This window comes from Chryseobacterium sp., from assembly GCF_029240215.1.
In the GTDB taxonomy this organism is placed as follows: Bacteria; Bacteroidota; Bacteroidia; order Flavobacteriales; family Weeksellaceae; genus Chryseobacterium.
On the sequence record NZ_JARBTK010000007.1, the window covers coordinates 115,343 to 230,685 of the forward strand.

The 115,343-nt window shown below is 36.1% G+C and carries 94 protein-coding genes and 4 tRNA genes (2 of these 98 running past the window's edge); 77 read left to right on the forward strand and 21 right to left on the reverse strand.

What is annotated here, in order from left to right; genetic code table 11:
* The 4 genes from K0R77_RS13995 to K0R77_RS14010 form a co-directional block, all read left to right on the forward strand.
* Positions 1 to 767, forward strand: partial view of a calcineurin-like phosphoesterase C-terminal domain-containing protein gene (locus tag K0R77_RS13995; protein WP_300353572.1) — the 3' end only. Its footprint begins 817 nt before the window's first position; only the last 767 of its 1,584 coding nucleotides appear in the window; its start codon lies beyond the left edge, outside the window; its stop codon occupies positions 765 to 767.
* A 162-nt stretch (positions 768 to 929) separates the two neighbouring features.
* Positions 930 to 1,643 (forward strand): 3-ketoacyl-ACP reductase, encoded by a 714-nt coding sequence (locus K0R77_RS14000; protein WP_300353575.1) that lies wholly within the window; start codon positions 930 to 932, stop codon positions 1,641 to 1,643.
* A gap of 412 nt (positions 1,644 to 2,055) precedes the next feature.
* Positions 2,056 to 2,883 (forward strand): 50S ribosomal protein L11 methyltransferase, encoded by an 828-nt coding sequence (gene prmA / locus K0R77_RS14005; protein WP_300353578.1) that lies wholly within the window; start codon positions 2,056 to 2,058, stop codon positions 2,881 to 2,883.
* A gap of 14 nt (positions 2,884 to 2,897) precedes the next feature.
* Positions 2,898 to 3,734, forward strand: coding sequence for an SH3 domain-containing protein (locus tag K0R77_RS14010; protein ID WP_300353581.1), 837 nt, complete (start codon positions 2,898 to 2,900; stop codon positions 3,732 to 3,734).
* 109 nt (positions 3,735 to 3,843) lie between these two features.
* Here K0R77_RS14010 and K0R77_RS14015 read toward each other — a convergent pair.
* Both K0R77_RS14015 and K0R77_RS14020 read right to left on the reverse strand, forming a co-directional pair.
* Positions 3,844 to 3,917: transfer RNA gene (locus tag K0R77_RS14015), tRNA-Arg, on the reverse strand.
* A 667-nt stretch (positions 3,918 to 4,584) separates the two neighbouring features.
* Positions 4,585 to 4,658: transfer RNA gene (locus K0R77_RS14020), tRNA-Arg, on the reverse strand.
* A gap of 250 nt (positions 4,659 to 4,908) precedes the next feature.
* On the opposite strand from K0R77_RS14020, the gene K0R77_RS14025 reads away from it, so the two are divergent.
* The 4 genes from K0R77_RS14025 (at position 4,909) to K0R77_RS14040 (ending at position 9,485) form a co-directional block, all read left to right on the forward strand.
* Positions 4,909 to 5,934, forward strand: a complete 1,026-nt coding sequence (locus tag K0R77_RS14025) for an N-acetylmuramoyl-L-alanine amidase (protein WP_300353584.1) — start codon at positions 4,909 to 4,911, stop codon at positions 5,932 to 5,934.
* 70 nt (positions 5,935 to 6,004) lie between these two features.
* The gene (gene aspA / locus K0R77_RS14030) at positions 6,005 to 7,405 is read left to right on the forward strand and encodes an aspartate ammonia-lyase (protein ID WP_300353587.1); all 1,401 of its coding nucleotides are present in this window, start codon (positions 6,005 to 6,007) and stop codon (positions 7,403 to 7,405) included.
* Positions 7,406 to 7,496: 91 nt separating this feature from the next.
* On the forward strand, positions 7,497 to 8,351 hold the full coding sequence (locus K0R77_RS14035) for a glycosyltransferase family 2 protein (RefSeq protein WP_300353590.1): 855 nt from the start codon (positions 7,497 to 7,499) through the stop codon (positions 8,349 to 8,351).
* Positions 8,352 to 8,438: 87 nt separating this feature from the next.
* Positions 8,439 to 9,485 (forward strand): hypothetical protein, encoded by a 1,047-nt coding sequence (locus tag K0R77_RS14040; RefSeq protein WP_300353593.1) that lies wholly within the window; start codon positions 8,439 to 8,441, stop codon positions 9,483 to 9,485.
* Here K0R77_RS14040 and K0R77_RS14045 read toward each other — a convergent pair.
* The 3 genes from K0R77_RS14045 to K0R77_RS14055 all read right to left on the reverse strand — a co-directional run bounded on the left by K0R77_RS14045 (position 9,478) and on the right by K0R77_RS14055 (position 12,549).
* A complete protein-coding gene (locus K0R77_RS14045; RefSeq protein ID WP_300353596.1) occupies positions 9,478 to 10,956 on the reverse strand; it encodes a lipopolysaccharide biosynthesis protein in 1,479 nt (492 codons plus the stop codon). The two genes, K0R77_RS14040 and K0R77_RS14045, sit on opposite strands and share 8 nt — an antisense overlap.
* Positions 10,957 to 10,962: 6 nt before the next feature.
* Positions 10,963 to 11,757 carry an FkbM family methyltransferase gene (locus K0R77_RS14050; protein WP_300353599.1) on the reverse strand — a complete coding sequence of 265 codons (795 nt, stop codon included), beginning with the start codon at positions 11,755 to 11,757 and terminating at the stop codon, positions 10,963 to 10,965.
* A gap of 114 nt (positions 11,758 to 11,871) precedes the next feature.
* The gene (locus K0R77_RS14055) at positions 11,872 to 12,549 is read right to left on the reverse strand and encodes a DUF2461 domain-containing protein (RefSeq protein ID WP_300353601.1); all 678 of its coding nucleotides are present in this window, start codon (positions 12,547 to 12,549) and stop codon (positions 11,872 to 11,874) included.
* Positions 12,550 to 12,825: 276 nt separating this feature from the next.
* On the opposite strand from K0R77_RS14055, the gene K0R77_RS14060 reads away from it, so the two are divergent.
* The 9 genes from K0R77_RS14060 (at position 12,826) to K0R77_RS14100 (ending at position 23,293) form a co-directional block, all read left to right on the forward strand.
* On the forward strand, positions 12,826 to 14,541 hold the full coding sequence (locus K0R77_RS14060) for a DEAD/DEAH box helicase (protein WP_300353603.1): 1,716 nt from the start codon (positions 12,826 to 12,828) through the stop codon (positions 14,539 to 14,541).
* Between the two features lie 257 nt (positions 14,542 to 14,798).
* A complete protein-coding gene (locus K0R77_RS14065) occupies positions 14,799 to 15,437 on the forward strand; it encodes a DUF47 domain-containing protein (RefSeq protein WP_129536417.1) in 639 nt (212 codons plus the stop codon).
* 19 nt (positions 15,438 to 15,456) lie between these two features.
* Positions 15,457 to 16,599, forward strand: coding sequence for an inorganic phosphate transporter (locus K0R77_RS14070; protein ID WP_300353608.1), 1,143 nt, complete (start codon positions 15,457 to 15,459; stop codon positions 16,597 to 16,599).
* A gap of 788 nt (positions 16,600 to 17,387) precedes the next feature.
* Positions 17,388 to 18,686: a T9SS type A sorting domain-containing protein gene (locus K0R77_RS14075; RefSeq protein WP_300353610.1), complete on the forward strand. Its 1,299-nt coding sequence runs from the start codon at positions 17,388 to 17,390 to the stop codon at positions 18,684 to 18,686.
* Positions 18,687 to 18,902: 216 nt separating this feature from the next.
* Complete coding sequence (locus tag K0R77_RS14080; RefSeq protein WP_300353613.1) at positions 18,903 to 19,874, forward strand: polyprenyl synthetase family protein; 972 nt, start codon at positions 18,903 to 18,905, stop codon at positions 19,872 to 19,874.
* Between the two features lie 73 nt (positions 19,875 to 19,947).
* On the forward strand, positions 19,948 to 20,898 hold the full coding sequence (locus K0R77_RS14085) for a GSCFA domain-containing protein (RefSeq protein ID WP_300353615.1): 951 nt from the start codon (positions 19,948 to 19,950) through the stop codon (positions 20,896 to 20,898).
* Between the two features lie 92 nt (positions 20,899 to 20,990).
* A complete protein-coding gene (locus K0R77_RS14090; RefSeq protein WP_300353908.1) occupies positions 20,991 to 21,374 on the forward strand; it encodes a DUF4269 domain-containing protein in 384 nt (127 codons plus the stop codon).
* Positions 21,374 to 22,138: a TatD family hydrolase gene (locus K0R77_RS14095; RefSeq protein ID WP_300353618.1), complete on the forward strand. Its 765-nt coding sequence runs from the start codon at positions 21,374 to 21,376 to the stop codon at positions 22,136 to 22,138. Before K0R77_RS14090 ends, K0R77_RS14095 begins: the two co-directional genes overlap by 1 nt.
* Positions 22,139 to 22,414: 276 nt before the next feature.
* On the forward strand, positions 22,415 to 23,293 hold the full coding sequence (locus tag K0R77_RS14100; RefSeq protein ID WP_300353621.1) for a hypothetical protein: 879 nt from the start codon (positions 22,415 to 22,417) through the stop codon (positions 23,291 to 23,293).
* A gap of 35 nt (positions 23,294 to 23,328) precedes the next feature.
* Here the strand turns inward: K0R77_RS14100 and K0R77_RS14105 are convergent, their stop codons facing one another.
* The 6 genes from K0R77_RS14105 to K0R77_RS14130 all read right to left on the reverse strand — a co-directional run bounded on the left by K0R77_RS14105 (position 23,329) and on the right by K0R77_RS14130 (position 29,016).
* A complete protein-coding gene (locus K0R77_RS14105; protein WP_300353624.1) occupies positions 23,329 to 24,588 on the reverse strand; it encodes a DEAD/DEAH box helicase in 1,260 nt (419 codons plus the stop codon).
* Positions 24,589 to 24,750: 162 nt separating this feature from the next.
* Entirely contained in the window at positions 24,751 to 25,239 is a 489-nt protein-coding gene (locus K0R77_RS14110) for a DUF6438 domain-containing protein (protein WP_300353626.1), read from the reverse strand.
* A gap of 112 nt (positions 25,240 to 25,351) precedes the next feature.
* Positions 25,352 to 26,335, reverse strand: coding sequence for a GTPase ObgE (obgE, locus tag K0R77_RS14115; protein WP_300353628.1), 984 nt, complete (start codon positions 26,333 to 26,335; stop codon positions 25,352 to 25,354).
* A gap of 80 nt (positions 26,336 to 26,415) precedes the next feature.
* Positions 26,416 to 26,994, reverse strand: coding sequence for an adenylate kinase (locus tag K0R77_RS14120; RefSeq protein ID WP_300353630.1), 579 nt, complete (start codon positions 26,992 to 26,994; stop codon positions 26,416 to 26,418).
* A 151-nt stretch (positions 26,995 to 27,145) separates the two neighbouring features.
* Complete coding sequence (hpt, locus tag K0R77_RS14125) at positions 27,146 to 27,700, reverse strand: hypoxanthine phosphoribosyltransferase (RefSeq protein ID WP_300353632.1); 555 nt, start codon at positions 27,698 to 27,700, stop codon at positions 27,146 to 27,148.
* Between the two features lie 431 nt (positions 27,701 to 28,131).
* Positions 28,132 to 29,016, reverse strand: a complete 885-nt coding sequence (locus K0R77_RS14130; RefSeq protein WP_300353634.1) for a DUF2971 domain-containing protein — start codon at positions 29,014 to 29,016, stop codon at positions 28,132 to 28,134.
* A 373-nt stretch (positions 29,017 to 29,389) separates the two neighbouring features.
* Here K0R77_RS14130 and K0R77_RS14135 point away from each other — a divergent pair, with 373 nt between their 5' ends.
* From K0R77_RS14135 to K0R77_RS14275, 29 genes are all read left to right on the forward strand, one after another.
* Positions 29,390 to 30,676 carry an adenylosuccinate synthase gene (locus K0R77_RS14135; protein WP_300353636.1) on the forward strand — a complete coding sequence of 429 codons (1,287 nt, stop codon included), beginning with the start codon at positions 29,390 to 29,392 and terminating at the stop codon, positions 30,674 to 30,676.
* 256 nt (positions 30,677 to 30,932) lie between these two features.
* Positions 30,933 to 31,778 (forward strand): energy transducer TonB, encoded by an 846-nt coding sequence (locus tag K0R77_RS14140; RefSeq protein WP_300353638.1) that lies wholly within the window; start codon positions 30,933 to 30,935, stop codon positions 31,776 to 31,778.
* 167 nt (positions 31,779 to 31,945) lie between these two features.
* Positions 31,946 to 32,719 (forward strand): ParA family protein, encoded by a 774-nt coding sequence (locus K0R77_RS14145; protein WP_300353640.1) that lies wholly within the window; start codon positions 31,946 to 31,948, stop codon positions 32,717 to 32,719.
* A gap of 61 nt (positions 32,720 to 32,780) precedes the next feature.
* Positions 32,781 to 33,671, forward strand: coding sequence for a ParB/RepB/Spo0J family partition protein (locus tag K0R77_RS14150; protein ID WP_300353642.1), 891 nt, complete (start codon positions 32,781 to 32,783; stop codon positions 33,669 to 33,671).
* A complete protein-coding gene (locus K0R77_RS14155) occupies positions 33,672 to 34,319 on the forward strand; it encodes a DUF5683 domain-containing protein (RefSeq protein ID WP_300353644.1) in 648 nt (215 codons plus the stop codon).
* 30 nt (positions 34,320 to 34,349) lie between these two features.
* Positions 34,350 to 35,051, forward strand: a complete 702-nt coding sequence (gene dapB / locus K0R77_RS14160; RefSeq protein ID WP_300353646.1) for a 4-hydroxy-tetrahydrodipicolinate reductase — start codon at positions 34,350 to 34,352, stop codon at positions 35,049 to 35,051.
* 110 nt (positions 35,052 to 35,161) lie between these two features.
* A complete protein-coding gene (gene lepB, locus K0R77_RS14165; RefSeq protein ID WP_300353648.1) occupies positions 35,162 to 36,844 on the forward strand; it encodes a signal peptidase I in 1,683 nt (560 codons plus the stop codon).
* Complete coding sequence (gene lepB / locus K0R77_RS14170) at positions 36,844 to 37,521, forward strand: signal peptidase I (RefSeq protein ID WP_300353650.1); 678 nt, start codon at positions 36,844 to 36,846, stop codon at positions 37,519 to 37,521. Before lepB (K0R77_RS14165) ends, lepB (K0R77_RS14170) begins: the two co-directional genes overlap by 1 nt.
* 6 nt (positions 37,522 to 37,527) lie before the next feature.
* On the forward strand, positions 37,528 to 38,136 hold the full coding sequence (locus K0R77_RS14175) for a WbqC family protein (RefSeq protein ID WP_300353652.1): 609 nt from the start codon (positions 37,528 to 37,530) through the stop codon (positions 38,134 to 38,136).
* A 10-nt stretch (positions 38,137 to 38,146) separates the two neighbouring features.
* Positions 38,147 to 39,826 (forward strand): S8 family serine peptidase, encoded by a 1,680-nt coding sequence (locus tag K0R77_RS14180; RefSeq protein ID WP_300353654.1) that lies wholly within the window; start codon positions 38,147 to 38,149, stop codon positions 39,824 to 39,826.
* A gap of 201 nt (positions 39,827 to 40,027) precedes the next feature.
* On the forward strand, positions 40,028 to 40,519 hold the full coding sequence (locus K0R77_RS14185) for a lipocalin family protein (RefSeq protein WP_300353656.1): 492 nt from the start codon (positions 40,028 to 40,030) through the stop codon (positions 40,517 to 40,519).
* Positions 40,520 to 40,542: 23 nt separating this feature from the next.
* Positions 40,543 to 41,232, forward strand: a complete 690-nt coding sequence (locus tag K0R77_RS14190) for an OmpA family protein (protein ID WP_300353658.1) — start codon at positions 40,543 to 40,545, stop codon at positions 41,230 to 41,232.
* Between the two features lie 113 nt (positions 41,233 to 41,345).
* The gene (locus tag K0R77_RS14195; protein ID WP_300353660.1) at positions 41,346 to 42,233 is read left to right on the forward strand and encodes a decaprenyl-phosphate phosphoribosyltransferase; all 888 of its coding nucleotides are present in this window, start codon (positions 41,346 to 41,348) and stop codon (positions 42,231 to 42,233) included.
* Between the two features lie 79 nt (positions 42,234 to 42,312).
* Entirely contained in the window at positions 42,313 to 43,629 is a 1,317-nt protein-coding gene (locus tag K0R77_RS14200; RefSeq protein ID WP_300353662.1) for an FAD-binding oxidoreductase, read from the forward strand.
* Position 43,630: 1 nt separating this feature from the next.
* Positions 43,631 to 44,356, forward strand: coding sequence for an SDR family NAD(P)-dependent oxidoreductase (locus K0R77_RS14205; protein ID WP_300353664.1), 726 nt, complete (start codon positions 43,631 to 43,633; stop codon positions 44,354 to 44,356).
* 99 nt (positions 44,357 to 44,455) lie between these two features.
* Positions 44,456 to 45,043, forward strand: a complete 588-nt coding sequence (locus K0R77_RS14210; RefSeq protein ID WP_300353666.1) for an HAD family hydrolase — start codon at positions 44,456 to 44,458, stop codon at positions 45,041 to 45,043.
* A gap of 21 nt (positions 45,044 to 45,064) precedes the next feature.
* Positions 45,065 to 45,523 carry a hypothetical protein gene (locus tag K0R77_RS14215; protein WP_300353668.1) on the forward strand — a complete coding sequence of 153 codons (459 nt, stop codon included), beginning with the start codon at positions 45,065 to 45,067 and terminating at the stop codon, positions 45,521 to 45,523.
* Positions 45,524 to 45,526: 3 nt separating this feature from the next.
* Positions 45,527 to 46,702 carry a cysteine desulfurase family protein gene (locus K0R77_RS14220; RefSeq protein ID WP_300353670.1) on the forward strand — a complete coding sequence of 392 codons (1,176 nt, stop codon included), beginning with the start codon at positions 45,527 to 45,529 and terminating at the stop codon, positions 46,700 to 46,702.
* 71 nt (positions 46,703 to 46,773) lie between these two features.
* Complete coding sequence (gene trxA / locus K0R77_RS14225; RefSeq protein ID WP_034730057.1) at positions 46,774 to 47,091, forward strand: thioredoxin; 318 nt, start codon at positions 46,774 to 46,776, stop codon at positions 47,089 to 47,091.
* 133 nt (positions 47,092 to 47,224) lie between these two features.
* Positions 47,225 to 47,298, forward strand: a tRNA-Asp gene (locus K0R77_RS14230).
* A 16-nt stretch (positions 47,299 to 47,314) separates the two neighbouring features.
* Positions 47,315 to 47,376 (forward strand) — tRNA-Asp (locus K0R77_RS14235).
* Positions 47,377 to 48,086: 710 nt separating this feature from the next.
* The gene (locus K0R77_RS14240) at positions 48,087 to 50,354 is read left to right on the forward strand and encodes a TonB-dependent receptor (protein ID WP_300353675.1); all 2,268 of its coding nucleotides are present in this window, start codon (positions 48,087 to 48,089) and stop codon (positions 50,352 to 50,354) included.
* 11 nt (positions 50,355 to 50,365) lie between these two features.
* Complete coding sequence (locus tag K0R77_RS14245; RefSeq protein ID WP_300353678.1) at positions 50,366 to 52,657, forward strand: glycoside hydrolase family 3 N-terminal domain-containing protein; 2,292 nt, start codon at positions 50,366 to 50,368, stop codon at positions 52,655 to 52,657.
* A gap of 364 nt (positions 52,658 to 53,021) precedes the next feature.
* The gene (locus tag K0R77_RS14250) at positions 53,022 to 53,900 is read left to right on the forward strand and encodes an alpha/beta hydrolase (protein ID WP_300353681.1); all 879 of its coding nucleotides are present in this window, start codon (positions 53,022 to 53,024) and stop codon (positions 53,898 to 53,900) included.
* A gap of 202 nt (positions 53,901 to 54,102) precedes the next feature.
* Positions 54,103 to 55,131, forward strand: a complete 1,029-nt coding sequence (locus K0R77_RS14255; protein ID WP_300353684.1) for a nucleoside hydrolase — start codon at positions 54,103 to 54,105, stop codon at positions 55,129 to 55,131.
* A 13-nt stretch (positions 55,132 to 55,144) separates the two neighbouring features.
* Positions 55,145 to 57,604, forward strand: coding sequence for a glycoside hydrolase family 3 N-terminal domain-containing protein (locus K0R77_RS14260; RefSeq protein WP_300353687.1), 2,460 nt, complete (start codon positions 55,145 to 55,147; stop codon positions 57,602 to 57,604).
* 1,139 nt (positions 57,605 to 58,743) lie between these two features.
* Positions 58,744 to 60,456, forward strand: a complete 1,713-nt coding sequence (locus tag K0R77_RS14265; protein ID WP_300353690.1) for an FAD-dependent oxidoreductase — start codon at positions 58,744 to 58,746, stop codon at positions 60,454 to 60,456.
* A gap of 235 nt (positions 60,457 to 60,691) precedes the next feature.
* A complete protein-coding gene (locus K0R77_RS14270) occupies positions 60,692 to 62,632 on the forward strand; it encodes a LodA/GoxA family CTQ-dependent oxidase (RefSeq protein WP_300353695.1) in 1,941 nt (646 codons plus the stop codon).
* The gene (locus K0R77_RS14275; RefSeq protein WP_300353698.1) at positions 62,629 to 63,750 is read left to right on the forward strand and encodes an NAD(P)/FAD-dependent oxidoreductase; all 1,122 of its coding nucleotides are present in this window, start codon (positions 62,629 to 62,631) and stop codon (positions 63,748 to 63,750) included. Before K0R77_RS14270 ends, K0R77_RS14275 begins: the two co-directional genes overlap by 4 nt.
* 375 nt (positions 63,751 to 64,125) lie before the next feature.
* Here K0R77_RS14275 and K0R77_RS14280 read toward each other — a convergent pair whose 3' ends face one another.
* The 3 genes from K0R77_RS14280 to K0R77_RS14290 form a co-directional block, all read right to left on the reverse strand.
* On the reverse strand, positions 64,126 to 66,207 hold the full coding sequence (locus tag K0R77_RS14280) for a M13 family metallopeptidase (protein ID WP_300353700.1): 2,082 nt from the start codon (positions 66,205 to 66,207) through the stop codon (positions 64,126 to 64,128).
* Between the two features lie 106 nt (positions 66,208 to 66,313).
* Positions 66,314 to 67,267, reverse strand: a complete 954-nt coding sequence (locus tag K0R77_RS14285; protein WP_300353702.1) for a helix-turn-helix transcriptional regulator — start codon at positions 67,265 to 67,267, stop codon at positions 66,314 to 66,316.
* A gap of 68 nt (positions 67,268 to 67,335) precedes the next feature.
* Positions 67,336 to 67,884, reverse strand: a complete 549-nt coding sequence (locus K0R77_RS14290) for a TetR/AcrR family transcriptional regulator (RefSeq protein ID WP_300353704.1) — start codon at positions 67,882 to 67,884, stop codon at positions 67,336 to 67,338.
* Between the two features lie 213 nt (positions 67,885 to 68,097).
* Here K0R77_RS14290 and K0R77_RS14295 point away from each other — a divergent pair, with 213 nt between their 5' ends.
* The 17 genes from K0R77_RS14295 (at position 68,098) to K0R77_RS14375 (ending at position 88,359) form a co-directional block, all read left to right on the forward strand.
* Positions 68,098 to 69,162, forward strand: coding sequence for an NAD(P)-dependent oxidoreductase (locus tag K0R77_RS14295; protein WP_300353707.1), 1,065 nt, complete (start codon positions 68,098 to 68,100; stop codon positions 69,160 to 69,162).
* Between the two features lie 18 nt (positions 69,163 to 69,180).
* A complete protein-coding gene (locus tag K0R77_RS14300) occupies positions 69,181 to 69,606 on the forward strand; it encodes a DUF2141 domain-containing protein (protein ID WP_300353710.1) in 426 nt (141 codons plus the stop codon).
* 513 nt (positions 69,607 to 70,119) lie between these two features.
* Complete coding sequence (locus K0R77_RS14305; RefSeq protein ID WP_300353713.1) at positions 70,120 to 70,275, forward strand: hypothetical protein; 156 nt, start codon at positions 70,120 to 70,122, stop codon at positions 70,273 to 70,275.
* A 2-nt stretch (positions 70,276 to 70,277) separates the two neighbouring features.
* Positions 70,278 to 70,448, forward strand: coding sequence for a hypothetical protein (locus tag K0R77_RS14310; RefSeq protein WP_300353716.1), 171 nt, complete (start codon positions 70,278 to 70,280; stop codon positions 70,446 to 70,448).
* Between the two features lie 11 nt (positions 70,449 to 70,459).
* Positions 70,460 to 70,618 carry an aldo/keto reductase gene (locus K0R77_RS14315; RefSeq protein ID WP_367182747.1) on the forward strand — a complete coding sequence of 53 codons (159 nt, stop codon included), beginning with the start codon at positions 70,460 to 70,462 and terminating at the stop codon, positions 70,616 to 70,618.
* A gap of 157 nt (positions 70,619 to 70,775) precedes the next feature.
* Positions 70,776 to 70,979 carry a hypothetical protein gene (locus tag K0R77_RS14320; protein WP_300353719.1) on the forward strand — a complete coding sequence of 68 codons (204 nt, stop codon included), beginning with the start codon at positions 70,776 to 70,778 and terminating at the stop codon, positions 70,977 to 70,979.
* Positions 70,980 to 71,050: 71 nt separating this feature from the next.
* Positions 71,051 to 73,819, forward strand: coding sequence for a substrate-binding domain-containing protein (locus K0R77_RS14325; protein ID WP_300353722.1), 2,769 nt, complete (start codon positions 71,051 to 71,053; stop codon positions 73,817 to 73,819).
* 512 nt (positions 73,820 to 74,331) lie between these two features.
* Positions 74,332 to 75,642, forward strand: coding sequence for a sugar porter family MFS transporter (locus K0R77_RS14330; RefSeq protein ID WP_300353725.1), 1,311 nt, complete (start codon positions 74,332 to 74,334; stop codon positions 75,640 to 75,642).
* 98 nt (positions 75,643 to 75,740) lie between these two features.
* The gene (locus K0R77_RS14335; protein ID WP_300353727.1) at positions 75,741 to 77,297 is read left to right on the forward strand and encodes a glycoside hydrolase family 32 protein; all 1,557 of its coding nucleotides are present in this window, start codon (positions 75,741 to 75,743) and stop codon (positions 77,295 to 77,297) included.
* A 12-nt stretch (positions 77,298 to 77,309) separates the two neighbouring features.
* Positions 77,310 to 80,411 (forward strand): TonB-dependent receptor, encoded by a 3,102-nt coding sequence (locus K0R77_RS14340; protein ID WP_300353729.1) that lies wholly within the window; start codon positions 77,310 to 77,312, stop codon positions 80,409 to 80,411.
* 18 nt (positions 80,412 to 80,429) lie between these two features.
* On the forward strand, positions 80,430 to 82,127 hold the full coding sequence (locus tag K0R77_RS14345) for a RagB/SusD family nutrient uptake outer membrane protein (protein ID WP_300353731.1): 1,698 nt from the start codon (positions 80,430 to 80,432) through the stop codon (positions 82,125 to 82,127).
* An 11-nt stretch (positions 82,128 to 82,138) separates the two neighbouring features.
* Positions 82,139 to 83,533, forward strand: coding sequence for a DUF4960 domain-containing protein (locus K0R77_RS14350; protein WP_300353733.1), 1,395 nt, complete (start codon positions 82,139 to 82,141; stop codon positions 83,531 to 83,533).
* Positions 83,534 to 83,544: 11 nt separating this feature from the next.
* Positions 83,545 to 85,086, forward strand: coding sequence for a glycoside hydrolase family 32 protein (locus K0R77_RS14355; protein ID WP_300353736.1), 1,542 nt, complete (start codon positions 83,545 to 83,547; stop codon positions 85,084 to 85,086).
* Positions 85,086 to 85,997 (forward strand): carbohydrate kinase, encoded by a 912-nt coding sequence (locus K0R77_RS14360; RefSeq protein ID WP_300353739.1) that lies wholly within the window; start codon positions 85,086 to 85,088, stop codon positions 85,995 to 85,997. The genes K0R77_RS14355 and K0R77_RS14360 overlap by 1 nt, the downstream gene beginning before the upstream one ends.
* Before the next feature lie 889 nt (positions 85,998 to 86,886).
* Positions 86,887 to 87,255, forward strand: a complete 369-nt coding sequence (locus tag K0R77_RS14365) for a hypothetical protein (RefSeq protein WP_300353742.1) — start codon at positions 86,887 to 86,889, stop codon at positions 87,253 to 87,255.
* 9 nt (positions 87,256 to 87,264) lie between these two features.
* A complete protein-coding gene (locus K0R77_RS14370) occupies positions 87,265 to 87,822 on the forward strand; it encodes a hypothetical protein (RefSeq protein ID WP_300353744.1) in 558 nt (185 codons plus the stop codon).
* Positions 87,823 to 87,831: 9 nt separating this feature from the next.
* Complete coding sequence (locus tag K0R77_RS14375; RefSeq protein WP_300353747.1) at positions 87,832 to 88,359, forward strand: hypothetical protein; 528 nt, start codon at positions 87,832 to 87,834, stop codon at positions 88,357 to 88,359.
* A gap of 234 nt (positions 88,360 to 88,593) precedes the next feature.
* On the opposite strand, the gene K0R77_RS14380 is transcribed toward K0R77_RS14375, so the two are convergent.
* Positions 88,594 to 89,214 (reverse strand): sigma-70 family RNA polymerase sigma factor, encoded by a 621-nt coding sequence (locus K0R77_RS14380; RefSeq protein WP_300353750.1) that lies wholly within the window; start codon positions 89,212 to 89,214, stop codon positions 88,594 to 88,596.
* Between the two features lie 259 nt (positions 89,215 to 89,473).
* On the opposite strand from K0R77_RS14380, the gene K0R77_RS14385 reads away from it, so the two are divergent.
* From K0R77_RS14385 to K0R77_RS14440, 12 genes are all read left to right on the forward strand, one after another.
* Complete coding sequence (locus K0R77_RS14385) at positions 89,474 to 90,418, forward strand: FecR family protein (RefSeq protein WP_300353752.1); 945 nt, start codon at positions 89,474 to 89,476, stop codon at positions 90,416 to 90,418.
* 47 nt (positions 90,419 to 90,465) lie between these two features.
* A complete protein-coding gene (locus K0R77_RS14390) occupies positions 90,466 to 93,765 on the forward strand; it encodes a TonB-dependent receptor (protein ID WP_300353755.1) in 3,300 nt (1,099 codons plus the stop codon).
* A gap of 392 nt (positions 93,766 to 94,157) precedes the next feature.
* A complete protein-coding gene (locus tag K0R77_RS14395) occupies positions 94,158 to 95,471 on the forward strand; it encodes a hypothetical protein (protein WP_300353758.1) in 1,314 nt (437 codons plus the stop codon).
* A 71-nt stretch (positions 95,472 to 95,542) separates the two neighbouring features.
* Positions 95,543 to 96,562 carry a T9SS type A sorting domain-containing protein gene (locus K0R77_RS14400; protein WP_300353760.1) on the forward strand — a complete coding sequence of 340 codons (1,020 nt, stop codon included), beginning with the start codon at positions 95,543 to 95,545 and terminating at the stop codon, positions 96,560 to 96,562.
* A 286-nt stretch (positions 96,563 to 96,848) separates the two neighbouring features.
* Positions 96,849 to 97,598 carry a hypothetical protein gene (locus tag K0R77_RS14405; RefSeq protein ID WP_300353763.1) on the forward strand — a complete coding sequence of 250 codons (750 nt, stop codon included), beginning with the start codon at positions 96,849 to 96,851 and terminating at the stop codon, positions 97,596 to 97,598.
* 78 nt (positions 97,599 to 97,676) lie between these two features.
* On the forward strand, positions 97,677 to 99,053 hold the full coding sequence (locus K0R77_RS14410; protein ID WP_300353766.1) for a S41 family peptidase: 1,377 nt from the start codon (positions 97,677 to 97,679) through the stop codon (positions 99,051 to 99,053).
* A gap of 23 nt (positions 99,054 to 99,076) precedes the next feature.
* Positions 99,077 to 99,358: a hypothetical protein gene (locus K0R77_RS14415; RefSeq protein WP_300353769.1), complete on the forward strand. Its 282-nt coding sequence runs from the start codon at positions 99,077 to 99,079 to the stop codon at positions 99,356 to 99,358.
* 283 nt (positions 99,359 to 99,641) lie between these two features.
* Positions 99,642 to 100,136, forward strand: a complete 495-nt coding sequence (locus K0R77_RS14420) for a sigma-70 family RNA polymerase sigma factor (RefSeq protein ID WP_300353772.1) — start codon at positions 99,642 to 99,644, stop codon at positions 100,134 to 100,136.
* Between the two features lie 331 nt (positions 100,137 to 100,467).
* A complete protein-coding gene (locus K0R77_RS14425) occupies positions 100,468 to 101,277 on the forward strand; it encodes a FecR family protein (protein ID WP_300353775.1) in 810 nt (269 codons plus the stop codon).
* 71 nt (positions 101,278 to 101,348) lie between these two features.
* Positions 101,349 to 104,573 (forward strand): SusC/RagA family TonB-linked outer membrane protein, encoded by a 3,225-nt coding sequence (locus K0R77_RS14430; protein ID WP_300353778.1) that lies wholly within the window; start codon positions 101,349 to 101,351, stop codon positions 104,571 to 104,573.
* A gap of 3 nt (positions 104,574 to 104,576) precedes the next feature.
* Complete coding sequence (locus tag K0R77_RS14435) at positions 104,577 to 105,980, forward strand: RagB/SusD family nutrient uptake outer membrane protein (protein WP_300353781.1); 1,404 nt, start codon at positions 104,577 to 104,579, stop codon at positions 105,978 to 105,980.
* 113 nt (positions 105,981 to 106,093) lie between these two features.
* On the forward strand, positions 106,094 to 106,966 hold the full coding sequence (locus K0R77_RS14440) for a glycerophosphodiester phosphodiesterase family protein (protein WP_300353784.1): 873 nt from the start codon (positions 106,094 to 106,096) through the stop codon (positions 106,964 to 106,966).
* A 183-nt stretch (positions 106,967 to 107,149) separates the two neighbouring features.
* Here the strand turns inward: K0R77_RS14440 and K0R77_RS14445 are convergent, their stop codons facing one another.
* The 5 genes from K0R77_RS14445 to K0R77_RS14465 form a co-directional block, all read right to left on the reverse strand.
* A complete protein-coding gene (locus K0R77_RS14445; protein ID WP_300353787.1) occupies positions 107,150 to 108,319 on the reverse strand; it encodes a DUF3570 domain-containing protein in 1,170 nt (389 codons plus the stop codon).
* Positions 108,320 to 108,349: 30 nt separating this feature from the next.
* A complete protein-coding gene (locus K0R77_RS14450) occupies positions 108,350 to 108,577 on the reverse strand; it encodes a DUF4266 domain-containing protein (RefSeq protein ID WP_300353789.1) in 228 nt (75 codons plus the stop codon).
* 43 nt (positions 108,578 to 108,620) lie between these two features.
* Complete coding sequence (locus K0R77_RS14455; RefSeq protein WP_300353914.1) at positions 108,621 to 109,547, reverse strand: FAD:protein FMN transferase; 927 nt, start codon at positions 109,545 to 109,547, stop codon at positions 108,621 to 108,623.
* A 10-nt stretch (positions 109,548 to 109,557) separates the two neighbouring features.
* On the reverse strand, positions 109,558 to 110,001 hold the full coding sequence (locus K0R77_RS14460) for a thioredoxin family protein (RefSeq protein ID WP_300353791.1): 444 nt from the start codon (positions 109,999 to 110,001) through the stop codon (positions 109,558 to 109,560).
* Between the two features lie 122 nt (positions 110,002 to 110,123).
* The gene (locus tag K0R77_RS14465) at positions 110,124 to 110,507 is read right to left on the reverse strand and encodes a hypothetical protein (protein WP_300353793.1); all 384 of its coding nucleotides are present in this window, start codon (positions 110,505 to 110,507) and stop codon (positions 110,124 to 110,126) included.
* 283 nt (positions 110,508 to 110,790) lie between these two features.
* Here K0R77_RS14465 and K0R77_RS14470 point away from each other — a divergent pair, with 283 nt between their 5' ends.
* Both K0R77_RS14470 and K0R77_RS14475 read left to right on the forward strand, forming a co-directional pair.
* A complete protein-coding gene (locus K0R77_RS14470; protein WP_300353796.1) occupies positions 110,791 to 113,292 on the forward strand; it encodes a cation-translocating P-type ATPase in 2,502 nt (833 codons plus the stop codon).
* Positions 113,293 to 113,391: 99 nt separating this feature from the next.
* Complete coding sequence (locus tag K0R77_RS14475; RefSeq protein WP_300353799.1) at positions 113,392 to 113,949, forward strand: inorganic diphosphatase; 558 nt, start codon at positions 113,392 to 113,394, stop codon at positions 113,947 to 113,949.
* Between the two features lie 20 nt (positions 113,950 to 113,969).
* Here the strand turns inward: K0R77_RS14475 and K0R77_RS14480 are convergent, their stop codons facing one another.
* A protein-coding gene (locus K0R77_RS14480) for a DASS family sodium-coupled anion symporter (RefSeq protein WP_300353803.1) crosses the window boundary here: on the reverse strand, positions 113,970 to 115,343 show its 3' portion. It continues 90 nt past the right edge of the window; 1,374 of the gene's 1,464 nt are visible here — the last part of the coding sequence; its start codon lies off the right edge, out of view; the stop codon is at positions 113,970 to 113,972.

Genomic DNA, 115,343 nt, shown 5'->3' on the forward strand with positions numbered 1-115,343 from the left:
TAAAATTAGTAGATAAAAATAAACTGATCGTAGTTTCTTTCCATATTCCTTTGGATCATAACAACGAAGACAACTTCAGAAATGCAGACCGTCAGAAATTGTTTGATGCACTTTCACCTTTCAAAAATGCTTTATTGCTATCTGCTCACACACACATTCAGCAACAGATTTTTTACGGAAAACCACAAGGCTGGAACGGTGCAAAAGATATTCATGAATATAACGTCGGAACCACTTGCGGTGACTGGTGGTCAGGAACTTCAGACGAAATAGGATTGCCGACTTCTACTATGAGAGACGGTACTGCAAAAGGATATTCTTTTATCAGTTTTGATGATAATCAATATAAAGTTAAATACAAAACTGCCGGAAAACCGGAAGATTATCAGATCAAATTGTATTTGCCTAAAGTAATTCCTTTCCCGTCTAAAACCTCAGCGAAAGTTTTGGCTAATTTCTTCATAGGAAGCAAAAAAGACAAAGTGGAATACAGAATAGACGGTGGAAAATGGGAGGAAATGGAATATAACGAAACCATCGATCCTAATTTTGCACAGTCAGTTTTCAAATGGGATACAACAAATGATCTTTTCCCGGGAAGAAGACCTTCAAACCCTGAATTTTCAAAACACATCTGGGTTGGAGGATTTGGAAATAAATTAACTCTCGGTAAACACAAAGTTGAGGTGAGAGCTTATGATATGTACGGAAATCAGTTCACTGCTTCAGAAAATTTTGAAGTGAAGGATCGTATCCTTATTCCTTAGTTTCAATTTTTTACTTTAATATATACTTTCAGAAACCGGCTTATTCGTAAGCTGGTTTTGTTTTAAATAGAATTTCCTAATGAAAGCATTAAGTTAAATCAAAATAATAAACGCTTGTTTAAAAAAATGGTTTCGTAAATTTGTGCCATCAAAATTAATTGAATGAACTTACAAGGAAAAAATGCCGTCATTACGGGTGGCGGAAGAGGTCTTGGAAAAGCAGTTGCTTTAATCCTTGCCAATGAAGGAGTCAACATTGGTATTACCGGAAGAAATGAGGAAAATCTTAAAATGACCGTTGATGAAATCAAAAAACTGGGTGTCAATTCATCATATGCAGTTTTCAGTATAGATAATGAAATTCACGTAAAAGCCGGAATAGAATCTTTGGCAGAACAGTTAGGAGGGATTGATATTTTAATTAATAATGCAGGAATCGGTGATTTCGGGTCAATCGAAGAAATGTCTTCCGAAGTTTGGGAACAGGTCATCAAAACCAATCTTTTCGGAGTTTATTACGCAGCAAAAGCTGTATATCCTTTTCTCAAAGAAAAAGGTGAAGGTGATATTATCAACGTTGCCTCAACTGCAGGTCTGAAAGGCGGTCCGAATATGTCGGCTTATGCGGCATCAAAAGCAGCTGTAGTTTCTTTATCTCAATCGATGATGGCGGAATGGAGAAAGCAAAACATTCGTGTTGTTACTTTAACACCAAGTACAATTGCTTCAGATATGTCGATTGAAGGAGGCTTGACAGACGGAAATCCGGATAAAGTTCTTCAGCCGGAAGACTTCGCAGAATGGGTAAGAGATATTTTGAAAATGAACAGACGCGCATTGATCGCAAACGGTTCTATTTTCTCAACAAATCCGTAGAATAGAAGTTAGAAACTAGATATTAGAAATTAGTTTTTATAAGGATAAATATGAGCGGACTTCTGTTCGCTTTTTTTATGCTTAAATCTTTCATTGTCAGTGAGAAGAGCAACGAAGTAATTTCAGATATTAAATAAATTAAATGCAAAATTTGTCATTTTGTAGGAACTTCGACACCGCTATTAACAGTTCCACTTAGATTCCTCGAAATGATAACTGATTGGAAGTTAATTAATTAAAACAAATTTTCTAAAATTAAAAGTACTGTTTGTCATTCCGCAGGAATCTCAACATGGCTATTGATAGTTCAGCTTAGATTCCTCCGGAATGACAAACTAAATGGTATTATAAAATCTCTCAATTTCTTAAACTCTAATTTTTAAATTCTCTATTTTTGCAACAAATTATTCACATGCAAAATTATTTAGAATTCGATTTTAAAATAGAACCCCTTCAGCCTTGGAACGAAATATTAATGGCAGAACTTATCGAAATAGGTTTTGATAGTTTTACAGAAGAAATTCACGGTATTTTAGGATATATTCAAAAAGATATTTTCAAAGAAGATGATTTGAAAACTCTGCCACTTTTTCAAAATGATGAGGTGAAAATCGAGTACACTTTTACAGAAATGCCCAACATCAACTGGAACGAAGAATGGGAAAAGAATTTTGAGCCGATCAATATTGACGATAAAGTTTTAATCAGAGCAGAATTCCATGAATCTGTTCCGGGAATGCACGAAATTGTCATTCAGCCAAAAATGTCTTTCGGAACAGGTCACCATCCGACAACACATTTGATGATCCAACAAATGATGGATATTGATTTCAACGGGAAAAAAGTTCTGGATATGGGTTGCGGAACTTCGGTATTGGCAATTTATGCAAAACAAAACGGAGCCGCAGAAACCAAAGCAATCGATATCGACGAATGGTCAGTTGAAAATTCTAAAGAAAATGCAGCAAGAAACAATGTTGAATTGGATATCGAATTGGGAACTGCAGATAATTTAGGAAATGAAAACTACGATATTATTTTGGCAAATATCAACCGAAATATCCTGATTTCAGACATTCCAACCTACGTTTCTGTCTTGAATGACGGCGGAAAATTACTGCTTTCAGGTTTATGTTTCTTTGATGTGGATGATATTTTGGAGGTTTGCAAAGAAAATAATTTAGAACTGAAAAAGAAATTACAGCGTGAAGAATGGGTGAGTCTTTTGCTTGAAAAATAATCACAAATATTAATATGAAATCTTTTTTAATCACCTTATTTCTGTTTGCTCTTCACCTTATTTCTGCACAGGAAGAAGTGTATGCAAATGGTGTTTTTAATTTTGAAGAAAACAAAACGCAGAAGATCTTTACTGATCAAACGAGAGTGAGACAGCAACCGAATGTGAATTCTCAGATTTTAGATTCTTTGCAATCAAATCAGCAGGTTTTAATCATTAAAAAAGATGAAGCTATATTACAATTAGGTGAAAGAAACTCAAACTGGTACAAAGTATCTTATCAAAGAGAAAATAAAACTTTGGAAGGTTATATTTGGGGTGCAAACCTTTGTATTGGTCACAGAAATAAAAATGGATATGATTTTCTTTTCGGAATTTCAAAGTCGATTGATAAAAGAGACAAAAAGTTTAATCAAAACTATAAACAGAATATTGCAAGTGTAAAAGTTGTTGAAGGAAATGCCTTACTTGATGAGGTTTTCTTTGAAACGGGTTCTGGTGAAAGTCTCAGTTACGGAACTTTCAATATTGAAAGCAATCACAAACTCCAGAATGTTGATTTCACTTTGAAGGCTATCGTTTCCGGAGAAGCATGTGGAATTGCAGGTTATGATCAGTATATCTTGTTTAGAGATAAAAAACTGATCGCTTTGCCACAATTGATGAATGTTGGTGATGCCGATATTTATCACCACAGCGAAGAATTTATTTTTCCAAACGATAAAGGTGGAATTCCAAACGCTTTCATTTATAAAATGGAAGAAATGGAAAAAGATGAAAATGACAGAGAAAAAGTAAAACGCTTGTCTAAAACCTATCTTTGGAATGGAAGTTCTTATAGATTGAAATAAGATTTTATAAATAATTTGAAAACCACTGTATATTTATGGTGGTTTCTGTTTGTAAATCATATTTTTGAGATAAATAAAAAAGAGAAACCAAATCTTGATTTCTCTCCTGTGAGCGCGAAAGGATTCGAACCTTTGACCGTCTGCTTAGAAGGCAGATGCTCTATCCAGCTGAGCTACGCACCCATTTGTAATTTTGAGAAAATTACTAAAACAGTCGGGGCGGCAGGATTCGAGTTTTTTGTGGGTGCAAAGATAGGTTTTTTTTTGTAATTAAAAAATAAAATGCAAAATAAGTTTTCATTAAAATTTCAAATTACTTTTGTCATTAGCTTTACCTTATTAAAAATCATTGATTTATCTTGTTTGAAGAAATAAAAAAAAGAATTGTGGAATTTTCGGTGTTAGTTATGATTTCCTTTATAATTTGAATGAAACCGCCTCAGTTGTGAGGTGGTTTTTTATTACAAAAACTTGAAGAAGCTATTTTTGGCATTTTCCGGCTAGGATGGGGATTAGTAAAAGGTGCGGCTCGTAGAATTAGAACATTCAGCAAATTCGTAGTTAAGTCTGTTAAAGATTAATGGGTTTCAAGAATTTTTAAAGTTTTTAAAAGGCGAAAAAGGCAGTTTCAAAAAAATTATTGACGAAGTTTTTGAAGCGAGTAATATTAAGAAAATAGGTTAGAAGAAATATGATCACAAAAGATAAAGTGCAAATTAATTTTCTAAAATAAAAAATATAATACACATTATAAATACAATTAGATTTCAATCAACAAAAAAACTTTAAATTATGTGCAAATAAAAAAAAAGAGTTACAGGTTTTTGTCTGTAACTCTTTGGTAATCAAGTGAGCGCGTCAGGATTCGAACCTGAGACCGTCTGCTTAGAAGGCAGATGCTCTATCCAGCTGAGCTACGCACCCATTTGTAATTTTGAGAAAATTACTAAAACAGTCGGGGCGGCAGGATTCGATTGGTACCGTTTCCAGTACGCATGTTTAGCAAACATGTCCTTTCGGCCTCTCAGGCAACTCTCCTGTTATAACGTTTTTTGAATGATCGCTATTCCGTTATTGCGAGTGCAAATATAGAATAGATTTCTTTATTTACCAAATAATTTTCAGAAAAAAATTGTGTATTTTTGAGGGAATAATCGGTTAAAAATCTAAACTAATGCGTAAAACATTATATATCATCGGCTTAAGTGTTTTCGTTTTTTCGTGTACTTCACAAAAAAATGTAAAGAAAAGTTCTTATAAGCCAAAAACAGTTACAGCACAAACAAAAACCGCAGTAAAACCTGCCAATTCTGAAAAAAATAAACCGGAAATAACAACCGAACATGGAGTGGAATTTTTCAGATCCAATATTGCAGATATTACTAAAAACGATAACACCACAAGTTACGGGTCTATCGTTTCTGCAAAACCTGCAGGCTATAAAGTTGTGAAAACTCATTTTCCGGCAATTGCGCAAAATTTCAGACAAAAATATCTGATTTTACATTATACGGTATTACCAGATGACAAGTCTATAGAGGTTCTTACGCAGCAGTCTGTAAGCGCGCATTATTTGGTGAATAATTTAGGTGATAACGAAATTTATCAGCTGGTTGATGAGAATAAACGCTCGTATCATGCCGGTGTAAGTGCGTGGCGTACCGATAAAAACCTTAACGATACTTCTATTGGGATCGAAATTGTCAACATGGGATACAAAGCTGATGCTGCAGGAATGAAAACTTTTGAACCATTCAGTGATGAACAGATCAAAAAAGTAGCTGCATTGGCAAAAGATATTGTGACAAGGTATAATATTCCTGCAACGAATGTTTTGGCGCATTCAGATATTGCTCCGACAAGAAAACAAGATCCGGGACCACTTTTCCCATGGAAAAAACTATACGACGAATATCAGATTGGAATGTGGTATGATGAGATGGCAAAACAAAATTTTCTGACTTTGGCACAAACCGATATTGAGACAAAATACAACGAGCCATCTTTTATTTTCGTAGTTCAGACAGCTTTACAGAAATTTGGTTATGATATTCTTCCAAACGGACAATGGGATGATGTAACGAAAAAAACAATTGAGGCATTACAGTATCACTTCAGACCTCAGAATTACAGCGGAGTTTTAGATGCTGAAACCTGGTCGATTTTGCAGGCTTTAAATCAAAAATATCCAACAAAATAAAATTTTAAACGCATCTTTCAACGGTGCGTTTTTTATCATTTAAATAAATTAAACTGTTAAAAATATTTTAATGGAAAATTTCAGACAGGAAAGCGATTTATTAGGCGTACTTAATGTCCCTTTAAATGCATATTACGGAGTTCAGACGCAGAGAGCTATTGATAATTTTAAAATTTCAGGTCAGCTTCTTTCATCTTATCCCGAATTTATAAAAGGTCTGGCTTTCGTCAAAAAAGCTGCCGCAAAAACCAATTATGAATTAGGTTTACTCGATCAGGATTTATATTTCAAAATTGCTGAAACCTGCGATGAATTGATTGGAGGGTTATTTCATAGCGAATTTCCTGTTGACATGATTCAGGGTGGAGCGGGAACTTCTATTAACATGAATGCCAATGAAGTAATTGCCAATCGGGTTTTAGAAAAATTAGGAAAAAATAAAGGTGAATACGAATTTTGTTCACCCAACGATCATGTTAACCTTTCTCAATCTACCAACGATGCTTATCCTACAGCAATCAAAATGGGATTGTTGCAGATGAATGAGACTTTGGTTGAAAAATTGAAAAAAATTGTTGAAGCTTTTCGTACAAAAGGGCAGGAGTTTCAGGATGTGATCAAAATGGGACGAACTCAGCTTCAGGACGCCGTACCGATGACGATGGGGCAGGAGTTTGAAGCTTTCGCAGCAACTTTAGAAGAAGATATTTCTAAATTAAATAACAACGCCAATCTGTTTGTTGAAGTCAATATGGGTGCAACGGCAATCGGAACAGGAATTAATGCTCCGATCGGTTACGCAACGCTTTGTGCTAAAAATTTGGCCGAAATCACGGGTTATCCTGTCGTTTCTGCTCCTGATTTGGTTGAAGCAACTCCGGATACAGGTTCTTACGTGATTTATTCATCAGCAATGAAACGTCTTGCTTTAAAATTGTCAAAAATCTGTAACGATTTGAGATTATTATCTTCAGGACCTAGAGCTGGGTTGTCTGAAATCAATTTACCTCCAATGCAGCCCGGTTCGTCTATCATGCCTGGAAAAGTAAATCCCGTTATTCCGGAAGTTGTCAATCAGGTTTGTTTTAAAGTAATTGGGAATGATTTGACGGTAACTTTTGCCGCAGAAGCCGGACAATTACAGCTGAATGTAATGGAACCTGTTCTTTCTCATGCCATCATGGAAAACATTCATTTTCTTTGCAACGCACTCGACACGCTTCGTACAAAATGCGTCGTAGGAATTACTGCCAACAAAGAAATATGTCTCAATATGGTCAAACACAGCATCGGAATTGTGACTGCTTTGAATCCTTATATTGGATACAAACAGTCGACTCAGATTGCAAAAGAGGCTTTAGAAACAGGAAAAAGTGTTTACAATTTAGTTTTGGAGAAAAATCTGCTTTCACAGGAAAGATTAGACGAAATTCTTGATCCTAAAAATATGTTGAAACCTCATAATAAGTAAATGTCTAATAGGTATTGGTGATGAGTCGTTTTTTTGTTTATAATTTTTCCATTGTCAAAATATTAAGAAGTCGAGAACTACAAAAATAGCTGTGAAATTTTTAATCATCATTCCCGCGCACAACGAACAGAATAATCTGTCATTCACTTTAGATTCTTTGCAACAGCAGAGTTTTAAAGATTTTAAAGTAGTAATTGTGAACGACGGTTCTACAGATAAAACATCCGAAGTCATTAAAAAATATATTGATGATGATTCGCGTTTTCAAACAATTGATCTCGAAAAATCTGCCCATCAACCGGGTTCTAAAGTTGTCAGTGCTTTTAAAAATGGATTGAAAACCCAGAATATCAATAGTTTTGATATCATCTGTAAGTTTGATGCTGATATTATTCTTGACGAAAATTATCTGTCTGAAATAGATAAAGCTTTCACAGGAAACCCAAAATATGGATTAGTTGGAGGTTTATTGTATGTTGAAAAAAACGGAGACTTGGTTTATGAAGGTAATTCTAATAAACATCATGTTCGTGGTCCTATGAAAGCTTATAGAAGAGAATGTTTTGAAGCCATTGGAGGTTTGAGAGAAACTTTAGGTTGGGACAATATCGATTCTGTTTTGCTTAAAAGTTTAGGCTGGAAAGAAGTGGTTTTGCCTGAACTGCATGTGAAATTAATCAAAGTAAAAGGAGCGGATTATACCATAAAACCGGCAGATTACTACGGTAGATACTTTTATTTTTTAGGCTTAAACCGATTTCTAACGTATGTTGCAGCTGCAAAAGAAGCAATGAAAATCAAATCAGTTTCTTTCTTTTTCAGTATTATAAAATCATACGAAAGCTGTCGTTCAAAAAATTTAGAGTTGAAAATTTCTAAAACTGAACAAAAAATTATCAATGATCAGCGTTGGAAAGCTTTGAAAAATAAATGGCTAAAAATGTAATGTTTTTACATCAAGAAATAAGGTTTGCCATTCCGGAGGAATGACAAAAGATGATTATTAAATTATTTGATAAGGTATTTAAACTTAATGAAAAAAATAGCCTACATAGAAATCGATACCCATGCTGAAATTGCTCAGGATTTTATGGATTTAATGCATGATTCCAAAGAATTTTCTGTGGATTTTTATTTTTCAGAAAAGATTAAAAATCAGATCAGGGAAGATTCTCAATTTATTCATGTGTCAGATTCTTCAATGATTTTGGATCAGTTGTCTGCCAAAAACTATGATTTGGTGATTATTGGGACCGTTCATCGTTATTTCAATACTTTTTTAACGATCAGTCAAAGATTCAATACTTCGGTGATTGTTCATAATCTGAATTTTTCTCAAATTTCAAAATCAGATTTAATTAAGAATATTTTTAAAAATGATTTTATTTACAGATTAAAATTGTGGTGGAAAGAAGGATTGTTTTATACCAAAAAAACATACGGGAAAGCCAGAAACCTTTTGGTTCTTGATAAAGAATTATCGTCTGAAAAATATCAGTTTTTGCCGCTTTTTTATACTAAATCTTTTGAGCAAATAAATAATAAAGGTTTGATAATAGCTATTCCGGGAGGTGTTTCTCAAAAGAGAAGAGATTATCAGAAAGTTTTCACAATTATTCAAAACTTAAAGACTGAAGAAGATTTTACCTTTGTTTTTTTAGGAAAGGCTAAAGGAGAGGAATTAAAAAATATTGAAAGTCTAAGTGAAAATCTTTCCGGAAATATTAAAATTATTTATTTTTCAGAAAGAGTTTCTTCCAATGTTTTTGATGATTGGATGCAGAAAGCTAATGTTTTGTGGTGTCCGATTCAGAAAGAAGCTGAATTCTTCAGTCAAAAAGAAATCTACGGAAAAACAAAAATGACGGGTAATTTGGGCGATGCAATCAAATACGGAAAACCTGCGGTTTTCCCGGGTAATTATTCGTCAAAGCTTGATTTTATCATTCCTGAAGAGGAAAATATAATTGCACAATTTCAAAATCTGAAAAATTCAAACTTTAATTTTTATAAAGATTTCAGCAGAGAGAAAACTCAGAAAGATGCAGAGCTGCTTCTGAATCGATTGATTTCTACTTAAATTTCAAAACACTTTTAATGAATTTCATATTCATATATTGCTCTACCGGAAAAATCTTTGTGAAATGATTTCCAATAAAAATTAAGATCAAAACGACTGCAGGTTTATACACCAGATTGATGAATTGATTGTCGAAATTTGGTAAAACAATCGCAACTGTAATCGCCAAAGTGCAGATGATCGAAACAAAGATCATCTCAATACTCAAAGGAGAAACTTTAAACATCACGTAGTTGAAAATAATTTTGATAACGTTATAAGTGGTCAGGGAAATTGCAGTTGATAAAGCAATTCCCATCAGTTTAAGGTCGGTGTTGTTGATGAAATAAAGATTCAAAGTGATTGTTAATCCTGCCAGTAAAAGCATCACCAAAATATTAAAACGGTAATACTTTGAAAGCGAAATAATGTTGCCATTAAAGCCGGTTGCAAGATCAATCAGAACTGCAGAACCCCAAATCCAGATAACCGGAGTGTATTCCTGAAGCTGAAGGCCGTTTTTAGGCATGAAATGCGTTAGAAATGGAAAACCGACCATGATGCAGGAAAACAGAATTGCTCCCAGAAAATACAATGACAGCGATGTTTTTTTATGAAATCTGTCGAGTTCTTCCATATCATCATCTGCTAGATTTTTGCTGATGATCGGCGCAGAAATATTAAACAAACCGAGTTGCGGAATTGATATTAAAGAAATCAATGCATACAAAACAGAGTAAATTCCGTTTTCTTCCATTCCTAAAAACTCACCAATCATGAAGCTGTTGATTGCCAGATAATTTCCGAAAGTTCCTAAGAAACCAAAAAAACTATAGCTGGAAAATTCTTTCCAGAATTGATCTTTTTTAAAATAATCTGTACTGAAATCAAAATTAATTTTTTCTAATCTGTTTGTGTAATAAATGTATCCCGTAAGCATTAAAGCAAACATTCCGAAGAAGAAAGCATAGGCAATCTGTTGTGATAATGCAAAGTAAAAAACCAGACAAAATGCACCAAGGTTAGCGATTTTGGGAAATAAATTATCAAAAATATTTGAGACAACAATTCGTTTGTAATTGGAAGTGTATTTATTGAAAATTGCACAAAATGATAGCAATAAAATCATTGGAAGAATAACTTCTTTGATTTTCCAGGCTTCTGTATTTTTAAAATTGGGATAAATGTATGGAATGATGAAAAATACAATCGAAAACATGCAGAAATTTACCAAAATGGCTACAAGAGAAAGAGAAAGCATATTCTGTTTTTTGCCGTCTTTTTCTACTTTGTGAAAAAACTTCACGTTAGAATAAGAAATTCCGAGAACGACAAAAGGAACCAGCATTTCTGCTGTAGGTAAAATGTATCTCAGTTTTCCGTAAAATTCAAAATCATTCGGGAAAATGAAAATCGCCGAAATAGTTCCGATTAAAAAACCGAGATATCCAATGATAGAATACTTAAAACCTTGTCTTGCAACTACACTCATAAGATTTTAAAGTTTTTTTGAAATGAAAATGATGTTATTGATGTAATCGGTTTTATTTTTTTCGTCTGCTGTATTTTTGATGAGAATTTCTTCGGTCAGTTTTTCGAGCTCAAAATTGTTTCTGTTCAGGTATTTCGCTTCAAAACCCCAGCTTTCCACTTCTGAAATTTCATTCCAGATTGGCTGTTCGTGGTGTCTTTGTTCCATTTCAACCATCAAAGTCGGCTTGAATTTTTGTATTGTGTTTTTTCCGCCAAAAAGAGTTTTCATTTCATTTCCTTCAACATCTATTTTGATGAAATCGATTTTCTGGATGTTTTTAGATTGCGTCCAGTCATCCAATTTTACAACTTCTACAGTTTCGGTATAAGATTTTTCCTCGTCTTTTTCTCTGTAAGAAGTATTGAGTGTTCCTCTCGAGGCAACCATTTTTCCTTTGATAATGGGAACTTTAAATTCAGCAGTCGTATTTTCGTCAGAAAGAGCAATAGATGAAATATTCATCGACGGAAAAAGCCTTTTTAGTCTGACGCTAAGTTTTTTATTGGGCTCGAAAGCATAAATATTTTGATGATTCAGCTTGTTTTCGAACTGATAGAGAAAGGTTCCTACATTGGCGCCGATGTCAAAAATTACTGCGTCATTTTGTAAATATTCTTTAATCCAAACCAATTCGGGTTCTACATTACGCTTAGAAAAATTTTCTTTACTGAGATTATTTAAACTTTTAAAATATCTCTGTTTGTAGAAACTTGGGCTGATATATTGTAGGTTTTCTGCGAGTTGCTGGTATAAAGACATTGCTTTCTTTTTTATGACGACCGACAAAGGTAATGAAAAATGTTAAAATGATGTTAATTTGAGTTAATTGTAAAATGTTGTTTATTAGTGGATTGTGATATTTTATTGAAGCAATTACTCGGAAACGTTTGAAAAAGGTGTGTTTAAAAAATCATTCAGCGGTTTTGCAGATTTCATAATAGCAGTAAGGTTTTCTGCTGCATTTTTATCCATCACATCTTTATCGGTCAGATGATGTACTCCGATAAAACTTTTGAGTTTCAGATATTCTGCCATCGGATCTTCCTTTTCAAAACCTTGCGGAATTTTTTTTAATTCATGTTCGCGATCTAATTCTCCATAATATTTTTTGAAATCTTTATGATCTATTGCTTTTAAAAAGTCGTCTTTGAAAACCGATATTTCTTTTCTGATTTCTTTTAAAACCGGAGCTTCAGGCAAATAAATTCCGCTTGCGATAAAAGATTTTCCGGGCTCGATGTGAAGATAATGGCCAGATTTTTCATTACTTTTTCCCATTCCCAATGACGCTCCGAAATAAGTTTTGTAAGGAGTTTTATCTTTAGAAAAACGAATGTCTCTGTAAATTCTGAGAAGAGATTTTTTGGCATTGAGCTTTGCAATCTTTTCGTCAGATTTCCCAACACGATTGATGAGTTCTTCTACGAAAATTTCAAACTCGTTTTGCGCTTCAGTGAAGAGGTTTTTATGATCATTAAACCATTCACGATTATTGTTTTCATTCAGCTTTTTAAGGTAGTGGAGTATGTTTTTTGAAAGTGTGGCAGCCATTTTGTTTATTTTACTCAAAATTAAATAAAACAAATCAGACTTCGGGGTTTTAAGATTTCATTTAATAATTCATAAATATGAATGAAGAATTCAAATAAATTGATAGTTTAGAATAAGTTTGAGAATTTTTTAAATTTAAAATAATTTTTTTGTCCTTTTTTTGAATAAATTTAAAAATACTTAGAGTTTTCCAAAATAAATTTATCAATTCGTTAATATTAGATAAAGCATTATCCAATAATTAGTTGTATCTTTGCAAAAATTTTATATTAATTAATGAATTTATTTACGGAGACCAATTTAAGTCCTGATATCCTTAAGGCCATTGGCGAACTGGGTTACGAAAGCCCGACAGAAATCCAAAAACAGACTATCCCTTTTATTCAATCAGATATTCGCGATCTAATCGCACTTGCGCAGACAGGGACAGGCAAAACAGCAGCGTTTTCGCTTCCGATTTTGGACATGATTGACGATACGAGTCGCAAAATCCAATTTTTGGTGCTTTGCCCGACACGAGAACTATGTCTACAGATTTCAAAAGACATTAACAACTATTCGAAGTACATGAAAAACATCAAAACTACAGCAGTTTATGGTGGAAGCAGTATTACGGATCAAATGCGTTCTTTGAGAGATAAACCACAAATTATTGTGGGGACTCCGGGAAGGGTGATCGACTTGATCAACAGAAAAGCTCTTGATTTCTCTGAAATCCACTGGTTGGTTTTAGATGAAGCAGATGAGATGCTATCTATGGGTTTCAAAGATGAATTGGAAACAATTTTGAAAGAAACTCCTGAAACAAAACAAACTTTCTTGTTCTCGGCAACGATGAGTAAAGAAGTTGAAAGAATTTCTAAAAGTTACCTTACAAAACCTCACCGTATTTCTGTGGGTTCTATTAACGAAGTTAAGAAGAACATCAAGCATGAATACTATGTAGTTGGGTATCGTTATAAAAAAGAAGCTCTGAAAAGATTAATTGATGCAAACCCGAACCAGTATTCTATTATTTTCTGCAGAACAAGAATGGAAACTCAGGAGGTTGCAGACTTTTTAATGCAAAACGGTTATGCCGCAGATGCTCTTCATGGTGATCTTTCTCAGGCGCAGAGAGATACGGTAATGAAGAAATTCAGACTGAAAAATATTGATATTTTAGTTGCTACTGATGTTGCTGCAAGAGGTTTAGATGTAGATTCACTGACGCATGTTGTCCATTTCTCTTTACCTGATGATCCTGAAGTTTTCGTTCACAGAAGCGGAAGAACAGGTAGAGCAGGAAAAGACGGTATCTCTATGTCTTTGATTAAGCCTGAAGAAAGCAGAAAGCTGAAGCAGATAAAATCAACTACAAAAATTGATATTGTAGAAAAGAAAATTCCTACAGGAGACGAAGTAATATCGGCTCAGGTAACTGGTGTTTTTGAAAAATTAATGACTGAACACGAAAATATCTTTGATTTTGATCAAAGTCTTGTTCCGGACTTGAGTAATTTCACGAAAGAAGAATTGGTTGTGCAGTTGCTACAATTCCAGCTAAAAGACCTTGCTTTGTACTACAAAGACAAACAAGATCTTATGGATCAGAAGTTCAACAACAGAGATGATGATAGAGGTGGAAGAGACAGAGACAGCAGAGGAGGAAGAGACCGCGACAGAGGAAGAGATCGTGACAGAGGAGAGCGTAGCGACAGAGGAGAAAGAAGAGGAGATCGTGGCGGTAAGCCAAGACAGAGAGATGAGAATATGACTAGATTTTTCTTCAATCTTGGTAAAAAAGATCAGTTGAAAAAACTAGATGTACTGGAAATCATCAATAAAGCTACTTCAAGCAAAGGAAGCAAAAGAGCGGAGATTGGAAACATCGAAATTCTTGAAAAATTCTCATTCTTTGAAGTTGAAAAATCTTATGGCAATGAGCTTTTAGGAAATATTCAATCTATGAAATTTAAAGGAAAAGATATGAGAGCTGAAGAGGCGAACTAATCTTAGACTTGAAATATAATTTGAGCCGGCAGTTTTTGTCGGCTTTTGTTTTGGAACTAAATAAATAAAGTTTTTTATTTATTAAATTATGAAGGACAAAACATTGATTCCAAATAGGATAGTAACTAGCTGGTTGCTGATGGTAAGTCATATGAACAAATATTAATTCAATATTAACAAAAATTAATGTAAGTTGCTTTTTGTTGAGGTGCTTTTTTAGGAAATTTGCACACGAATAAATTAAATACAATTTACAAATGGCAATTGGTAATATTTTCCACGCATTTCAGCCAAAAGATAAAATTTTCTTTGTGCTTTTCGAAAAAGTAACAGAGAATTTAGTTGCAATGTCTAATGATTTCAACAACGGAGTAAAAGATTTTGATCTGAACGATGATGCAATGTTGAAACTGATGAGCGACTATGAGCACAAAAATGACGAGCTTACTCACGAGATCTTTATTGAATTGGGGAAAAACTTCATCACACCGTTCGACCGTGAAGATATTCACACACTGGCAACAGGTTTAGATGATATTGCAGATTATATCTACGCTTCTACAAAATATATTTTCTTATACAAATCTCCGATGATGAAGGCTTACGCAGACTTCTCATTACTGATTCACAAGGCTTGCCTTGAAATTCAGAATGCAATGAAAAACCTTAAAGGTTTTAAAAACATGGAGCAGGTAAAAGAAGCTTGTATCAAAGTAAATTCTATCGAAAATATTGCTGATGATCTTCTTTCAAACTCTATGGTAGAGCTTTTCGAAACAAATGATGCCATCAATATCATCAAAATATCATCAGTTCTTAATTATCTTGAGATCGTAACCGACAAAGCAGAAGATGTTGCCAACACGATTGAAAACATCATGATCAAATACGCTTAAAAACAATACATAACAAAAAATGGAATTTCCTATTTTACTTACGGTTATTATTGCTTTGGCTTTAATCTTCGATTATATTAATGGTTTTCATGATGCTGCCAATTCTATTGCGACGATAGTTTCGACAAAAGTTTTAACGCCGTTTCAGGCTGTTCTTTGGGCAGCACTCTGGAATTTTGCAGCTTTCTTTATTGCAGCGTACATCATTGGTGAGTTTAAAATCGGTAACACGATTGCCAAAACCGTCAACGAAAATTTTATTACGCTTGAAGTTATTTTCTCAGGTCTGATTGCTGCCATTGCATGGAACCTTTTGACATGGTGGTTCGGAATTCCTTCATCATCATCTCACACACTGATTGGTGGTTTCCTGGGAGCAGCTTTAATGCACGCTTTCTTAATGGATTATCATGAAGTTGTGGCTACAACTCCGGATTTAGGAATGTTTGAAATTTTAAAACAGACTTTTTCTAAAGTAGCAAGTCAGGATGTGGTGAAATTCAGCAAAGTAATTCCTATCTTCTTATTTATTTTCCTGGCTCCGATTATAGGGATGGTGATTTCGATTATCATTACTTTGATTATTGTACATCTTTATAAAAAATCAAATCCGCATAAGGCAGACAAATCTTTCAAGAGATTACAATTGGTTTCTTCAGCTTTGTTCAGTTTAGGACACGGTTTGAACGATGCTCAGAAAGTAATGGGAATCATTGGGGCAGCATTGATCTACTATCACGTAAATATGCTTCAGGATCCTGTTTATTTAAATATTGAATCTGCTGAACGTTTTAACTATTTTGCAGAGCATTATATGTGGGTTCCTTTAGTTTCTTTTGTTGCAATCGCTTTGGGTACAATGAGTGGAGGTTGGAAGATTATTAAAACAATGGGTACTAAGATTACCAAAGTAACTCCATTGGAAGGTGTAAGTGCTGAAACTGCTGGTGCAATCACGCTTTTCATTACTGATCACTTTGGGATTCCTGTTTCTACAACACATACCATTACCGGTTCAATTATCGGAGTAGGATTGACTAAAAGAGTTTCTGCAGTTCGTTGGGGAATCACAGTAAGCTTACTTTGGGCTTGGGTTTTAACGATTCCTATTTCAGCAATTGTTGCTGCGCTTACTTACTTGGCGGTGACGTTTTTGACGTAAAATACAGATCAGAATGATTTCAAAAAATTAAAAAATCAATCATACAAAATTTAACCGCAGATTTATATTTGCGGTTTTTTGTTTTACGGGGATTGAGTAAATAGCTTGTTATTAATTTCTTAATAATTTTCTTCAATTTCTCTCACTCTCTTTGTCATTCCGCAGGAATCTCGGCAAAGATTTGAAATGTTTCGTTTAGATTCCTGCAGAATGACAAACTTTATGTTTTATTAATCTAGTTATAGGCACTAATTAAGATAAAAAGGTAGCATTTTACTTTTAACTATGATATTATTTGAAACCTCTTTGTCATTCCGCAGGAATCTCGGCAAAGTTTGAAATGTTTCGTTTAGATTCCTTACGGAATGATAAACTTTATGCTTTACTAATCAAGTTTTAGCTTTTTCTGTTGATTATATAAATTGCTTTGGCGAGACCATGATGCTTTGCGGTTAAGAAGTTTATACACAGAGATTATTATAGAAGCAAGCTTGTGAAAAATATTTACAAGTAAGGTGATAATTAAATTTCCAGGATATAAAATATAAGATTGTTTATCCATGTCAAAGCTTATGGTTTTGCCTTTAGAGAGCGTGATTAGTTGTTACTTAAAGAAACAAAATGATATTAATCTATCTTATTTTATATTAAAGCTTAAAAAACGAAAAATATAGGATGCATTTATAAATTTAGTCGATTTTGAAAAAAGAATTTCTTAATTTCTCACATATATAAATTCTATAAATGACATAAATTATGCAATTTTGGGTTAATAAAATCCTATCACTATGAAAAAAGTTTACTTACTTTCAGCCTTCTTGTTTTTAATCAGCTTGAATGCTCAGACCAATCTAAGGCTTCTCACCGGTTGGGGAACGCGTCTTTATGACATCAATAGTAATGGAAATGCTGTGCATTCCGGAGGTTATTATAGCTACAATACAAATACAAGTACAGCGATAGAACCCGTTGCTGATGCTACAAACCGACTGAATAACGGAGAAAATATAGCAGGAAGCATGCCTTTTGTTGCAGCAGATGGTTCTAATCTAAGCCAGGCTGCTTACCGCAAAAATGGAGTATGGACACCTATTGGTTATTTCCCTGGAGATATACCCGGAAACAGTTGGTTCGGAGATGCAAAAGGAATTTCAGCAAACAGTATGTATGTCACTGGACAAATGACATCAGGTAATGCAGGAAGCAGTTATCCTTATATTTATAATACACAAACCAATACACTCACCAAACTTACGGGTGACCTCCTTTATAATAATGGTCGTGGAGCAGATGTAAATGATAATGGCATCGTAGCTGGCTGGGTAGACCGGACAGATATTTTCGGAGCCGGAACTTTCAGAGTGCCTGCATATTTTGATGCAGCTGGGGTTTTACACTATATTGATTTCAGTACTCCGGAATATGGAGAAGCCGGTGATGTGAATAATGCAGGACAAGTTGTAGGCTATAAAGGAAGTAAAGCCTTTATCTATAATATTAACACCAATGTGTATCAATCCTTTAATGCACCTGCAGGATATACCGATGCTGTATTTGTATCAGTTTCAGAAAATGGTGTTGCTGTAGGATATTGCGGAATGATCGGGGATAGAGAAACTATCATTTATCATCCATCCTTAGGTGCAAATCCTATTTTACTTACTGATCTTTTGATTTCTCAAAATATTCCGGTAACCACTTTTGATACAAAACTCGGCACCGGAATGGGAGTTTCGCCAGACGGTATGTATATTTGTGGCTTTGATAATACTATTCCTCCAATATTTGCAGCAGGATGGATTGTTAAATTAGACAATTCAATACTTTCCACAACCAATGTAAAGGACAATACTTTTAAATTTAATATTTATCCAAATCCGGTACAGGATGTTCTCAATATTTCCAGCGAAAAAATAATAAAATCAGTATCTATATATGATGTAAACGGGAAAATGGTAATAAGAGATCAACTGATCGATAAAATAAATGCTAAAATTGATGTATCTATGTTAAATACAGGCGTGTATCTTGGAAGCGCAACTTTAAATGATGGAAATATTAAAACTTTTAAGATTATTAAAAAATAGATTTTCTGATCTGTATAAAACGGTTTATTGACATTGTCAATAAACCGTTTTTCTTATTTTAAAAATTACCTCCTATAAATGAGAGAAACAAAGTAGATAATTCAAAAGCAATATAAACGGCTTATATGATCACTGGGAAAATTTGTTCTTGCGAGCAAAGTTTTTTGTTTTACAACCCCTCAGAAAATCGTATTTTTGTTCAAATTAAAATCTTTTATGGAATTCTTAGACACCTACCAACAGATTGTTGCTGATGCCATTAATAAATATACGTTCAAAGATAAGCCCGCAGAATTGTACGAGCCGATGAATTACATCATCTCACACGGAGGAAAGCGCCTTCGTCCGATTATGGTGCTTATGGCTTGTGATTTGTTCGGTGGCGATATGAAACAGGCAATAAAGCCTGCTTTGGCAATTGAGTTTTTCCATAATTTTACGCTGATTCATGATGATATTATGGATGAAGCACCTTTAAGAAGAAATAAGCCTACCATTCATACTTTACACGGAATCAACGTTGGTATTCTTTCCGGAGACGGATTGATGCTGAAAGCATATAAGTTTTTTGAAGATCTTGAACCCGAAATTTTCAAAGCATGTATCAGAATTTTTACCCATACAGGGTTGCTTTTATGTGAAGGACAACAATACGATATCAATTTTGAAACTCAGGAAAACGTGACTTTTGACGATTATATCAGAATGATTACCTATAAAACCGGAGTTTTAAGCGCATCTTCATTTGAGATCGGTGCATTGATTGCAAAAGCGCAGTTTAAAGATGCAAAAGCTATTTTCAACTTCGGAAAACACATCGGAATTGCTTTCCAGATTATGGATGATTATTTGGACGTTTTCGGAGATCAGGCGCAGTTTGGTAAAAAACACGCAGGTGATATTTACGAAAATAAAAAGACGGTTCTCTATCTTTTAGCCAAAGAACACGGTACCGAAGAAGAGAAGAAAGAATTGGATTACTGGTATTCTAAAAAGACTGATAATATCGACAAAGTTTACGGTGTTGAAAAGATTTTCAGAAGAACAAAAGTTGATGAAAAAGCATTACGTCTGATCGAAAAGCACAACGAAATCGGTCAAAGCTATCTTTCAAAAATAGATATAGCGGAAGATAAGAAAAAACCGTTTGCTGAGTTGGCAAACTACCTTTTGAGAAGAGAAAGTTAATTTTAAGGTTGATAATAGGTTGTAGATAGAAAGTTTATCTGCAACCTAATGTCTTCAATCTCTTAGCTATACAATGAAATTCCGGACTGAAGTAAACATTACAGAATCTGATAAGAAGATAGAAATTGAGGATAAAATATTTTCAATAGGATCGTGCTTCGCTTCTGAAATGTCCGAATTATTTCAACAAGGGCAATTACAGACGGTGAATAATCCATTTGGGACTTTATTTAATCCGTTTTCGATTAATAATTCCATAAAAAGACTTCATGATTCTGAATTTTATCACGAAGAAGAGTTGATTACTTTTAATGATGAATTTATCTCATTAGATCACCATTCAAGCTTTGATACAAGGTTTATTCATCAGACTTTAGAAAAAATCAACAAGAAAATTGTTGAAGGAAATCAGTTACTCCAGGATTCAAATTGGGTAATCATTACTTACGGCACATCTTTCGTCTATGAGTTTGAACCTAAGAAAAAACTGGTTGCCAACTGTCATAAAATTCCACAGAAGTTTTTTGAAAAAAGATTGTTGACACATCAAGAACTGACAGATTCTGTTTACGATACGATTTTAAATTTAAAAGATATTTGTAAAGACGATCTTCATATTTTGTTCACTGTTTCGCCCGTCCGTCATACAAAAGACGGAATGATTGAAAATCAATTGAGCAAATCAAAACTGATCACAGCAATTCATGAAGTGATTTCAGAAATTGAAAACTGTCATTATCTTCCGGTTTATGAAATTTTGATGGATGATCTTCGCGATTACCGTTTCTACAAAGAAGATATGATTCACCCGAATTCTCAGGCTGTCAATTACATTTTTGAGAAATTTGGAAATGCATATTTTTCGGATGAAACCAAAGATTTTATTAAAGAAAATTTTAAAATTAATAAAGCCTTGGAACATCGTTCTGATGATGAAAAAGATCCTAAATATTTAGATTTTCGTGAAAAACTGAATCAGAGAATTGAAATTCAGCAGAAAAAAGCCAAGCACAAAATATTCTGATTTCAAATGATTGACTTTACCAAAATTGATTATCTGAAAGGCTTTCCAATTTTTCTCCGGTTTTAGCAGGTACGATTCCGATAGGAATTGATATTGACGGAAGCGATTTAGATATTATTTGTGAAGTTGATCTCAGATTTGAAGAAGATTTTTTAGACGAAATAATGTTCAGCAAATTAATTCCTTATAAGAATAAGGCAACTGTTGAAAATATTATTTTAAATAACGAAAAATGTATAGTCATCAATTTTATGTTGGAAGAGTTTTTAATTGAAATTTTCGGACAAGCCAAACCAACAACTCAGCAAAATGCATATCTGCATATGATTGCAGAATACAAAATATTACTGGAAAAAGGAGAAGATTTTAAACAAAAAATAATAGAATTAAAGAAAAAAGGGATTAAAACCGAACTTGCATTCGGAATGCTATTGAATTTGGAAAATCCTTACGAAGATCTGTTAAACCTTAAATAATGATTGATACACATACCCATTTATACTCGGAAGAGTTTGACGAAGACAGAAAAGAAGCGATTCAGAGAGCTTTATATAAAGGAATTACAGAGTTTTATCTCCCTGCGATCGACTCAGGTTCTCACGAGAAAATGCTTCAGATTGAAAGTGATTACCCGGGTCAGATCTTTTCAATGATGGGGCTTCATCCGTGCTATGTAAAGCCGGAATCCTGGGAGAATGAGCTGGAAATTGTAAAGAAATACCTTGATGAACGAAACTTTCCGGCAATCGGAGAAATAGGAATCGATTTGTATTGGGATAAATCAACTTTAGATATTCAGGTGAAAGCTTTTGAACAGCAAATCGACTGGGCAATTGAAAAAGATCTGCCGATTGTCATTCACACCAGAGAAAGTTTTGACGAAACTTTCGAAGTTTTAGAAAGAAAAAAACATCCTAAATTAAGAGGAATTTTTCATTGTTTTTCAGGAAATCTCGAACAGGCAAATCACGCCATAGATTTAAATTTTATTTTAGGAATAGGTGGAGTAGTGACCTTCAAAAATGGTAAAATCGATCAGTTTTTAAACGAAATTCCTTTAAATAAAATCGTTTTGGAAACCGATTCGCCGTATCTCGCACCAGTTCCATTCAGAGGAAAAAGAAATGAAAGTTCTTACCTTGATCTGGTCGCTGGGAAACTGGTGAATATTTACAATAAAGATTTTTCTGAAATCGACAGAATAACGACTGAGAATGCCAGGAAATTATTTAATAGATAAATGATAAACAAAATTTTTGCTTTTTTTGAAAACACGCAGATAATGAAGTATATAATGTTCTTTATTTATATTATTATCAATTTGTTATTTATTGTTAAATACGGAATAAGACAGGATATAATACCAATTTATCTACTGATTATTTTATTTTGTGTATCTCAGATTTTGTTATTTAAAAGTTATGATTTTCTTTTCAAAAAGATAAAAATAACAAAGTATTTTGTCTGCATACTGACTTTTTTATGTGTCTGTTTTTATGTTTTTCTCAGTCATATTATGAAAGATCCTTATCAGTTAAAAATCGACAGATGGCAGACGATAGAATATTCTTTAGACTATTGGATTCACGGGAAATATATTTATGACACGCGGAACTTCATGGGGAATGTTCCTTCTTATTTGCCGGGACAGCTCGTTTTTTTAGTGGGATTTTATCTTTTGGGTAATGTGGGATACATTCAGGTTGCAAGCTTGCTTTTGTTTTCCTGTACGGTTATATGGGCTTTTAAAAACAATCATATTAAATTTTATGGGATTTTTCTTTTAGCGATCTCACTTTCATTTTTGTATGAAGCGGTTTGTAAGAGTGATTTTATCTCGTCATTTATCGTAGCTTCTGTTTTCATGCTTTTTTGGCATAAAAAATTTGAGCGAAACTATTTCGAAAAGTCTATATTATTAGGTTTTATTTTAGGTATAATTTGCCTTACACGCAGCGTTGTTGTTATTCCTTTGATTTTATTTTTACTGAAACCTTTTTGGGAAACCGACCGGAAACAAAAAATAAAATTCATCACTGCTTTTTCTTTAACGGTAGGTAATTTATTGGCTTCGGTGTTGTTGCCTGCTGAAAATTTTGATTATATTCTGAAGCATAATCCTTTAAAAATGCAGGGTCAGTCAAATATGTTTGTGGTTTTGTTCTTTCTGGTGGTGTCGGTCTGTTTTTCTTTCTATGTAAAAAATATTAAGCAAGTATTTTATTTGTCAACGATTATTGTTTTTTGTCTGATGTGTGATCATATTATCGAACAGGTCATCAAAGGATATGATTCTAACTTTTTGAATATCACATATGTTGCTGCTGCACTTCCTTTTTCCATCATCAGTTATTGTTTTTTATTAAATGATAATGCATATGACAGCAATGATTAAAAAAAGTCCTTCTCAGATGGAGAAGGACTTTTAATTTATTTTTTTCTTAAAAAATTACTTTTATTTTTTGGCTTTTTGCTGTGATCAGATTTTTGCTGACCTGCAGGCTTCGGTCTCGGAATAAAAGGTTTGTTGTTTGAATCTCTTTTTTCCACCACCAGATTGTCTGTATGGAAAGGATGATTTTTCTCAACAGGAATTTTCATTCCGATTAATTTTTCAGTGTCTTTCAGGTTCAGTAAATCCAATCCGTCAACAAATGAGATTGAAGAGCCTTCTGCACCGGCACGTCCCGTTCTTCCGATTCTGTGAACATACGTTTCTGCTACATCCGAAAGTTCAAAATTAACAACATATTTCAGTTCGTCAATATCAATTCCTCTCGCTGCGATGTCTGTCGCTACCAAAATACGTGTTCTTCCTGATTTAAAATTATTTAAAGCATTCTGTCTTGCATTTTGAGACTTATTCCCGTGAATCGCTTCTGCTGAGATATTATTGGCTTGTAATTTTCTTGCAATTTTATCTGCTCCGTGTTTCGTTCTTGAGAATACCAAAACCGAATCTGATATATTATTTTGAAGAATGTGGGTAAGAAGCTCAAGCTTATTTTCTTTATCAACAAAATAAACAGCCTGCTTTATGGTTTCTGCGGTTGAAGAAATCGGAGTTACAGAAACTTTGATCGGCGTATTCAAAATTGAATCTGCCAGTTTCTGAATTTCTGTAGGCATCGTTGCAGAGAAGAACAGCGTTTGTCTTTTTTGTGGTAAAAGCTTGATGATTCTCTTTACGTCATGTACAAAACCCATGTCCAACATTCTGTCGGCTTCGTCTAATACAAAAATTTCAAGATTTTTTAAACTGATAATTCCCTGAGCAATAAAATCCAATAATCTTCCGGGAGTCGCTACTAAAATATCAACACCTCTTCTCAAGGCTGTTTCCTGGCTTCCTTGTTTTACTCCGCCGAAAATTACCAATTTTCTTAAAGGTAAATTTTTACCGTATGAGTTGAAACTTTCTTCGATCTGTATTGCCAATTCTCTTGTCGGAGTAAGGATAAGAGCTTTTATATGATTGTTTTTCGGACCTTTTCTTTCTGTAAGATTCTGCAGGATAGGAATCGCAAAAGCTGCTGTTTTTCCTGTTCCTGTCTGAGCTGTACCCAATAGGTCTCTGTGTTCTAAAATAGAAGGAATCGATTGTTCCTGAATAGGAGTTGGTTTTTCATAACCTTCCTTTTGAAGCGCATCTAAAATGGGCTTGATAATGTTTAAGTCTGTAAATAACAAAATGGTATTGTGTATTAAAATAGTGCGGTTGAAGCAGTATACTTCATCATTTTTAGCAAATCTGCTAAAAACTTTTAACAGAATTTTAAGTAAAAAATTACTTTACTGGCTGAGAATGCCGCGAAATATACTGCAAAGATAGTCTAAATTAATTGAAATTGATTATTTCACTTTTGTCCACTGCTGATTTTGCTTTAAATCTTCAAAAAACTGATATACTTTCATTAATTTTTCAGATCCTCTTTTACCGTAATCTTCTGTGTTTTTTGAGGTTCCGTCTGCGAATTTTATTCTTAAATAAGAAGTCGGAAGATCACTTATATTTCTGCTTCCGTATTTATCCTGAAGATTTTTTACATCTAAACCGTCCAACAAAGCAACAAGTTTATTGTAATCTGCTTCTTTGATGGTTGTTGTGAAAGTACCTTCTCTCGGCTTAGAAAATTCGTCCTTTGAAGTTCCTTTTGAAAAATTAAAATGTTCAGCTTCCAAAACAGCAGTTCTGTCAGCCTGAATGGTCATTTTGTAAATCGGACAAAACCCAAAACAGGCTCCGGCTTCATATTCTATTGTTGAATATTTTGACTGACTTTTCTGGGTGCTGCATGAGAATAAAAGTACTGCTGCAAATAGACCTAATAAATATTTCATTGTTTTTAAATTTGATTGGAGTCTCTCAATAAGTGTTCCAAATCTTCTTTTTCATTTAAATAAAAAGGATAAACAACAATGCTTATCCTTAGATTTTTTTATGTGATATTTTCTATCCGTGAAGTCTCTTCCAGATTGCATCTTTCAGCTCCATCAATCCTTCGCTGGTAATTCCGGAGAAAAATAGTGGTTTTCTGTTTTCAGGGAATTCTGCTGCGATTTCTTTTTTCAGTTCATCATCCAATAAATCGGCTTTTGAAACAGAAATAATGAAGTCTTTATCCAACAACTCCGGATTGTATTCTTTCAGTTCGTTCTCCAAAATTTTAAACTCCTGATAATGATTTTCAGAATCTGCAGGAATTAAAAACAATAAGATTGAATTTCTTTCAATATGTCTTAAAAACCGATGTCCAAGACCTTTTCCTTCAGCCGCTCCTTCAATAATTCCCGGAATATCTGCCATTACAAAAGATTTGTAATTTCTGTAATCTACGATTCCGAGGTTTGGAGTTAAAGTAGTAAATGCATAATCAGCAATTTTGGGTCTGGCTGCAGAAACTGAAGATAATAAGGTTGATTTTCCGGCATTTGGGAAACCTACTAAACCTACATCGGCTAAGATTTTAAGTTCAAAAACGATAAAACCTTCCTGTCCGTCCATTCCCGGCTGTGCATAACGAGGAGTCTGGTTGGTAGAAGATTTGAAGTGCTCATTTCCTTTTCCGCCTTTTCCACCTTCCATCAGGATAATTTCCTGACCGTCTTCCAATATTTCACCTACAATTTCGCCTTCTTCATTTTTAGCAATCGTCCCGATAGGAACTTCGATATAAACATCTTCTCCGTATGCACCTGTTAACTGATTTTTTGCTCCGTTCTGACCACGTTCAGCTTTTACGTGACGTGTGTAACGAAGCGGAAGTAAAGTCCATTCCTGAGAATTTCCCTTCATGATAACGTGACCGCCACGACCACCGTCTCCACCATCAGGACCGCCTTTTGGAATATATTTTTCACGTCGAAGATGGGCAGAACCTGCGCCACCGTGACCGCTTTTACAATGAATCTTTACGTAATCTACAAAATTTGACATTTCTTATAATTATGAGTTATGAGTTATGAATTATGAGAATGAATTGTATTAATTTATAACTCATCACTCACAACTTTAAACTATTTTATTTTTTCTACTTCAGCGAAAAGTTTTTCAGAAATCTCGTTGATTTCTCCAACACCGTTGATCTCTACATATTTACCTTGTTGTTTGTAAAGTTCGGCAACTTCTGCTGTTTTTGCGTAGTATTCTTTTATTCTGTTTTCAATAATTTCTACATTGCTGTCGTCGGTTCTTCCACTTGTTTCACCTCTTTTAAGCAATCTTTCTACTAAAATTTTATCTTCAACGATCAATGAAAGACAAACATCAATTTCGTCATTCAACTCATCTTTTACGATTTTTTCCAAAGCTTCTGTCTGAACTGCGGTTCTTGGATATCCGTCGAAAATAAATCCTGCAGCATCAGTCGGCTTTCTCAATTCATCAATCAGCATATCAATCGTTACCTGATCCGGAACCAATTCTCCTTTATCGATGTATGATTTTGCCAGTTTTCCAAGTTCGGTGTCATTTTTCATGTTGAATCTGAAAAGGTCACCTGTTGAGATCTGTTTTAAATTAAATTTCTCGATCAGATTCTGAGCTTGAGTTCCTTTTCCACTTCCTGGAGGGCCGAACAGAACAATGTTTATCATAATTTTGATTCGCTTTATGCTTTAGGCAATACGCTTTAAGCCGTTAGCTTTTTTAGTTAATATTTACTTTTTATTTAGATATAATTTTTTAAAGCTAATAACTGTCACACTGAGCGTGTCGAAGTGCAAAAGCTAAAAGCTTATAGCAATTTTAATGGTTGATTTGTCCGTCTGCCAATTGATATAAATTCGGTAAGTTTCTACCCAATTCATCATAATCCAGCCCGTAACCCAAAACAAATTTATTTGGAATTTCTTTTCCGATATAATCTAACTTGAAATCTTTTTTGTAAACTTCAGGTTTCAATAGAAAAGAAGCAATTTTTACAGATTTAGGACGTTGCGTTTCGTTAAAATATTTGAAAAGACTTTCAACTGTATTTCCGGTATCTACGATGTCTTCAACAAGAATGATGTGACGGTCTTTTACATCTTTTGTTAATTCCATTTTCTGGTAAACGATTCCTGTAGATTCTGTTCCTGCGTAAGAACTCATTTGGATAAAAGCAATTTCGCACTCTCCCGGATAATGCTTCAAAAGGTCTGAGAAGAACATGATCACACCATTCAGTACACCAATGAAAACAGGAATTTCATCCTTGTAATCTTCATAAATTTTCAGAGCGGTAGCTTTTACGATCTCCTGAATTTCGGCATCCTTTAAATAAGGAACAAAAGTTTTGTCGTGAACTTGTATACTTTCCATAAAATTTTAGTAGGCGGCAAAGTTACGGAATTTTGACGAAAGTTTTTTGTGAGGTCTGTCAGGTTTGTGAAACTTGTTTCTCAAAAGAAATTGATAAAATATTTACCCATTAAAAATTCCCCCTCCGTTGGAGGGGTGGCGAAAATTTCAAAGAAATTTTTGACGGGGTGGTTTTAAAGAATGAATTTTTTGAGACTGGTTGTAAGCTTCTATTAAAGTAAGAAATATACATACTGTTTGTAATTCCGTAGGAATCTAAGCTGTTGAAAGGTTTCTGCGGATGATAACATCTATTTAATTAAATATTTTTCATGAAGATTTTGCGATCGAAATCTTTTACAAAACCTGAATTTTCTCCTTTTTTTAGTAGTAAGGTTATTTTTAAATTTTTCAATTGTTTATCATTTTTCATAATTAATCTATATTCAAAATTATTCTAGTAATCTAATTATATTGTTTGTTCTAGTAAAATGAAAAGTTTCATCATTAATTTTTTTTATCTCTAATTTTTCTTTTGTTCTTATTAGAAATAACTTTTGTTCATCATCTAACTCATATTTGACTCCAGAGTAAAATAATCTATCAGATAAATTATCAGATATATAAGTTAATAACTTGATATAGTTTTCGTAATTATATTTTCCTTTTAAAGGTTGTGCTTCAAATTCCAAATCATTAATTCTTTTTATATTAAAATCTCGAGCAACTATAAAATTAAAACCTAAACATATCTCTTCAACAATTTCTTTACTATAAGAAATTTTGCGGTTTTCTTTATTACCAATATGATCCGGAATAATGTTTAAACCAGATTTACTATGTGGAACGCCCATATCATTTTTACTAACAAGAATTCTCCATTCATCTTCATACTCCCACATGTTTGACTTAACGTTTGTAGCATATGATATTGGCAAAAAAAACGTTTTATAAGGATGAACATCAATAGGGTTTAATTTTTGACAGTAATTTATGGGATTTAAACCCAGAAATTCTCCTTTTTCATTCTCAATATTTTCAGTAATAGAGTTTATGAGATTGGATGTCCTTAGTTTTAATTGAATTCCTTTTTCTTGCGCATAATGAGGCCACATTAGTAAATTATTTTCTTTTGCCGTTAGCGAAATCACTCCTATTAAATTAAATGCAACGCTATACATTTGAGTTAAATAATCTCTGCATTTATTCTCTTTATTAGAATCATTTTCCCAAATTTTAATAATTTCTTCTTTAGATCTAAAATGAGAAAAGAATTTTTCATAAACATCAAGACTCAAAGGTTTCGAAGTATATAATAAAAATGGACTACTATCCATAATGTCATTTAGCTCGAAAGGGTGAGAAGCATATATATATAAGATTTGATTAAAGCATCAATACTGAATTCATTGATTGAATAGAACTTAAAAAGATATTCTGGTATTTGTTTATTGTGTAAAATTTTCACATTGCTTTTTGGTGAGGAATAGTCCATTAAATATTTGAACCCATTACATTCATATTCTTCATTCATTTTTTAATGATTTTTTTGGTGTTACTCAAAAATACATAATTCTTTTACAGAATTATATTTAAATTTTGCCTTTCTCAACCACATGATTTCCACCCACCCAAAATAAAATTCCCCTCAAATTTGCCCACCCAATTTTTTAAAAGTAATTTTGTACGAATCTAAAATAAAAGTAAAATATGTCAACTTACGTAGTTGTAGGTCTTCAGTATGGAGATGAAGGTAAAGGAAAAATCACTGATGTTTTATCGGCAAAATCTGATTATGTTGTTCGTTTCCAAGGAGGGGACAACGCTGGTCACACGGTTTATGTGGGTGAAGAGAAATTTGTTTTGCACCTTCTTCCTTCAGGAGTTTTGCAGTGTAAAGGGAAGTGTATCATTGCCAATGGGGTGGTGGTAAATCCTAAATCTTTCATTAAAGAGGTGAATCAGATCGAAAGCAAAGGCTTAAGAACTGACCATATTTTTATCAGCAGAAGAGCGCATGTCATCATGCCTTACCACATTCTTTTGGATACTTACCGTGAAGAAGAACACGGAGGAACTCAGATCGGAACCACCAAAAAAGGAATCGGACCTTGCTATGAAGATAAAATTGCAAGAATCGGTATTAGAATGGTAGACCTTTTGAATCCTGAGATTTTAAGAGATAAAATTGAGAAAAACTTAAAAGTTAAAAACTCACTTTTCGAAAAATATTACGGAAAACCAACATTAGACGTTGAAGAAATTTACAACGAATTTTTAGAGATCGGAAAACAGCTTCAACACAGAATCATTGATACAGAAGTTGAATTGAATGAAGCGATCAGAGACGGTAAAAACGTATTGTTTGAAGGAGCTCAGGCGTTGATGCTTGATATCGACTTCGGAACGTATCCTTACGTTACTTCATCTTCTCCCTCAACTGGAGGAGTTTGTACAGGAGCGGGTGTTCCGCCAACTTCGCTTAAAAATTTAATTGGCGTTGCAAAAGCATATTGTACAAGAGTAGGAAACGGACCTTTCCCTTCTGAACTGGATAATGAGTTAGGAGAAAGCATCAGACAGATTGGTGGTGAATTCGGAGCTACAACAGGAAGACCAAGAAGAACAGGTTGGTTAGACTTAGTTTCTTTGAAACATGCTTGTATGATCAACGGAATCAATAATTTGGTAATCACTAAATTAGACGTTCTTACAGGAATTGAAAACTTGAAAATCGTTACCCATTACAAAACTGAAGACGGAAAAATCATCGATTATTTCACTTCTTCAACAGAAAAATTATACAACTACGAGCCGATCTACCAAGATCTACCGGGTTGGAAAGAAGATCTTACCAAAGTAAGAAGCTACGACGAACTTCCTGATACTGCTCAAAAATACATTGAGTTTATCGAAAAGTACTTAGGAATCAATGTTTACTTGGTTTCTGTAGGTCCTGAAAGAAGTCAGAACATTATCAGAAAAGAATTATTCTAATAAGAATTTCACGATATACTTTATAAATCCTGCTTTTGAGCGGGATTTTTTTGTTTTTGTAATGAAGGATATTTTTGACTATCTGTATTGATGTTATTTCTAACATAGTTAAATTTGTATTTTAACATCATTATTTCTTAAATGATTATGTTTTGATAATTTTTTGGCAAATATTTTGATATTGTTTCAATGATTAGTTCAAACCATATAGAAAACTAATAATTACAATATATTAACAATTTTAATTTTTATCGTGATGAAACACCTACAAACCAATCAGGATTTCCGTTTTAATGAAGTCCTCTTCGAAGGCCGTAACAAACAGTACGGTGCTTATGTTTTAAGAAATGAATCAGACAGGATCCTAACCAAAGCACTCTTCGTAGGTGTTAGTTTATTGGCTGCAGTTTCGCTTACACCAATGCTTATTTCAGCATTTAAAACTGTTGAAAAAGTTGTTCCTAATGAACCTATTTACAGACCTGTAGATATTCTGCCGAACGATGATATCGCAAAACCAAAGCCTGTTGAAACTGTAAAACCAGTCCAGCCAGTTGCTCCACCTAATACTAAACAATTTGATAGTACTGTTCCGACACCAACAAAAGAAGCAGTTGAACCAGCTAAAATTGATAAGCCTGATGATGCTGTTGCAGGATTAGTGGATAATGTAAAGGGTATTCCTGCTCCTGTGAATACATATGTTCCTCCAATTCCAACAGTAGGAACAGGGACAACAAAAGTTAAAGATCCTGTTACAATACCTCAAGGTTCTGATAATTCTATTAAAGGTGCGGATGAATTAAGCGTTTCTGCAAACTTCGAAGGTGGAATTGAATCTTTCAGAACTAAAGTAACGAATAAGTTTGATGGATCTGGTTTCGCTTCAGATGATGTGATGAAAACTACTGTTACATTCATTGTAGAAAAAGACGGAACAATTTCAGGAATAAAAGCAGATGGTAAAGATACGGAGTTTAATGCTGAAGCAATGAGAACCATAAAATCAATTAAAGGAAAATGGATTCCTGGGAAAAATAAAAAAGGAGAAGCTGTAAGAAGTTATTTCAAATTTCCGATCTCAATGAAGTTCGACAATTAAATATATTCAAAAACAAGTCTTGACACTTATCCACAAAATACTATTTTTTGTGGATAATTTTTTTAATGTCTAAAATCCTTATTAACAATATTTTAACTCAACTTTCGTTTTATCCACTCCTTAAAAGCAGAGAAAAAAGTGTATTTTTGAAACTTAAAGTTCAAGCAATGGCAAAAATCATAGGTATCGCTAATCAAAAAGGGGGAGTAGGAAAAACTACTACCGCTGTAAACTTAGCCGCAGCATTAGGGGTATTAGAGAAGAAAATATTAATTATTGACGCAGATCCGCAGGCTAATGCAACGTCTGGTCTAGGAGTTGAAGAAGTGCAGTATTCTACATACAATTTATTGGAGCATAGTGTGGAAACAAGAAACTGTATTCAAAAAACGACAACTCCCAATTTAGATATTGTACCTTCTCATATTGATCTGGTTGCTGCAGAAATTGAATTGGTTGACAAAGACAACCGTGAATATATGCTTAAAAAAGCATTGCAAAGTGTAAGAGATGATTACGACTATATCATCATTGACTGTGCACCAAGTTTAGGTTTGATTACGGTCAATGCGCTTACCGCAGCCGATTCTGTCATCATCCCGATTCAATGTGAATATTTTGCTTTGGAAGGATTGGGTAAACTTTTAAATACCATTAAAAACGTTCAAAAAATTCATAATAAAGATCTGGATATTGAAGGTTTGTTGCTGACGATGTACGACAGCAGATTGAGACTGTCCAACCAGGTTGTGGAAGAAGTAAATGCCCATTTCCCGGAAATGGTTTTTGAAACAATCATCAGCAGAAACGTAAGATTGAGTGAAGCACCAAGTTTTGGAGAAAGTATCTTAAATTATGATGCGGAAAGTAAAGGAGCTATTCAATATCTTCAGTTAGCAGAAGAAGTGCTGTTGAAAAACGAAAATTTAGTAAAGAATTAAAAAAAAGCTAAAAGCTGTCACACTGAGCTTGTCGAAGTGCAATAGCAATAGTCAATACAATATGAAAGACAAAAAAAGAGCGATGGGACGTGGTTTGGGTGCAATTCTGAGCGCTGAATCCAAGGCTACTGTAAACTCTGCCACTGATGAAGGCGCAGATAAATTTGTAGGAAATATCGTAGAAGTTTCGATTGAAGATATTTATCCTAATCCCACTCAGCCAAGAACTTATTTTGACGAAAAAGCATTAAACGAACTTGCTCAATCTATCAAAAATCTTGGAGTAATTCAACCGATTACTCTTAGAAAAGACGGCGAAAACTTTGAGATCATTTCTGGAGAAAGACGTTTCAGAGCGAGTAAAATTGCAGGTTTAACTTCTATTCCGGCTTACATTCGTCTGGTTAACGATCAGGAATTGCTGGAGATGGCTCTTGTTGAAAATATTCAGCGTGAGGATCTTGATTCTATTGAGATTGCGTTGACGTATCAGAGACTTTTAGACGAGATCGGAATGACTCAGGAAAATCTAAGCCAGAGAGTCGGGAAAGACAGAAGTACAATTACCAATTCTATCAGATTGTTGAGACTGAGTCCAGATATTCAGAATGCAATCAGAAGTGGTGAGATTTCTGCAGGACACGGAAGAGCAATCATCAGTATGGATAATGATGAGCTTCAGCAGATTTTATTTGATTTAATTATTAAAGATAAATTGAATGTTCGTCAGGCTGAGCAAGCTGCAACAGCTTTGAAAAATCCAAAATCACCTGCTGCAAAATCTGTGAAGGCTGAACTTTCTAATAATTACAAAAGAGCGCAGAAAACGATTTCTGATATCTTAGATGTAAAAGTTGAAATCAAAACTACCGGAAACGGGAAAAAAGGTAAAATTGTACTCGATTTCAAAAATGAAGACGAGTTGGAATATATTTTATCTCATATTAAATAAATGAAAAAAATACTTTTCACATTTTTTCTTTGTATTTCTGCGTTTGTTTTTTCGCAGGTCATTCCTCGTGATACCGTAAATCGTGATACGAAGGTAGAAACCGTTGCTAATGACAGTACTATGATCAATAAAATCCCTGAAACTTCTATTGTTGAGACTATTGAAAAAGCAAATGCACCCGCTAAAGTAATTGTGACAAAACTAAATCCTACAAAAGCAGGTTTGTATTCTGCAGTTTTACCGGGATTGGGGCAGTTTTATAACAAAAAATACTGGAAAATTCCTATTGTTTGGGGTGCGGTAGGAGCAGGAGTAGGAATTGCGATCTGGAATCAGAATCAATATAAAAAATACAGAGAATATTACATTGCAAAACTCAACGGAACTCCGAACGAGTTCATAGATCAAAGACCATATTTAGATAAAATAGCATTGGGAAATGCTCAGGACAGATCAAAAAGACAGAGAGATTATGCCATTGCAATTACCGGACTTATTTATATTTTGAATATTGTAGATGCAGTAGTAGATGCACATTTGTATGAAGGTCGTAAAGATCCGGATCTTACGTTTGCGCCTGCTGTGATTTATGATGATTTCGGAAACAATCCGCCAAAAACAGGATTGAGTTTAAGTTTCAAGTTTTAAAACTTTTTAGATAATAATTAAATAGCTAATATGAAAATAGCATTAGTTGGATATGGGAAAATGGGCAAAATAATCGACGAAATTGCCACAAAAAGAGGTCATGAAGTTGTTGCCCGATTAAAAGAAACTCCAACTGCTGAAAATTTAAATAATCCGGATGTTGTCATCGAATTTTCTCTTCCTGAAGTTGCTTTCGATAATATTAAAGCTTGTCTGGAAAATAAAGTTCCCGTAATCTGCGGAACGACAGGTTGGCTTGAAAGAAAATCTGAAATTGAAAATCTTGCTGTTCAAAACGAAACAGCATTTTTATATGGATCAAACTTTAGTTTAGGTGTAAATTTATTTTTTGCTTTAAACGAAAAATTAGCTGATCTGATGAAAAGTGTAGATGAATATTCTTGCCAATTAGAAGAAATTCATCACATTCACAAGCTTGATGCTCCAAGTGGTACTGCAATTTCTTTGGCAGAAGGAATTTTCAAAAACAATCCGAAATATGATGCATGGAAACTTGAGGAAACTCAGGATAAGCAATTGGGTATTTTTGCCATTCGTGAGGATGAAGTTCCGGGAACTCACAGCGTTTTTTACAGAAGTGAAGTTGACGAAATAGAAATAAAACACACTGCATTCAACAGAAACGGTTTTGCGTTAGGCGCAGTCGTAGCAGCAGAATGGATTAAAGATAAAAAAGGAAATTTCACTATGAAAGACGTTTTGGGACTTTAGTTTTGTAACAAAACACCAACTTTGCAAACTAATAATAGAAATTTGTGTAATCATTAATTACCTTTTACACATTGCTCATTACTTATATTACAGATTAGGCACAAAAATTTATGAATTATTTTTTAACGTATACAGTTTATGTTCTCATTTTATCAGTATTGATGGGGATTTCCACTTGGAAGCTGTTCAAGAAAATGGGGTATAGTCCGTTGTTGGCTTTTGTACCTTTCTACAATTATTTCATTATTTTAAAAGAAACCAAACATCCGAAATGGTGGGCAATTTTATCGTATCTGCCAATCGTAGGTCCGATTATGATGTCGGTTTTTCATTTGTATTTAATGAAAAAATTTGGCAAAACTCTTTTTAAAGATCAATTGCTTACTGTTATTTTGCCTTTCATTTATATGGCAACCGTCAATTATTCTAAAGATGTTGAGTTGGAAGATGAAAATGATTTGTATTTAACAGAAGAAGAAAAAAACTCAAAAAAGAAAGATACTTTTGTAGGTTCTATTACTTTCGCAGTTGTTTTTGCTACGATAATTCACGTTTTTTTCACGCAGCCTTTTGGTATTCCTACAGGATCGATGGAAAGAACGCTTTTAGTAGGAGATTTCCTTTTTGTAAATAAATGGAGCTATGGTTACAGATTACCAATGCGTCCTTTGGCAATTCCTTTTTTACAAGGAACTATTTATGATTTTCAAAAAGATGGCAATCCCAAAAATGATGGAAAATCTTATGTTGAAGCAGTAAAACTTCCATATGAGAGAATTTTTCAATTTAGCAAACCTCAAAAAAACGATATAGTAGTTTTCAATTATCCACGAGATTCTGTACATGTTTCTCTTGACCGTGCAGATCCTTATGTGAAAAGATGCGTTGCTGTTGCAGGTGATACTTTTGAAATGCGTAATGGTAGATTATTTGTCAATGGTAGGGCTGAAACTGTTTTGGGAGATCAGGATGTTCAACATTCATTTTTGATTGAGGCAAGTAGTGAAATAGATGTTCCAGCTCTGTACAAAAGATTAGGATTTATTTCTATCGGACTATTAGATAAAGAGAGATTTTTTTCTAATGAAAATTCTGCGAAATACAAGATGAATCCTGCGAATATCATTTATATGATGCAGCTGACAAATTCGAGACTTAAAGAAATTAAATCTCTTCCACAAGTAGTTTCTTCTCATGAAGAAATTATGAGTAAAGGTGAAGGAGGTATTGCTTACAAAGATCAATTCAGAACAAAAATAGATACTACCAATTCTATTTTTCCGCTCAACAGAGGGTGGAATCAAGATCAATACGGACCACTCAAAATTCCTAAAAAAGGTGATGTTGTAACTATTAATAAAGAAACCCTTCCGGAATATCAGTGGATTATCAAAAACTACGAGCATAACACTTTAGAAAGTAAAAACGGCAAATTTTTCATCAACGGAAAGGAGACCAACAATTATACAATTCAACAGGATTACTATATGATGGTTGGAGACAACAGAGATGCTTCTTTAGATGCAAGATTCTTTGGTTTTGTTCCTGAAGCAAATATCGTTGGAAAACCAATGTTTACTTGGATGAGTATAGAAGGTGCATTTACAGATTCACAATCTTCATATCAAGCTGATGGATGGAGATTCCGTTGGGATAGAATGTTCAAAGCAACAAATACAGGCGATGCAAACAAAACTTCATATTGGTGGATTGCTGCTATGATTCTTATTCTTTTCTTTGGATGGGAGTATTTTGTTAAACTTTTCGGAAAGAAAAAAACTGAAGAAGATTAGTGTTTAAAAGTAAAATATTTAATAAAGTTCTCCTTACCGGAAGCTTTATCGTAACCCTTATAATTATTGCAAAACTCTCAGGGGTTTTGCAATATGCTTTATTACCTACAGCAGGAAGTGAACCTACCCTCAAAAGAGGAGGTTGGTTATTCATGAGTAATATTTTGCCTTATGATAAATATAAAATCTTAGCTTACAATCAGAAGAATCCGGATCATTTTCCGGGTGTTTATGCTCAGCGTCTTATAGGTGTGGAAGGTGATAGAATTCAAATCAAAAATGGAGATTTATATGTAAATGATTCTCTCATCAATGGAAATTTTGAAATCAATCAAGCGTACAAAATCGATAGAGGTTTTACTAATTATTTGATTGGAAAAGGTGCTTTAAATGAGGACTTTTATCCAATCGATGAAAATCATTATATAACCCAACTCAGCAAAAAAGATCTTACCAAAGACTATTTTTTTGAAAGATATACCACTACAGAAACCGATCCCTATATTTTCAAAACATTTGGTAAAAAATGGAACGCAGATAATTTTGGTCCGCTCACTGTACCTCCAGGTAAAGTTTTTTTTCTTGGTGACAATCGTAACGCAAGTTTAGATTCAAGATTCGTTGGTTTCGCTGATCAAGAAGATATTGTGGGAAGAGTTTTTTATCCTAAAAATTAAATAAACATGCAGAATATATTACTACCGGTATTTTATCTACCACCTATTTCATGGTTTTCAGTGTATTTAGATCCTGAAAATGACGTTGTTTTTGAGCAGTATGAAAGTTTCCCTAAGCAGACGTACAGAAACAGAACCAATATTTACGGGGCAAACGGAAAGCTTTCACTCATCATTCCGATCAATCATACAGGAAAAAGAGAAATGAAAGATATTGAAATGTCCTATAGGGAAGATTGGCAGAAACTTCATTGGAAGTCTATAAAAACTGCTTATCAGAGTTCACCGTATTTTGAATATTATGAAGATCAATTTAAAGTTCTTTATGATGTGAAAGAAAAATTTTTGTTAGATTTTAATATTAAAAGTATCGATATTATTAAAAAAATTCTGAAAACAGAAAAGGCACAGTCTTTGAATGAAGAATACATCAAAAATCCTTCGGAAATTAATTTTCGCGAACAGTTTTCTGCGAAAGCTCCGTCTGAATTTGAAATGGAAGAATATTATCAAACTTTCACAGATAAACATGGTTTTTTGAAAGATTTGTCAATAATTGATCTTATCTGTAACAAAGGACCAGAATCTGTGACTTATCTTAAAAATATTAAATAATTCTTATAAAATGAAGAAAATAGTATTGGCTGCTGTCTTTTTAGCAGGTTTCAGTTTTACGTACGCACAAGAATCAAAAGTTGCGGCTGTTGATCCAAAAGAAGATAAAGATTTGATGACCTGGTATCACAAAGATTTTACAACTTCAAAAGTCTATGGTGTAAATACCGCAAATGCTTATAAATATCTTGAATCTAAAGGTCTTAAACCTAAAACTGTCATTGTTGGAGTTTTAGACAGTGGTGTTCAGGTTGATCATCCGGGATTGGTTAAAAATATCTGGTCAAACCCAAATGAAGTTCCTGGAAACGGAAAAGATGACGACGGAAATGGTTACATTGATGACGTTCACGGTTGGAATTTCATTGGTGGAAAAAATGGTGATATTGATGTTGATAACATGGAAGTTACCAGAGTTGTTGCAAAATATAAGTCGATTTTCGAAGGTGATGATTCTACAAAAAACAAAGCAAATCAGGCAAAAATGCCTGAAGAATTTGCAATGTATATGAAATCTAAAGAGCTTTATTCTAAAAAAAGCGTGGAAGCAAAACAGGGATTTCAGACATATACCATGATCAACGAGTTGATTCCGAACATGGTAAAGATGTTAGGTGGGAAATCTGTAACTCCTGAAAATATCGCTGCTATTAAAGCTCCGACCGATCAGAAAGATGCAATGGCATTACAGGTTCTTAAGCAAGTTTCTCAAAGCCCGGAATTTGCCGGGAAATCAGCTGAAGATTTTGAAAAATCAATGAAGGAGCAAATGAAAGAGGCTCTTGATGAGGTAGGTCCGTCTTCAAAGCAATATGATATTGCTTATGATCCGAGAAAAGAAATTGTAGGAGATAATTATGATGATTATTCTGAGAAAAATTACGGAAACAACCATTATGAAGGTCCGGATGCCATGCACGGAACTCACGTAGCCGGAATTATTGCAGGAACTCCTCAAGGAAAAGAAATTCAGTACGGTGTAGCTTCTAAAGTTGCAAAAATTATGTCTGTGAGAACTGTACCTAACGGTGATGAAAGAGATAAAGATGTTGCTAATGCAATAAGATATGCAGTAGATAATGGCGCAAAAGTTTTAAATATGAGTTTTGGAAAGCCTGTTTCTCCGGGTAAAAATGTGGTTTGGGATGCATTCAAATATGCTGAAGATAAAGGTGTTCTTTTAGTAAAAGCTGCAGGAAACGAGAATGAGGATGTTGCAGAACATCTAGCCTATCCTACAAACTTCATGAATGTTTCTGACGAAGCTCCTTTTGTGAATAATGTTCTGGTAGTAGGTGCAAGTACCAACCAAAATAGCGCACTGAGAGCAGGATTCTCAAATTATAATAAGAAAATGGTCAATGTTTTTGCACCTGGTGACCAGATTTATTCAACTGTACCGCACAATGAGTATAGATACCTTCAGGGAACATCAATGGCATCTCCTGTAGTTGCGGGTGCAGCAGCTGTTTTATTGGCTTATATGCCAAACCTGAAGCCAGCACAGATCATTGAGGCATTGGTAAAAACCAGCAACGTAAGCACAGAAAATGAATTTGGCGAAAAATCTCAGTCTGGCGGAGTTATCGATGTGAAGAAAGCTGCAGAATATGCCTTCACAAATTTCTACAACGGAAAAGCTTCTGATGTGAAGAAACCTGCAAAAGCAAAAAAAGCGGTAAGAAAATAATAATCAGCTATTTATTGATCATAAATAATGAAGCCCGATTTTTCGGGCTTTTTTTTATTTACTTGTTTTAGTATTTTGGCACGGTTTTTTGTAGTAACTTTAAGAATAATAAACAACAATATGAAATCGTATGATTTGGATGTTAATAATCAATTCCGATCACTTGGTTTCATATACTTTGAAAAAATAAAATATACAATTATGAAAAAGTTAATACTTGCGGGAATTTTGGGAACATCACTTTTTGCGGTGTCTTGTTCCTCAGTAAAAAAAGCAGGAGATGCACAAAGCAACAGATCAGAATTTCTGAAAATGAAAGGCGACTTTCAGATTGTAAGCATCGAATATGATAAGCAATATAAAATCAAGCCTTTTGATGAAGGTGCAGATGCACAGTGTTTTGTTGGAAGTCACTGGAGATTCATTCCAAATAATTATACAGGAGCTTATACTTTGAACGGTGGCGGAAATTGTCCTGCATTAACACAACCTATTAAATTTGAAGTGAAAGACGGAAATACTTTTATGTTCAAAAAAATTCAGGAAGGAACAAAAGCAAAACAAAATACAGTAGGCTATACGCTTGATGTAATCAATATGACGACAGATCAGTTTTCTTTAGAACAGAATGTTCCGTTTGACGGAAGTACTGTGAGAGTTGTTTACAACTTCGAGAGAACAGGGATGAAGTAATTTAAATATTTAAAATAAACATTATGAAATTTAACAAAACATATATAGGAGCATTTTTATTATCATCAGCATTATTACTTACAAGTTGTGAGGCTGTACAAAACTCCAATCACCAGCAAAGAGGTACAGCAGTAGGTGTAGCTTCAGGAGCAGTAATCGGAGGTATCTTGGGAAATAATGTAGGTAAAGGTAAAAATGCAGCATTAGGTGCGGTTTTAGGAGGTGTGATTGGCGGTGTTGCCGGTAACGTTATTGGTAATAAAATGGATAAGCAGGCTAAGGAGATTAAAGAAACTTTACCTGGGGCTGAGGTGGAAAGAGTAGGTGATGGGATTAAAATTACTTTGAACGAAAGTATCGTTACTTTTGCATTTAATTCATCAGATTTGACATCGGTTGCTAAAGCAAACTTAGATAAACTTAATCAGGTTTTGGTTAATAACCCTGATACAAACATCAATATCTATGGTCATACAGACAGCGTGGGTGCAGATGATTATAACCAAAAGCTTTCTGAAAGAAGAGCAAATTCTGTAAAATCCTATTTGATTTCTAAAGGAATCGCTTCCAGCAGAATGTTTGCTTTGGGTGAAGGTGAGTCAATGCCTGTAGCATCAAATGAGACAGATGCAGGAAGAGCAAAAAACAGAAGAGTAGAGTTTGCTATTACAGCAAACGAAAAAATGATTAACGACGCTCAACAGGGGCAGTAATCATTAATATATAAATATTATCATAGAAGACCGCTTTGGCGGTTTTTTTTGTATTTTTATGCGGCATGTTTTTTTGCTATAAATTCACTATTTTTGCAATCGAAATAACATAAATGAAAAAATATTTAAAATTACTTCGGATAGAACAATGGGTGAAAAATCTTTTTGTTTTTGTACCCCTATTTTTTTCAGGTAACATCAAAAATTTAGATTTACTCAGCAAAAGTGTCTTCGCTTTCATTATATTTTCTTTGGCAGCAAGTATCGTTTATATTCTGAATGATTATAATGATATTGAGGCAGACAGGCAACATCCTGAGAAAAGAAGAAGACCTTTGGCGAGCGGAGCAATTTCAAAATCAAAAGCGTTGTCAATTTTAGGAATTTTGGCTATCGTAGATATTGCTTTAATACTCTTTGCTCAGTTTTATTTTAATGAAATTCTTTGGAAGTTTGCAACCATCATCGGAATTTATTTTGTGATGAATCTTGCCTATACATTCAAATTAAAACACGTTCCGATTATTGATATTTTCATTATCGCAACGGGCTTCGTATTAAGAGTTCAGGCAGGAGGATACATTACCGGAATTTTCATTTCGCAATGGGCAACACTTTTGACCTTCGTTCTTGCATTGGTTTTAGCAATCGGAAAAAGAAGGGGAGAGCTTATCAACGCTCAGGTTTCCGGGAAAACGAGAAAAGCTTTAGATGGTTACAATGTACAGTTTGCAGATATTGCACTTTCCATTTCGGTAACTTTGGCAATTATCTGTTATCTGATGTTTACATTGTCTCCTGAAGTTCAGGCAAGATTTCATTCGAGAGTCTTTTATACGGTTATTTTTGTTGTATTTGCATTTTTGAGATATTTACAGCAGACTTTGGTATATAATAGAACCGAATCTCCTACCAAAATTGTTTACAGAGACCGATATATTCAGATAACTTTGATTTTGTGGGTTGCTGCATTTTTAATTCAAATTTATTTTAAAGAATGAAATCACAAAAACTGAAAATTACAAGCAATAATGAAAATTTTGTGATTGCATCTGATCTGAAAAAAATAAATATTTACAGATGAAACCGAATTTCACACAAAAAGTTACAAATTGGGGCAATTTTCCCATAGTGGAAAAAGAAATGCGGTCTGAAGACAGCTTCAAAAAAATAAAGGAATTTGTACTCAGTCACAACGAAGTCATTGCACGAGGAAACGGAAGATGCTACGGCGACGCTTCTTTGGGCGAAAATATCTTTTCAACTAAAAAATTAAATAAATTCATCAGTTTTGACCGTCTCAACGGCATTATAGAATGTGAATCTGGAGTTTTGCTATCAGACGTTCTTGAGATTTCTGTGCCTCAAGGTTACTTTTTGTATGTTACACCGGGAACAAAATTTGTTTCGGTAGGCGGTGCAATTGCTTCTGATGTTCATGGAAAAAATCATCATGCTGAAGGATGTTTTTCGGAATATGTTATCGAATTTAAGTTGATGACAGAAAATGGTGATATTATTATTTGCTCAAGAGAAGAAAATCCGGATAAATTTTGGGCAACTATTGGCGGAATGGGACTCACAGGAATTATTCTTTCTGCTAAGTTTAAGCTTAAAAATATTGAAACCTCATATATTCGTCAGGAAAGTATAAAAGCTGAAAATTTAGATGAAATATTCAGACTTTTTGAAGAAAGCGAAAGCTGGACGTATACGGTTGCATGGATCGACTGTCTTCAGAAAGGAAAAAATATAGGCAGAAGTATTTTGATGCGTGGCGAACATGCTTATCGTCATGAACTATCCGGTAATGAAGCTGGAAATCCCCTGGTTTTAAAGAAAAAATTCTCTCCAACAGTACCTTTTTATTTTCCCGGATTTGTTTTAAATGCTTTAACTGTAAAGCTTTTCAATTTTTTATATTATAAAAAGCAATCGAAGAAGGAAGTGAAGAATTTTATTGATTATGAAACATTTTTCTACCCTTTAGATGCCATCAAAGATTGGAACAAGATATATGGTAAGTCAGGTTTTATCCAATATCAAATGGTGATTCCGAAAGAAACCGGAAGGGAAGGAATGAAAAAAATCCTTGAAACCATTGCCAATAGCGGAAACGGATCTTTTCTTGCGGTTTTAAAACTTTTCGGGAAAAACAATCCTGAAGCTTATAATTCTTTTCCGTTTGAAGGTTACACTTTAGCCTTAGATTTTAAAGTTAATTCAAAGCTGAAAAAACTGATTGATAAATTAGATGAAATTGTGCAGGAATTTGGCGGAAGAATTTATTTGACCAAAGACAGCATGAGCAGATCTTCACTTACAGATTATCTGAAAAATGTTCAAAGCTCAAAATTTGTGTCTTTACAGCACAAAAGAATCCTAAATAATAAGTAGAATGATAGTTCTGGGAAGTACATCCGAGGTAGCACAGGCTTTTGTGGAAAAGGCTTTGCAGGAAGGGGAAAAGTTTGAAAGAATCTATCTTTTTACCTCAAATAAAGAAACAACGGAAAGATTTGCAAGACATATTGATGTGAAATTTCTGCAACAATCTGAAATCATCGAGCTTGATCTCACAAAAGAAATCAATTATCAGAATTTTGATTCTATCAATTCAAGTCTGTTATTTTGTGCAACGGGATATTTGGGAGAAGGAACGGAAGAAGGTCTTTATGACAACAAAAATACACAGCGAATTATAGATATTAATTATTCGAAATTGGTTCCTGTGATCAATTATTTTGCGCAGAAATTTGAAAGCAGAAGATCGGGAACAATTATTGGACTTTCATCGGTTGCAGGTGACAGAGGAAGACAGAGTAATTTTATTTACGGAAGTGCAAAAGCTGCTTTTACAGCTTATCTAAGTGGGTTAAGAAACTATCTTTTTGAAAAGAAAGTGCATGTCTTAACAATAAAACCGGGATTTATGGCAACCAAAATGACGGAAGGTCTGCCTTTGAATCCAAAATTAACGGCTACACCAAAGCAGGCTGCAGAATGTATTTACAAAGCATTCAAAAAACAAAAGAATGTGACATACGTTTTACCGGTTTGGGGCGTTATTATGATGATTATCAGAAATATTCCTGAGTTTATTTTTAAAAAATTAAAGCTTTAAATTATATTGTTTTTCCGGAGGAATCTCAATCACAAGAAACAATAAAAGCTTACATTCCTACGGAATGACAAAAGCAGATAAATTTATAAGAAAATTAAAATGAAAAAATTGTATTGTTTTGATTTTGACGGCACGATTACGTATAAAGATACCATGTTTATGTATCTTAAATTTTACAATCCATCAAAATTCCGGGTGCAGTTTGTAAAACATATTCCTCTTTTTATTTTATTAAAACTAAAACTTGCTGAGACTGAAAAAGTGAAAAAAAGCTTTATCGGCTCAATTCTTAAAGGGCAGCTTCAGACAAAGATTGAGGAGAAATCTAAGCAGTTTTTTGAAGAAAGTTACCCGAAAATTATCCGAGAAAATGCTTTCGAATTTATTCAGAATATTGACAGAGAAAATACGGAAAGTCTTATTGTGACAGCTTCTTTAGATATTTGGACAAAACCTTTTGCTGAAAAATTACAGATGAATCTTGTTGCTACCAAGGCAGAATTCAAAAATGGGGTTTTTACAGGAAATTTTATTGGTAAAAACTGCAACGGTAAAGAGAAATTAGAAAGGATAAAAGCAGAAATTTCTGACTCAAAATATGATAAAATCATAGCATTCGGAGATACTTCAGGAGATAAATATATGCTTAAGTGGGCAAATGAAGGACATTATCAATTTTTTCACTAATTTTGAAGGATAAATATCGATATGAATAAACTTCTTATGTTGCTTTTGGCAGTTATTATGAGCTGTACAAATGCCTCGTCACAAAAGTCAAAAGATATGCAGGCAAAAGGAGAAATTCTTGCTTCAGAAACACAGGGTGGAGCAGATCAGGCTGGTTTTAAAATCATAAAAGATCAGACAGAACTGAAAAACAGTATTATAGAAAATTTCAGTAAATCCGGGATGGAACCTGTAATGGAAATTCCTGTTTTTCAAAAAGATAAGAAGGTTGTTTTATATAACTTAGGAACGTTCAATTCAGGAGATCATAAAGTGAATGAAATAAAAAGCATTTCGGTAAAAGATAATGTATTATATGTAGAAATTCCGGAATATGAATCGGGAGGAATGGCAATTCAGGTAATGTCAAATCCTTGGTTTATTTTTTCAGTTCCTTCAAATTATCAGTTCACTTCAGTAGAATTAAAATATTCAAAATAGAAAATGAATAAAATATATTTAGATAACGCTGCCACGACGCCGCTTTCAGCAGAAGTTATCGATGCAATGGTAGAAACCATGAAAATGAATTTCGGAAATCCTTCTTCAACGCACAGTTTTGGGCAGGATGCTAAAATTCTTATCGAAAACGTGAGAAGGCAGATTGCAGATTATCTTCATGTAAGTCCGGCAGAAATTATTTTCACCTCATGCGGAACAGAATCTAATAATATGATCATCAAATCCAGCGTTGAGCATTTGGGAGTTGAAAGAATCATCAGTTCGCCGATGGAACATAAATGTGTTTCTGAGAGTATTTTGGATATGAAGAACAGAAAGGGTGTTGAGGTTGCTTATATCCGTCCCAATGAAAAAGGAGATATCGATCTGAATAGGCTTGAGGAGTTGCTGAAAGCTTCTGATAAAAAAACTTTGGTAAGTTTGATGCATGCCAATAACGAAATCGGAAATATTATAGACATTAAAAAAGTTGCTCAACTGTGTAAAGAAAATAATGCATTGTTCCATTCTGATACGGTACAGACAATGGCTCACATGAATTTAGATTTTTCTGAAATTCCTGTGGATTTTGCTTCTTGCAGTGCACATAAATTCCACGGCCCTAAAGGAATTGGTTTTGCTTTTATCAGAAAATCAAGCGGTCTGAAAGGTATTATTACCGGTGGACCTCAGGAAAGAAGTTTAAGAGCGGGTACTGAAAACGTTGCCGGTATTGCAGGCTTAGGAAAAGCTTTGGAACTTTCTCTTAAAAATATGGATGCATATACACAACATATGCAGGACATCAAACAATATACTGTTGATCAGGTTTCAGAAGCAATTCCAGGTGTGAAATTCAATGGGAGAAGCTCTGAACTGGATAATAGTTTGTATACTGTTGTCAGTCTTTTATTACCTTACAAAAATCCTTTGATTGGTTTGCAGCTGGATATGAAAGGAATTGCAGTTTCTCAGGGAAGTGCATGTTCTTCCGGAGCTTCAAAACCTTCTATGGTGATGATGATGGTGCTTTCAGAGGATGAAATGGATCATTGTACGCCATTGAGAGTTTCATTCAGTCACATGACAACAAAAGAGGATATTGACGTTTTTGTGAATGCTTTAAAAGAAATCTCTAAAGATCTGCTCATAGAAAATACAAATGTTGAGCATAGATAGTCTTATCGCTTAAAAATTGTAATTTTGATCTCAGTAATTAAATATAATATTAATAATTAAAAGATATAAAAATGGCTTTAGAAATTACAGACAGCTCGTTTCAGGAAACGGTTTTAAAATCAGACAAACCGGTATTGGTAGATTTTTGGGCAGTATGGTGCGGACCATGCAGAACTTTGGGACCAATCATCGAAGAAGTAGCATCAGATTTTGAAGGAAAAGCTGTTGTAGGAAAAGTAGATGTTGACAACAATCAGGAAATTTCTATGCAGTACGGAATCAGAAATATTCCTACTGTTCTTATTTTTAAGAATGGTGAGGTAGTAGATAAATTGGTAGGTGTTACTCCAAAAGAGATCATCGCAGAGAAATTAAGTGCACACTTATAAAAAAAACCGCTTTGATAATGAATGCTTTCCGCATCGGGAAGCATTTTTTTTATAAAAATACTTGCAGATTACAGTAAAAGTTGTATTTTTGCAACCACAATAAACAAAGATATTTTCTTATTTGTTGTAAAGAGATCCGGTAGTTCAGCTGGTTAGAATGCCGCCCTGTCACGGCGGAGGTCGCGGGTTCGAGTCCCGTCCGGATCGCAGAAAGTTTTTATTCAATTTACTTGTTAGAATGCCGCCCTGTCACGGCGGAGGTCGCGGGTTCGAGTCCCGTCCGGATCGCTCGAGTGAAAAGTCGCAAATTTAGCGACTTTTTTCGTTTGTAATTGTTGACTCCAGCTCTTTCTTTCAAAATTCTCATAACAGCATCATCCATATCTTCATTCTTTCTTACATAACCTCCCGGCAAAACCGTTGATGTCTATAATTCATTCGTAGCAGAAGAATTTTCAACTTATTCTGGTCAAAACCAAAAATCACAGGATACACAGATTGATGAGGTAGGTAGATATCTTTGCTTCGTTCGATCTTTGTAAAATTAATTCTTTAAAGTCATTATTCAATTCCTGAATCAATGTTACAAAATTTTAATAAAAAAATTACGAAAAGCAAATTTTAAGAAATTGAGTGGTTTTTTGGAGAGATCTTAACAGTTTTAATTTCATTGTTTCTTATTAAATCAATTAAATTTCATATTTAATTTTGAATTCATATGATTGATATTCAGGTATTTAAAATTTGTATTAAATTTTATTAATATTTATTTGTTCAATTAAAATAAAGAATGTACTATTGTAATGCTTCGTATTGAAGCAATAAATTGAAGCTTAATTAGCATAGGAAAATAAATTATTAATCTTCAGTTTCTGTAAGCAAAATTTAACACGTTTTTTCATCTGTTTTTGCCGTCTGATTTTTTAGAAGGAGGTATCAATTTGTGTTAAAATTTCTTAAACCTTTAAAGAAAAATTAAAAATATATACCTTGAAATGAGAAAATCCACACTTAAAATTTCAGCTTTAGGATTGATGCTTTCCTTTGTATTGGTTTACGGGCAGGAAAAAACAGACACACTTGCAGTAAAAAATGCCGTGAATGCAGCTACAAAAACTGAAGAAGGCGTAAAAACTGTGACCACATCTTCAAAAGAAGATAACAACAGAAACGTAATGTTGAACGCGGCCAACAACACAAGTCCGAGAGACGTAAATATCGGTTTGCCATCAACAGTTGGTGGAATTACGATTCTTGAAAATGACTTGCCTGCCGTTTACTTCTTCTGGCCGGAACTTCCCAACAAAACCTGGAGGCAAAGTGTAGGCCTGGAAAAAACAGGACTTCTGAAAATGGACCAGCTGGCAAATACAATGGGTGATCTTGGTTTTGCAGTCAACTCTTATTCTCAAATCGGAACAAAGGATTTAAAAGTCAAAGGAAAATTTACAACAAGCACTTTCGGTTGGCTGCAAGGTGATGTAAATGCTTCAGGACCTATTTCTAAAAACGGCTGGACGTACACAGTTGGTGCCTTCGCCAATTTTGACCCGAGCACCTATAAATTGGGTTTTGCCAGAAATGCCGATGAAACAAAGATTTTCAGAGCCGGTTTAACCAAATATTTCAATGACGATAAGGGTAAAATCTCAGTTTTATACAAATATGCCGATTCGTACAGTCTCACCAATTATGCGGTTTTCGAATACGGACCGGAAGGTAAGGTAACCGAGCTGGATAACTTCAAAATCGGTAGAGATTCTTACGTGGTGCGTGAGGGAAATATGAAGTTTAAAGACGTTCTTTCCGGACAGACCTATTTTGCAAACCTTGCAGGGAATGATAACAGGTCTAGTTCTCATAACATTGACGTTGTCGGAAATTATTTGCTGAATAACGGCTGGAATTTCAAATTCTCAACTCGAGCCCACTTCTCAAAAGTAAAAATGGCCAACAGCATTCCTTTAAGTATTTTCAATGCTGCGCCGGGGGCTGGTTACACACTTGCTTCAAACGGACAGGCATATTCAGGTCCAGTCGGAACACAGTTGGCAATGTACACACCAGAAACGCCAATTACGAGTGTTACAGGACGTTTTTCACTGAACAAACAGGTGGGAAATCATAACCTTACCGTAGGTGTTTTAGAGCAATATTATCACATCGATAAATTCACCTCAAACCGTTCTTTCTTCTACCAGACGGTTGGCGCGCAGCCTCAAAGATTAATCGGTCCCAATACAGATGCAGATGGTTTCTACAACTACAATGCCGGTGCAGAATACCACAGCGGAACAGAAAATAAACTGTCTATTTATGGAACAGATGAATGGAAAGTTTCTGATAATTTCAACTTGAGCTACGGTTTGCATCTTAAAAATCACATTCTGGACGGAGAATATTCGTTGACACCAAGAACGGTTGGTTTCAGCTTTACAGATTCAAGTCAATTCAATCAGATTAATCAGAGCTTTTTCCAGATTGGTGGTAGCTTGAACGCAACATACAACATTACCAAAAACTTTGGCGTGATCGCAAACGCTTTATACACCGAAGAAAACAGAAGACTGGAAAGTTATTCACAGGCTTTTGAACCCAATACCAATAAAATTAAAAGTCCGCTTGGTGCAATCGGAGTGTTCTGGAATACAGACTGGATTCAGCTGATTTCTCAGGCGACCTATCTTAAGAAAAATAACAACCTGAACCGATACAATCTTGTAAATCCAGCCAACAGTTCTCAGGCGCAGGTTGCAACGGTTTATTACGATATTCAGACATTGGGATGGACAACGGATTTTGTTTTAAAGCCATTCAAAGGATTTAACTTGCATTATTTGGTGACGTTCCAGAATCCGGTTTACAAGAAATTTAATTTTGATGCATTCGGAACTTCATATAACTACAGCGACAACAATGTGTTGGGTGTTGCTAAAACTTTAATGGAAATCGACCCGAGTTACACGATTGACAAGTGGAGATTCTGGGCAAGTTTCAGATATTTCTCAAAACAATATGCGAATCTTACCAACGCCTTATATTTCGCTCCAAGATGGGAAACTTTCGGTGGAGTAAGTTATACGGTTAATAAAAATATCAATCTTGGCGCAACGGTTATCAACTTCCTGAATCAAAGAGGAGCAAGCGGAACCATCAATGGTGCTGAACTGATTACCGATGCGAGTCCATACTACGGAAAATTATTGACGGGAACTTACATTATGCCATTAACAGGTCAATTTTCTGTAAGCTTTAATTTCTAAAATTTAAAACAATGAAAAGAACAGTTTTAAATATTGCAGCCCTATTTTTAGGAATAACAGCATTTTCACAAAACATTCAGATTGTAACCAATTCTAAAGGTCCGGTTTTGGGGTATTCTGGAGATTCAGGCGTGAAAATTCTGACAGTTGGCGGAAATAAATTTAAAGATTTAAATAAAAATGGAAAGCTCGATAAATACGAAGACTGGAGACTTCCGATTGATGAAAGAGCCAAAGATTTAGCTTCAAAAATGTCCGTTGAGCAGATTGCAGGATTAATGTTGTACAGTGGTCACCAATCGGTCCCAGCTCCTGCAGACGGTTTCAGAGCAGGAAAATATAACGGAATGTTTTACAAAGAAAGCGGTGCAAAAGCTTTTGATTTAACAGACCAGCAAAAGAAATTTTTAAAAGAAGATAATCTTCGTCACGTTTTGGTAACAACGGTAGAATCTCCGGAAATTGCTGCAAAATGGAGCAACAATATTCAGGCTTACATCGAAGGTTTAGGATTAGGAATTCCTGCCAACAACAGTACAGACCCGAGACATTCGGCAACGGTAACAGCAGAATTTAATGAAGGAGCAGGCGGACAAATCTCTCTTTGGCCGGACGGTTTGGCGATGGGCGCAACTTTCGACCCGGAATTGGTGAAGAAATTCGGAAATATCGCCGCTCAGGAATACAGAGCCTTAGGAATTTCAACCGCTTTATCGCCGCAAATCGATTTAGGAACAGAACCTCGCTGGTATAGAATCGCTTACGTTTTCAGCGAAAGTCCGGAACTGACCGCTGATTTAGGAAGAGGTTACATCGACGGTTTCCAGACAACCATCGGAAGTAAAAACGGTTGGGGAAACAAAAGTGTGAACGCAATGGTGAAACACTGGCCGGGAGGCGGACCTGAAGAAGGCGGTCGTGACGGTCACTGGGCAATGGGAAAATTTGCGGTTTATCCGGGAAATAATTTCCAGAATCACGTAAAACCGTTTACTGAAGGTGCATTTAAATTAAATGGCGGAACCAAAGAAGCTTCTGCGGTAATGCCTTATTACACAATTAGTTTTAATCAGGATACGAAAAACGGAGAAAACGTTGGAAATGGCTATAGCAAATACTTAATCACCGATTTACTCCGTGGAAAATACAAATACGATGGCGTAGTCTGTACCGATTGGTTAATTACCGCAGATGAACCAAAATCTCCGGGAGGATTTGCCGGAAAACCTTGGGGAGCAGAAAAATTGTCAATCGCTCAACGTCATTACAAAGTGTTAGAAGCCGGCGTTGACCAGTTTGGAGGAAACAACGACAAAGCGCCTGTTTTGGAAGCCTATCAAATGGGCGTAAAGGAACACGGTGAAAAAGCGTATCGTGCAAAATTTGAGCAGTCAGCGGTTCGTTTATTGAGAAATTTCTTCAGAACCGGATTGTTTGAAAACCCTTACGCTAACGTTGAAGAAACAAAGAAAATCGTTGGTAATCCTGAATTTATGAAAGCAGGTTACGAAGCTCAGGTAAAATCCATCGTACTATTGAAAAACAAAGCCAATATTCTTCCGATTAAAGAAAGAAAAACGGTTTACATTCCGAAAAGATATTCTCCTGCAACCTTCAACTGGTGGGGAGTTTACACCGGACCATCTTTGGAATATCCTGTCGATATCGAAAAAGTGAAGAAACATTTTAATGTCACAGACGACCCTGCAAAAGCTGATTTTGCTCTGGTTTTCGTGAAAAGTCCGCACAGTGAAGAAGGTGGTTACAGCGACATTGACGCTAAAGAAGGCGGAAACGGTTATCTTCCGATTTCTCTTCAATATCAGACATACACGGCAACCGAAGCTCGTGAAAAAAGTATCGCAGCAGGCGACCCGGTTGTTGCACCGAATGTTCACGACAGAACGTTCAAGAACAAAACTTCTACAGCGACTAATTTCACAGATTTGTTAGCGATAGAAAATGCTTACAAGGCAATGAACGGAAAGCCGGTCATCGTTTCTATCACAGCTTCCAAGCCGATGATTTTTAATGAATTTGAAAAACACGCCGATGCAATTCTGATGAATTTCAATGTATCCAATCAGGCAGTTGTGGATATTGTGACCGGAAAATACGAACCTTCAGGTTTGCTTCCTTTACAGATGCCTGCGAATATGGCGACGGTTGAAAAGCAGAAAGAAGATGTTCCTTATGATATGGAAACACACAAAGATTCCGAAGGTCACAACTACGATTTCGGATATGGAATGAACTGGTCTGGCGTAATTAAAGATGCCAGAACTCAAAAATATCATAAATAATAGTTCATCATAAATAGGTTAATTGATGTCTTGAGACCGGGCATTAGGTTCAGTCTCATTTCTTTTGACATAATATTTTGGGCAGCTTTATCCGCCTGTAGTTTATCCTGAGCGGAGTCGAAGGGTTCCCGCTTTTTTGTCATTGCGAAGAAACTGAATTAATCAGTTGAAATTTTCAGCAATCGCAATCACAAAAAGAGCTCCACTCAAGTCGGGCTGCGTGCAATTCGATGTTAAAATCAACAGCGTTTTTGTCATTCCGTAGGAATCTCAACAATGATATTTGAAATACTGAGCTTAGATTCCTACGGAATGACAAACCAACTACAAAGTTTAAGAACTAAAAATCAAAACAATTTAAAAAATGAAAAAATTAATCATAGTAAGTTTATTTCTTGCAGGTTTAACAACCATCAATGCTCAAAAATCAATTCCATTATACAAAGGAAAAGCGCCGGGAACAGAAAACTGGACACAAAAAGAAGCGCAGCAATTTAATGAATTGTTCAAAACAGAAGTTGTTTTCAACGTAGCGCAACCTTCAATGTTATTATTCGAAGCCGATAAGGCGAAAGCCAACGGAACGGTAATCGTTGTCGCTCCGGGGGGTGGTTTTCAAAGTTTATCCATCAACAGAGAAGGAATTGATGTTGCCAAAAAACTAGCAGAAAACGGAATCACGGCAATCGTTTTAAAATACCGATTACTAGAAACAAAATCCAACGACCCAGCCAAAGAAATGATGGAAGGCATCAAAGACCGAAAAGCATTCGACGCAAAAACAGCTCCAATCAAAGTAATGGCTGGAGACGACATCAAAACGGCCATTTCCTACATCAGAACCCACGCAAAAGAATTAAATATCAATCCTGAAAAATTGGGTGTTATCGGTTTTTCAGCGGGCGCGAGTGTGATTTTGGAAAGCGTTCTTCACAGCAAAGATGCTTCAACGTTACCCAACTTCGCAGCTTCGATTTACGGCGGGCCAAGTCAGGAGATTTTAGATACTCAGATTCCTTCAACGACTTTACCATTGTTCATTTGTGCTGCAAGTGATGACCAATTAAAACTGGCTCCAAAATCAGTTTTATTATACAACAAATGGATGGAAGCAGGACAGCCAACCGAGCTTCATATCTATGAAAAAGGCGGTCACGGTTTCGGTATGGGAAAACAAAATCTTCCTGTTGATAAATGGTCGGATGTGTATTTGGATTGGCTGAAATTCCACAAATTTTTATAGCATTTGATTAAATCATAAAGATTGTACTGACTTTAGTCTCACATAGGTTGAGCAAATTTTGCAGATAATAAATTAAGAAATCTGCTTTATCTGAATAATCTGCGAGAGATTTTATAGAGTCCCAAAGGGACGATTTACTAAAGGATAGGATAAAATCCTATCAGAAAACAATCAATAACTCTTTTGTGGTTAACCTAAAACAATGAAATCAATTTTTAATATAGTTTCTTTTTTTGCGGCAATGGCTGTGTCCGCACAGTCTTCTGCCGTGATTTCGGAAATGGATAAATACGTAAAACCCCGCTATCGCGTTATCGTCGATAACGATTTTGGTGGCGACCCCGATGGTTTGTTTCAACTAGTTCATCAGATTCTTTCGCCTTCCACAGAAATCAAAGGAATTATCGGTTCCCATTTAAAACCAGGCGACCCGTTTGACAAATCAAATATTACTGCAGAAAATGCTGTAAAAAGAGTCAACGAAACGTTGGAAGTAATGAATTTGAAAAACAAATTTTCAGTTTTCCAAGGTTCCAATGACCCATTGAAAGATTTGAAAACGCCCAATGTTTCTGAAGGTGCGAAAGCCATTGTTGCAGAAGCGATGAAAGCAGATGAGAAAAATCCTTTGTTCGTGGTTTGTGGCGCTGGTTTGACGGAAGTAGCTAGTGCTTATTTAATCCAACCAAAAATAGCAGACAAAATTGTGGTTGTTTGGATTGGCGGCCCTGAATATCTAGATTTAGCAACGCCGCCTCCAGGTTACACGCCTTTGGAATATAATCTAGGAATCGATATCAAAGCAGCACAGGTTGTTTTCAATGAATCCAATCTTAATATCTGGCAGATTCCGAGGAATGCCTATCGACATACTTTGATGTCTTACGCAGAGCTCTTAACCAAAGTGAAACCGGAAGGAAAAACCGGAGCTTATCTCACTAAAAAGATTGAAGACCTGATGGAAATGGTTCAGAAATTCAATCTGAAAATCGGCGAAACCTACATTATGGGTGACAGTCCTTTGGTTTTGCTGATAGCTTTACAGTCTTCATTTGAAGCAGACCCATCTTCGAGTTCTTATATCATCAAAAATGCACCGAAAATCAATGATAACGGACTTTACGAAGATAATCCAAAAGGAAGGAACATCAGAGTCTATACACAATTGGACACTCGACTGATGTTCGAAGATTTCTATTCAAAATTAAAATTATTCAATAACAAAAAGTAAAAAATATAGAATTATGAAGAAGAATATATCAACGCTGATAGGACTTTCTCAGAAAGCAAAATATTCAGGATTATTCCTGGCTTTATTGACTGCATCGCCGTTTGCGAATGCTCAGACTAAAAATGCAACAGTAACGGTTGACGGAAAAACATTTAAAGATTCCAACAAAAACGGAAAATTAGATGTTTGGGAAGACACACGTCTTTCGGTGAACAAAAGAATCGATGCCATCATCAAGCAAATGACCAACGAAGAAAAAGTAAATCTTCTCATCGGAACCGGAATGCCCGGTATTGAAGTGCTGACAGGTCCTGTCGGAGATTCAAAACAAGGTTTGGTTCCCGGAGCAGCTGGTGGAACGGATTCTTTTGACAGATTCGGGATTCCTGCAACGATTGTTGCGGATGGACCTGCAGGTTTGAGAATTCAGCCGACAAGAGATAATGATTCAAAAACATATTATGCAACGGCTTTTCCTGTTGGGACAGCTTTGGCTTCAACCTGGAATAAAACATTGTTGGAGCAGGTTGGAAAAGCAATGGGAAATGAAGTGAAAGAATACGGTGTTGACGTACTTTTAGCGCCGGCTCTGAACATCCAGAGAAATCCATTGAACGGAAGAAACTTCGAATATTATTCGGAAGACCCATTAATTTCAGGGAAAACTGCGGCAGCCATCGTTAATGGAATCCAGTCTCAAGGTGTGGGAACTTCCATCAAACATTTCGCCGCGAATAACGAAGAAACCAACCGTTTGACTATCAACGCTCACGTTTCCGAAAGAGCGATGAGAGAATTATATCTGAGAAATTTTGAAATTACCGTTAAAGAATCTCAGCCTTGGACAGTAATGTCGTCTTACAACAAAGTGAATGGCGTTTACACATCAGATTCAAAAGATTTACTGACTCAGGTTTTGAGAAACGAATGGGGTTTCAAAGGTATCGTAATGACCGATTGGTTTGGCGGTTTTCCGGGATTTGAATCGATTAGAAGCGGCGGAATTTCTGATGTCGTAAAACAAATGAATGCAGGAAACGACTTATTAATGCCTGGAATTCCTGCACAGAAAAAAGTCTTGCTGGAAGCTTTAAACTCAGGGAAATTATCTCAGGAAGTTGCGAATCTGAATGTAAAAAGAATCTTGGAATATGTTTTCAAAACACCGACTTTCGCACAGTACAAATACAGTGACAAGCCAAATCTAGCTGAACACGCAGAAGTGACGAGAAACGCTGCAACAGAAGGAATGGTCTTGCTTAAAAATGAAAAAAATGCTTTGCCTTTTGCCAACAAACAGAAAGAAGTTTCTTTATTCGGAGTGACATCTTATGCTTGGATTACAGGCGGAACAGGAAGCGGAAGTGTGAACAACAAACACACAGTTTCTTTATTGGAAGGTTTAAATGCAGCTGGCTACAAATTAGACAAAGAACTGGTTGATTTATATAAACCTCACGCTGAAAAAGAAGTTGCTGCCGAAAAAGAAAGAAGAAAAGCAAGAGGAATTTTAGCATTGCCAGAAAGACTTCCTGAAATGAAAATGGATGATATATTTATCGCTAAAAAAGCAGAAACTTCAGAAATTGCTTTCGTTACTTTAGGAAGAAATTCCGGGGAAGGTGGAGACAGAGTTGTGGATAATGATTTCAATCTGGCAACAGAAGAAATCGAAATGCTGGATAAAATCTGTAAAGCTTTCCACTCAAAAGGAAAAAAAGTGGTTGTAATCCTGAATATCGGAGGTGTAATTGAAACGGCTTCCTGGAAAGATAAAGTGGATGCCATTTTATTAGCTTGGCAACCTGGTCAGGAAGGCGGACATTCTGTAGCAGATGTAATCTCAGGAAAAGTAAATCCTTCAGGAAAACTGACAATGACTTTCCCAGTAAATTACGCGGACCACGCTTCAGCAAAGAATTTCCCTGGAATTCCTGCGGATAATCCGAAAGATGTGACGTATCAGGAAGGTGTGTATGTTGGATACCGTTATTTCAATACATTTAATGTAAAGCCTTCTTACGAATTCGGTTATGGTAAGTCTTATACAGATTTCGCTTATTCGAATATTAAAACCAATTCTAAGACTTTTAATAACAAATTAGAAGTTACAGTTGATGTAAAAAATACCGGAAAAGTTGCCGGAAAAGAAATTGTAGAATTATACCTTTCTGCTCCGAATCAATCTATTGACAAACCAAAATCTGAGTTGAAAGCGTACGCAAAAACCAAAGATTTGAAACCGGGAGAATCTCAAACGATTACTTTGACTCTTAATCCGAAAGATTTGGCTTCATTTGAAACCGCAAAATCGGCTTGGATTGCAGAAGCCGGAAATTACAAAGTTTCTGTAGGTGCATCTTCTCTGGATATTAAGCAGACTGTAGATTTTTCTCTTCCGAAAGAACTGACTGTTGAAAAAGTACAACACATTTTCCCTGCTGATAAGAAATTTGAAGATTTGAAACCTTAGTTAATTTAGACAATTATATATTTGAATTCCCAACTGTAAAAAATCCTGAAATCTTATTAGGTTTATAATTTAGTTTGCTGTTTATATAGTAAATTTTAGTACTTCGCTAAAAAAAATGGTACATTTAAGTTTATTATAGCCTAAAATTATTAATAACTGTTTCTTTTAAGAAACAGTTATTTTGGGTTTGATATTTCTAAAATAAGCCAGATTATGCAATCCATTTTTTACGACAAACACTATATGGAGTTACTACTTTTATTAGGTCACGGTTCTATATTTTTTATCTTTAAGAGTATATGAAAGGTCAGAAAAAATCACAGTTTAGAAATTGACGTCCCTTTTTTGAGAATTATTTGAATCAGAGTTTTCAGGTTAAAACAGCAAACAGGTCTGGTTTTTTGATATTATCTATATAAGGTCTGGCTGTATCTCATTACAGTTATTGATTTGTTTCACAGTGTGTTTGTTGAGCGAAAACAATGAAGCTCAGAACACCAATATTACTGCCTTGAAAATGGCACTGCTTCACCGTCTTTCGGGATCAAAATAGTTTTATCTTCATTGAGGCTGTCGAATCTTGATTTCAGCTTTAGGAAATTTAAACATAAAAGAGTATCAAAATTTAAGGTTTTAATTAATCTAAAAATGTAGTATAAAGATTATATAAATTTTGTCTCAAAAATTGTTGCAACTTTAAATCTAATTTATGCTCATTGGAAAGACCTAAATCCACTTTCGTAGCCTCCAATATAATATTTAAGCTGATGTGTGATTTAAAATGTATATTTTGTAGTTTTATATCTTATAAATTAGTATTTTTAAACTTCAAAACTAAAACCATGCTCAAAATAACACTCTCTTTAACTATTGAGGTCCTTAAGGGCTTTCGTAGAACTTTCGGCTTGAAAGAGCCACTCTCCATCCATTCATATCTATTTTCAGCTTCTCATAGAAGGGGTTGTAGGCTGGAAAATGCTTCATAAAAAACAGATTGCGATACACATTGATAATACATCTTTAATGAGTATGCCACTGTCGTAAAATATTAAAACTAATAACCATTAAACCACCATTTCATGAAAGCAACGTTGCTTAACATCATGGAGATATTAAAGAAATATCTCCCCCAGGACAATATGCCGGAAATATTGTTTGACTCGCCTTTAACAAATAAAGAGTACAACGACAAAAGGCAGATATTCAATACCTACTTCCAATTCCGGCCGACGGCAATTGTATTCTGTACCAACACAGAACAGGTCTCGGAGGTCATTAAATGCATCAGACAGTACAATTACACTGGTCCCTTAAGAATCCGCTCTGGCGGTCATGATCATGAAGGGGAATGCTCGGCAACTGATGCCCTCGTAATAGACCTTTCAAAAATGACAACGGTCGATATTGAGGCAGAACTCAATTATGCAACCATCCAGCCCGGCATCATGTTTATCGACCTGATTAAACAGATGAACGCCAAGAATGTAGGATTACCGCATGGCACGTGCTATTCTGTACGCATTGCAGGATTTACATTTGGCGGCGGGTGGGGACCATGGACCCGCCAAAAGGGAATGGGATGCGAAAGTCTTGCCGGTGTAACGATTGTATTGGGCGATGGCTCGTACCGGACAATCATAGATAATAAGCTTATCCCGGAATATCAAGGTCATCCGGTTGCAGATCTTAATGAAGAAGACCGCAAACTTTTGTGGGCATTACGCGGCGGCGGTGGTATGAGTTACGGTATTATTACTGAACTCATTTATAAAACATTCACAATGCCTGATTATACAACTAAATTCACCGTTGCATGGGAGCAAAAATTTGGACAAGATATTCCACCTGCTGTTGACATACTTAAACGTTGGGAAGAGCTTATAGGATATAACGAAAACCTTGACCTACTGGGTACAAACCTTAAAGTAGTAGCCAAATTCAAAGATGTACAGGATACAACTCCGGTAGAAAAATCTTTGCATGATTGCTATTTCTACGGATATTACATGGGTAGTAAAGACAAGTTCCAGAACCAGCAGGATTTTGAAGCAAATCTGAGAAAAATCATTGAAGAAAATTGGTTTCCGGAGAATCAGTTTGGACAGTACAATGTTAATTTTGAAGACAGCATCGAGGCGATATTGTCCAATAATGTTACCAATAGCTCCGGTAAACTGACAGCCGTACCTGATGGCAACAGACGACAATGGAGCACATTCTCAGCTTGGGACAGAATTGTGAAATGGAATACAGAGCAGGATAAACATCCGCTGTTAGAAGGTTTATATGACATCGATTACTTACCTCATCATTTCCAGGCTATTCCACCTGAAATAGACAAACCTGCCCCACATAAAATCACTTCAAGGTTTGCTATGGTTACAGATGATGAAAAACTTGCCTCGCAAAGAAGAATTCAATTGATAGAAAGTCTTGAATCAAATCTTTTAGCTACTGAAGGTGAAAATCAAGGCATGAATACCTATTTTACTTTGGGAGCTATTACCGGGGCATATTATCGGGATTATGATTTTTATGCGAACCAATTTCCGGAGGGAAGTTCTTTTGCGTATAAAAAATGTTTCTACACCATCCAATATCAAGCCTGGTGGGACAATGACGGCATTGAAAATCCGAAAGTACAACCCTACGTTAATCGTGCTATAGATTGGTTAGAGGTATGCAGGAATTATGAGATACCTGCAACCTACGGCGCTTTCATTAGTTTTAAAGACGACAGCATTCCGACACATGTTTATTTTCAGGAAAGTTATGACAGGCTTAAAGAAATAAAAGAAACCTATAGTAAAGACCCAAATAATATACTCAGTAGCAGAAAAACGATTATCTGATAAAATAAAATACCATAGGTAAACTCAATATAAGCTTTCCCAAAAGTCAATCTTAGGAAGATAGCCAGTACATTTTAGGTTTTTGCACAGCAGTTTTTCTTTGTCTCTATATTAAGGAATGTATTCGGTAAAGTGAATAATATTCCAGATTTACGGCTTTAGGGATGCTTATATGTTTGCTTCTTTTGATTAAGCAAATAAACAATAAAATTCAATAACCAAAAACATACACGACATGTCTGAAATCAAACAAGTAATCATCCATCCGGCAATAGGAGTTGCCCGGGTAGGTAACAGTCCAAAGGAATATTTTCTTTTGCCAGACCTCATTAACGAGCCAATCACTGATCCTGGCAACTTCCGGGATAGCGAGGGGCGTATTAAGCGTCAGGCGGCTCGTTTCCGGCTTTATGGTGCAGATGAGCACGGTAATATCATCCGGGAACTTACTGCAGAAGATGGCGATATAACCTGGACCGTACATGTGGCCAATAAAAAGGCAGCATGGTACAATTTCGATCTTGCCTTGGATATACCCCAGGCTACAGGTGCTTTCTCCGGATACCCACCGGTGGAAAGTACCTTGCGCAATGTAACTATCAGTGATGCCGACCGGTCCAGGCTTGTGATTGATGGAGGTGTGGTGGCGATCTCCGGAATTAATACTAACTCCGATGGCAATGACCAGGACTTTGCATTTGACAAGGGTACTTTTTATTCCCCAGATGGTAAGGATACACCGGTTTACCTTGGTGAGCTGCGTACGGACAACAACGGCTGTCTGCTTTTCCTGGGTGGTTATGGTCTGTCTGCATCTTACGACAATGAGAGTGCAGTTACCTTTGCTAATAATGATACATGGCATGACGATACTTCAGACGGACCGGTTGACGCAAAAATCAAGCTTAAAACGGGAGAAATATTCGAAGCTACTGGTGCATGGGTGCTTACTGCACCGCCCGATTATTCGCCAGGGGTACAGGCGTATGTGACAGGTTATGACCTTCTAGCACAAACGGCTAGTGATATGGGTCAATCCGTGTTGCCAGCAATTCCGGAATTTTGGGAGCATATTTATCCACTGCTAGAGCGTATGCCGCTCAATGGTTGGGTAAATGCTGGTATTTTTAAGCAAAATGGCTGGGGAAGTCCGGGTAATCTCTCAACACCTGAAATGGTAGCAAAGCTTTCAGATGTATCTAATCACTATTTTGAGCTGCGACAGGCTATTTTTCGCCAGTTCCGTAATCCTGATTATTTAACCATGCAGGCAGAACTTTTCCCACCTGTTTATGGTGATGGACTGCAGAGTTTTAAAAGCAGCGATACCGACCCGCGTAATTTTATGGCCATTATGCCATTCCAATACGAATACTTAAAGCAATGGGCAAATGGCAATTTTACTCTGGGAAATAGGCCTGGAACTAGGAGCTGGAACGACATCGCTCCAGCGGAACAAGCTGCCCAGCTAGACCGTACATCGCTTGATGAGACCATCGGAGGACCTTTCCATCCGGGATGCGAGTTTACTTGGCCGATGCGGCAACCAATACTGTATTCGGCACCATTCCGAATCAAGCGCCGGCTCGATGATCCACTGACATATGGACCGGTACTTAATTCACAGATCGCACTGGAGATCGGCGGACCTTTGGATGGCTCGGCTGCAGGGGACATCACTAAATGGATGGCAGTACCCTGGCAAACGGATACTTCCAGCTGCCTAAGTGGCTATGTAGGCATTATGGGTCAGTATGTACCAACCTTTTGGCCGGTCCGGGTGCCAAATGATGTGCTTACGGAAGCCGATTACGAGGTAATGATGAATGAAAATGCTAGCCTGGAAGAGAAGAATGCTGCTTTCAGCAATCGAGTTAAGTGGCTTCGTGGTATTGTGTATCAGTACGGTTATCCTCCTGTAAAAGTAAGTCCCTATACCAAAGGCATCAACGATTTTATAAATCAGTGGCCTGATGTGGGTATCCTCATCCAGAAAGAGGGAACTGGTGATGCCAACTTCCCCGATAAGATGTGGGTAGAAAATGGACGAACAATAGGAGAAGAGCAGGTTGCTGCGGAAGCAATGTTGATGGCTGCTCCAGAGCAGGAACAACCAGCTGAAGATTCAGGCTACTTATGGATGGTAGAGCGGGCAGAAAAGAGAAAGAGAGGATGATAGCAGACGTGCTGATTATAGGTAACGGCCCTGCCGGATTGGCCTCGGCGATCACTTTACGGCAGCATGGTGCCTCGGTAGTTGTGTTGCATCGGTCCGTCGATGCAACACATACTATCCGGGCGGGAGAAAGCCTCGCAGCTTCCGCCCGATATTCACTCATGGAACTTGACTTATGGGATGACTTTTTAGCTACAGAGCATTCACCATGTTATGGCAATTCTTCTTGCTGGGGAGATGACCGGTTGTTCTTCTATGATTTTATTCAATCATCATTCGGAGAGGGTTGGTATGTGAATCGTACGGCTTTTCAGTCTATGCTTCTTCAAAAAGCAGTAGCGGCCGGAGTCAGGTTCATCGAAACGAACCGTACTTTTGGGCTCGTAAGGGAAGATATGTGCTGGCAATACACGGAAGGTCATTCCCACATCAAAGCCGCTACAATAATCGATGCCAGTGGCAGGAACAGCTGGCTGAGCAGGCAACTTGGTATAAGACGCATTCGCAGGGATAATCAGATAGCGGTGGTCAGCTTGCTGGCCTCCTCTAATCCCTTAAGGAGTCAACAAAGTCTTATTGAAGCAGTTCCCGATGGCTGGTGGTATGTTTCGAATGGTGGAGAAGGAAAGGTTGTTCGTATCTTTTTTACAGATCCTGACCTGCATGACCGGGCAGACTGGCTGGATCCCATGTATTGGTGCAGGAAGAGCATGCAAACGCACTTTGTAAAGCATCGGGTGCCAATAAGTCGTTACAGCGACATATTGCCTCTACAATATACTTCAGCAGGAAGCCATCACTTGGAATCTTATGCTGGTGAAGGTTGGCTGGCGGCGGGCGATGCAGCCTGTGCGTTCGATCCATTGTCGTCCCATGGTATCGCTTTTGCTCTGCGTAGTGGCATTGATGCGGGCCTTGCTGTAAGAGATGTATTGGCGGGTATTTCAGAAGCAGGAAATCATTATGATCAGAAGATCCAACTCGCCTTCCGTTTGTACGGAGAGCAACGTGCAGACCTCTACCGAAAGGAAACCCGTTGGACAGACCACCCTTATTGGGTAAGAAGACAAGAAGAGCAAAAGCCAACAGTTGCTAAAGGCGGTATGATCATAGAATAAAAACAGGAAGGTTTAGCTATTAGTTTTATCAAAATTGTTGGTGTAATTTCGAAGGTTGGTCAGTTTCAGCATTTAGATAGGACTAAAAGAAACCCGAAAGCTCTTGATTTTTAGGCAGGAAATTCTTGCGAGATAATTGCCGATTATGCCTTCTCCTCTGGTTGATAAATTAAAATAAACTAAAACGCTGTAAACATCATTGCTTACAGCGTTTTTTGTTTTTACGCTAGTATCAAAAAAGAAATGGCAGAAGAAGCAATTGGAGAAAAGCATTTTTCATAATTTTATTTAATATTAATCCTACCTCGAAACTTTGAATCAAAGATATCTAAAATACAGAAGGAATAATAAATTGCTTTACGTAAACCGATGTATTTACCAGATGCGAACTCTTTCTGTAGGTCTAATATAAAGTTTATCTTTTTTAGTGATATTAAAAGCTTTATACCAGGCATCAATGTTTCTTACAACACCATTTACACGGTAGGATGCAGGTGCATGATAATCCTGTGTTATGACTCTACGATAAGCTTCCGGCGTATAAAGACTACGGTTGACTTGTGCGAATGATAAAAAATAGCGTTGATCCGGTGTATACCCATTTAAGTTTTTTACATGATCGGGATGCTCTTTGCGGTACAGCTGATAGGCTTCATAGGCAACGGTCGCTCCGGTCAGATCACCTATATTTTCTCCCAAGGTTTGTTTTCCGTTGATGTGAAGTCCGTCCAGAGGCGAAAAACTATCATATTGTTCGATAAGAAGTTGAGTCCGGCTTTCAAATTGTTTTCTTGTCTTTTGAGTCCACCAGTCACGCATTACACCATTGCCGTCAAATTGAGATCCCTGATCGTCAAAACAGTGACCCAACTCGTGTCCGATTATGGCGCCGATAGCACCAAAATTAACTGCAGAATCTGCATATGGATCAAAGAATGCGGGCTGCAATATACCCGCCGGAAATTCTATCGAGTTGTACAGTTTACTGCTGGTTGCATCTACAGTCTGTGGGATCTGATACCAATCTTTGCTGGAAAAAGGTTTTTCTAAAAGAGATCGTTCATAGTCCCAATTTGCCTTTGCAATGAGTTGTTCATTGGCAACAGGATTCTTTATATCAAATCTTAATGACGAGTAATCACGCCAAACTTCAGGATATCCGATTCTTACAGTAACAGCCTCTAGTTTGGCTATTGCTTCTTTTCTGCTGCTTTCATCCAACCAATCCAGTTTTTCTATCCTGATTGCGAACGCTTTACGAATATATTCTACCAGATCCTTAATTTTTTCCAGATATTCCGAAGGAAAATACTTTTCTACATATAGCTTACCGATTAACTGTCCCAAACGGTTATTGACATACTGAATTGATTTTTGTTCTCTGGGGACATCGCTGTTGATACCACTTAATTTGGTACCATAAAAATCAAAATGATTTTTCCGAAACTCTTCGGGCAAAATAGTAGAGTGGTTGACGATCCAATGAAATGCTAAATATGATGACCAGGTATTGATAGAGGTATTTGCAAATAATGCGGCTTTTGCCTTTATTGCTGAATCTGCCTGCAGGATCACATTGCTTATTTCATCAACCTGTCTTTCCTTTAAAAATATTTTCCAGGGAAAACCGGGAGCATAGCTATTCAATTCAGAAACAGGCATTACGTGTGAGTTGATTTTGCTATCACGCATTTGTGAGGGTGTCCACTGTAATTCCGCTAATTTAGTTTCAATTTCAAGGATGTCATCGGCGCGTTTATCGGCATTTTTAATTCCTGCAAGCTGAAAAGTACGGATGATATATTCTTTATATGCTTGGCGATACTCTGGGTAAGTGCCGTCTTTTTTTGTATAATATTCCGGTGAAGGTAAACCGATACCACTTTCGTTGAGTGTTACCAGAAATTTGCTTCTATCCGTCAGATCCGGTCCCGTATGAATAGCAATTATTGAAAAAGATTTTGGATTAGCCATCCATTTTGCGATACCTTCATAACTGTTTAAGGATAGGATATTTTCAAGGTCCTTCTGAATCGGCAGCAATCCAAGTTTATCCATATTATGAGTATCAAGATAGCCTAAATAAACTGCATTTACCTGTTTCAAGGAAGAATTATCGGTTGAAGCTGTTGCCTTTGATCCTGCACGAATAATATCGGCTAATTGTTTGTTGATTTTATCTTTAGCTTCAATATAGCTGTTAAATCCTGAAGCTCCTGCCGGAATTGTAGTTGACTTCAGCCAACCATCATTCACGTATGTATAAAAGTCTGTACCGGGAGATACTGACTTGCTTATGAATTGGGTTTCAACTCCCCATTCTCCAAAAGTAGCTTTACCCGTATGGGATTCATATGTTTGCGCATCAATATAGAATAGGGATGGCATTAAAATAAACATTATAAGTTTTAATTTTCTTTGCCCTGAAACAGAAAATTCTGTTTTGTGAGATCTCATATGCAAATTTGGAAATAAGGTTGGATTGATCATCTTATTATTGATTATAAGTTGACTAAATTACCACAACATTTATAGCTGTGATTGTACAAATGCGAACAACGAATTATTTTTTTATTGTAAGCAGATAATCTTCTTTTATGAAATTTTTTGGTGTTGTTTTGATAAAAGAAGCAAATGTACGGTTGAAGTGCGGTTGATCATAATAGCCATTTGAAAGAGCCAATTGAGCCATAGTTAAAGAAAAAAAATTGGGGTAGACCATATCATCTAAAGCTTCTCGTACATTGATAATACGAATTAAAAACTTTGGACTTATGCCTATGAATTTTTTAAATAATTTCTGAAGTTGACGTACAGAACAATTCATTGACTGTGCTAAAGATGAAACGGTTATATTTCCTTTGCTGGCAATAATTATTTGTGTGCTTTCAATGATCAAAGCTGTATTACTGTCAGTTTTGAAAAAAGGAACAAAAGCTGTCGCAATGTATTTACATATTAATCTGTTGCTTAGACCAATCATCATATTTAAATCTAAAGTTTTCAGCCTTGCTATTTCATCAGCAGGGCAAATATGATCAGTAAACAAATAAGCATCTGAAATTCCAAAATGTACCGGCGTCCAGGGAAAAAGCTGAATCATCGTTGCCTTTGTTCCGGAATAGATATCAATATACATGGTCTCGGTAATTTGACCACAGAAATAAATTCCCTCTGATAATTTCTTGCTCTGATTTTTATGCCTTATATTTAATCCTTCTCCCTGAACAATTGCTATGGTAAAACAGCCATTAGGCGGAACACCTTTGTTTAATATTGAGGGTTGATCCTCTTGGTTATTTAGAATCCAGAGCTTCTTGATAAAATGAGCAATGCTGCCATTTACATAATACTCTTGATAGATCGGATTCATTTTGTATGACTTTTCTATTGTAAAACTATAAAAAAAGAATCTGATATCTATGAAATTAATTATTTTTAATATTAATTGTTTTCCAGCAATAACTGTAGAATGGATACCTTCAGAGATCGTGGAAAAATATTGCTTTTGATACAAAATAAAAATTGTCTGGAAAATACTTTTATTTTGATTTAAATAGCCCAACGAGTCATTATTGATTTTCCCTATAATCTATTAAGTTTATTGACCAGATAACTGATCATTTGTGCGACACTTTCGGCAGGGTGAGCAAAATCATTTTCGACCCAATTCTTAATCACTGCGATGCTCCCTTTCTCTCCGAACTGATAGGCCATTTCAACAAAGGGTTGTGTTTCCGGGCTCAGTTCAATTTGATCTTCTACCGGGAAATAATTCCGGACATTCGTCAAGATACGAGATAAAATTCCGCCTCCATCGCCTTTTGTGAAAACTATTTTGCTCATCTCTTTGTCATTTTCCAGCAGTTGGCAGCTAAGCAATATCACCTCGTCCATTTTGTAGCTCTTGCGTAAGACAGCCGATAATTTTTCAAATACTTCCTCTTCCAGCTCCAGGAGTATATCCAGCGGAATCGTATAATGCCGATAAAATGAATTTCTATTGACATCCGCTGTTTTACATAATTCCGTGATAGAGATCTGAATCAATTCTTTCTCCCTCAACAAGTCAAACAATGCCTCTCGCAATACTTTTTTGGTATACTGAACCCTGCGGTCTTTTCTTAATTCCATCTTAATTTTTTTTACTTCCGCTACAAAATCACACACTTTTGCTCCGTATTGTACAGAAATCACCAGTTTGCTACATTAATTCAATTCGTGAGTAATAGTTTTACAAGGCGGTTTTAATAAAGCATCATGTTGGATAACGAACAAACTGTATAACAAATTTAAGTTTATTTTTTATGGATAACTTTAATAACATATCATCTTTAATCTAAAACAATGAAAAAGAGCATAGTTAATACAAAAAAAAGAATTCTTCTCACCGGTGCATCGGGAACGGTCGGTTTCGAAACTTTAAAGCGTTTGGTAAAAGATCCTAATTATGAAATTACTGTCTTTGATGTAAAGACTCCCAAATCAGTTAAAAAATTAACGCCTTTTCAAGGTCGTGTAGAGATTGTGTATGGTGATGTCGGCAGTTCTTCAGCGGTAGAAAAAGTAAGCCACAATAAGGATTTTACCATTCATTTGGCAGCGATCATTCCACCGCTTGCAGATACAGATCCCGAATTGGCCTATCGTGTCAATGTGTTGGGAACAGCAAATCTCATTCACGCTTTGGAAAAAAATTCACCTCAATGTCATTTGCTATTCAGTTCCAGCATTTCTGTCTACGGTGATCGCGTCAACAACCCGGAAATTTCCGTGACTGACCCATTGAAACCAAGTCCTGGTGATCAGTATGGTGAAACGAAGGTATTATGTGAGAAAGCGATTACACAGTCTAATTTGCCCTGGACGATCTTTCGTCTGGCTGCGATTATGGGTAACCATAAAATCTCTAAACTGATGTTTCACATGCCACTTGATACGCCCATGGAAATCTGTACACCACAGGATACAGGACGGGCTTTTGCCAAAGCAGTTGCTTTTAAAGTCCAACTTGAAAACCGGATTTTTAATTTGGGTGGAGGAGAAGATTGCGTTATTTTGTACCGCTCCTTTCTTGCAAAGATGTTTGATATATTTGGACTTGGCGAGGCTAACTTTCCTGAAAAAGCATTTGCAGAAAAGAATTTTCATTGCGGGAGAATGTCTGATGGTGGTCGGCTGGAGGAAATCATCCGTTTTCGTAGACAGAATTTAGTCGATTATTTCGAGATGGTCAATAGGGAGGTTAATCCTTTTCAAAAGAAAATAACCTTTCTTTTTAGAAACTTAATTAAACGCTGGTTGCTTTTACAATCGGAACCTTACCAGGCATACCGAAATGGAAATGAAGCGGAAATAGAACATTTTTTCAACAGGAATGAAAAAAAAATGACAGAACCAGCTTATCAATAAACTTAAAAAACAGAACGTATGTTACAGAAAATAATAGGTATGGTACTCCTGATTACGATCAACACCACTCTTTTTGCACAATATCATTTTACGGTGGAAGTGTCTGATTTGGTTCCTGACAAAGGATATGTTTATCTTGGTATTTATAATAAGAAAGGAGGATTTTTAAAGGAAAAATCTACCGTTGCCAATGCTAAAGTAAAGGCAACGGGAAATAAAGTAAGCTACACATTCAAGGATCTGCCTGTCGGAGAATATGCGGTCGCGGTTTACCAAGATGTCAACAACAATGGCAAATGTGACCGAAATATGATCGGTTATCCTACCGAAGGATTTGGTTTTTCAAAGAATTACAGACCCAAACTTTCCGCTCCTTCATTTGATGATGTGAAAATTAATGTAAAGCAACCTACTAAAGCCAGTATTGCTTTAATGGGAAATTAAGTCTGTTTTCTTATTCCTATAGCTTGTTAAAATTCTATCTCGTACGAAAGAGACCAATTATCGGGATTCGAAAATGAAAAATTATAAAGCAATCTAGGTAGATTTTCTGAAACCTTATGTACTTTCATCTCAAAAAGTATAAAGATTCGTTATAACGCTACTTCCGATCGTATTTAAAATTAATAAGAAGGTCGAAGTCTAATCCTCTATATATTTTTTCTAATGTTTCTTTAGCTTCTCACAAAATAATACTGGCACTGACAATATCTGCGGGAAATACAAGTTCTGTCCCTGAACCGTTCTGAAACTTGAACACAATTGCGTTACAATGCCTCCCGTCTTCCGTTGCAAGATAGGTCAGTGCTTTGAAATGAGGTCTTTTTTTACAGTTTAAAAGAATGTTTGAAGATCTGACTACAACAATTACCAATTTGGACTACTTTCACACAACGGCAATCAGGAATTTTGTACTTGAAATTGAAGTCAGCTTTAGAAACAATTTAAAAAAGAATTATGCAAAAAAGAAAATTAGGAAGTAGTGGATTAGAAGTTTCCACATTAGACTTTGAATGTATGGGTTTAAACTTTTTGGACGGCAAAGGTCTTGATGAAAAAGAAGCCATAACGCTACTAGACAATGCAGTTGAAAGAGGGGTCACATTTTTTTAATATTGCACCCTATACCAACGAAGAAATTGTTGGCGAAGCATTACAAACCTTATAGAAAAGATGTGGTAATCGCTACAAAATTTGGTTGTAAAGATGCCAGACCGGCAGTAGGTTTAGACAGCAGATCCGAAACGATCAGAAGAATAGTAACCGAAGCATCTTTAAAAGATTAAAAACAGATTACATTGACCTGCTTTATCAGCACAGGGTTGACCCGAATGTTCCGATAGAAGATGTTGCAGGAACAGTAAAAGACCTGATACAAGAGGGCAAAGTAAAATATTCCGTTTATCGGAGACAAGTGTTAAAACGATTCGAAAAGCACATTCAATTCAACCTGTAACAGCATTTCTAAAGCAAAACAAATTGTTTCTCCACCGGAAGACCTGGAAAGCTATGAAGGTATTGCTTTATATTTCCATCCAGACTTTATCCGAAATTATCCTTTAGTAAAAACGATCACTCAATATGGCTTTTTCTCTTACGATGTTTCAGAAGCCTTGTTTTTATCTGCAAAAGAAAAGGAGATTATAGCCAATTTATTTGCTTCAATAGCCAACGAATTAGCCAACAATATTGACAGTTTCAACCAGGATGTTTTGGTGTCGCAGATGGAATTGTTATTGAATTACAGCAATCGTTTTTATAATAGCCAATCTATCAATCACGACATCATTACTCCTTTGGACAAACTAATATTTTGACACAAAAAGAATACAAAATACTATCATTAAAAATTGCCTGTCTGGAACATCTTTATTAATATTGTGTCAATATGTTACCAATAAAAATTTTGAAATTTTTCGGTTTTCTTAAGGCTTATAGAATGTTATTTCTTCTGTTTTTCCTTGTTTTTTTTTCTTGTAAAAAATCCCAGAAAACTTCAGACAAAATTACTATCGGGTTTTCACAAGGCTTGGGAAATCATCCGTGGAGACTGGCAATGAACCATTCTATGGAGATACAGGCATCACTTCATTCTGAAGTAGAGCTTAATATACAGAAAGCAGAAAGTTCAGTAAATAGACAGGTTCAGGATATACAAAAAATGATTGACCGTAAGGTGGATGTGATCATCATTTCACCCATTGATCCCGAATCCCTGGTTCCTGTAGTGGAAAATGCGACTGCCAAAAATATTCCGGTTATTTTGCTCGACAGGAAGATCAATTCACAAAAATATACGACCTATATCGGCGCAGATAACGTGGAGATTGGTAAAGAGGCGGCCAATTACATTCTTTCAGATTCCAAAATTGATAAAAAAGTAATCGAAATAAGAGGCGATGACCAATCTTCCCCAACCATAGAAAGAAGTCTCGGCTTTCAGGAAATCATCAGAAATAATCCCAATACAGATTTAATAAAAACATTTAGAGGCCTTCCCGCAGAATCTTTCAGGAAAACGCTGGATTCCTTGGGAAATCAAAGTTTGTATGTTTTTGCCTTTAATGATGAGCTTGCCGCCAATGCGTGGCAGGTTGCACGGAATGCCGGTTTGGAAAATCAAATCAAATTTATCGGCGTTGACGGACTGAATACAAAAGACGGCGGAATACAAATGGTTCTGGACGGAAAGCTGAACGCTACTTTACTGTATCCAACTGGGGGAGCAGAAGCCATCGAGACTGCAATTAAAATTCATAACGGTGTTGCCGTTCCCAAACGTATTAAACTCAGCACAACGATCATCGACAGAATGAATGCGGAAATTATGCGCAATCAGTTTGATAAAATCATCGAACAGCAAGGCGTTATAGAAAATCAGGTACATGCAGTTAAGAAACAGATCGAACTTTATTCTTCGCAAAAAGAATTGTTCCGATGGTCTGTAATATTGTTGATATTGATGTTTTGCCTGGTTGCCTATTCTATTTACCTTATTTATGCGATCAAGATAAAAAATAAGCAACTTACGCTTACCAATGAGAGAATTACCATTCAAAGAAACCAGATTGAAACCATTGCTAATGAGTTGAAAGACAGTAATGAAGCAAGAGTTAATTTTTTCACGGGATTATCTCACGAATTTAAAACACCCATTACTCTTATTCTCAGTTCATTGGAATCTTTGATGGATTCCGGCAAAACCAAAGGGATAAAACCATCCTACGAGTTGGAGCTTATTAATAAAAATTCCAACCGATTATTGCGATTAGTGGATAATTTATTAGATTTTAGAAAAATAGAAAGTCAAACTTTTAACCTAAGAGTTTCCAAGACGAATATTTACGATTTTACTTATGCAATTTTTCGTGATTTTGAAAATGAAGCTAAGAAAAGAAATATCAAATTCGAAATTCATTCACAGAACAAAAACCTTGAGCTCTATATCGACAGAAACCTGATGGATAAAGTGTATTTCAACCTTTTATCGAATGCTTTCAAATTTACGCCGGACAATGGAAAGATTGAAATCACGATTCAGGAAAAAGGAAATCAGGCGGTCATCAGTTTCAAAGATAATGGAATCGGAATCCCCGAAAAAGAAATCAGCAATGTCTTTGAAGCTTATTTCAAAGGCTCCAACAATAGAAAAAATAGTTCAGGAATCGGGCTTCATCTTAGCAGACAGTTTATTGAGCTTCATCTTGGGAAGATAGAAGTGAGCTCTTTTCAGGGAACAGAGTTTGTCATCAGTCTTTACAAGGGAAACAAGCATTTCAACGAAGACCAAATGGTGAAAGAGACCAGTCTCGCAGGTGCTGAAAGTCTTGTAACAGAAGCCGTTTTTGCGGGATTGGAAGATGAGACGATTACCCAAAATCAGGAATCTCAGGGCGAACGTTATTCACTTCTTTTGGTGGAGGATAATTCAGATTTGTCCTTCTTTTTAAGCAAAAAGCTACAGAATGAGTTTGAGGTGACGGTTTCTGACGGTACGGATGCGATTGATAGGGCATTGAGGGAAATTCCGGACGTTATCGTTTGCGATGTCAATCTTCCGGATAAAAATGGTTTTGAAATCTGTGAAATCCTAAAAAACGATCTTCGCACATCACATATTCCGGTCATTCTCCTGACAGCTCTTGACAATAAAGAATCTTATCTTCAAGGCTTGAAATCCGGCGTTGATCTTTATCTCACAAAACCTTTCAGTTACCCGATTCTGATACAGTCACTGCGTGCGTTGCTTTACAACCGCGAAAAACTACGTTATTATTATACAAACAATATCGGCAGAATTGTGGACAGCAAATCGTTCGGAAGCATAGAACAGACCTTTGTGAACAATCTGAACCAGTTGATCAAAACCAATATTGACAATCCTGATTTTTCAGTGGAAAATCTTGCAGACCTGCTCAATATTTCCAGAATTCAGCTTTATAGAAAGATAAAAGCAATGTTCGATGTTAATGTGAGCGATTATATCAACAATTTCCGTCTGGAACAAGCTAAATCAATGCTGCAAAATCCTGAACTGACGATTTCAGAGATTGCTTACAAAACCGGTTTTTCTTCCCCGAATTATTTCTCCACTGTTTTCAAGAATAAGTTTGGGATATCTCCGAATGCTTTTAGAAAGTCGGAAGGAAAGGAGTGATAAAGAAGTACGAAATTAAATGATCATATATTTACAATAGTAGAGTGACAAAATATGAGGCTCTAATTTATATTTAAAATCAATTTTCACATCTAATATTTTTACAATATTTAGCAGCAGTAATCAAACTGCTGCTTTTTTATTACGCTTTCTAAACAACGCACCTTCATCCGTACGAACAAACAGCTTTCTGAATGATTTATAATTCCTAAAAGTTCCTGACCTAAAAACTATACACCTTGACCCTTTTTTCGGTTAAAATTTTCATAACATTAATTGTTCTTAAACCATAAAAACACCAAAACACACGTAACATTTTTATAAAACAATGTTACAATTTTGTAACCTGATTAAACTTTAATAAAATTATTTAAATTTAAATAATTGATTTTCAATTAATTGTAATTAATTAACAAATAATTAACCTTGCCGAAATATTTAGTTACATAATTAAACCCTCGGATTGCCGCCTCGGGATATATTAGCCACAAACAAATAAATATTTTTAACAGATGAATAAAATTCTTATGTGGTCTATTACGGCAGCTTTGGCAGGATTTCTTTTCGGGTTTGATGTGGTAGTGATTTCCGGCGCAGACAAAAAATTGCAGACGCTCTGGAACAGCTCAGATGCATTTCACGGAGCAGTCGTAATGGGAATGGCATTGTGGGGTACAGTGATAGGCGCCATTTTCGGTGGAATACCAACTAATAAATTAGGACGTAAAAAAACGCTCTTGATCATTGGTGTCTTATATGCGTTTTCTGCTATAGGAACGGCACTTTCCAATGATCCTTATCTGTTTGCATTTTTCAGATTTATGGGTGGTTTGGGTGTTGGTGCTTCTACAATTGCTGCACCGGCTTATATTTCAGAGATTGCGCCTGCAAAAGACCGTGGCAGAATGGTTTCACTGTATCAATTTAATATTGTTCTGGGGATTCTGATTGCATTTTTATCAAATTATTTATTAAGCGGTATTGGCGACAACGACTGGAGATGGATGCTTGGTGTACAGGCAATTCCAGCTGCTATTTATACATTATGTGTATTCACCATTCCGGAAAGTCCAAGATGGCTGGTTTCCCAATCCAGAATTGAAGAAGCGAAAAAAGTGATGAAAATTCTGAGTCCGGATCAGGATTCTGAAACTTTGATCACCCAGATGGAAGATGACCACGCAGAATCACCAAAGGAAAATATCTTTATGAAAAAATACCGTTTTCCGCTGATGTTGGCTTTTCTCGTAGCCTTTTTTAATCAGATGTCGGGGATTAACGCATTCCTGTATTATGCACCAAGAATTTTTGGTGAAGCAGGTTTGGGTGAGAAAACAGCACTTCTCAGCAGTATAGGAATTGGTGTTGTGAATATGGTTTTCACTTTGGTTGGGGTCAACCTCATTGATAAAGTAGGGAGAAGAACACTGATGTATTTGGGTTCCGTAGGTTATATCATTTCTTTAGGATTGGTTTCTATGGCGTTTTATTTTCATTGGTCGGGATTGGCGATTCCAATTTTTCTGTTCCTCTTTATTGCTTCTCACGCTATTGGTCAGGGAACAGTGATTTGGGTATTCATTTCGGAGATTTTCCCAAATCATCTCCGGGCATCAGGACAGGCTTTCGGAAGTTCCACACACTGGCTTTTGGCAGCAATCATTCCATCCTTAATTCCTACATTATTTTCCACGATAGGAGCCGGGACCGTCTTTTTGGTCTTTACCGTTGCAATGGTATTCCAATTATTATTCGTGATGTTTATGATGCCGGAAACAAAAGGTATATCTCTTGAAAAATTAAGCAAGACACTGACGAAATAGATGTAAAAATCAATACAATCATCAGCAAGAACACCTATATAAATTGAATTGAATAATGTGTTTTAAATAACTCAAAAAATTCCTATTAAATAATCATAATGAAGAAAATCATATCAACTTTAATCATCGCTGCAACGTTTTATTCCGGGCTCAATGCACAGTCGGATGCGAAAACGTCTGAAGAGAAGCTTTACAGGCCCAACTATCACTTTACACCGAAAACAAATTGGATGAACGATCCAAACGGATTGTATTATTTAGATGGTCTTTATCATTTGTTTTTTCAGTATTATCCTGGTGGAAACAAATGGGGACCAATGCATTGGGGACACGCAACCAGCAAAGATTTGGTAAAATGGGAAGAACAGGAAGTTGCTTTATTCCCGGATCAATTGGGTTATATTTTTTCTGGAAGTGCTGTCGTAGATAAAAATAACACTTCTGGTTTTGGAGATGGAAAAAACATTCCAGTTGTAGCATTTTACACCTATCACGATCCGGTAAAGGAAAAAGAAAATAAATTGGATGTTGAAAGTCAGGCTTTAGCGTATTCTTTGGACAACGGTAAAACGTGGACGAAATATAAAAATAATCCTATAATTCAAAATCCAGGTGTGCAAGATTTCAGAGATCCGAAAGTGATCCGAGATGAGGTTCATCAGCAATGGATAATGAGTATTGCTGTGCACGACAAAACACAGTTTTATGCTTCTAAAAATTTAAAAGATTGGCAACTCTTGTCAGATTTTGGAAAAGATTTAGGTGCACACGGCGGTGTTTGGGAATGTCCGGATTTTTTTCCTATAAAAATTGAGGGAACACAGGAAACCAAATGGGTTTTAATTCAAAATCTTAATCCGGGTGGACCAAACGGAGGTTCTGGTGTCCAGTTTTTTGTGGGCGATTTTGATGGAAAAACATTTAAAACAGACGCTCTTTTTGCGAAGCAACTTGCAAAAGAAAAAGCAGTGTGGTTAGATTGGGGAATGGATAATTATGCAAGTGTATCTTTTGATAACGTCCCTGAAAATAAAAGAATAATCATCGGCTGGATGTCGAATTGGCTGTACGCACAGGAAGTTCCCACAGAAAAGTGGAGAAGCAGCAACACCATTGCAAGAGAAGTGAACCTTGTAAAAACGAAAGAAGGTTATATTCTTAAAAATGTACCCGTTTCTCAACTGGAAAAATACCAGGGAAAGAAAATTTCAAAAAATATTAATCTGAAATCATCCCAATCTATTTTTAAAAATAATGAAATCGACCTTACAAAAGCAGTAATTGATTTTGATTTTAAGAAAATGACGAGCGGTGTTTATACTTTTACTTTGAGTAATTCTTTAGGTGAAAAACTCACTTTTGGAATCGATAATAAAGAGAAATCACTTTTCATAGACCGTAGAAAATCGGGCAAAACCAATTTCAGTGATAAATTCGCAGAAAAGATTACTATAGCGCCGCTTTCAAAAACTTTAACACAAGGGAAATTTAAAATTTTAATAGATAAAACCTCTATTGAAATTTTCTTCAATAACGGTGAAAAGGTAATGACCGAGATCTTCTTCCCTAATGAAAACTTTTCGGAACTGAGCTTATCCACAGATACCAAAGGAAGTACTCTGAACATCACTGCTCATCAGATTAATATCAAATAAAAAAACTATATTATGAAGAAATACAAAATAGCCATCGCCTTTTGTCTTCTGCCTTTTTCGTATGTATTTGCGCAGGAAGTCATTAAAGGTAAGGTGGTTTCCTCAAATCAGAAACCGTTGAGCGGGGTTATTGTAACCGTTTCGGAAACAGGAGCCAATACTACAACAGACAGCAGCGGTGCATTTCAGATCAACGACCTGCAAAAAGGAAATACTTTAATTTTCACGTATCCGGATTATTCCACCCGCGAAGTTGTGGTGGATGAGAAGACGGTTCTTAACATCGTTTTAGCTGCGGAGAAAATAAAAAGCATAGACGAGGTTGTAGTAACAGGATATACGAAGCAGAGAAAAGCAGATATTACAGGTGCAGTTTCCGTGGTGGATATGAAAGACCTGAACAAGCAGACCGAACCCAATCCGATCAAATCATTGCAGGGAAGAGTAGCTGGTGTTAACATCACAGCCGACGGATCTCCTTCGGGCAGTAATACAAAAGTCCTGATTCGTGGGGTTGGAACTTTAAATAATACAGATCCACTTTATGTAATAGATGGTGTTCCCACAAAAGCAGGTATGCACGAGCTTAACCCAAGTGACATTGAATCAATGCAGGTGCTGAAAGATGCATCTTCAGCAAGTATCTACGGTTCCAGAGCTGCAAACGGTGTTATCATTATCACCACCAAAAAAGGAAAAAAAGGGAAGATGAGAATCGACCTCAATTATTATACGGCGTATTCACAATATGCAAAGAAAACAGAGGTTCTGAATGCAAAACAATTCGGACAGGTGCTTTGGCAGGCGAACATCAATGACGGACTGAACCCAAATAGCAACAATTTGAGCTACAGTTTTGACTGGGGTGTTCAGAATGGCATTCCTACATTGTACAATAGTTTCGTACCTGAATATCTGGATGCTGGAAAAACCATTAAGTCGGCAAACACCAATTGGTACGATGAGGTTTCGCAGACCGGTGTTGCCAATTCGCTGGATGTTTCTGCTTCGAGTGCTTCGGACAAGGGTTCTTACTTTTTCTCTCTAGGATATTATGACAATGATGGAATCGTGAAACTTACCAATTTCAAAAGACTGTCTGCCCGTGTCAATACCTCTTATAACTTTTTCGACGGAAAGCTGAAAATCGGTGAAAATTTCACCTTCAATAAGACCAATGAACTGATGGATCCGGGCGTTCTTGACCCTGCTTTACGTGCTTTGCCCATCATTCCGGTTCGTACTGTAGACGGAATCGGGTGGGGCGGTCCGGTTGGTGGAATGAATGACAGACAGAATCCAGTCAGACTTTTGGAATATAATAAAGACAACGGCTATCAGTACCAAAGATTCTTCGGAAACGTTTATGCAGAATTGCAGCCTGTTAAAAATTTGACTTTAAAATCCAGCTTCGGAATCGATCTTTCCAATTATTACAAAAGAATGCTGCAAAGAAGCTATGTTTCGGGTTATCTGCAAAACAAAACCAATGCAGTGAATATTGATCAGTCAGACACAGAGAAATGGACCTGGTCAAATACCGCACAATACACTGCAAAAGCAGGAAAACACCATTTTGATCTTTTGGGCGGAATGGAAATGTACAAGGATACATTTAAAAATACCTGGCTGAGAAAAGAAGGATTCCTGATAGAAACACCGGATTATATGTATCCCGATGCAGGAACCGGAGATGCTTTCAATGGCGGCAGCTCCACGTATTACAGCCTGTTGTCCTACTTTGGAAAATTCTCTTACGACTATGACAACCGTTATCTTTTCTCTGCAACAATGCGTTATGACGGCTCTTCAAGGTTCGGTAAAAATAACCGTTTCGGAACTTTCCCAGCATTCTCGGCAGGATGGAGAATCAATAAAGAACATTTTGCAGAAAATCTGATTCCGTTTTTCTCAGATTTGCGATTAAGAGCAGGTTGGGGACAGACCGGGAACCAGGAGATAAGTAATTCAGCGGTGTATTCGCTTTATATAGCAAATTATGCAGGAGGAAATCCAACGTGGGCGACATCTTACGGAACGGCTTATGATATTTCCGGTGTCGGAAGCGGATTATTACCATCTGGATTTATTGCAACTCAGACAAAAAATGACGACCTGAGATGGGAAACGACCACGCAGACGAATCTTGGTTTAGATTTCGGATTCTTTAATCAAAAACTGACGGGTAGTGTTGATGTTTATAAAAAAGCAACAAAAGACATCCTGGTATTACCGCCTTATCTGGGGGTGATCGGAGAAGGAGGAGATCGATGGATCAATGGTGCATCTATGGAGAATAAAGGGATTGAAGTTGCATTGTCTTATCAGAATGAAACCGCAGGTGGTTTCCGTTACGAAGTTTCAGGGAATATCTCAATGAACCGTAACAAAATTACTGCACTTCCTCAATCCGTTATCAATAATTACGGTGGAAACGGAACAACAGATAATATTCTGGGACGTCCAGTCAACTCAATGTACGGTTATGTTGCTGATGGGCTTTTCAGAACTCAGGCAGAGGTGGATAATTCTGCAAGCCAGTCAGGCAAAGGTTTGGGAAGAATTCGCTATGCAGATTTAAATGGTGATGGAATGATTGACGACAAAGACAGAACGTGGATTGGCAATCCGAATCCGGGATTTATGTATGGCATCAATCTCAACTTTTCATATAAAAACTTTGATCTTTCAACATTCTGGCAAGGCATCGGTGATGTGGATGTCATTAATTCAAAAAAATACCAGACTGATTTCTGGAGTGTGGATGATGTTGGTTCCAATAAAGGGACAAGGCTTCTGAATGCTTGGTCGCCGCAGAATCAAAATTCGGATATTCCTGCACTTACGACAGTGGACAGTAATGCAGAATCAAGATTCTCATCATATTATGTAGAAAGCGGAAGTTATCTGAAGCTGAGAGTTTTACAATTGGGTTACACGTTCCCGAAATCTTTAATGGAGCAATATCACATTGTTAATTTCAGGATGTATGCAAGTGTCCAGAATCTTTGGACGATAAAATCAAAAAGCTTTACAGGAATAGATCCTGAAACACCGGCATTCGGTTATCCGTTGCCACTCACATTCAATTTTGGAGTTAATTTTTCCCTATAATTTTTAAATAATAAAAAAATGAAAAAGAATATACTTTTAACAATAGCTTTTGCCTTTTTGCTGGGAACTACTTCCTGCAACGATTTCCTGGACAATGAACCGAGAGGTGTCCTGTCGGAAGCCGATGTGGTAACGCCTCAGAATGTGGATGGTTTTGTGGTTGCAGCCTATGCATCTCTCGGAAATGACCATTATGATACTCCTTTCAGTCTTTGGCCGTATGGAAACGTCCGTTCTGATGATGCGTACAAAGGAGGAAGCGGAACCAATGATATCCAGACCTTTCACTTTTTTGAAATTTCAAATAATATCCGTTCAGATTTCGGTGAATTAGACAGATTATGGTATCTCAATTATGTAGGAATTTCCAGATGTAACAAAGCGATTGCCGCGCTTAAGCAACTTTCAGATTCCGAATATCCGAACAAGCAAAAGCGAATTGCTGAGATGAATTTCGTAAGAGGACATTACTATTTTTTGCTGAAAACGTTATTTAAATATGTGCCTTATGTGGATGAAAATACACCCATTGATGATTATCCGAAAATCTCAAACAAGGCAAAGAGCGACCAGCAACTATGGGAAGCTATTGCGTCTAATTTTGAATTTGCAGCCGCTAATCTTCCTGCAACACAGTCGGAAGTCGGAAGACCAAAGAAAAGCGCGGCCTATGCCTATCTTGCTAAAGTAAGGCTGTATCAGGCGTATGAGCAGGATGATAACTATACTGTAACGCAGGTAAATCCGGTAACGCTTCAGAAGTCTGTTGATGCTGCCAATCAGGTAATCGGAAATTATACACTTGAGCCTGATTTTGGATATAATTTCATGCCCGGTACATACGAAAATGGCCCTGAAGCGGTATTTTCCATTCAGTATTCGGATAATGACGGAACTCTCTTTGGAAGGCTAAATTACGGAGATGTGCTTTCTCTGCCTCAAGGTCTGGGATGTTGTGATTTTCATAAGCCGAGCCAGAATCTGGTGAATGCATTTAAAACGACAACGCAGGGATTACCGATGTTTGATACTTACAATGATACTGATCTCAACTACAATCAGCTAAATAATTACAAAGTGGATCCCAGATTATATCACACGGTTGCCCTGCCCGGACTGCCTTGGAAATATGAAGAAAACAAAATCTTTCAGGAAAGCTGGAGCAGAAGCCCGGCAACTTATGGTTTTTATGCTTCTTTAAAGGAAAATGTGCCTGTAGGATGCGGTTGTACCGTAAATGTTGATCCGTTTTACGGCAATTCAAAAAATAGGATTATCATCCGTTATTCTGATGTTTTGCTGATGAAAGCCGAAGCCTTAATTGAACTCGGACAGATCAACGAAGCATTGCCATTAATCAATCAAGTAAGACAGCGTGCGGCGAACAGTACGGTTTTGACAGGAAGTTACACCTCCAACAATTTGATCAGCAAATATGAACCAGGCGTAAACTGTACTTGGAACCAGGATTTTGCAAGAAAAGCATTACGATGGGAGAGAAGAATGGAGTTTGCCATGGAAGGAAGCCGTTTCTTTGACCTTGTGAGATGGGGAACTACGGCAGGAACGATGAACAGTTATTATTCTGTCGAGAAAACTAAAAGATCTTTCTATTCTCAGGCAGGGTTTGACCACGGAATTGAAGAATACTGCCCGATTCCATTGGCTCAAATCAATTTCAGCCAGGGACTGTACAAACAAAATAATGGTTATTAAACTTAGTAATTATGAAAACAATATTTAATAAATTCCAGATATTCGTTCTGTTGCTCGTTTCAGTGATATTTGTATGGTCTTGCGACAGCCACATGGAAGATGGGCTTGTTACGGATGTTTCAGTCAATATTTCTTCTTTCAGGGTGAATGGTGTTTCAGGGGAAATTGATCATAAAAATGATAAAATCAACGTCACGCTTCCTTATGGAACAAGTGTTAAGACATTGGCTCCGGTTATTGAAATTCCGCAGGGAGCAGTAGTTTCGCCGGCATCAGGAGCAACGATTGATTTTTCACAGCCGGTTAAATTCAAAGTAAAAAATGGCAACATTTACAAAGATTATCAGGTAACTGTAAAAGCTCAGGATCCGATTATCAGCTTTAAAATCAATGGATTATCGGCTACCATCAATAATTCGGGCAAAACCATTTCTCTTACAATGCCGGAAGGGACAAATCTTACCGCATTGCAGCCGATTATTGAAACCGCAAATGGTGTCAGTATCAGTCCTACATCGGGAACAACGATTAATTTTACCAGTCCGGTTTCGTTTACTGTTTCTAATGGCAGTCTTACGGAAGTTTATACAGCTAAGGTAACAACACCTGTTTCCGGACCGTCCGTTGCATTCCTTGGAACCGCTGCTACAAGAACAGGATTGATAAATCCGGATGAGATTGCAGCTTCTGATTGGCTTTTCGGAAAATATTCAGGAGCTGTTTATGTTTCGATGGTAGATGTCGCAAGTGGTGCAGCCAATCTTACGGGCATTGATGTGATCTGGTGGCATTTTGACTCGGCTACCGCTCTGCCGGGCGATGCGCTGAATACAAATGTAACTTCCAAAATCAAAACCTATTTGAATGGCGGAGGAAATATTTTGCTAACAAGCTTTGCTGCACAATATGTTGACGCGTTGGGAATAGTTCCTGCAGGAAAAGGACCGAATAATGTTTTCGGAGATTTTCTTCCAAACGGATTTGTAGATACAGGAAGTGATTGGGGAATCTCTTTCAAAGGATATGAGAATCATCCGGTTTTCGATGGTCTTCAGACGTACGAATCCGGCAAAGCGAATCTGCTTGAGAAAGGGACATTTCGTCTGAATCATACGGCCTGGTGGTTCCTTCCGGATTGGGGTGGATATGTAAATGGTGCCGGCTGGAGAAATCAGACAGGTGGTAATAATCTTGCCAGTGAAGCCTGGGATAATACTTTGGACGGACGTGTTGCAGTCGCTGAATTTCCCGGCGGAACTGCCAATAAAAAATGTATGGTCATCTGTATGGGTGCCTACGACTGGTACAATGAAACAGTGAACGGAAGCCCGAGTCAGCCCAACTCGTTTCAGGATAATATCAAAAAGATGACGGAGAACAGCCTCAATTATCTTGTAACCCATTAATATCAGAACCAATGTCAATAAAAAAAATATATGTAGCAGCCGTACTTTCACTGGCAACATTTTCCTGTCAGAATCACGATTCGGATACGGAGGTTAATCCGGAAGATATTTACAGCAAAACCAATATCTTTCCGCAGCCGCCCAATCAGTGGATGGGAGAGAACAATCCTTATTATACAGAAGGTTATGCAGGAGATGTAATGCCTTATTATGAAAACGGGAAGTTCCACCTTTTCTTTCTCCACGATGCAAAAACAAAACCCGCAGGAGAAGGATTTCACGATATTCATAGCTTCGAGACCAGTAATTTTACAGATTTTACTTATCAGGGAAGACATATTTCTTACGGAACGTCATCAGAAGCCGATTTCGGAGTGGGAACGGGAAGCCTTGTAAAGGTAGGAAATACCTATTATTACTATTATACCGGTCATAACGCCGTTGCTTCGTTCCTTTCAGGCAATCCACGGGAGAGCGTTCTCTTGGCAACAAGTACGGATATGAAAAACTGGACGAAGGTCAAGAATTTTAAAATCACTGCTCCGGCAGGATATTATGATTATGAATTTCGTGATCCGCACGTTTTCTTTAATTCCGAAGACGGAAAATACTGGATGCTGGTTTCTGCTCAGACTTCTGACAAGAAAGCAGTTGTACTTAAATTTACTACTACCAATCCGTCAACAGGAAACTGGACCGTAGAAAATCCGATTTATACAACCAGCTCTTCCGAAAATTATATTATGATGGAATGTCCGGACCTTTTCAAAATGGGTAATTATTGGTATCTTGTTTTTTCTGAAAACTGGAGCAGCAATGCCGGAACGCATTACCGCATTTCGACTTCGCCGAACGGACCTTGGACTACACCTCAAAATGACCGTCTTGACGGCTCTTATCTGTATGCAGCTAAAACGGTTTCGGATAATACAAACCGTTATCTGGTAGGATGGACCGCAAGAAAAACTCCTGAAAATAATACTGGTGGAAAAGACTGGGCAGGAAATATTGTCGCTCACAGACTGGTTCAGAATTCAGACGGAACACTGGCTGTGAAACCTGTTTCAGGATTACCATCTGTGTTTGGTCAGAATGCTGTGCTGTCAGTTGATAAAATCACTGGAAATGCTTCTCAGAATGGAAGTAGCTTTAATTTATCTGCCAATTCTCAGGTCACTTTTTCGAAACTTCAAAAAGCTAATCAGATTAACTTTACATTGAATGTATCTGCCGGAAAAGCAGGAATTATTCTGGCACACGATACCGACGCCGGAAGCGGAGTTAAGATTACGTTTGAACCTGCAAATAACAGAATCGCAGCTTATGTAATGAATTCCGGTTCGGAGGATCTTATGAATTCTTATTCGTTAAGTTCGGTTTCAGGGACATCATATACTGTAACGGCTTCTATAAGCAACGACGTTTGTGTTATCTATATCAATGATAAAATAGCGTTCACCAACAGAATTTATAATATTGTTAATAAAAAATGGAGTATTTTTAGTTCTTCAGAGAGTTCATTCAGTAATATCAATATCAAAAATCCCAATTAATGTTTATCAATAAGAAAATTAATGTAATAAGTTTTGGAGAAGTACTTTTCGATGTTTTTGGAGAAGAGAAAAAAATTGGCGGTGCTCCTCTCAATCTGGCTCTCAGAACGGCTTCGTATGGCTTTCCCGTTGCAATGATCAGTGCAGTAGGAAATGATGAAGACGGAAAAGTAATCCTGGATTACACCAAAGAAAATGCTCTTGAAACCACCGGAATCATTGTTTCTCCGGAATACGAGACAGGAATTGTTCAGGTTTCTTTAAATGAGCGTGGCTCCGCAACTTACGAGATCAAATTTCCTTCTGCGTGGGATTTTATCAGTGTTGATGAGAAAATAAAGGATGTTGTAAAAGAGGCTGATGTTTTTTTCTATGGAAGCCTTGCCTGCAGAAATGATGTTTCCCAAAAGACGCTTTTCTCCCTATTAGATTTCAATGATAAAATGTTTAAAGTTTTTGATGTGAATCTAAGAAAACCGTTTTATAATATTCAGCTTCTGGAAAAACTTATGAACAGAGCAGATTTTATCAAATTCAATGATGAGGAAATACTGGAAATTGCTGCCGGGATGGGATTTGAATCTGAGGATCTGGAATCAAACATCAAGTTTATATCAGAAAAAACAAACACGAAGGCAATCTGTGTAACTTTAGGAAAACACGGGTCTATCTTGTTATGGAATGATCAATTGTACAGACACGAAGGTTATCCTGTGAAAGTAGCAGATACAGTAGGGGCAGGAGATTCTTTTTTAGCCAGCCTGATTGTAAAACTGCTTTCAGATCAAAATCCCGATGAAGCCCTTAATTTTGCCAGTGCCGTCGGTGCTTTGGTAGCGAGCTATTCCGGTGCAAATCCTAAAATAGAAAGTTCTGAAATTGATACGTTTTTGAAGCAGAATGCTTTTTGACCTGTTCATTTCTTACACATATTGTAATAATAAAAGAAAACTCCTGTATTTATGGGAGTTTTTGTTTAGATTAATTAAAGGTTTAAATTTGATTTTAATTGCAAATATAAGATAAAGCTTTGGCTAAGAAATTTTGCCTGCCTCGCTCCCGATGATTGAAAGAGCACATTGATACAAACAATTAGGTTTCTATATAATAAATTGATGAAGAGTAATTTGGTAAAATTTGCAAACCAAATTGCTATTGAATTTAATAGGCAAATTGTCGATCAGGTCGGTTGCCGACTCACAATTTTGCAGAATAATTTCTCGAAATTCTTCTTTCCCCTGAATTCAGTAATGGTTAAATACAAAATAATTTTCAATGTGTAAGCAAACTCGCTTCCAACAAATTATTCAACAGGTAGATGAATAATTAATCGGTTTTTTTTACAATGAGCTAAATATTCTGTAAGAACCTTTAATAATCCTCCTTTGGTTTTGTGATAATTTATCAATTGTTACATGAAAATTGGTCTTTTCCAAAAATCTACATTAAAAAATAATTCACTTTTTAATTGATAAAATAGAGTTGTATATTCCCCGTTTCTGTAATACTTTATCAATTTTTTTTCCAGAAATTATCATAATGAAATTCTTTGAGATATTTTTATTTCTGTGTAATAATTTATAAATAATTCCCAATTGTTTTATATATTAATTGGTTATATGTGCTTAAAATAAGTAAATTGCATGGTGTAATAATTCACATTGTGTATGATTAATTATGTAAAAAATTCAGAATAGTGTTTCTGTTAGTGATTTAACAATAGACCATAGAATAGGACTTAGATCATAAATATATTAACATAAAATTTAAATCATTATAACAATCAAATCTTATTTTACTATGAAAAAACTATTTTTTACAGTTATTGTATCAATAACTTTATTATCCTGTACGAACGAGAGTGCTGCAGTTAACACAGTAGAATCTATGAAAACTACAGAAATGCAAAAGTTTGACAGAGCAATGAAAAGTCTTGGAGATCCGGCAAACAGATCTACAGAAGAAGAAAAACGTTCTGGTTCAGCGGAACTGAGCGATAGAAGAAAGAAAATACTTTTGCCTTCTGCAACGGAACTAATACAGTCAACGGGTGTCACCAAAGATGAAATTCAGAAAAAAACAAACGGTGACATTTCAGCAATATTGGTTTGGGCAATTCAGATCAACGAGGAAAAATCTGCACAGATAAGAAATAATGTAAAACTATAATTGATTGCTATGAAAAGAATAATTTTAGCTTTAATTATTGGCTGTTCAGGATCGCTAAGCTCCCAGGAAAGCAAGTTGACTGTAAGCAACTATTCGACGTATGATTTTCACGGAATTTTAATAGCTACTCCTTTAGGCTCATGTTATCCTATGGTAAGCATTTCCGGACCTGCGGTACCGAATGAGCTGGTTGTTCCTGCAGGAACTGTTTATGGGTTGTCGTCTTATCCATCAGCGACAGGTATAACATCCTTCCTTGTGCAAACAAGTGCAACCAGTCCTGCAATTCCCAGAGCACCCTCTCACCCTTCACTATCACCACCAAGCGGTATTGCGACAATGACTGACTGGAGACACACTAAATTCCAAATGTACTTCGCTGGAACAAGTGTACCTGTTTCATCCGGAGGAACGAGTGTACCTGAAACCTATTTTAATGGAAACTTAGGGGATGGAACAAACAGTTGTTGGCTAGGGGACAGTTATATCTCAACCACCTATGGAGATGCGGAATTTTTTAAAATTTCATCAGGAGGAATAACGTACAGCTATATTAACATCTATTAAATAAGTCATATGAAAAAAATATTTCCAATCTTTTGTTTATTCTTAAGTGTATCTGCTTTTGCGCAGCAAAGTACATTGGTGATTAATAATTACACGATTTATAAATTGACAGGAAGACTTAGAGCTAATCATGTTACCAACTGTGTACCCGAACTGTATATGGGGAATACTATGGCAAGTGGCAATTTTACGATTCCACCGACTACAACTGCTACCTATGAGAAATATTATACAGCCAATGTTGCACCGATCCCGGTTAATGATTTTCTTGTGCGAATGTCTTCTACTTCTCCTGCTACCGTTTTACCTTATAACCATCCGAATGTAATAAGTATTTCCCCCACCACAGACTGGAGATTCTATGCATTTGATGTCAGAGATAATTCCAGTCCCAATACTGTTTATGATAGTTTCCAGATAGGCATTTCAAGTTGTGGAGCCACTTATCCTACGTATCAGCTTGGGTCTGTTTCTGAAACTGAATGGTTTACAATCAGTTCAGGAGGAACTGCTTTTACTTACATCAATATTTATTAATCAAGATACTTAATACTATCTGTAAATAAAGGGTGCATCATGCATCCTTTATTTTATTATTAAATATACCAACTATTAAAAAACACCAAATATTACCGCATATAATTAAGTTTGACATTTAAAGTTTAGTATATTCAGATATATTATCACCTAAATTTTATCTGATAAATAGTTGTAAGCATGATTTTATAAAAGGTCTAATAAGAAAACTATTCCTTCATAGATATTGAAAGTTTAACTCATATTCGCCATAATTTCCAGCCAAATTAATGCTGAAATAAGCTTTTTGGAAGATTTATATTTAGGACTTAATTGTTTGCGTATTTCGGTGATACTTTTGCTCAGATTGTTACTTACCGTTTTATTACTTAATCCCAAAGCTTCTGCCGTTTCATTTACAGACATATTTTTTCGGATGCGCAGATCATATACTTTCTGCTCAGTTGAGGAGAGTTGAGATACGATTTGATTAATCATTTCAAATAGCTCTCCTATATCATTTTCTTCCAATATTTCAAAATATTCAGAATCAGTAAGCTCAAATGTTTCATCGTCCAGATTTTCTACATTCACTAATGTTTGCTCTTTGCTTTTGTATTGGTCAACAATCCGAAAATGCAGAAAACGTAAAAGATAATTTTTTGCATTTTGCTGTTCATCTGTCTGAACAAAATCAGCATCTTCAAGTATTCTTACCCATAACTTTTGCAGAATTTCCTCTGTGATATCCTTGCTTTTGGTTCGCGCAAAAATAAAACTGTAAAAAGTATTCCAATGCCGGTCATAGAATGTCATAAATGCAGGGCGATTTCCTGATTTGATCTCTTTTAATAGTTTATAGTCAGTTGGATTCATAATGGGTACTGCAAAATTACCCAAATCAATATTAACAATTTATAAATTTTCCTATGCTATGGGTTAATTATTTATGAAGAAAATAAACTGAATAATATGGAATAGCTGATTTTATTGGAATGGAATAATTTATATACTGATAAAACAAGCTTCCATGTTAAGAGAATGTTAATTGTTGCTTGGGAAGTTTTAGATTCTCAGGAGTATTATAGATGAGAGTGTAAATCATTTATCAATAATAAATAAGTTCAATAATCAAGTGAAAAATTTTAAATACAGTAAGATTGAAGCCTTTGTCTTCAAACTATGGTTAAGAGAAGTTTCCGTAAATAAACTGGAAGACAAAGAAAAGGAAATCTTACACAAATGGCGGATTGATGCCGATCAGGATTTAGATCCTGCTCATATAAGAGAATCAAAAGAAAGAGTATTATCTGTTTTACAGCCCTATTTTGCTCCCGCATTAGACAAACAAAGAAAACATTTTTTCAGAAAGCATATATATCAGGCTGCGGCTGTTTTGGTTTTGTTGTTTTCATTGGGAGGGAGTGTTATATATAAGAATTTTTTTATGCCGGATGTTTATACGGCAGAATCCACTATCAGGAAGGTTATGCTGAAAGACGGTTCATTAGTTACGCTGTTACCGGGTGCTGAACTTACAGTAGACAAATCCTTTCCTTCAGATACCCGTATTGTTGATCTGAGAGGAGATGCTGTTTTTTCCGTCGCAAAATCCAAATTTCATCCATTTATCGTTCGTGCTGAAAATTTCAGCACCAAGGTTTTGGGTACGGTTTTTAAAATCTCACAATCCGGCAAGAACAAAGCTGTAGATCTTTATGAAGGGAAGGTTGCAGTTTCTTATGCAGGTGTTCCGGTATCTTATCTGAAACCCAATCAGGTGTGGACTAATTTCGGGATAGCCCGTACAGCAGCAGTATATACAAAAAATACGGATACACAATCTGGCAGAAAGAGTACTAAAATAGAATCTTTAAATTTTAATGAGGTACCGTTTAGTGAAATTATAGAAGTCGTAAAAAAGCATTACGGTATCAATATTCTTTATCCTGCAGAAATAGGGACTAAAAAGATCTCAGCGGAACTTAAAGGAAATATAGATGAAAATATTGAAGTCTTGGCTTTTGCTGTAGGAATGGAAGTTCAGAAAGATAATAACATATATACCCTAAAAAAGTAGTAGACAATTCTATAAAATATTCTTCTAATAAAAGGAAATAAATAATAATGAAAAAAATGAAATGTGGGCTAACGGTAGCGGCTGTATTTTTTGCAGTATCGTTGCAAGCACAGGAATTGACACAAAAAGTATCTTTTGCCGTTCCTGCAGGCAGCCCTTTAGTTAAAACCCTGGAGGAGTTTGCGGCAAGAACGGGTTTGGGACTTACCTATTCTAAAGAAGATTTTAAAGGACTTAAAATAAAAAATGTTAAATGCGAAAGCATTCCGGTGAACGATTGCTTACAGGAAATTACCACAGGGCTTCCGGTAGCCTTCAGAATGAGAGGGAATTTAATATCTCTGAAATATAATGGCTCAAATGCTGTAGTATCGGGAAACGGACATCTTTCGGGAAAAATTGTAAATGAAGTTGGAGACCCTGTTACAGGAGCAGTAGTAAGTGTTGCAGGAAAGACTGCAGCTACCGATAACAATGGAGATTTTTCTCTGGATATTCGTTCCGGAGAATACACACTTACCGTAAAAGCTGAAAAATACAGCTCTTTGCGAGTAGAAAAGCTTACAATAAAAGGCAATGAAACTAATACTGTTTCTTTTGCGATGAGACGTGCATCTGAAAATGAAACTTCTATCAAAGAAGTAGTGATTACCGGTACCCGAAAGGCAGATACACAAGCTGGTTTGCTGACACAGCAGAAAAAGGCAGCCCAGATGAGCGACGGTATTTCTGCAGAGCAAATCTCCAAAACACCAGACAGCGATGTGGGAGCTACACTCAAAAGAGTAACCGGCGTTACTACGGTGGACAATAAATATGTGGTAGTGCGTTCTATGGGTGAACGTTGGAATACGGCGGCGATGGATGGTATCAATCTTCCAAGCACAGAAGCGTATAACAATAATTTTTCATTCGATATTATCCCTACTGCAATGGTAGAGAGTGTGGTAGTGAGTAAAACCGCTACTCCGGATATGAACGCCAGCTTTGCAGGAGGTTACGTAGAAGTACATACAAAAGACATCCCGAATAAAGATTTCTTAACGCTTAGTATGGGTTCTTCTTATAACGATATTTCTACGTTTAAGAAGTTTCTTACAAGACAGCGAGGAAAGAACGATTACTGGGGATATGATGACGGTACAAGGGATTTCCCGAAAGGGCTGGAGCCAATGGACTGGAATAATCCTCAGTTTTTTGAGCAGTCTAAACAGTTTAAAGACAACTTTTCTACTTTTAAAACAACAGCAGACCTAAACTCAAATTATCAGTTGGCTTTCGGAAAAAGCTTTAAGATGAAAAACAACAACAAATGGGGATTTGCAGGAGCTGTAACTGTAAGAAATGAACAAAATAAATTAGATATAGACCACACCGGCAGAGGAAACTGGCTGGATACTGCTGGACCCATAGGAAAAGAACAGCAGCAAGGCTTAGCACCTGTAAAATTTTACAACTTTAAAAACAAAGGAGCTTCTTATACTTACAATTCTACAGTGGCAGGAATGTTGAATTTCGGATTACAGTTAGGAAAAAACAGACTTTCGTTCCGCAATTCATATACCCATATTTATGATAATACCCTCACAATGGTAACCGGATGGAATGAATATACCGGAGGAAGCGGAATGCCGGAAAATGCGGAGGCATCATACAACTATTTTTATAATGGAGTAATTCCGAATAATGATCCTTCTCAGCTTCAGTCGATGGATAGACCTTATACGGATAATACGGTTTATCCTGTTTATCAGACTTTGCTGCAAAATAAACTGGAAGGAAGCCATAAAATAGGAAACGCCGAGCTGAGCTGGTTTGCAGCAAGAACAGGTGTTGAATCAGACACAAAAGACTATACACAACATCAAACCTATTATCAATTTATCGGGAACGAAATTTTAACCTACAATCAAATTTATAATTCCGGTAATAATTTTTCCAGAGGATATATAGAAAGTAAAGAGACCGATTACAATTTTGGGACATCGTTCAAATGGAGTATGGATACGGGGAACTTCAAAAATGATATTAAAGTAGGTTATGCCGGAGCATTGAAAAACAATACCAACCAGCAGGAAAAATTCTTCTTGAGAGTAGACGAAAACAGGGATGTTCCCAATACCGAAAAAAATTACCTGATGATGTATGGGGCTTTAGCAGATTGGTTTGATGGTTCCCACTACACAACAGGCGGTATTGGTTGGCAGACCAAACCATTGTATAAAAACAGCAAATACGAGGGCGAGGTTACCCAACATGCTCCTTATTTGATGCTGGATAACCGTTTGGGGAGTAAGCTACGTTTGGTATGGGGTGTTCGGGCAGAGTATTTTAAATATGAGCAAATTTCACAACAATTAGATCCTGATGATTCACGAAATCTTAACAAAGAACCAATTGAAGACAAGGCTTGGCAATGGATGCCTTCTGCCAACTTTACGTATAGTCCGACCAATAAAATGAATCTTAGGTTAGCCTATGGTCGTTCTGTATTGCGTCCGCAGTTTAACGAAAGAACAGGTCTTCCTTACTTTGATCCGGTAGCTAATGCGTTGATTTATAATACAGAATTAACTTCATCTGTAATTGATAATTACGATTTTAAGTTTGAGTGGTTTCCGGGATTAGGAGAAATTATCTCTGCAGGATTGTATTACAAAGATATTGATCGCCCTATTGAAAGAGAAGGATATATTTCCAATGAAGGAAATTTATATCTCTATAACGGAAATTCAGCCAACGCAAAGCTTAAAGGTTTTGAAGTAGAGGTAAGAAAAAACCTTGGCTTTATAGCAGATAATACATTGCTGAAAAACCTATTTATAAGTGGAAATTTCACTTATAATGATACGAAAGTTGTTGCATTTAAAAACCGCTTCAATACTGAAAACGATGCTGAAACCTACGAGGTAGAGCGCCCACTCTATGGGCAGACTCCTTGGGCATATAATCTGGGATTGTCGTATGACGGAGAGCGGTTGGGACTAAACTTCCTCTATAATGCTAAAGGTGAGCAGTATATTACCGTTGGATATGACTATAACGGAGAAGAAATCCAGAGACCTTATGCAGTGGCAGATGCACAGGTTTCATATAAACTGCTTAAAGATAAAAATCTTGAAATAAAATTCAATGCTAAAAACATTTTTAACAGAGTAATAGAATATTATAACAATTATAATTCTTATTCGGTGCAAACAGCAGATGGTAATACTATCGCCGCAACACGGGAGGGTTTGGGGTTGATGCCCGGAGCGACGGATAAGTATGATAAGGATATAGACAAAATCCTGTTCCGTGCATACAGGGGCAGAACTTTAGGATTGAGTATAAATTATACATTTTAAAATGTTCATTGTCATTCTGAGTAATCTTAAACCTGTTGACGAGTTTATAAAATATCTCGACAGACTTGATACGACAGAGAAACAAAAATAAAACATCAGCCCGTAAGCTGAAAAAGCGCAGCGTTCATTCAACCGTAAACATTACCTGAGGAAAACCCGCCTTTCGGAGTGAGAAATCTTAGAAGGTATAGCATACCGACCGTGCTCGTCAAGTGCCGGTTTTACAAAGGTTTTTAGTGTTTCGGTAAGACCTTCACGATGTTGTGCCTTTCGGCATCGTGGGGATAATCAAAAAAAAAGGGAGACAAAAAGGCATTGTCTCCCGGCTAATTAACCAGTTTCGGGCAATAAAATGCGAAGCCCGAGACAAAACTACTAAATTACTAAATATTATGAAAAATTTCTTTCTGGTAGCAATGGCAGCCCTATCATTTACGGCTTGCCGCCAAAATGATTCTTTAGCAGAATCAGATTCGAACTTTAATATGCAGTCTGCATCCGCAGAGTATTCATCAGTTTGTAGTCGTCCTGTTCAGACGGTTTCAGGGGATGTGGGATCTTCTACAGCTCCAATTCATTGGACTGCAGATAAGATTTGGGAGATCGACGGTATTTTAAATGTGCCAAGTGGTGTTACACTTACTATTGATGCTGGAACTTACATCAAATCTAAGCCAAAAGCGAATAATACTGCAAGTGGTGTTTTGGTAGTGCAAAAAGGTGGTACATTAAATGCCAACGGTACGGTTGAGGCTCCAGTTGTATTTACTAGCTATAATTTGTTAGATTGTGATGCAGAAACAACGGGAGCTCCCGGAGATTTCGGTGGAATAGTTATTTTGGGAGATGCTCCTACAAATAACGGAAATACTACTACAACAATTGAAGGGCTTAACGGTTCTGAATATCAGTACGGAGGAACTAATTCTACCCATAACGGAGGATCTTTAACTTACGTACGAATAGAGTTTGCCGGTTTTGACCTTTTAGCTCCTAACTCAGGTAATGAGATCAACGGTTTGACATTAGGAGGTGTTGGTTCAGGAACTACCTTAAACCACATTCAGGTGTCGTATGGTAAAGACGATTCTTTCGAGTTCTTCGGTGGAACAGTAAATGCTTCTAATTTGGTATCATTTGCTGCAGATGATGATAACTTCGATTTTGATCAGGGTTATACAGGTACTATTACCAATGCATTGGCTTTAGCTAATTATAATTCTACTCATAGTCTAAGTGGTGGTAACCCAGATTCAAACGGAATTGAGTTGGATAACAATTCAACAGGTACTTCTACAACCTTGCTTACGCACCCAATCATCAATAACATTACAATTATAGGTGCTAAAAATTTTGTAGACCCTACAACTCAACAGCCACAGGGATCTTTATATGAAAACGGAATTCATGTAAGAAGATACGGACAGCTTACCCTGAACGACGCATTGGTTTCAGGATATCCTACAGGTATTAGAGTAGAAGGTACAGGTTCTGCATTAGCAGCACTTAATCTTTCTACTATTTATGCACACGGATTTACAACTGCTGTTACTGGAGCGGGTACATCGGGTATCACTAACACAGCAACAGGTACTCCTGCAGCAACGTTCTTCTTAACAGGAAATCCATTCTTTAACGAAGGTAGCTGGAGCATTTCTCCAAGAAGCTGGAGTTATAATGGAACTTGGACCAATTATTCATTTTAATTCTCAAAATTATTTAACCTGAAAGCAGGCGGCGGGAAGCTGCCGCCTGTTTTCTTTTTTTTACCTTAATTATGAAAAATATAAACCAGTTTTTAGTTTTATTTAGTCTAATATTATCTGGTGTTGCTAATGCACAGGTACTTGTTTGGGAAAATACCTTTGATACTCCACAGGAAAGAGCCGGGTGGGTATTCTATGACGGAAACAATAATAATAACACATGGAATATAGGAAAACACGTGGTACGTAATGCGGCAACTCCCAATATGTACGAGGAAGTATCACCCGATTACGTTTTGAGACACAGTGCATATAAACCAAATGTTGTTGGTGGCCCGGCAAATTTTCAGGATGGTTATCTCAACGATTTTGAAGACTGGGTAATTTCGCCTGAGATAGATTTAACGACAGCTTCGGGAACCATTACTCTGGCGGCTATGATCGGGAGAGTAATTACTTATAATACCACTTCTGCAAGTAATAATACCAACAGACACGTTTTTGTTTATGTAAGCACACCGACAAAACCAGTTCCTACTGTAGCCGATTTCCAGGCCCTCCGTACTGATATTACAACAGCTAATAATAACGGCAGTAATCCTAGTGTAATTCCTAAATTGTTAAGCATTACCAACGCAGATTATATTGCTGATAGCAATGCTTTATTCGCCCAGGCAACTGCTGACCTTTCCCAGTATGCAGGGCAGAAAATCTATATTGGATTTTGGAATAATGTTAACTTTGCAAGCAATTCATCAGCAATCAGTACATTACCATTTAAAGATACCAATTCATCAAATACCTTTCAAATAGACGAGATGCAGGTTTATGCAGACTCAAATGTTTTAGGTACATCGGAAGCAAAAGCCAAATCTATGATAACGGTATATCCTAACCCTGTAACAGATGTGCTGTACCTGAAAAGCATAACCAAAGCTACTGTAAAAGTATATAGTGCGGCAGGACAGCAGTTGCTTTCCACGGTGATAAGCAATGGACAGGTCAACGTAAGTGAATTACCAAAAGGCGTTTATACTCTAACGGTAGAAACAAACAGTAACCTAAGCACAACAAAGTTTATCAAGAAATAATTTTTTTACCTCATCAAAAAACAATGACTGATATTCTTTTTAAACCCTATTGAATGCTGCCTATGGCTACGGTATAGAGAGAACGAATATACAAGAGCTTGTTCTGCAAAATATTTAAAAATATAGCCCTTTGTTTTAACAGGTGAAGGGCTTTATTTCAATATCAAATAAAAATAAAAAATTTTATTAGTTGGAGTTCTCTTTGGATTCACTGTTTGCAAATGCCTAAAATAAAGTATATACAGTAAGATGAAACAGAAAATTGAAATTATAAATTAATCTATATATGAAAAAGATAATTGCACTCACTGCATTGATGAGCTTATTTTCCTGCACAGATGAATCGTTGCAGACCTATGATGTAGCTCAAAAACCGGCAGAGGTCAATATTAAAGGATACTCCAAACCAGATATCTTACAGCTTCGATTGAACGGAGAACCTGTGTCTATCAACGGGAATACGTCTTACACCAATAACATTACTACCAAACTCAGTTTTGTGCTGGATAAAGGAGAAACCGATATACTTGGGATTTTTAACAAAGATACCGGAGCAGAAATCAAAACATTCAATATTAACTACGATAATGTTGACCAATATAAAACATTGAATTTCTTCAACCTGCCGGGAATTTTCCTTCAGACTTCTGCGGTGAAACCAACAGTGAATCTCGGAAAAGTAGGTTATGTTTTCATTTTCCCAAATATTGGTGAATTCTCAGGTTCCGCTTTAGAAGGGGTAAAGGGAGTATTGAAAAGAGATAACGGGACTGTGCTGGCGACCTTTGATGAAATCGGGAAAAAATCGTTTACTACTGTTCAGGTCTACAACAATTTTAACATCAATACACCGGTCTATCTGGAGCTCTACAAACCGGGAACTACCGCCCCTTATATCGGTACAACTCCTGTAATGGTAACATTGAAGCAGGTATACATCAATAACGACCGAGTGAATATGATCGTTTTACAGGAAAAACAGGAAAACGGAAATTTAGTTATAAAAGGCGATATTGATGTAGCAGATTATCTGTAAATAATGAACAAAAGAGATTATAAGAATCTGAAAAAGACCCTATTTAAATTATAACTGACTGTTTTCAACCAAATCACAATGAATATAACATTAATTAAAAATCTTTACGGAAATCAGTTTAAATTTCTGCTTTTGTCATTTTTCGCCTTTATCTCGATTGTTTCCTGCCGGCAGGATGATGAGGGAATTCCTGATTTTCCTGAAGGCAGCACAGAATCTGTCAATTTGTGGGTACAAGACAGTATGAGACGGTATTATTATTGGGCGGAGCACATGCCTTCAAAGCCTAATTATAGTCTTCCAACGCAAGATTTTTTCAAAAGTCTTTTATCTCCACAGGATAGGTTTTCATTTATTTTGGATACGAAAGATGCATCTACTTATCCGAAATCAGTTCGCAGTAGGTATGGTTTTGATTATACTATACTTCAACAGCCGGATGGAAAAATTGTAACGGTTATTAAACTGGTCTTGCAGAATTCACCGGCTCAAAATGCAGGTCTGAAACGTGGAATGGTGATTACCAAAATTAATGGGGTGGTGATTACTTCTGCAAATATGGGAACAATATCGTCTTCTATTATCAATTCCACGGTTCTTCATCTTTCTGTCGGAGATTGGAATAACGGGAATATTACTAACGAAAAAGACATTACGGTATATTACGGGTTCACCCTTGATCAGTCTTTAGTTTCAAAGATTTTTGAGCACAATGGTAAGAAAACCGCCTATTTGTATATTTATGATTTTCCGGACGGAATGGCTCAGCTTCTTTTACAGAAATTCTCTGAGTTTAAAGCATTAGGAGTTCAGGCTTTGATTTTGGATTTAAGATATAATTACGGAGGTTCGGTAGCTTCTGCGGCTGCGCTCTGTGCGATGATTCCGGCAGGGATTTCTTCCAATTCCCCTTTCATTATTTATAGAGGGAATAAAAACGGAGGTGAAGTAAAAATGAATTTTTCACAACAAATCGCTTATGATAAAAGTGCACCGGGTTTTAATATTTTACAAGCTAATACTTTAGGGCTTAGCAAAGTCTATATTTTAACTTCAGAAAGCACAGCTTCGGCTTCAGAAATTGTGATTAATAATCTTAAACCTTATCTGGAAGTAATTCAGGTAGGTGGAACTACTCTAGGAAAAGATATGGCAGGTTTTGCTATTGAAGATAAGCATAATCCTCCTAAAATTTCCTGGCAAATTCATCCGGTAATTTATAAAGTATATAATGCCAACAGTGAAGGAGAATACAGCAACGGAATTTCACCTCAGATTTCTGTTAATGAATTTTCTTTTTTGCCATTATTACCTTTAGGAGACCCAAATGAAACCATACTTTCTTCTGCATTGAACAAGATTTACTCAAAAATTTCAGGGAATGAAATGCCGGATCATTCGTTGAAAATATTGTGGGAAAGCGATTGGCAACATGGAATTAATATGAAGAAATAATTTAGCAATATCATTAAAGTATAATGAAAAGAATTGATACTAAAGAGCATCAGGATCTGATAAATGTTTTTGAACGTTACAAACAATTTTACGACCTGTATGGAAATATTACAGTTACAGAAGATGATGATAAAATTTTAAGACAAAGAATTACTGAACTTCAGGGAACTTATGATTATTACCAGGTTTTGCTATTTGAGCTTAGTAAATGTCTGCGAGATTATCAGTCTACCATTTCTTTTCTCAAAACAAAAATGTATTCACCAGTCAGAAAGATGAAGACAATAGATAAAAAGAATAGATAGTTTTTTATCCACCTCATCTTCCAAATGACAGTTATCTGATTCCTCAGAAAGAATTTCAGACTATATAGTTTTCGGATAATTTTTAGAAATTAAAAAGATTGACTTTCAGTTTAGTATAAAGGAAGAAGATTCCAATGTTTCCAAATGCTATTAACAGAGTCTACTCAAATTCTCAATTGAATCGGCTTCAATTATCTAAATTTAATATAGCATTAATCTATAATCATGCACGTTTAAGTAGCTTTGCAAAAATGAGTTTAAAGCTCGTCAAGAAGTAATTCAAATGGACAGTTTCAAAAAAATATATTCTGAATATAAGCATAAGGTATATTTTTTCGTGGCTAAATATGTTTCTGACGAAGAAGATATCGAAGAGCTGGTTCAGGATATTTTTATGCACGTCTGGAAATACTGTTCCGAAACCGATTCCCTATCTCAAACCGAGGCGATTATCTTTAAATCTGCCAAACAGGAAATCTCCAATTTTTATCGTAAAAAGAAAATGATCTATGTTTCTTTGGAAAATTCTCAACAAATAAGTCCCGAAGAAAACTCTGATATCGAAAAGAAACTCCTTCAGGAAGATCAGTTGCAAAAAATTGAAAAACTGCTCGAGCAGGTTCCCGAAAGAAGCCGTGAGTTTTTCATCAAAAATAAACTCCAGAATCTCAGCCTTTTTACCATCGCTAAGGAAAACCATATATCCAAAACAGCAGTTGAAAAGCATGTGAATAAGGTTTTGAAGTTTTTGAGGACGAATTTGAATTTTTTTGTCTAAAAGATAATTTCAATATTTACCCAACTCTCCTACGAAAATGTTATTACACTGTAGTTTTTAATCTTTATCAAAATTTAGATAAAGTTATTTTATAACAAATTTTAGTGTTGTTGACAATCCGCAATGTTTTTTGCATTTTAATTTTCAATAGTCTTATTGGTAGTTAGCAAAGAATATGAGTCTCTTTCTTAGTTCACCGTTTACATATCGATTTCCTTCATTGTAAATATTTCCCCATGAATCCAATATGAACAAATCATTAAATAAAGAAAATAAAGGTTGACGATTTTATCTTTCTGACGTATTCACTAATAAAGAACAAAGAATACCTATGGATTTTGAAAATCAGTGGAAATCGGTATCGGAAGAAAACCGCAAAATAAAAGATGCTTCGGATCAAAGAATTTGGAACGGACTTGAAAGGAAAATACAATTTAGAAGAAACAGTAGAAAATTCTTAGCCATTGCAGCGGTGCTTTTGCCACTTTTTACCTTGATGGGTTTGTATTTTATGGAGAATGGAAAATCGTCTTCAGCTCAGAAAGAATTAGTATATAAAACTTCAGAAGTGAAAAAAGAATTCGTTTTATCAGACGGAAGTAAAATTATCTTGGAACCTCAAAGTGAGTTGACGCTTGCCAAAGATTTCGGATCAAAAACCAGAACTGTTTCTTTTACAGGAAAAGCATTTTTTAATGTTGCTAAAAATAAAAATTTACCATTTATAGTAAATGCCAAGGGATTTAAAGTTCAGGTTTTGGGAACCCAGTTTACTTTAGATCAAAAACAAAGCAATAAAGTTTATTTGAAGGAAGGAAAAGTAAAAGTAGATTACAGAGGCCATTCAACATTTCTTTTGCCTAAAGAAACATGGTTCGCAGACAAAAACGGAATTGAAAAGCATTTTTACGATCACGAGGTTGAAAGAAAGTTTGACTTCAATGACATGAAATTCAATGCTGCCGTTTCAAAACTGGAAGAAACCTATAATATTTCAATCGAATATCCGAAAGAATATAAAAACAATATCATTGATGGGGATATCACAGGAAATCTTGAAAAAGTACTGCAGACCATCAGCTTTCCTTTTAATCTCAATGTTGACAAAAAATCACAGGATCATATTATTCTAAAAAAATAATGCAGCGGTAATGGGGGTTACCGATGCATTGAATATAAATCAGTCAAATAACAACTAATTTCAGCAAAGCTATGAAAAAAACAACAATTAGCATGATGTTGTTAGGGCTTTTGTGTGCATCACAATTTTCCTATGCAACTGCTAACAAGTGTTTTCAACAATCCGTCAATCAGCGGAAAATTCCATTAAACAAAGTTTTTGAGAAACTGTCAAAAGCTCATGGAGTCAAATTCTTTTATTCTGTTTCAGATTTAAAAAACATCGAGGTTGATGAATTTCGGATTAATTATCAATCTTTATCAGAATCTTTAGATTATCTGAAGAAAAATGTAGGTCTTGATTTTAATGTAGATCAAAACACAGTGACCGTGCGTCTCAATACCAGGGCGATAGCCAAACAGCAAAAAGTCAATGCAGTTCAAACTGATGATTTTGTCAATTTCGTTAGAGACACTGCAAAATCTAGAGAAAAAACAATCGATGAAGTTGTTTTGGTGGGGTACGGAAAGCAGAGCAAGAAAAACAATTCGGGTTCTATTTCTTCAATCGATGAGAAACAGATGAAAGGTATTGCTTCCAGTAACTTTGGAGATATCATCGCAGGAAAAGCAACAGGAGTGCAGATTACACAGGCCAACGCCAATCCGGGAGGGTCACCATCCATCAGAGTAAGAGGAATCGGAACTTTAACAGCGGGCTCAAATCCTTTGATCGTTGTAGACGGACTTCCTTTAACGGAAGGCTCAAATTTAAATGCCATCGATCCTAATTCTATTGCTAAAATTGACATTCTTAAAGATGCCGCTTCTGCCGCAATCTATGGTTCGAGAGGTGCAAACGGAGTCATCATTATCGAAACCAAGCAGGGGAAGAAAGGAAAAATGAACGTCTCTTTTGACACCTATTACGGAATGCAGATGCGGAGTGATAACGTAAAGCTGGTGAATGCTTATGATATGGCAATTTTCCTGAAAGAAGCAAGAGACAATAATTATCTGTCTAAAGGCAGTAACAGAAGTATTTTTGATGACAATGCAATAAGAATAAGCAAAGGAGCTTCTTTAAGAGAATTAATTCCTGATTATCTTAAACCTTATTTAGCTAAACAACCGGGCCTGACCGATACCGACTGGCTCAATACCGTTATGAAACCTGCACCCATAAGTCAGACTTCACTGAATATTACGGGAGGAAGCGATAAAAGTAAATATGCCTTCACGACAAGTTATTTTAATCAGAAAGGTTTGGTGGTCGGAACTGATTATGGAAAATTTTCAACAAGCATCAATTTGTCAACTGATCTTACAGACCGTTGGAAAGTCGGCGTAACCATGACCCCTTCTTATGCAACAGGTACAATCAATGCGTCAGAAAACTCCCGAAGCTATAATCCGCTGCAAATGGCAACAGCCATGTATCCATTCTTCAAAGTATATAATGATGACGGAAGTTTAGCTGTTTCTCAACAAATCTTAGGCAATACTGCAACAGACGGAGCTTTGGTAGAAAACCCGGTTGCGGTGCAGGAAATGACAAACAGAAAATATACTTTGTTCAAAACATTCGGTAATATTTTTACAGAATTAGAATTATTGAAAGGTCTTAAATACAGATTGTCTGTAGGTGGAGATTATTCCAATTACGAATACAACTTTTTTGATCCTTCTACAGTTGGAGCCTACAGAGCTGCGGCACCGGATGTAACTTTTGCCAACAGAACAGAATATATCAGGAAAAATTATTTGATAGAAAACGTAATTTCGTTTGATAGAAAATGGGGTTCTCACAGAGTCGATGCAATTGGAGGACAGTCTTTCCAGCAGGAAGACAACACTCAGCTTTTAACCGAAGCAACTTCTTTTCCGGATAACAGTATCCGAAATATTGCAGGCGGAACAGCTTTTAAAAATACATTAACGCAGTACAAGTGGAGATTGCTTTCTTATTTTACGAGAATCAATTATACGTTTGACGATAAGTATAATCTAATGGCTTCCTACCGTAGAGACGGTTCTTCACGTTTCGGTAAAAACTCTAAATGGGGAGATTTTTATGCATTTTCTGCCGGTTGGACAGTAAGTAATGAAAACTTTTTCCCTGAAAACAATATCATTACCGACTTAAAACTAAGATACAGTTTAGGAAGCAACGGAAACAATCAGATCCCAAATTTCGGTGCTCTTTCGCTGATGAATCCCGATAATTATACTTTTGGAAATACTTTAGCACCAGGTTATACGACGGCGACGGCTCCAAACCCGAATATTTCCTGGGAGAAATCAAAATCCAATAACTTCGGGATTGATTTTTCATTATTTAAAAATGTCTTAAATATTTCTGCAGATTATTATATTTTAAACCGGGACGGTTTACTACTGGATGTTCCCGTTCCGCAGCAATCGGGTTTCAGTACTTCTCTTCAGAATATCGGAAAGATCAAAAATTCAGGTTTTGAATTACAGATTGCATCAAAAACTTTTAACATCGCACAAGATTTTACGTATTCAGGAAGTTTAAATTTTTCGACCAATAAAAATGAAGTCTTGGCTTTGGCGAATGGTCAGAATCAGATTATCACCGGGGAAAACAATTTTTCTGTCACAAAAGTGGGCGGTTCTATCGGAGAAATGTATGGCTACAACATTATCGGGATTTACAAAAATCAGGCAGAGATTAATAATTCAGCTCACATCACCGGAACAATGGTGGGAGACTACATCATGGAAGATCTGAATAATGACGGAAAAATTGATGTGAATGATAAAAGAAGTTTCGGTAGTGGAGTTCCAAAATATATCATCGGGTTTAATAACAATTTCAGGTACGGGCTTTTTGAACTAAGTTTCACTTTGTACAGCGAAATTGGAAAGAAAATATATAATGCAGATGCCGTAACGACTCTAGAATCTGGTGAAGGATTCGGAATGGCATCACAATACTACTTTGACAACAGGTACAATGCGGTAAGCAATCCGGATGGTTTTTTCGGAATGCCCAATATGAATTTTTCAAACAACAGAAAAGAAGCCAGAACTTCTAATCTCTTTTTCAAAGACGCAGATTATATTAGATTAAGATCGCTTCGTCTGGCATTCAACCTACCTCAATCAATACTTAAAAATATCGGTATAGAAAACGCACAGATATATATGGTCGGAAACAATATTTTCACACTTTCAAAATATAAAGGGATGAATATAGACGCAACTTCTGACAATGTTCTTACCCAAGGTTTTGATCAGGCATATTATCCGGTAGCCAAAATTTATTCTATGGGTTTTAATCTTAAATTTTAAATCATGAAAAAAATATTCATCACAATATTCAGTCTTTCAATCATGACTTCATGCTCATCAGATCTTCTGGATGTGAATCCTGAAGCACAGAAAGTTTCATCTCAATTCTATACAACTTCTGCGGAAATCGAACAGGGTGTGGTTTCGGTCTATAGCTCGCTTCAATATACAGGACAATATCAGTTGGGAATGCCGGCATTAGGAGAATTACCTTCTGACAATACCTACGATGAGGTTCCTGCCAATGATGCCTTTACGTATGGCGAGCTTGATTTCTTTACCATCCAACCAAACAACAGCTTAATTGCCAGTGCCTGGAAAGACAACTATATCGGAATTCAGCAAGCGAATATTATTTTGGCAAGAATTGGTAAAATTCCGGATATGACGGATGCATTAAAATCTTCGAGAACTGGAGAAATGAAATTTCTGAGAGCATTAATGTATTTTAATTTAGTGAGAATTTTCGGTGATGTTCCGTTAGTTTTAAAAGAAACTACTAATGTGAATGATTATTTCGGTCAGCCAAGAACGCCTGTTGCTGAAGTATATGCTGCAGTTGAAGCTGACTTAAAAGCAGCCATCAATCTGTTGCCATCAACTGCCACACAGAAAGGAAGAGCAACCAAAGGTGCTGCACTTGGAATTTTAGGAAAAGTGCTGTTAACACAGAAAAAATATACAGAATCATTGAGTTATTTAAATCAAGTTGAATCTTTGGGTTATCAATTATTAACTGATGTTACCAAAATTTTTGATGTTGCCAATGAAAACAATTCCGAAATTATTTTTGATGTGCAGTTTGCCTCAGGATTAAACGGTAATTCGGAAGGAAGTACGGCATTCCAGATGTTCAGTCCATCAGGATCGGTTTCCGGAGCAAAAGGTCACAATCTTCCTACGAAGGAGGTTTACAATCTTTATTCTACCGGCGATACACGACGTTCTGCATATATCGGTCTCACTTCAAACGGAATTCCATTCAGTAAAAAATTGGTAAAAACCTCAAATACGATCGCCGATGGCGGAAGTAATTTTGTAGTGCTGAGATTGGCAGATGTTTTTCTGATGATGGCAGAATCGTATGCCGAACAGAATGATTTTGTCAATGCTAATATTTATTTAAATAAGATTAAAACCAGAGCCGGAATTTCTGCTGTAAATTTTTCAAATAAAGACCTCCTTTTGAATGAAATAGGTAAAGAAAGAAGACTTGAATTTGTTGGAGAAGGTCATCGTTGGTTTGATCTTATCAGAACAGGTATGGCTATTTCGGTGATGACAAGCTATTTCACCAATAATCCCGGATACAGTACTGCTCAGATCAATAATCATCATTTGCTGATGCCTGTTCCGCAAGGGCAAATCAATACAGATCCTGCGATTAAACAAAATCCGGGCTATTAAAAATATCATTTGAAAACATCTCATCCCGACCCCTTTCAGAATTAAATTTTTTTACACTTACTTTCTCGGGGTGAGACTTTCAAAATCAATCAATACTTTAAAATTTAAAAAATATGTTCAAATTAACGATCCTATTGTTCTTTGTGGCTTCATTGCTTCTGACAGCACAGAAAAATGAAGTGTCATTGTCTAAATTCCCTGATGATAAAGTAATGGTAGTTGCTCATCGTGGTGACTGGAGAGAGGCTCCTGAAAATTCTGTCTGGGCAGTTAAAAAAGCTATTGAAAAAGGAGTAGATATGGCAGAAATAGATCTTGCTATGACCAAAGACAGTATCTTGATTTTAATGCACGACAATACTATTGACAGAACGACTACCGGAAGAGGAAAACCATCAGACTTTACTCTGGAAGAAATTAAAAAACTCAATCTAAGAGACGGTTTAGGAGTAGAAACACAAATGAAAGTTCCGACTTTGGAAGAAATTCTGGTTCTTAGTGACGGAAAAATCCTTCTGAATCTGGACAAAGGTTTTGACTATATCAAACAGGTTTATCCCCTGATAAAAAAGCGAAATATGCTTGATCAAATTTTGTTTAAAGGTCATGAATCCTATACTGAGTTCAACAGAAAATACGGAGACATTAAAAAAGATATTCATTATATGCCGATCATAAAATTGGGGGACGAAAAAGATCTTAAGAATATCTCAGAATATCTTAAAAATTATAAGGTTTACGGTTTTGAATTTACCATCGGATCTACAGAAAATAATTTGATTGATTTTAAAAAATTAAAAGAGAAGAAGGTCAAAATTTGGGTAAACTCACTGTGGCCTCATCACAATGCAGGAAATAATGATGACAAAGTTTTAGACAACCCGAATGTTTATGATTGGTATTTGCAGAAGGGTGTCAATATTATTCAGACAGATCGCCCCATGGAGTTGATTAAATATTTGAAATCAAAAAATCTATACTTATAAGTTTGGGAAATATGTGATGTCTTTAAATTGAGGTGATAATATATTTGAATGTACCAACTATAAAGAAAAACCGAAATTACGGGTATGTAATTAAGTTTAATCATTTAAATATATTGTCGCCATTTTTTAAATTTAAAAAAATTGACTTGCCAATAGAATCTGACAAGTCAAAATTAATCTGATTTATTTAAATCTTAAATTTAGCGAAATGATATCAGACTTCATACCCACAGATTTGGTGTAATGCCCGTATCGGATTTCCAGCATATTGAGACGTTCGACGCCAAATAATCCATTCTTCGGACTGATGCGGATTCCTGCTCCGTAAAAATGGCTGTCGAATTTCGATAGGTCGTAATTACTGGTGTAAAAATCATCAAAAGCAGTGTGTTGCTGGTAAGGCGCAAAATATTTAGCCGCAGTCTGAGAATAGTATCTGTAAAAAGGACTCACCGAAAGAAATGGAGAGATTTTGACAGGTGTTTCTAAACTGAACGTATTGGATTTTAAGCCCCAATCATCAGTATAATAGCGGTAATAAGCTCTTACAATAAATTTGTCCCCTAAAAAATAATTGGCGCGCACTCCCAAAGGAATTTTAAACCTTTTATCCGGTAAAGCTTCCTGATGAACAGAATTGTCGGTAAAATAAACACGATGGAAAGGTAAACTCAAATACCCTGTCTGTTGAATACCGTCTGCCAAAAACTCAACCTGAAAATTCTGATTGATAATTTGTGAATAGGAGAGAGATAAGGCAAAAGTATTTCTGCCGCTTGTTCCGTTATTGTCTCCGGTTCGCAGTTCTATTGGAGCAATCAGTTTTACCTGATCTAAATAAGCTTGGAATTTTGCTGTAAATTCTCCCATTTTGTCAGGCGTTTTTTTCGCAAAGCCAATATTGGCACCATAAGACTGGTAATCATATTCTGAAGAAAACGAAACACCGGCCATTAAAGTAGTTCCTTTATTTTCGTTTTCACGGCTCCAGTTCAATGTTGGATAAATCCTGTTATCTGAACGAGATGCTGATGAATTGGCTTTCAGATCGATCATATCGGAAGAGGCAGAAGTGTAGTGATCGATTCCTACACTAAAATCAAATTTGTTTTTTCTTAGTTTTTTATCGTATTTCACCATTGTTACATCTATGGTATTGGAAATGTCTGTTAATTTCTCAGTTCCAACTCCGCCTGTTACCGCCGAATTGTTCCCGTCCTGTTTGTAATAGCTTGATACAAGATTAATCTCATCCAGACTTAGCTTTTTAGAAGGCTCACTATTCGTATTTTCCTGTGCCTGAACATTGAAGAATCCAAAAAGAGTGATAATGCTAATAATTACTTTTTTCATTTTAATTTCAAGTTTTTAGTAATTATTAATCTAATTGCATCCGCAACCTCCGCCAACTTTTCCTGCATTGGCTCCCGAGGAACCTTCTCTATAAGACTGAAAGTTCAGCTCGGTTTTTTCTATAGTTCTGTTCCCAAGAACCATTTCAGCATCGTTTAATTTGTTTTTTTCGTATTCTTTTACGGTTGTACAGGATTGTACAGAAGCGATGGTTACTAAAAAGCAAATTGCTGTGGTTATTTTTATGAAATTTTTCATTTGAATTAAATTTGTTTTTAAAATTTAAAATCCAATCATGGATTCATTTTAAATTAATGTTTTGAGATGAATATATTTTGTTCTGATCATCGATGATGATGCATTCCAGATGATTGATCTGATTCACCATATTGAGCGCAGAATCGATTCCCATAATACTTACGGGAGTTGCCATGGCATCGGCAATTTCTGCATTGGGACAAAAAATCGTAACACTTTTTATACCCGAAACCGGCATTCCTGTTTTTGGGTTGATGGTATGAGAATATTTTTTACCGTTGATGACCACAAACTTTTCATAATTTCCTGAGGTAGCGATGGACATATCGGTGATGTTCATATATGAGAACGGCTGTTTTGCATTATCGGGATCGGCAATTCCGATCGTCCACGGTTTTCCGTTTGCCTGATTTCCCCAAGTCGTCAAATCGCCGGAAGCGTTTACAATTCCCGAAACGACGCCTCTTTTCTGGAGAAGTCTTTTTGCCATTTCCGCTGCATACCCTTTTCCGATTCCTCCGAAACCGATCCTCATTCCTTTTTCTTTCAGAAATACGGTCTGGCTTTCACGATTCAGCAGAATATTCTGATAATTGACCAACTTCAAATGTTCTTTGATTAATTCGGGATCAGGAAGCCGTTTCATTTCACGGTCGAAATTCCAGAAACTTTTATCGATTCCGCCATAAGAAATGTCAAAATATCCGTCTGTAATATTGCTGATTCTCAGACTTCTTTCAATTAAATCAAAAACTTCCAGGTCAACTTTTACAGGTTGTATTCCTGCATTTTGATTGATGAGGTTGGTCTGACTTTCTTCATTGAAAGTCGTCAGTAATTTTTCAATTCTCCGGATTTCGTCAACGGCTGCGTCGATATGATGTTGCGCAGTCTTTTCTTCATTGTTGACAACGGTAATTTCAAAAGCATTTCCCATTAATTTCTGGGGTCTTTTGAATTCTCTTAACATCATTCTCTTGCTATTTTTGATTTTCTTTGATTTCTCTGATCTCCCTGCTGAAAGCCAAAGCGTTTTCAGAAGGGAGACCTTCCCAGCTTTTCAGTACTTTTCCTTCAGAATTCAATAAAAGTGTGTAAGGAAACAGTCCTTTCGAATTATATTGATCTGCAAGTGAGGTATTTTCTTTTTTTAATTCGGGAGAAAGCTGATTCTTCTTATTTCGTGGAAAATCTGCGTTGATGTAGACAATTATATTTTCGGTTTCCAACTTTTTGAAATCTTCAGTTTCGATAATGTTTTTATGAAGCTTAATGCACGGAATGCACCAGTCTGAACCGGAAAAATTGAGCAAAATCAGTTCTTTGCTTTCTGTTGCCTGTTTTTTAGCATTCTCAAAACGGTTTTGAGCTTGTGCCATAATTGAAAGCATAGCCATTGTCAGGCTTAAAAGTAATGTTCTCATTATCTAAAATTTTATAATGATTTGTATTGATATAGGGAAAATGTATAAAGCTGGTCATCAACTTTATAAAGAAGTCATCGTTTAATCAGATCATGATCAAATGTAATGACATATAATTATGATTAAGAATATCTTGGTGGCTCCCAAACAGAATTTATAAAACCTTTATAGCAAAAGTTTTCGTCATAAGAAGGAATTTTGTGAGATCTGACCTGTCTGAAACTCTCATTTTTAATTTCAAAACGGAATCCCGGCTCAATAGTAAAAAACAATGCAAGAGGTGCTGAATGAATGATGAACGGTAATTTTTGGTCTTTGCCATAATCTCCGTCTTTAACCGGATGATCATAGTGCGTTTTCAGAAACGCAGTGAGAGACATTTCCGGATTCAAAGCTTTGTGCTCACAATAATGTTCTATCAAATCGGGGATTTTCAATAGCTGATATAACTCGGTTGTGGAAACCAAATATAAAGATAACAGCAATATTGAAATCAACTTTTTCACTTAATCAAAATTATGAAATGTTTTGGTTAGAATGGATTTAAATTAAGAACTAAATTGTAACCCCTGGTTTTTCCTTTTTTAAAGTATTTTGGAAAAGAACTTCGTGCAAAACTTCATATTGAAGATGTTTTTACAGAACATTTGTTTTCATTATCATAATTTATCAATCAAAATTCCAAAAACTTTATGAGATCTATCACGATGAAACATGATACTGGTCAGGCAGGGAAATGCCATTTGTATATAATTAATTGCTTATTTTTAGATAACCTATTTATTTGATATGTCTTACAACTTACCCGAAAATCTTACTGGTCTCACCAGCGATGAAGTGAAAGCTTCCAGACAACGATATGGATATAATCGGTTGGAAGCTATCCATAAAAACACTTGGTTTGATTTGCTCATTGGTATTTTAAAAGAACCGATGCTGATTTTACTGATCATTATTTCAATCATTTATGTGATTGTGGGAGATTATGGTGAGGCTGCTTTTATGTTTGTGGCAATTGTAGCGGTGACTGCAATATCCTTTTATCAGGATAACCGCAGTAAAAAAGCGTTGGAAGAACTTGAAAAACTCAACGAACCTTTAAGTACGGTTATCAGAAACTCAGAGGCAGTAGAAATTCCGACACATGAGATTGTGGTAGGTGATTTATGCATTACCGAGGAGGGTAGAATTATAAATGCTGATGGAAAGATTTTGCATAGCAATGATTTTTCCGTTAATGAATCCTCACTTACGGGAGAAAGCTTTTCGGTTTTCAAGGACAGCAACTCGGAGGATAATCTCGTATACAGCGGAACTGTGACGGTTTCGGGGTTGGCTGTTTTTAAGGTACAAAAAATAGGAAAAGAAACACGTGTCGGTAAAATTGGAGAATCAATACTGAATATAAAAGAAGAAATTTCGCCATTGCAGATCCAGATCCGGAAGTTTGTAAAATGGATGGCAGTTATTGGGATCGTTATTTTTCTAATGGTTTGTATCTTCAGTTATATCAAAACCGGAGATTTGGTAATGAGCCTTCTTAGTGGATTAACATTGGCAATGTCTGTACTTCCCGAAGAAATTCCTGTTGCATTTACAACTTTTATGGCTTTAGGTGCCTGGAAACTGATGCGTCAGGGAATTATTATTAAGCGGAGCAGCATTGTGGAAACGTTGGGAAGTACCACGGTTATCTGCACTGATAAAACAGGGACTATTACTGAAAATTCAATGAAGCTTCAACATTTATATAATTACCTTTCCGACAGGATTTATGAAGAAAAGGAATTTAAAAATGATGATTTAAGTGAACTGATTAATTATGCAATGTGGAGCAGTGAGCCAGTCCCTTTTGACCCGATGGAAATTACTCTACATAAAACATATTTGGAAACTCAAAAAAATGATGTAAGAAAAGAATATCAGATGTTTCACGAATATCCGCTTGAAGGGAAACCCCCAATGATGACCCACCTTTTTGAAAATAGAAATAAAGACAGAATCATTGCAGCGAAAGGTGCTCCCGAAGCTATTTTAAGTGTTTCCAAGCTTTCAGATCCTGAAAAAGAAAAAATAAGAGACGTTATAAAAACATTTGGACAGCGAGGTTATCGTGTATTGGGAGTTGCGAAGTCTCATTTTGAAGGAAACAGCTTTCCAAAAAAACAACAGGATTTTAATTTTGAATTTTTAGGGCTGACCGTTTTTTATGATCCTCCTAAAAAAGGAATAAAGGAGGTCTTTCAAAATATTTATGATGCAGGAATTAAGGTAAAAGTTATTACGGGTGATAATGCAGATACAACGAATGCGATTGCGCTTCAGGCAGGAATTAAAAATGATGCTCCTGCAATCAATGGAAGTGATATTATAGGACGTTCTGAAGAAGAATTGATGCAGATTTCAGAGGATACGGTTCTGTTTACCAGAATGTTTCCCGATGCGAAGCTTGCAGTTGTAAATACCCTGAAAAAGAAAGGTGAAGTGGTAGCGATGCTTGGAGATGGAGTTAATGACGGTCCAGCATTAAAAGCTGCCCACATTGGTGTCGCAATGGGAAATAAAGGGACCGAAATTGCCAAATCCGCTGCAGCACTGGTTATTACGAATGATGATTTAGAAAAACTGATTGTCGGAATTGCTGCAGGAAGAAGAATTTATACCAATATTAAAAAAGCGATTCAGTACATTATTTCCATTCATATTCCTATTATTCTGACGGTTTCTCTGCCTCTGTTTTTGGGATGGATATTTCCTCATATATTTACTCCTGTTCACGTCATTTTCCTCGAGTTAGTAATGGGACCGACTTGTTCTATTGTTTATGAAAATGAACCAATGGAAAAAAACACAATGAAACAGCCTCCAAGAGCTATGGGAGATACTTTTTTAAGTTTAAATGAACTGGGAATCAGTATTGTTCAGGGCGTGGTAATTACTCTCGGAGTTCTATTTTCGTATCAGTTTACAGTTCAAAACGGTGGAAGCGAAGAAAAGACAAGGGCAATGGTATTTAGTACGCTGATCTTTGCCAACATATCGCTGAGTTTTGTCAACCGATCATTCTTTTATAGTGTGCTGGAAAGTTTCAGAAACCGTAATCCTTTACTTATCGGCATTTCTGCCTCAGTATTGATAATGCTTTTAGTCATATTATATGTAAAGCCAATTTCTCTATTCTTTAAAGTAACGGCACTCAATATAAGCGAATTGGGGATGACTGTTTTAATCGCAGCGGTTTCTGTTTTATGGTTTGAGATCTATAAATATGTAAAAAGAATAGGAAAGTAAAAGGATAGTGACGACCATCATTTTTTAGGAATACTATATTCTTGAAATTTACAGGAATAAATTAATAACCACGAAAATAAAACAATTAATATTAAAACAATGATAGGAAATCAACACCCATGGCATGACGTTTCACCAGGAGAGAATCTGCCGCAAATAGTTACAGCAGTTATTGAAATACCCAGTGGCAGCCATACAAAATACGAAATTGACAAGCCCTCAGGATTAATAAGATTAGATAGAATTCTTTTATCTTCTATGTATTATCCTGCCAATTATGGGATAATTCCACAGACTTACTACAGTGACGGAGATCCACTAGATATTTTGGTTTTATGTTCGGAAAGTCTTGTTCCGCTTACTCTGGTTAATGCAAGGGTAATAGGAATACTGGAAATGACAGATGAGGATAAAAAAGACCACAAAATAATAGCCGTGGCGGAAAATGATTCCTCCTTACTGCATATCAATGATATTGAAAACCTGCCGGCTTACACCCTTAATGGGATTCAGAATTTTTTTGAAGAATATAAAAAATTGGAAGGAAAAGCCGTACAGGTATTTGGTTTCAAAAACAAGAAAGAAGCTTTCGCTTGTATTGAAGAAAGTTTGATAATGTATATCAAAGAAATTAAACCTAAAATAAAAGAGGATTAATTTTAATAAGATTTTTGGTTTTATAATTTCAGACCCGGCATCATGGGGATAAAGAACCAGCATACCACCGAAATGATGATGATACAAATGATGTTAAGTACAAATCCTGTTTTCATCATCGTCTGAATTTTGATGTTTCCTCTGGCAAAAATTATTGCATTTGGAGGAGTTCCCATAGGAAGCATAGATGAGCAGCTTGCACTTAATGTCATTGGAATTCCAAGTAGAAGGGGGTCAATATGCAAAGATAGGGCTAAAGTAGTCACAACGGGCGAAAGGATCATGACTAAAGCCAGATTGCTGATCACTTCGCTTAAAAAAATAGAAATGGCAGATATTGTCAGTATAACTAAAAGCAGATTACCTGTAGTAATGTAAGCCAGTCCGTTGGCAAACTCATTGGCTAATTGTGATACCTCAAGAGCATTGGCCAATGCAATTCCTCCTCCAAATAGCAGCAGTATGTCCCATGCCATCTTTTGAGTATCGCGCCAAACCAGTAATCTTTCAGGTTTCCTGTTTTTCTTATTACCGGATGGAATTAAGAATAAAAGAATGGCGCTCAATAGGGCAATAACCGTGTCATCCAGTATTACAAAATTTTGCCAATTATTCAACAGGTCCTTTGAAATCCATAATAAAACGGTAAAAATGAAAATCAGCAGGACCCGCAATTCGGGTCTGCTTATTGCTCCCAACTGAAGTTGGGATTTTTTTATCGTGTTTGAGGCTTCATTATTATGTTGAATATTATTAGGGTACATTATTTTGACAAGTACTCCGTAAAGCATTAATAATAAAACTAAAGTCAGCGGCAAAAACAGTATCATCCAGTCAGAGAAGCCAATGGTGTAATTGAACCTGTCTTTAATATATCCCACATAAGCAACATTTGGCGGGGTAGCAATGACGGTACCTAGAGCAAAGTTGGAGGCATACGCTATGGAAAGAAGGAGCGCTAAAGAAAAGTTTTGTGTATTTTTTTCATTTTTATTGTGATTCTTAACGACATGAATGACCGATATAGCCAAAGGATACATCATCATGGTCGTCGCGGTATTACTGAGCCATAAACTGAGGAAGCCCGTTGCCATAATAAAACCAAGGATGATACGGTTTCCATTGGTTCCTGTGATTCTTATAATTCCCAGAGCTATTCTTTTGTGAAGGTTCCATTTTTCGATGGCTATTGCAATGAAAAAACCTCCCATAAATAAAAAAACGATTGGATCTGCATAGCTTTCAGCGACTTTTTTTATGGAAGAAATACCAAAAGCAGGAAATAAAACAAGAGGTATTAAAGCGGTAACAGCCATAGGCACCGCTTCAAATATCCACCAGACAATCATAAGAACAGCGACAGAAAGGACCTGATTGGCGTGATGAGATAATGC

Coding starts and splice junctions, on each gene's coding strand:
- K0R77_RS14000 (WP_300353575.1), top strand. CDS start 930: ATGAACTTACAAGGAAAAAATGCCGTCATTACGGGTGGCGGAAGAGGT.
- prmA (WP_300353578.1), top strand. CDS start 2,056: ATGCAAAATTATTTAGAATTCGATTTTAAAATAGAACCCCTTCAGCCT.
- K0R77_RS14010 (WP_300353581.1), top strand. CDS start 2,898: ATGAAATCTTTTTTAATCACCTTATTTCTGTTTGCTCTTCACCTTATT.
- K0R77_RS14025 (WP_300353584.1), top strand. CDS start 4,909: ATGCGTAAAACATTATATATCATCGGCTTAAGTGTTTTCGTTTTTTCG.
- aspA (WP_300353587.1), top strand. CDS start 6,005: ATGGAAAATTTCAGACAGGAAAGCGATTTATTAGGCGTACTTAATGTC.
- K0R77_RS14040 (WP_300353593.1), top strand. CDS start 8,439: ATGAAAAAAATAGCCTACATAGAAATCGATACCCATGCTGAAATTGCT.
- K0R77_RS14045 (WP_300353596.1), bottom strand. CDS start 10,956: ATGAGTGTAGTTGCAAGACAAGGTTTTAAGTATTCTATCATTGGATAT.
- K0R77_RS14050 (WP_300353599.1), bottom strand. CDS start 11,757: ATGTCTTTATACCAGCAACTCGCAGAAAACCTACAATATATCAGCCCA.
- K0R77_RS14055 (WP_300353601.1), bottom strand. CDS start 12,549: ATGGCTGCCACACTTTCAAAAAACATACTCCACTACCTTAAAAAGCTG.
- K0R77_RS14060 (WP_300353603.1), top strand. CDS start 12,826: ATGAATTTATTTACGGAGACCAATTTAAGTCCTGATATCCTTAAGGCC.
- K0R77_RS14065 (WP_129536417.1), top strand. CDS start 14,799: ATGGCAATTGGTAATATTTTCCACGCATTTCAGCCAAAAGATAAAATT.
- K0R77_RS14070 (WP_300353608.1), top strand. CDS start 15,457: ATGGAATTTCCTATTTTACTTACGGTTATTATTGCTTTGGCTTTAATC.
- K0R77_RS14075 (WP_300353610.1), top strand. CDS start 17,388: ATGAAAAAAGTTTACTTACTTTCAGCCTTCTTGTTTTTAATCAGCTTG.
- K0R77_RS14080 (WP_300353613.1), top strand. CDS start 18,903: ATGGAATTCTTAGACACCTACCAACAGATTGTTGCTGATGCCATTAAT.
- K0R77_RS14085 (WP_300353615.1), top strand. CDS start 19,948: ATGAAATTCCGGACTGAAGTAAACATTACAGAATCTGATAAGAAGATA.
- K0R77_RS14095 (WP_300353618.1), top strand. CDS start 21,374: ATGATTGATACACATACCCATTTATACTCGGAAGAGTTTGACGAAGAC.
- K0R77_RS14100 (WP_300353621.1), top strand. CDS start 22,415: ATGAAAGATCCTTATCAGTTAAAAATCGACAGATGGCAGACGATAGAA.
- K0R77_RS14110 (WP_300353626.1), bottom strand. CDS start 25,239: ATGAAATATTTATTAGGTCTATTTGCAGCAGTACTTTTATTCTCATGC.
- obgE (WP_300353628.1), bottom strand. CDS start 26,335: ATGTCAAATTTTGTAGATTACGTAAAGATTCATTGTAAAAGCGGTCAC.
- K0R77_RS14120 (WP_300353630.1), bottom strand. CDS start 26,994: ATGATAAACATTGTTCTGTTCGGCCCTCCAGGAAGTGGAAAAGGAACT.
- hpt (WP_300353632.1), bottom strand. CDS start 27,700: ATGGAAAGTATACAAGTTCACGACAAAACTTTTGTTCCTTATTTAAAG.
- K0R77_RS14130 (WP_300353634.1), bottom strand. CDS start 29,016: ATGGATAGTAGTCCATTTTTATTATATACTTCGAAACCTTTGAGTCTT.
- K0R77_RS14135 (WP_300353636.1), top strand. CDS start 29,390: ATGTCAACTTACGTAGTTGTAGGTCTTCAGTATGGAGATGAAGGTAAA.
- K0R77_RS14140 (WP_300353638.1), top strand. CDS start 30,933: ATGAAACACCTACAAACCAATCAGGATTTCCGTTTTAATGAAGTCCTC.
- K0R77_RS14145 (WP_300353640.1), top strand. CDS start 31,946: ATGGCAAAAATCATAGGTATCGCTAATCAAAAAGGGGGAGTAGGAAAA.
- K0R77_RS14150 (WP_300353642.1), top strand. CDS start 32,781: ATGAAAGACAAAAAAAGAGCGATGGGACGTGGTTTGGGTGCAATTCTG.
- K0R77_RS14155 (WP_300353644.1), top strand. CDS start 33,672: ATGAAAAAAATACTTTTCACATTTTTTCTTTGTATTTCTGCGTTTGTT.
- dapB (WP_300353646.1), top strand. CDS start 34,350: ATGAAAATAGCATTAGTTGGATATGGGAAAATGGGCAAAATAATCGAC.
- lepB (WP_300353648.1), top strand. CDS start 35,162: ATGAATTATTTTTTAACGTATACAGTTTATGTTCTCATTTTATCAGTA.
- K0R77_RS14175 (WP_300353652.1), top strand. CDS start 37,528: ATGCAGAATATATTACTACCGGTATTTTATCTACCACCTATTTCATGG.
- K0R77_RS14180 (WP_300353654.1), top strand. CDS start 38,147: ATGAAGAAAATAGTATTGGCTGCTGTCTTTTTAGCAGGTTTCAGTTTT.
- K0R77_RS14185 (WP_300353656.1), top strand. CDS start 40,028: ATGAAAAAGTTAATACTTGCGGGAATTTTGGGAACATCACTTTTTGCG.
- K0R77_RS14190 (WP_300353658.1), top strand. CDS start 40,543: ATGAAATTTAACAAAACATATATAGGAGCATTTTTATTATCATCAGCA.
- K0R77_RS14195 (WP_300353660.1), top strand. CDS start 41,346: ATGAAAAAATATTTAAAATTACTTCGGATAGAACAATGGGTGAAAAAT.
- K0R77_RS14200 (WP_300353662.1), top strand. CDS start 42,313: ATGAAACCGAATTTCACACAAAAAGTTACAAATTGGGGCAATTTTCCC.
- K0R77_RS14205 (WP_300353664.1), top strand. CDS start 43,631: ATGATAGTTCTGGGAAGTACATCCGAGGTAGCACAGGCTTTTGTGGAA.
- K0R77_RS14210 (WP_300353666.1), top strand. CDS start 44,456: ATGAAAAAATTGTATTGTTTTGATTTTGACGGCACGATTACGTATAAA.
- K0R77_RS14215 (WP_300353668.1), top strand. CDS start 45,065: ATGAATAAACTTCTTATGTTGCTTTTGGCAGTTATTATGAGCTGTACA.
- K0R77_RS14220 (WP_300353670.1), top strand. CDS start 45,527: ATGAATAAAATATATTTAGATAACGCTGCCACGACGCCGCTTTCAGCA.
- trxA (WP_034730057.1), top strand. CDS start 46,774: ATGGCTTTAGAAATTACAGACAGCTCGTTTCAGGAAACGGTTTTAAAA.
- K0R77_RS14240 (WP_300353675.1), top strand. CDS start 48,087: ATGAGAAAATCCACACTTAAAATTTCAGCTTTAGGATTGATGCTTTCC.
- K0R77_RS14245 (WP_300353678.1), top strand. CDS start 50,366: ATGAAAAGAACAGTTTTAAATATTGCAGCCCTATTTTTAGGAATAACA.
- K0R77_RS14250 (WP_300353681.1), top strand. CDS start 53,022: ATGAAAAAATTAATCATAGTAAGTTTATTTCTTGCAGGTTTAACAACC.
- K0R77_RS14255 (WP_300353684.1), top strand. CDS start 54,103: ATGAAATCAATTTTTAATATAGTTTCTTTTTTTGCGGCAATGGCTGTG.
- K0R77_RS14260 (WP_300353687.1), top strand. CDS start 55,145: ATGAAGAAGAATATATCAACGCTGATAGGACTTTCTCAGAAAGCAAAA.
- K0R77_RS14265 (WP_300353690.1), top strand. CDS start 58,744: ATGCCGGAAATATTGTTTGACTCGCCTTTAACAAATAAAGAGTACAAC.
- K0R77_RS14270 (WP_300353695.1), top strand. CDS start 60,692: ATGTCTGAAATCAAACAAGTAATCATCCATCCGGCAATAGGAGTTGCC.
- K0R77_RS14275 (WP_300353698.1), top strand. CDS start 62,629: ATGATAGCAGACGTGCTGATTATAGGTAACGGCCCTGCCGGATTGGCC.
- K0R77_RS14280 (WP_300353700.1), bottom strand. CDS start 66,207: ATGAGATCTCACAAAACAGAATTTTCTGTTTCAGGGCAAAGAAAATTA.
- K0R77_RS14290 (WP_300353704.1), bottom strand. CDS start 67,884: ATGGAATTAAGAAAAGACCGCAGGGTTCAGTATACCAAAAAAGTATTG.
- K0R77_RS14295 (WP_300353707.1), top strand. CDS start 68,098: ATGAAAAAGAGCATAGTTAATACAAAAAAAAGAATTCTTCTCACCGGT.
- K0R77_RS14300 (WP_300353710.1), top strand. CDS start 69,181: ATGTTACAGAAAATAATAGGTATGGTACTCCTGATTACGATCAACACC.
- K0R77_RS14305 (WP_300353713.1), top strand. CDS start 70,120: ATGCAAAAAAGAAAATTAGGAAGTAGTGGATTAGAAGTTTCCACATTA.
- K0R77_RS14325 (WP_300353722.1), top strand. CDS start 71,051: ATGTTACCAATAAAAATTTTGAAATTTTTCGGTTTTCTTAAGGCTTAT.
- K0R77_RS14330 (WP_300353725.1), top strand. CDS start 74,332: ATGAATAAAATTCTTATGTGGTCTATTACGGCAGCTTTGGCAGGATTT.
- K0R77_RS14335 (WP_300353727.1), top strand. CDS start 75,741: ATGAAGAAAATCATATCAACTTTAATCATCGCTGCAACGTTTTATTCC.
- K0R77_RS14340 (WP_300353729.1), top strand. CDS start 77,310: ATGAAGAAATACAAAATAGCCATCGCCTTTTGTCTTCTGCCTTTTTCG.
- K0R77_RS14345 (WP_300353731.1), top strand. CDS start 80,430: ATGAAAAAGAATATACTTTTAACAATAGCTTTTGCCTTTTTGCTGGGA.
- K0R77_RS14350 (WP_300353733.1), top strand. CDS start 82,139: ATGAAAACAATATTTAATAAATTCCAGATATTCGTTCTGTTGCTCGTT.
- K0R77_RS14355 (WP_300353736.1), top strand. CDS start 83,545: ATGTCAATAAAAAAAATATATGTAGCAGCCGTACTTTCACTGGCAACA.
- K0R77_RS14360 (WP_300353739.1), top strand. CDS start 85,086: ATGTTTATCAATAAGAAAATTAATGTAATAAGTTTTGGAGAAGTACTT.
- K0R77_RS14365 (WP_300353742.1), top strand. CDS start 86,887: ATGAAAAAACTATTTTTTACAGTTATTGTATCAATAACTTTATTATCC.
- K0R77_RS14370 (WP_300353744.1), top strand. CDS start 87,265: ATGAAAAGAATAATTTTAGCTTTAATTATTGGCTGTTCAGGATCGCTA.
- K0R77_RS14375 (WP_300353747.1), top strand. CDS start 87,832: ATGAAAAAAATATTTCCAATCTTTTGTTTATTCTTAAGTGTATCTGCT.
- K0R77_RS14380 (WP_300353750.1), bottom strand. CDS start 89,214: ATGAATCCAACTGACTATAAACTATTAAAAGAGATCAAATCAGGAAAT.
- K0R77_RS14390 (WP_300353755.1), top strand. CDS start 90,466: ATGAAAAAAATGAAATGTGGGCTAACGGTAGCGGCTGTATTTTTTGCA.
- K0R77_RS14395 (WP_300353758.1), top strand. CDS start 94,158: ATGAAAAATTTCTTTCTGGTAGCAATGGCAGCCCTATCATTTACGGCT.
- K0R77_RS14400 (WP_300353760.1), top strand. CDS start 95,543: ATGAAAAATATAAACCAGTTTTTAGTTTTATTTAGTCTAATATTATCT.
- K0R77_RS14405 (WP_300353763.1), top strand. CDS start 96,849: ATGAAAAAGATAATTGCACTCACTGCATTGATGAGCTTATTTTCCTGC.
- K0R77_RS14410 (WP_300353766.1), top strand. CDS start 97,677: ATGAATATAACATTAATTAAAAATCTTTACGGAAATCAGTTTAAATTT.
- K0R77_RS14415 (WP_300353769.1), top strand. CDS start 99,077: ATGAAAAGAATTGATACTAAAGAGCATCAGGATCTGATAAATGTTTTT.
- K0R77_RS14420 (WP_300353772.1), top strand. CDS start 99,642: ATGGACAGTTTCAAAAAAATATATTCTGAATATAAGCATAAGGTATAT.
- K0R77_RS14425 (WP_300353775.1), top strand. CDS start 100,468: ATGGATTTTGAAAATCAGTGGAAATCGGTATCGGAAGAAAACCGCAAA.
- K0R77_RS14430 (WP_300353778.1), top strand. CDS start 101,349: ATGAAAAAAACAACAATTAGCATGATGTTGTTAGGGCTTTTGTGTGCA.
- K0R77_RS14435 (WP_300353781.1), top strand. CDS start 104,577: ATGAAAAAAATATTCATCACAATATTCAGTCTTTCAATCATGACTTCA.
- K0R77_RS14440 (WP_300353784.1), top strand. CDS start 106,094: ATGTTCAAATTAACGATCCTATTGTTCTTTGTGGCTTCATTGCTTCTG.
- K0R77_RS14445 (WP_300353787.1), bottom strand. CDS start 108,319: ATGAAAAAAGTAATTATTAGCATTATCACTCTTTTTGGATTCTTCAAT.
- K0R77_RS14450 (WP_300353789.1), bottom strand. CDS start 108,577: ATGAAAAATTTCATAAAAATAACCACAGCAATTTGCTTTTTAGTAACC.
- K0R77_RS14455 (WP_300353914.1), bottom strand. CDS start 109,547: ATGTTAAGAGAATTCAAAAGACCCCAGAAATTAATGGGAAATGCTTTT.
- K0R77_RS14460 (WP_300353791.1), bottom strand. CDS start 110,001: ATGAGAACATTACTTTTAAGCCTGACAATGGCTATGCTTTCAATTATG.
- K0R77_RS14470 (WP_300353796.1), top strand. CDS start 110,791: ATGTCTTACAACTTACCCGAAAATCTTACTGGTCTCACCAGCGATGAA.
- K0R77_RS14475 (WP_300353799.1), top strand. CDS start 113,392: ATGATAGGAAATCAACACCCATGGCATGACGTTTCACCAGGAGAGAAT.